We start from the raw sequence: 113,870 nt of genomic DNA, 5'->3' as shown, positions 1-113,870 counted from the left end.
AAATCATCTGCTGCTGATCAGCGCCCTGGCGCTGGCCACATTCGTCGGCTGGCGGGTGGCCAAGCGTGGTGGCGATAACCCCGAGTCAGCCCTGTTCAGTCTGTTTCTGCTGGGCATGCTCGCGGCGCGCATCGCCTTCGTCGCCCTGTACTGGGGACACTATCACAACGATCCGTGGCAGATCATCGATCTGCGCGACGGCGGCTTTCTCGCCTGGCCGGGGGTGATCGTGCTGTTGCTGGCCGCGCTGTATCGCGGCTGGCGTCGACCGGGTCTGCGCCGTCCGCTTGGGTTCGGCGTGGTCAGCGGCGTGGCCTTCTGGTTGCTGGCTACCTTGTCGCTGAGCATTTATGAGCAAGGTACGCGCCTGCCGGACATCACGTTGCGCAACGCCGCCGGGGAAACCGTGAAACTCGCCGACTATCAGGGCGGGCCGCTGGTGATCAATCTGTGGGCCACTTGGTGCCCGCCATGCCGCCGGGAAATGCCGGTGCTGGAAAACGCCCAGCAACAACGCCCGGACCTGACGTTCCTGTTCGTCAATCAGGCCGAGAGCATGCAAAGCGTCGCCACTTTTCTCGAAACCCAGGGCCTGAGCCTGAACAACGTGCTGTTCGACCGCAGTGGTCATCTGGGTCAGGCCGTGGGTTCCATGGCATTGCCGACTACGCTGTTCTATAGCCCGGACGGCCAGTTGCTGGCCAGTCACCTGGGCGAGTTGTCGAATGCCAGCCTGGCTCGCGCCCTGGAAAACTTCGACGTCCCCGATCCGAACACGAACGCCGTACCGGCCACCTCTGCAAGGAAACTGCCATGCCCCGCCTCCGCCACCTGCTGACGCTGTCTCTGGGCGCCGCCCTGTTGCATTTGCCGTCGGTACAGGCTGCTGAAGAACTGCCTGACGCGATCAAGAAGATCGAAGCCAAGGGCGCAAAAATCGTCGGCCAGTTCGACGCGCCCGACGGCCTGCGTGGTTACGCTGCGCAATACCAGAACCGCGGCATGGCCCTGTACCTGACGCCGGACGGCAAGCATGTGCTGTTGGGCAACCTGTACGACGCCGACGGCAATGACCTGAGCAGCGCGCCGCTGCAAAAACTGGTGTACGCGCCGATGGCCAAGGAAGTCTGGGCCAGGTTCGAAGCGAGCAACTGGATTCAGGACGGCCAAAAGGACGCACCACGCACGGTGTACCTGTTCAGCGATCCGAACTGCCAGTACTGCAACATGTTCTGGGAGCAGGCCCGCCCCTGGGTCAAGGCCGGCAAGGTGCAGTTGCGGCACATCATGGTCGGCATTATCCGCGAAGACAGCCCGGGCAAATCCGCCGCGCTGCTGGCGGCCAAGGACCCGGCCAAGGCCCTGGACGATCACGAGAAGGCCGGCAAGACCAGCACGCTCAAGGCCATGAAGGATATTCCGGCCGCCGTGCAGACCAAACTTGCAGCGAACATGCAGTTGATGGAAGACCTGGAATTGCAGGCCACCCCGGCGATCTTCTACATGGACGACAAGGGTGAACTGCAACAACAGCAAGGCGCACCGACGCCGGACAAACTGGTGAAGATACTCGGACCGAAATAAAAAACGCCCACGCAATGCGTGGGCGTTTTCGTTACTTCAAGCCAGCCAGAAATTTCAGCAGCGTGTCGGTCACGAACGGCGGATTCTCCAGATTGGAGATATGCCCCGCCTCCGGCACCAGCACGCACGGGCAGCCGATCAGTTCGGCCATTTCCTGTGCTTCCGACGGTGGACGGGGTTTGTCCTGATCACCGCAAACCACCAGAGTCCTCGACGCATTCAGCTCCCCCAGTCGCGGCAACAGATCGTCGCGGCCAAAGGTGATACGCCCCATCGGCACGATGCTTTCGCGCAAGCGTTCAGCAGAGTAACCCGCGAGTTTCGCTCGGAAATCCTGATACAGCGCCGAATCCCGGTCGATACCCGGGCGGAAGAAGATCGGCACAACGATGTCCAGCAACTGCTCGGAGATCCCGCCGCTTTCCTCGATCTGTTTGAACAGCGAGAAATAATACTGACGGGTCGGCTCCGGCTCGACGCCAACGTAGGTGTCCATCAGCACCAGAGCGTTGAGCCGCTGCGGCGCCGACAGTGCCAGGCGCACGCCCCACATACCGCCGACCGACAGGCCGACCAGCGTTACCCGGTCGATGTCCAGATGATCGAGCAAGGCCAGCGCCTGACGGGCGATGTCGTCCAGTGATGTGGTGTGTTCAGGCAAGCGCCCGGATTCACCGTGGCCCCACAGGTCCAGCGCAATCACCCGATAGTGCGGTGACAACGCGGCGATCTGCGGCATCCACATGGCCTGGTCCCACAGGTAGCTGCCGGCCAGCAACACCGCCGGCCCCGTGCCTTGATCAATGTAGTGAAGCGCCTGTCCGTCAACCGTGAAAAAAGGCATCGATAACCTCCGAGGCAAAGAAACTGGAGCCCGCAGACTGAGCGGGTCGGTCCTGGCAGTCAATGATATGAAAGGATTACAGAGCCCGACCCGCGACAACGGCTACAGAAACAGACAGGTTCTCCGTAGCCGTCTTCGCAAGGCGGGATCTGCGAGGTTTTACAGCCCCTCCAGCTCCGCCATCAGATCATTCAGGCGATCCACCTTCTCCTCGGTAATGTCGCTGGCCGTCAGCCCTTCGATGTACCCGGCCAGCTCCTCCACCGTGCTGCACTCGAACATCGCTCGCAGCGGCACATCCCGTTGCAGGGCTTTCTGCACCCGCGAAGCGATCTGCGTGGCGAGCAGCGAATGGCCGCCGAGCTCGAAGAAGTTGTCACGCACGCCGACCTTTTCCACCTTCAACACCTCGGCCCAGATATCGGCCAGGGTCTGCTCCAGCTCGCTGCGCGGCGCCAGATAATCCTGACTCTGCAACTGGCCGATCTCCAGCGCCGGCAAGGCCTTGCGGTCGAGTTTGCCGTTGGCGTTGAGCGGCAGCCGGTCGAGCCACAACCAGTGCAGCGGCACCATGTATTCCGGCAGCTCGGCGCGCAGGCGCTGCTTGATTCGTTCCAGGCGTTCGCTCTGACTCAGTGCGCCATCAGCGGCGACCAGGTAGCCGACCAGATGCTTGCCGTTGGCGCCTTCCTGCACGCCGACAGCGCCATCACGGACTTCCGGTTGCTCATGCAGACGCGCCTCGATTTCACCCAGTTCGATCCGGTAACCGCGAATTTTCACCTGATGGTCGACCCGACCGACGTACTCCAGCACGCCGTCACTGCGCCGGCGCGCCAGGTCGCCGGTGCGATACAGACGCTCGCCCGGCGCACCGAACGGATTCGGCACGAATACCGGTGCGGTGCGCAGCGGATCACTGACATAACCCCGACCGACACCGGTGCCCGCCACACATAACTCACCCACTGCACCCAACGGCACCAGGTCCAGCGCACCGTCGAGCAGGTACAGCAAGTTGTTGTCGGTCGGCGTACCGATCGGCAGGTAGCTGCCGCGAGTCGAGGCCAGGTCGACGCGGAAGAACGCCACGTCGTCCGAGCATTCCGCCGGGCCGTAGGCGTTGACCAGCCCGATGTCCGGATACCGCAGCAGCCACTGATGCGCCAGCTCCGGCGGCATGGCCTCACCGGTCGGCAACATCCAGCGCAGGCCATCGAGGCTCAGACGATCCGAAGCCAGCATGCCCTGAATCAGCGACGGCACACTTTCCAGCACGGTGATGCCCTGCTGCTGCACATGCACCAGCAAACCTTGCGGATCATGGGCGATGGTATTCGGCACGATATCCACCCGTGCTCCGAACAACGGCGCAGCGAGGAACTGCCAGACCGAAATGTCGAAGCTTTGCGAAGCGGTCTGGGCGATCACGTCGGCGTCGCTCAGGCCCAGGTAAGGCACCTTGCTCAACTGGTTGTTGAGCATGCCGCGCTGCTCGACCATCACGCCTTTGGGCAACCCGGTGGAGCCCGAGGTGTAGATCACGTAGGCCAGGTTGCCCGGGCCGCTGAAGATGCCCGGATTCGCCGACGACACCGCGCCCGCCTGAACGTCTTCCCACACCAGCAGGCGTGGGCGGTTCGCGCAGCTGAACTCATCCAGCAAGGTCATCGCCTGTTCACGGCAAGCTTCGCTGCACACCAACACCGGCGTGCGACTGAGCTCGATGATGCGTTGCAGGCGCTGACTCGGCAGGCCAGGATCCAGCGGCAGGTAACCGGCGCCGGCCTTGAAGCTGCCGATGATCATGCCCAGCAGATCCAGATTGCGCTCGCTCAGCAGCGCCACCGGTTGATCCATGTGCACACCTGCAGCAACCAATGCATGGCCGAGCCGGTTGGCGTTCTGGTTCAACTGCTCGTAGCTCAATTGCTGATCGAGGCAACTGGCGGCGACGCGTTGCGGATGTTGCGCCACCTGCGCTTCGAACAGTTCGACGTAGCTCTGCTCCAGCGGATAGTCGTGCTCGCTCTGGTTGCAGCCGTGGAGCAGGAAGTCCTGTTCCGCCTGGCCCAGCAGCGGCAGATCGGCCATGTCGCCATGGAAACCGTCCACCAGCGCCAGCAACAGACGCTTGAACTCACCGAGCATGCGCTCGATGGTCGACTCGTCGAAATAACGCTGGTCGTAGGACAGGTGCAAACCGAGGTCATCACCCGGATAGCAAACCGCTGTCAGCGGGAAGTTGGTGTGGGTACGGCCCGAGTCCGATGTCGCGTTGAGGCTCTGCGCCCGGTCCAGCACCGAGACTTCCACCGGGGCGTTCTCGAACACGAACAGGCTGTCGAACAGCGGCTGGCCTTTCGGCAGTTCGCTCTGTTCCTGGATGTTCACCAGCGGCAGGTATTCGTACTCGCGCAGCTGCATGTTGCTGTCGAGCAGAGCGCTCAGCCACTGACGTACACTGGTGCGCTGATCGTCCGCCGGGATCTGCACCCGCAGCGCGATGCTGTTGATGAACAGGCCGACGGTGCGTTGCATTTGCGGCATTTCCACCGGACGCCCGGCCACGGTCACGCCGAACAACACGTCGCGATCACCGCTCAGGCGTCGCAGCACCAGTGCCCACGCCGCCTGGGCGAAGGTGTTGATGGTCAGCTGATGGGCCTGGGCCAGTTCGCGCAGACGGGCACCGTCCTCGACATTCAATCGGGTGTAGCGATCGCCGACGATCATCCCGCCGCTTTCGCCGGCGTGTTCACGCAGGAACGGACGGTCGCTCGGGATCGGTGTGGTGCGCTCGAAGCCTTGCAGGTTCTGCCGCCACCACTCGCGCGCCTCAACCAGGCTCTGGCGTTGCAGCCAGCCGATGTAATCACGATAACGCGGCGGCACGGCCAATTGCGCTTCGCGACCTTCACCCAGAGCGGTGTAGATCTCGAAAAAGTCGTTCATCAGCAGCGAGCGGCACCAGGCATCGATCAGGATGTGGTGGTTGCTCATCATGAACCAGTAACGGGCCGCGCCGACCTTGATCAGGCGCAGGTGGAACGGTGCCTGATTGAGCAGATCGAACCCGGCTTCGCGCTCGGCCTTGAGCAGTGCCTGCAGCTTCGGCTCCTGCTCGGCTTCGGCGATGGCGCTCCAGTCCAGGTAATCGACCGGCGTGCGACCCGGCGTATGAATCACTTGCAGCATGTCTTCGCCGACGTTCCAGCAGAACGATGCACGCAGCGCTTCATGACGGGCGACCACAGCCTGCCAGGCCTGGGCGAAACGCTCGGGGTCGAGTTCGCTGTTGATGCGATAGCGATCCTGCATGTAGTACAGACCGGTGCCCGGTTCGAGCAAGGTGTGCAGCAGCATGCCTTCCTGCATCGGCGTCAGCGGGTACACGTCTTCGATGTGCGCCGCCGGCACCGGCAGTGCGTCGAGCTGCGCCTGGGTCAGCTTCGCCAGCGGGAAATCCGACGGCGTCAGGCCACCGGCCTCGTCCTGCAGGCAATGTTCGATCAGGCTCTGCAACTCGCCGACATAGGCATCGGCCAGTTCGTGGATGGTCTGCGCGTCATAGCGTTCGGCGCTGAAGGTCCAGCGCAGGATCAACTCACCGCCGTACACCTGACTGTCGACGCTCAGCTCGTTCGGCAACGGTGCCTGCGGATCGTGGGCCGCACCGACCGGCTTGTCCAGCGGACGGAACAATGCGTCGTTGCCGAAACTCTGGTCGAACTGGCCGAGGTAGTTGAAGGTGATCGGCGCATTCGGCAATGCCGCCATGCTCTGACGACTGACGTCATCGGCCAGATAACGCAGCACGCCATAACCGAGGCCTTTGTGCGGAACCGCTCGCAGTTGCTCCTTGATCGCCTTGATCGAAGCGCCCTGCCCGGCGGCTTCTTCGATGTTGTGCGGGGTCAGGCGCAGCGGATAAGCGCTGGTGAACCAGCCGACGGTGCGAGTCAGGTCGATTTCGTCGAACAGGGTTTCGCGGCCGTGGCCTTCCAGTTGAATCAACGCCGATGGCTGGCCGCTCCAGCGGCACAGCACGCGGGCCAGTGCAGTCAGCAACAGGTCGTTGACCTGCGTGCGATAAGCGCTCGGTGCCTGTTGCAGCAGTTGCTTCGTCCGTTCGGCATCCAGACGCACGCTGACCGTTTGCGCGTGACGATTCTCGCGACCACCCTCAGGACGTTCGCATGGCAAATCGGCAGTCGGGCCAGCCAGTTGCGCCTGCCACCAGCTCAGTTCTTCACGCAGGGATTCGCTGCCGGCGTAAGCCTGCAAGCGCGCCGCCCAGTCCTTGAAGGCACTGGTTTTCGCCGGCAGTTGCACCGACTGATCAGTATCGAGCTGGCGATACACGTTTTGCAGATCGTCGAGCAACACGCGCCACGACACACCGTCAACCACCAGGTGATGAATCGCGATGAACAACCGTTGCTGACCTTCCGGCCCCTCGATCAGCAAGGCACGCAACAACGGCCCCTGCTCCAGATCGAGGCTGCGCTGGGCATCGGCGTACAGCGCGGTACACGCATCCATCGACGGCACCCGAACCTGCCACAGCACCGCAACATCGGAGACCGGTTGATGTGCCGCTTGCCATGCGCCGTTGACCTCGGTGAAGCGCAGACGCAGGGCGTCATGCTGCTCGATCACCGCCAGCAATGCTTGCTCCAGACGATGCGGTTCCAGCGGCGCAGCAGGTTCAAGCAGTAACGCCTGGTTCCAGTGCTGACGCTGGGGAATCTCGGTGTCGAAGAACCAGTGCTGGATGGGCGTCAGACGCGATTCACCGGTCACCAGACCTTGTTCGGCGGTCACGGTTTCTGTACGACTGGCGACAGCGGCCAACGTCTGCACCGTCTGATGCTGGAACAGATCACGGGGGCTGAAATGAATGCCCTGCTGCCGGGCGCGGCTGACCACTTGAATCGACAGGATCGAGTCGCCGCCCAGTTCGAAGAAGTTGTCGTTGAGACCGACCTGCCCGACGTTGAGCACTTCGCACCAGATCTGCGCCAGGGTCTGCTCCAGCTCGTTGCTCGGGGCCACGTAGTCCTGACGGTTCAGCTCCGGGTCCGGTGCCGGCAACGCGCGGCGGTCGAGCTTGCCGTTGGCGGTCAGCGGCATGCTCGCCAGCAGGATCAGATGCGTCGGCACCATGTAGTCCGGCAATTGCGTCTTGAGGTACGCCTTGAGGGCTTCGCGCAGTCCGGCTTGCTCGGCTTCGCTTCGCTCGGCGATGTCGGTCACCAGGTAGCCGACCAATTGCTTGCCGCTCGGCGCATCCAGCGCCAATACCACCGCTTCGCGGATCGAGTCGTGATCGAGCAGACGGGATTCGATTTCGCCCAGTTCGATCCGGAAACCACGGATCTTCACCTGGTGGTCGATCCGCCCCAGGTATTCCACCAGACCGTCGGCACGCTGGCGTACCAGATCGCCGGTGCGGTACATGCGCCCGCCATCGGCGGCAAACGGGTCGGCAACGAAACGTTCGGCGGTGATGCCCGCACGCTCGTGATACCCCTGGGCCAGACCCGCGCCGCCGACGAACAGTTCGCCGGTCGCGCCTTGTGGCACCAGCGCCAGGTCGGCATCAAGAATATAGGCCACACGATCACCGATCACGCTGCCGATCGGCACACTGCCGGCGTCCTCCTCTAATACTTCCGGCGCCAGACTGGCCAGCGGCATGACCACGGTTTCGGTCGGACCGTAGGCATTGAAGAACAGGCTCGGTTTGAACGCCGCACGAATCCGTTGCAGGTGTTCGCCGGTCAGCGCTTCGCCACCGGTGATGATCATGCGCACCGGCAGAACGTCGTCTTGCGTCGCGAGGAACTGCGCCAACTGGCTGCCGTAACTCGGGGTGAAACCGAGAACATTGATGCGATGTTCGCGGATCAGGCCGCAGATCTCTTGCGCGTCCCACTGTCCCTGCGCACGCAGCACCACTTGCGCGCCGCTGAGCAACGGCACCAGCAGACGTTCGGTGGCGGCGTCGAAGTTGATCGAGTAGAAGTGCAGCTCGCAGTCGTCCGGGCGCATGCCGAAACGCTCGATCACGGCCTGACAGTGCATGGCGATTTCACCGTGTGACACCACCACGCCTTTCGGCTTGCCGGTGGAACCCGAGGTGTAGATCAGGTACGCCTGATGTTGCGGCAGGCTGATGAACGGAAGTTCGCTGGCCGGGTAATCGGCCAGAGCGGCGCTGTCATCCTCCAGGCACCAGCGCGCCACGTTCGACGGGAGTTCGCCGAGGGCCTTGAACATCGCCCGGTCGCTGAGCAGCAGCCCAACGCGGCTGTCTTCGATCATGTAATGCAGACGGTCGAGCGGGTATTCCGGGTCCAGCGGCACATAGGCACCGCCGGCCTTGAGGATCGCCAACAGGCCGACGACCATTTCCAGCGAACGCTCCAGCGCCAGGCCGACCCGCACTTGTGGGCCGACACCGCGCTCACGCAGAGCCCAGGCCAGACGATTGGCACGTGCGTCGAGTTCGGCGTAGCTCAGGGTCTGCCCGGCGAAGGTCAGGGCCGGTGCGTCTTTGCGCGCCAGTGCCTGCTCGGCGAACAGATGATGGATGCATTGATCGAGACGACGCTCGCCCGGCTCGACGCCGAGGCTGTCGAGCAATTGTTGCTGCTCTGGTGCGTCGAGCAGCGGCAGTTCGCTGAGGCGTTGCTGTGGATCGGCGATCAGCGCTTCCAGCAGGTTGCGCCAATGTCGGGCCATGCGCGCAATCGTCGGTTCATCGAACAGGTCGGTGCTGTACGTCAGGCAGCACCCGAGGCGATGGTCGAGGTCGGTGACTTCCAGGTTGAGGTCGAACTTGGTCGCCCGCGCATCGTTGACCAGATACTCGACAGTCATCCCGGCGAGCATGCGGCTCTGCTGGAATTCCCAGCGCTGCACGTTGCACATCACCTGGAACAGCGGGTTGTACGCCGCGCTGCGCGGCGGCTGCAGCGCCTCCACCAGATGGTCGAACGGCAGGTCCTGATGGGACTGGCCTTCGATCACGGTGTGGCGCACCTGCTCGAACAACTCGCCCACCGACATCTGGCCGTCGAGCTGACAACGCAGCACCTGGGTGTTGAGGAACGCCCCGATCAGGCCTTCACTTTCCGGACGGATGCGGTTGGCCACCGGCGCGCCAATGCGCAGATCGGTCTGGCCGCTGTAACGATAGAGCAAGGTCGCGAGTGCAGCGGTCATGGTCATGAACAGGGTCAGACCGTTCTGCGCGTTGAACGCCCGGACCCGTGCGGCGAGATCATCACTCAAGTCGAAACGGAACAGCTCACCCTGATGGCTTTGCACCGGCGGACGCGGACGGTCGCCCGGCAGTTCCAGCAATGGATGTTCGCGACCCAGCTGCGTGGTCCAGTAGTCGAGCTGACGTTGACGCTCGCCGGATTCCAGCCAATGGCGCTGCCACACGCTGTAATCGAGGTACTGCACCGGCAGCGGCTCCAGCGGCGAATCGCGGTCATCGATAAACGCTTCGTACAACGCGCTGAGTTCCCGGGCGAAAATGTCCATCGCCCAGCCTTCTGTGACGATGTGGTGCAGGGTCAGGACGAAGTAATGCTCCTTTTCCGCCGTCTTGACCAAGCAAGCGCGCAGAAGCGGGCCGGTTTCCAGATCGAACGGCAGGTGCGCTTCGTCGTCGGCCAGTTGCTGGACTTTCTGCTCGCGCACCTCGGCGGCGAATTTCGAAAAATCCTTCCAGTCCATACGCACCCCGGTCTCGGTATGCACCTGCTGACGGGCCACGCCATCGACACTCGGGAACGTGGTGCGCAGGGTTTCGTGACGCAGGATCAAGGCTTGCAGCGCCGACTCGAAACGCTCCACATCCAGCACGCCCCGCAGGCGCGCCATGCCGCCGACGTTGTACGCCGGGCTGTCCGGCTCCATTTGCCAGAGGAACCACATGCGCTGCTGGGAATAGGACAGCGGCACCGGTTTGCTGCGATCGACCTTGTCGATCGGCGGCTGTTTGTTGGTGCGACCGCTGGCCTGGATCTGACAGATCTGTTCGGCGAAATCACCCAGTTCGCTGTGTTCGAACAAGGCGCGCAGCGGTAGCTCGACGTCGCAGGCCTGACGGGTGCGAGAGATGATTTGCGTGGCCAGCAGCGAGTGACCGCCGAGGGCGAAGAAGTCGTCGCGCAGGCCGACCTGTTTCAGGCCCAGCACTTCACGCCAGATCGCGGCGATCTGCTGCTCCAGCTCGGTGACCGGTTCGACGTGTTCGCGCACCTGCCATTGCGGCTCGGGCAAGGCGCGGCGGTCGAGTTTGCCGCTCGGGCTCAGGGGCATAGCGTCCAGGCGCATCAGTTGTGCCGGGACCATGTATTCCGGCAGCTCGGCAGCCAGTGCGGTTTTCAGGCGAGCAATTTGTATGTCCTGATCTTCGCTGGTATCGGTGGCAGTGAAGTAGCCGATCAGTTGCGGGCCGGCGACGGTTTCACGCACCAGCACGGCGGCCTGAGCGACACCGTCCTGAGCCAGCAGTCGCGCTTCGATCTCTTGCGGCTCGACGCGGAAGCCGCGCAGTTTCACTTGCTGATCGAGACGGCCGAGGTATTCGATCACGCCATCGTTCGTCCAGCGTGCATGGTCACCAGTGCGATACAAACGCGCGCCCTGCTCGCCCAGCGGATCGACCACAAAACGTTCGGCGGTCAGCGCCGGGCGACCGAGGTAACCACGAGCCAGGCCGATGCCGCTGATGCACAGTTCACCCGGCACACCGGCCGGCACCGGATTCAGCTCACTGTCGAGCACGCGGCAGACCACGTTGCCCAGCGGACGGCCAATCGGCGAACACTCGCCATCGGCCACGCTGCAATGCCAGTGGGTGACGTTGATCGCGGTTTCGGTCGGGCCGTAGCGGTTATGCAGTTGCACCGCCGGCAGTTGCGCCAGCACGCGGTTGCGCAGTTCCGACGGCAGCGCTTCACCACCGGAGAACACGCGACGCAGACTGGTGCACTCCGCACTCAATGGTTCGTCGATGAACAGCGAAAGCAGCGGCGGCACAAAGTGCAGCGTGGTCACGCCGTATTGCTGAACCAACTGCGCGATGCGATGCGGATCGCGGTGTTCACCGGGGCCGGCGATCAACAGGCGCGCGCCGGTGATCAGCGGCCAGAAGCACTCCCACACCGACACGTCGAAACTGATCGGCGCCTTCTGCATCAACACGTCGGTGTCGTTCAGGCGATAGGTGTTCTGCATCCATTGCAGACGTTCGGCCAGCGCCGCATGAGTGTTGCCGACCCCTTTCGGCTGACCGGTGGAACCAGAGGTGTAAATCACGTAGGCGAGGTTGTCGCCGTGCAGGTGCAGGCCCGGTGCCTGGCTCGGCCAGTTTTCCAGGTGCAGGGTGTCCATGGCGATCACACTGACGCCTTCGCTGACCGGCAAGCGGTCAAGTAATGCCGTCTGGGTCAGCAGCAGTTCGACGCCGCTGTCGCCGAGCATGTAGGCCAGACGCTCGGCCGGGTAATCCGGGTCGAGCGGCACGTAGGCGCCACCAGCCTTGATGATCGCCAACAGGCCGATCAGCAATTGCGGCGAACGCTCGGCAGCGATGGCCACGCACACGTCCGGGCCGACACCTTTGTCGCGCAGGTAATGGGCCAGACGGTTGGCCTGAGCATGCAGTTCAGCGAAGTCGAGACTGCCGCCGTCCCATACCACTGCGGTGCGATCAGGCGTCTGCCGCGCTTGTTCATTCAGCAGCTCCGGCAACCATTGTTGCGCCGGGGTGCACGGGGCGATGCTCCACGCACTTTGCTGAGTGTGCTCGGTGGCGGTCAGCAGCGGCAGATCACCGATGGCCTGCTCCGGACGTTCGCAGACAGCGCGCAACAGATTACTGAAATGCTCGGCCAGCCGCTCGATGGTCGCGGCGTCGAACAATTCGTCGGCGTAGTCGAAGGACAGCGTCAGGCGACCGTTGCGGTCTTCTTCACTGTGCAGTTGCAGATCGAACTTGGCCTCGCGGCTGTGCCACGGCAATTCTTCGGCGAGCAGGCCCGGCAGGCGCTTGAGCGCACTCAAGTCGCGTTGCTGGTGGTTGAACATGACCTGAAACAGACCCTGTTCGCGGGCCTGCGGGAAGGCTTCAAGCAGTTGTTCGAACGGCAAATCTTGATTGGCCTGAGCATCGAGCGCCGCCTGACGGGTTTGCGCCAGCAGCCCGGTGAACGAAAGACGTGAGTCAACCTCGGCGCGCAGCACCTGAGTGTTGATGAAGAAACCGATCAGGCCCAGGGTTTCCAGGCGCGGACGGTTGGCGTTCGGCACGCCGATACGGATATCGCGCTGACCGCTGTAACGGTGTAGCAAGCTCTGGAAGGCCGAGAGCAACAGCATGAACGGCGTGGACTGGCAAGCCTGGGCGGTCTGGCGTATTGAATCGCTGAGGCTGATGCCCAGCCGGAGGCTGTGACGTGCGGCACTGTGTTTTTGCCTGGCGGAACGCGGATGGTCAGTCGCCAGTTCCAGTGTCGGATGCTCATCACCCAACTGCGCTTTCCAGTACGCCAGTTGCCGCTCGCCCTCGCCCTGCGCCAGCCACTGGCGCTGCCAGCTGCCGTAGTCGGCGTACTGGGTCGGCAGCGGCGCCAGTTCGGCGCGCTGGCCTTGGGAAGCGGCGGCGTACAGGCGCGAGAACTCGTCAATCAGCACGTTCAGCGACCAGCCGTCGGCAATGATGTGGTGCATGGTCACCAGCAACTGGTGATCTTCGTCATCGAGGCGAACCAACGTCACCCACAGCAACGGGCCTTTCTCCAGATCGAACCGGGTGAGGGCTTCGTCTTCGCGGATCTGTTGTGCGCGGGCTTCACGTTCGCAGGCCGGCAGGTCGCTGATGTCGATCAATCGCAAATTGAACTCGCCTGCGGCTTCGACCTGTTGCAAGGCCACGCCATCGCGTTCGAAGAAGCGCGTGCGCAGAGACTCGTGGCGCTCGATCAGTTGCTGGAAACTGGCGCGCAGTGCGTCTTCGTCCAGTTCGCCACGCAGGCGCAAGGCACCGGGAATGTTGTAGGCACTGCTGTGCGGATCGAGTTGCCAGGTGATCCACAGGCGGTTTTGCGCCAGCGATTGCGGCAGTGCTTCGGTGCGCGACAACGCGGTGATTTCACCCTGGGCGCTGCCGCCGTCCTGTTGCTGCTGCGCCACGGCTGCGGCGAACGCGGACAGGGTCGGGGCTTCGAACAGCAGGCGCAGATTCAGCTCCAGGCTCAGTGCTTCGCGCACCCTGGCGATCACTTGAGCGGCAGCAATCGAGTTGCCGCCAAGCAGGAAGAAGTGGTCGTCGGCGTTGACCTGTTTGACGTTCAACTGCTCGGCCCAGATTCTGCCGATCAATGCTTCCAGTTCGGAGGCGGACGCGGTCGACTCGCAGGTTTCAGCGGTGGCCGACGGGAACACCGCGTAGCTGTCGAGGCTGCCGTCGGCCAGGCGATTGCGGCAGGCCGAACGTTGCAGCTTGCCGCTGGAAGTTTTCGGCAGTGCGCCTGGATTCAGCAGCACGACCACGCTCGGCGCTTCCTGGTAAGCCTCGGCCACGGCCTGGCGAATCGCCTTGATCAGCGCTTCGGGCGGAAGGATTTTCTGCACGCTGCGGCTGATTTCCGCCGCGATGCCGATGCCTTCTTCGCCGTTCTGATTGACCGCGAATGCTGCGACGCGGCCCTTGCGCACCACCTCGACTTCGTTCTCGACCGTTTTCTCGATGTCCTGCGGATAGAGGTTGTGACCGCGCACGATCAGCATGTCTTTCAAGCGACCGGTGATGAACAGTTCGCCGTCGCGAATGAAGCCCAGGTCACCGGTGCGCAGCCAAGTCTGGCCGGCGTGCTGGACGAAGGTTTTGGCCGTCGCCTCAGGGTTGCGCCAGTAGCCGTGGGCGATGCTCGGGCCGGTGGCCCAGACTTCACCGACGGCGTTGTCGGCCAGTTGTTCAAGCGTGCCCGGCTCGACGATCAGCACCGCATGCTCCGGCTGGCTGATGCCGCAGCTCATGATCGGACTGCCCTCGCCCGGCTCGGCGCGGTTCTGCGCCAGGGCCTGATCGTCCACACGTAGCGCCGGAATGCCGGTGCCACGCGGTGTGCCGGCGACGAACAGGGTCGCTTCGGCCAGACCGTAGGACGCCATGAAACTGCTTTCGCTGAAACCGCACGCGGTGAATTTTTCGGCGAAGCGTTCGAGGGTGTCGAGACGGATCGGCTCCGAGCCGGAATAGGCCACGCGCCAGCGGCTCAGGTCGAGACGCTCCAGCGCTGACTCACTGACCCGCTCGCTGCACAGTCGATAGGCAAAGTCCGGGCCGCCGCTGATGGTGCCGCCGTATTGGCTGATCGCTTCGAGCCAGCGCAACGGCCGGCCGAGAAAGTACGCCGGCGACATCAGGATGCACGGCACACCGCTGAAGATCGGTTGCAGCAGGCCACCGATCAGGCCCATGTCGTGGTACAGCGGCAGCCAGCTGACGATCACGTCGTCCGGGTTCACGTCGATACCGAAGCCGTGACGGATCAACAGTTCGTTGGCCACCAGATTGCCGTGGCTGACTTGCACGCCCTTGGGCAGCGCAGTGGAACCGGAGGTGTATTGCAGGAAAGCGATGTGGTCTGGCGGCAAGGTCGGTTCGACCCAGCGCTCGGCCAACGCAGCGTCGAGGGTGTCGACGCACAACAGCGGCGGCGCGCTTTCGATTTGCTGCAGGGCGTCGCGCAGATCGGCGCTGGTCAGCAACAGCCGCGGTTCGGCGTCGGCAATGATCGACAGCAGACGCTCCTGATGGTGACGCTTGGCCGACTCCGGCGGATAGGCCGGCACCGCGATCACGCCCGCGTACAGGCAACCGAAGAACGCCGCGACGTAATCCGGACCACTGGGAAACAGCAGCACGGCGCGATCACCGAAAACGGCCTCGGCCTGCAAGGCAGCGGCGATGGTGCGGGCACGCTGATCGAGTTCGCGATAACTGAGCACCACAGCCTGCTCCTCGTTTTCCGCGAGAAAACGCAGGGCCAGCCGGTCCGGTGTCAGGGCCGCACGGCGCTGTAGGGCTTGGACCAGGGTGCTGGGGAGTTCGAACGCGTCGGTCATGAGGTTTCCTGCCTGAATTCGGCTTGCTGGTGGAATCGGTTGGCTGCGGCATGCCCGTGCAAGGCATGCGGGACACGGTCTTCGCCGACCGTGCAAGGCATTGGAATGCGGCTGGTCCGGGGCTGCGCACCCGGAACCATTCACCAATGAGAACGGATGACGTCTTGAAATAATTAGTCGGCAGGCTGGATAGCCAACGGGGCTTGGCGAATGGGCGCATGCGGCGGCGTGTCGCAGTTCACGGAACGCACCGTCATGGATCATTACTTCTCTTTCTCAATTGACAATCATTATCATTCAACATAATTTGTCGCTCGATGTGTAGGACACCCCCTCCCCCAGGCGTCCCACTAACCTATTGGCAGCAAGGTGATTTCCATGACGGAACAAGTATCCACAAGCAGGTGCGATTCACCGCTACTTCAGGCATTCGTCGACAATCGACTGATACTGGTCAAGATTGCAGCCCGCATTACCGGCTGTCGGTCACGCGCCGAAGATGTGGTGCAGGATGCGTTCTTCCGGCTGCAATCGGCGCCACCGATCACGTCGTCGATCAAGGCCCAGTTGAGTTATCTGTTCCAGATCGTGCGCAATCTGGCCATCGATCACTACCGCAAACAGGCGCTGGAGCAGAAGTACGCCGGCCCCGAGGAGGAAGGGTTGAACGTGGTCATTCAAGGCGCCTCGCCGGAAACCTCGCACATCAACTTCTCGACCCTGGAACACATTGCCGATGCGCTGACCGAGCTGCCGGTCCGCACGCGTTACGCCTTCGAGATGTATCGTCTGCACGGCGTGCCGCAAAAGGACATCGCCAAGGAACTCGGCGTTTCGCCGACCCTGGTCAACTTCATGATTCGCGATGCACTGGTGCATTGCCGCAAGGTTTCGGGCAGCCGTGCAGAAGCCATGGCTGCCAACCGTCGCTGACGCCACGCCATTCCAAAAAAAAGATCGCAGCCTTCGTTGAAGGGCTGCGATCTTTTTTGTTTCAGCCAGGCATCACGCCAGTTTGCAGCGATCGAAAAACCGCTCGCGCCCCAGGATCATCAGCGCCGCGCGCTTGTGCGGAAAGTCGAATTCCTTTTCACAGTGGAAACACTGGTTGTGCATGTGGCCGATCATCTTCGCGTTGTCGGCACGCGGCTCGGCGACGACGCGCTGGGTGCGCGGATCATCCAGAAACAGGTAATGCACCAGCGCCGACAGCCAGCTCGCCACTTTGTGCGGGCCGCGATGGTCTTCCTCTCCGACCAGCATGTGAATGCCCCGGTCGTAGTTATCGGCGTCGTAGAACGGCGCGATACGATCTTCCTTGGCCCAGTAGGCTTCGAAATAGGCAAACGGCTGATCATCGAAACAACCGATCAGGGTCAGGGTGTGCGGATCGGCCTCGAGTTTGCTCAGGTACTCGCGGTGCTGTTCAAGACTGCCCTCTTCCTGCCAGAAACTGGCGACTCGCGGGCTGTTCTGCCAGCGGTTGAAACGCGCAAGATCCTGCTCGATCTCAACCGTACGCAAAGAAATCCACGCGCCAAGGCGCGCATCGAAACGCCGATAGACTTCGCCGCGCGGCTTCACCGGGCGCAGCGGATGTCGTTTGCCGTTGCTGATGACCATTTGCTGCGGATAGCTGCCGGTCAACGAGGTGCCCAGCCACGGTTGCGGCAATTGCCAGAACAGCGTGCGCTCGCAGCGATACTCACCCGCCACGTCAGTGCCCACCAGTAAACCGCTCAGCAGGGCTTCGGTCGGTGCCTGATCCAGTCGCCATATCAATTGCTGACACGCCGGATCCCGGGCAAACAGCCAATAGCACGCTGCCCACAGCGCCTGGCCCGGTGGCAAGGCGTAGCGCTCATCGATCTGGATCGGCCCATGGCCTTCACGATCGAGGCGCAGGCGAATCAGCGGTTGCCCGTCCAGGCTCAGGCTCAGGCGGCATTCAGTGGCATCGGCTATCAATTGACGGCCCGAGGGCAAGGCCAGGGCAGTCAGGTCATTCAGATTGGACATGGGGCGGGCTCACGATATTCGTCGACAGTTCAACGATGGGACGTGAGCCAGGCCGCCAAATTTAGTCCGCCTGCCAAAAACCGGGTGTCAGTGATGAGGAACCGGCACCACGGCAATCCTGTACGGCTCGAAGATCTTCAGCATCTGGCCGTTATCGCGCAAACCCTGCAGCAATTTGCCGAACGCCTCGCCGGTGATCGGCGCTTTCGGGCTGAGAATGGCGTAGTGATGGTAGATCTGGTCGATGCGCTGCGACACCAGCAACTCATCACGCACCTTTTCGTTGCGCAGCAGGTAATCGAACAGATAAGAACGGGTCACCAACGCAATGTCTGCACGACCGCGCAACACCATCAACAGATTGCTGTCGTGGGAGTAGGTCAGCGTGGCGTTCCAGGTATCGGCAAGGTATTTGGGATCGGCATTGAAGCTGGCGAACTCGTAGTGATAACCGCTGTAAAGCGCCAGGCGTTTGCCCTTGAGATCGGCGAAGTAGTTCTGCTGACGACCGGGTTTGTTCTGCGCAACGAAAATTTCCGCGTCTTCCAGGCCCATGTCGACAGTAACGTGGGGAATGTCTTTCCAGCCCCAGTCCGGGTTTTCAAAGATCGCCATGTCGGTGCGGCCATCCTTGAAATCACCGAATCTTCGCGGAATCGAAGTGGGTACCAGCTCGAAACGGTAGTCGCTCTGCGAGTTGTTCAACGCCGCCACCAGCTCCGGCAACAGACCGGTATCCGCGCCGTTTTCCGGGCGAATGGTGTACGGCGGAAAATGCGCAGCGCCTACCCGAACCACTTGTTCTGCCTCTGCGGGCAATACCCATAACGTAGCCAGCGCTACGAGCATCAGCCCGGCGGCCGTCCGAATTGGCGAAGACTTCAAAACACCCCACTCCCCGAAAAAGTACCGATCAATGCATTCAAACTAGGCGGTTTCGCCCAGTTAGCCAGTTTCCCGGGGCGATAGAAAGCGATTAGCGTTCTTCAAGCACCAGAATCAACGCCTCTTCGGCCAGTTGATCGAGGCTCAGACTGCCACCGGCCCGGAACCAGGTGGTGGTCCAGGACAGCGCGCCTGTGAGAAAACGTCGGGTTATGAACACGTCGCCACGGATGAACCCCGCGTCCTTGGCCTCGCCCAGCACTTGCAGCCAGATATCCTCGTAGATGTCCCGCAGCGCCAGCACCTGGGTCTGGCCTTCTTCGGACAGCGAGCGCCACTCATACACCAGCACCGCCATCGCTTCGCCGCTGCCGCCCATGATCGACTGCAATTCGCAACGGATCAGCGCCAGCACCCGCTCACGTACATTTTTCGCTTCGGCCAGGGCCGCCCGCATCAGCGCCGTGTTGTAGCGAATGGTTTCTTCCATCACGGCCCGCAGGATTTCATCCTTGCTCTTGAAATGATGAAAAATGCTGCCCGACTGAATGCCCACGGCACCGGCCAGGTCGCGCACGGTGGTGCGCTCGTAGCCCTTGTTGCGGAACAGGTGGGCCGCCACTTGCAGCAGTTTGCCGCGAGCGCTGTCCGGGTCGGTCAACCGGCCTTCGTCGACCAGTTCGCGCATGACCTTCAGGGCTTTTTGCTCGTCCACCCGTTCTCTCCTACAGTGGTTCAATCATCTGCTGCCCTGAAATTGCAGGGTTGCGCGGGCAATTTAAGCCGCCGACCACGACCAAGCAAGCGCTTGGGCAGAAGATAATTTCGCCTGTTTACAAACCAAGCGCTTGCTTGGTAGCCTCGATTCACTTCTGCACAGATTGCCGAGTCGGAGATGAAAATGCCCACCACCGTCCGCATCGGATGCGCCAGCGCATTCTGGGGAGACACCTCGACCGCCGCCGCGCAGCTTGTGGCCGGTGGAAAACTGGACTATCTGGTCTTCGACTACCTGGCCGAGATCACCCTGTCGATCATGGCCGGCGCACGCATGAAGGATCCGCAGACCGGATTTGCCGGCGATTTCATCGAAGTCCTCGCGCCCCTGCTGCCGCAACTGGCCGAACAGAAGATTCGCGTCATCAGCAATGCCGGCGGGATCAATCCCCGGGCCTGTGCCGCCGCCCTGCAAGCGGCCTGCGACCAGGCCGGCGTGGCGCTGAAAATCGCGGTGCTGTCGGGCGACGATTTGCAACCGCAATTCAAACACCTCGCCTCTCAAGGCATCACAGAAATGTTCAGCGGTGCACCGCTGCCGCCGATGTGCGTTTCGACCAACGCCTACCTCGGCGCACCGGGCATCGTCGAAGCCCTGCGCCTGGGCGCCGACATCGTCATCACCGGCCGGGTGGTGGACAGCGCAGTGGTCAGTGCTGCGCTGGTGCACGAATTCGGCTGGTCATGGCACGACTACGACAGACTCGCTCAAGCCGCATTGGCCGGGCACATCATCGAATGCGGCGCTCAGTGCACCGGTGGCAACTTCACCGATTGGCGCGACGTGCCGGATTACGAGCACATCGGATTCCCGATCGTCGAGGTAAGCGCCGACGGCCAGTTCATTGTCAGCAAACCCGAAGGCTCCGGCGGACTGGTCACACCGCTGACCGTCGGCGAACAGATGCTCTACGAAATCGGCGATCCGCAGGCTTATCTGTTGCCCGATGTGGTCTGTGATTTCAGTCAGGTCAAGCTTCTGCAACAAGGCGAAAACGCAGTCCGCGTTACCGGCGCCAGAGGCTTGCCACCCAGCAACCAATACAAGGTCAGCGCGACATACCCGGACGGTTTCCGCTGCACCGCCAGTTGCCTGATCGCCGGTATCGATGCGGTGGACAAGGCCCGACGCGTCAGTCAGGCGATCATTGACAAGACCCTGGAAATGCTCGAGCAACGCGGCTGGGGCCCTTACAGCGAAACCCATATCGAACTGCTCGGCAGCGAAGCCACCTACGGCCCCCACGGCCAGCGTCGGGACAGCCGCGAAGTGGTGATCAAACTCGCCGTACGTCACCCGAACAAGCAGGCTTTGATCCTGTTCTCCCGGGAAATTGCCCAGGCCGCCACCGGTATGGCGCCGGGCCTGACCGGAATCGTCGGCGGGCGGCCCACGGTGTATCCGCTGATCCGGCTGTTTTCATTTCTGATCGACAAAAGCGCCTGCACACTGAAGATCGACATCGCCGGCGAATCTCATCCGTTTTCCCTGCCCGCCCCGGCCACCCTCGACAGCCAGAGCTTGCCGCTGCCCCACGAAACACCCAAACCCCAGGGTCGCGCCGACGCCAGCGTGGCGCTGGTGAAACTGGCCGTGGCGCGCTCCGGCGACAAGGGTAACCACAGCAACATCGGCGTGCTGCCACGTCGCCCTGAATACTTGCCGTGGATCGCCGAAGCGCTGACCCCTGCCGTAGTCGTCGACTGGATGAGCCATGTCCTCGACCCGATTCACGGCCGGGTCGAGCGCTGGTATCTGCCGGGTACCCACAGCCTGAATTTCCTGTTGGAAAACGCCCTCGGCGGTGGTGGTGTGGCGAGCCTGCGCATCGACCCGCAAGGCAAGGCCTTCGCCCAGCAGTTGCTGGAAATCCAGATCCCGGTGCCGCAGAGCATCGCCGAACAGTTCGACTAGGGGATTGGCACCATGGCATTCGAATCGATTTTCAAGGCCGGGCTGTTCAGCGGCCAGACGGTGATCGTCACCGGAGGCGGCAGCGGCATCGGACGTTGCACCGCCCACGAACTGGCGGCGCTCGGGGCCAATGTTGTATTGGTCGGACGCAAGCCGGAAAAGCTGCAAGCCGTCGCCGCAGAAATTGCCGAGGACCGTGGCCGGGCGCACTGGAAGTCTTGCGACATTCGTGACGAAGAAGCCGTGAAGACCTTGGTCAGCGAACTGATCCGCGAACACGGACCGATCCATGGGCTGGTCAACAATGCCGGCGGCCAGTACCCCTCCCCCCTGGCCTCGATCAATCAGAAAGGCTTCGAAACCGTGCTGCGCACCAACCTGGTCGGTGGTTTTCTGATGGCCCGGGAAGTGTTCAATCAGTCGATGGGCAAACACGGCGGCAGCATCGTCAATATGCTCGCCGACATGTGGGGCGGCATGCCCGGCATGGGCCATTCCGGGGCAGCCCGTTCGGGCATGGACAATTTCACCAAAACGGCGGCGTTCGAATGGGGTTACGCCGGCGTTCGGGTGAATGCAGTAGCGCCGGGCTGGATAGCTTCCAGCGGCATGGACACTTATGAAGGCGCGTTCAAGGCCGTGATCCCGACCCTGCGCGAATACGTGCCGCTCAAGCGCATCGGTACCGAATCGGAGGTCAGCGCAGCAATTGTGTTTCTGCTCAGCCCTGCCGCCGCGTTCATCAGCGGCAGCACCTTGCGCATCGACGGCGCGGCCAGCCTGGGCAGTCGTGCGTGGCCGCTGCACAAGGCGACCCACAGCGAATCCTTCAACGGCTTTCATCGGGCGTACAGACCAGACGTCTTGAAGGACAAGGAGTAAGCCATGCCGGTCATCCAATCCCAGCTCGATCCACATAGCGAAGCCTTCGCCCGCAACCGCTCAGCCATGCTCGCGGCCATCGAGCAAGTCCGGCAACTCGAACAGAACCTGCTTGACAAGGCTGCCGAGGCCAAGCCGAAATTCGACAAGCGCGGGCAATTGCTGCCCCGTGAACGCCTGAATCTGCTCCTTGACCCGGGCGCACCGTTCCTCGAACTGGCGAGCCTGGCCGGTTACAAACTGCACGACGACAAGGATGGCAGCTCAGCCGGTGGCGGCTTGATCGCCGGCATCGGTTACGTGTCCGGCGTGCGTGCATTGATCGTGGCAAACAACAGCGCGATCAAGGGCGGGACGATCTCCCCGACCGGTCTGAAAAAATCTCTGCGCCTGCAACAGATCGCCCAGGAAAACAAACTGCCGGTCATCACGCTCGCCGAAAGCGGTGGCGCCAACCTCAACTACGCGGCGGAGATATTCGTCGAAGGTGCGCGCAGCTTTGCCAATCAGGCGCGGATGTCGGCGATGGGGTTGCCGCAGATCACCGTGGTGCACGGCTCGGCCACGGCCGGCGGAGCATATCAACCGGGGCTGTCGGATTACGTGGTGGTGGTACGCGGCAAGGCCAAGCTGTTTCTCGCTGGTCCCCCGCTGCTTAAAGCCGCGACCGGCGAAGTGGCCACCGACGAAGAACTGGGCGGCGCCGAGATGCACGCGCAGGTCGCCGGCACCGCCGAGTACCTGGCCGAGAACGATGCCGATGGCGTGCGTCAGGTCAGGGAGATCGTCAGCCTGCTGAACTGGAACGCGCCTCTGCCGCGGCTGCCCGAACCGCAATACAAGGAACCGCTGTACCCCATCGACGAACTGTTGGGGTTGATTCCGGACGACCCGAAAAGGCCCTACGACGTACGCGAAATCATTGCCCGAATCGCCGACGAATCGCGCTTTCTGGAGTTCAAGGGTGAGTTCGATCAGCAGACCATTTGCGGCCACCTGAAAATTCAGGGGCGCGCCTGCGGCTTCATCGGCAACAACGGCCCGATCACGCCCAATGGTGCGAGCAAGGCGGCGCAGTTCATTCAATTGTGTGACCAGAGTCAGACACCGTTGCTGTTTTTCCACAACACCACCGGATTCATGGTCGGCACCGAATCGGAACAGCACGGCGTGATCAAACACGGCTCGAAACTGATCCAGGCCGTCGCCAATGCACGGGTGCCGAAACTCACGATTGTGGTCGGCGGCTCCTACGGTGCGGGGAACTATGCGATGTGCGGGCGTGGGCTCGATCCGCGCTTCATCTTCGCCTGGCCCAACAGCCGCACTGCGGTGATGGGCGGTGCCCAGGCCGGCAAGGTGCTGCGGATCGTCACCGAAGCCAAGCAATTGAAGGACGGTCTGGAACCCGACCCGAAAATGCTCGACATGCTGGAACAGGTCACCGCACAGAAACTCGACAGCCAGTCCACCGCTCTCTACGGCAGCGCCAACCTGTGGGACGACGGGCTGATCGATCCCCGCGACACCCGCACCCTGCTCGGTTACCTGCTGGATATCTGTCACGAAGCCGACATTCGCACGCTGCAAGCCAACAGCTTCGGCGTCAGTCGGTTCTGATTGCCACGGACTCAAGGAGAACAATGACAATGATCTTCACCCCGGAACACGAAGCCCTGCGTCGCACCGTCCGCCAGTTCGTCGAGCACGAGATCAATCCCCATGTCGATGAATGGGAAAAGGCCGGTCGCTTTCCGATTCACGAAATTTTCCGTAAGGCCGGCGACCTCGGTTTGCTGGGGATTTCCAAACCGGAAAAATTCGGCGGCATGGGTCTCGATTACAGCTATTCGATCGTCGCCGCCGAAGAGTTCGGCACCATCCATTGCGGCGGCATTCCAATGTCGATCGGCGTGCAGACCGACATGTGCACGCCCGCCCTCGCCCGCTTCGGCTCCGATGAACTGCGCGACGAATTTCTGCGCCCGGCCATCACCGGCGAGCAGGTCGGCTGCATTGGCGTGTCGGAAGTCGGTGCCGGCTCCGACGTCGCCGGGCTCAAGACCACCGCGCGCAAGGACGGCGACGACTATGTGATCAACGGCAGCAAGATGTGGATCACCAACTCACCGAGCGCCGACTTCATCTGCCTGCTGGCCAACACCTCGGATGACAAGCCGCACGTCAACAAGTCGCTGATCATGGTGCCGATGAACACGCCGGGCATCAGTCTCAGTTCGCACCTGGACAAGCTCGGCATGCGCAGCTCGGAAACCGCCCAGGTGTTTTTCGACAACGTGCGCGTCCCCCAGCGCAATCGCATCGGCCACGAAGGCGCCGGGTTCATGATGCAGATGCTGCAGTTCCAGGAAGAACGCCTGTTTGGCGCGGCCAACATGATCAAGGGTCTGGAATACTGCGTCGACAGCACCATCGAGTACTGCAAGGAGCGCAAGACCTTCGGCAACGCGCTGATCGACAATCAGGTGATCCACTTCCGCCTGGCCGAATTGCAGACCGAAATCGAATGCCTGCGGGCGCTGGTCTATCAAGCCACCGAGCAATACGTCAAAGGCCAGGACGTCACCCGGCTGGCCTCGATGGCCAAGCTCAAGGCCGGGCGCCTGGGCCGCGAAGTCAGCGACAGTTGCCTGCAATACTGGGGCGGCATGGGTTTCATGTGGGACAACCCGGTGGCCCGCGCCTATCGCGACGTACGCCTCGTATCGATTGGCGGCGGTGCCGACGAAATCATGCTGGGGATCATCTGCAAACTGATGGGCATCCTGCCGGGGAAAAAGAAATGACGGCCCTGCCCGATTGCCGGACGCTATTGCTCGAATCCCATAACGGCGTACTGCACATCACCCTCAATCGCCCGGAAAGCCGCAACGCCATGAGCCTGCAAATGGTCGCCGAGTTGCGTGCGGTGCTGACCGCCGTGCGCGATGACCGCAGTGTGCGCGCCCTGGTGCTCAGTGGCGCCGGCGGGCATTTCTGTGCCGGCGGCGACATCAAGGACATGGCCAATGCCCGTGCCCAAGGCAGCGATGCCTATCGGGAGCTGAACCGCGCCTTCGGTTCATTACTGGAAGAAGCGCAGCACGCGCCTCAGGTGCTGATTACCGTTCTGCAGGGCGCGGTGCTCGGGGGCGGTTTCGGGCTGGCGTGCGTCAGCGATATCGCGATGGCCGATCATCAGGCGCAATTCGGTCTGCCGGAAACCAGCCTCGGCCTGTTGCCGGCGCAGATCGCACCTTTTGTGGTGCAGCGCATCGGCCTCACCGAAGCCCGCCGCCTGGCGCTGACCGCCGCCCGTTTCGATGGCCATCAGGCACGGCGCCTGGGGCTTGTGCATTTTGTCGAAGAAGATCCACAGGTGCTGGCCGAACGGCTGGAAGACGTGCTGCAACATGTTCTGTGCTGTGCCCCCGAAGCGAACGCCGCCACCAAAAAACTGCTGCTGGCCAGTGCTGGCCAGCCGTCGAGCGGACTGCTGGATGAAGCGGCGCAACGGTTCAGCGAAGCGGTAACCGGCGCCGAGGGGATCGAAGGCACGATCGCGTTCATGCAGAAGCGCAAACCCGGATGGAGCACCTGACCTTGTGGGAGCGAGCCCGCTCGCGATGAGGACCTTCAATCCACCGCCAGACACGCAGGAAAACTACCATGCCCGCCATCCATAAAATCCTGATCGCCAACCGCGGTGAAATCGCCTGCCGCATCCAGCGCACCGCCCAGGCCCTCGGCTATCGCACGGTTGCGGTATTCAGCGACGCCGACGCCGATGCGCTGCATGTGCGAATGGCGGATCAAGCGGTGCACATCGGCCCGGCGCCGGTGCAGCAGTCCTACCTGAACATCCCGGTCATCCTCGCCGCCGCCCGCCTCAGCGGTGCAGACGCGATCCATCCCGGGTATGGATTCCTCTCGGAAAACGCCGAATTCGCCCGGGCCTGTGAACACGCCGGCCTGACGTTCATCGGCCCCGGCGTCGACGCCATCGAGCTGATGGGCAGCAAGCGTCAATCGAAAATCGCCATGCTTGCCGCCGGCGTGCCGTGCATCGACGGCTATCAAGGCGCCGAGCAGGATGACGCCACCCTGATCCGCGAAGCCGAACGCATCGGTTATCCATTGATGATCAAGGCCAGCGCCGGCGGTGGTGGACGCGGCATGCGTCTGGTGCATCACGCCGAAGAGCTGGCGGCGCAACTGCGCACCGCCCGGTCCGAAGCGATGAACGGATTCGGCAGCGACGAACTGATCCTTGAACAGGCGTTGATCGAACCGCGTCACGTCGAAGTGCAGTTGTTCGGCGACCGACACGGCAACCTGATCTACCTCGGCGAACGGGATTGCTCGATCCAGCGTCGCCATCAGAAGGTCATTGAAGAAGCGCCGTGCCCGGTGATGACCGAAACGCTGCGACAGGCGATGGGCGAAGCGGCGCTCAAGGCCGGGCGCGCGGTGAACTATGTGGGCGCCGGCACAGTGGAGTTTCTGCTCGATGCCCGCGGCCGGTTCTTCTTTCTGGAGATGAATACCCGGCTGCAAGTGGAGCACCCGGTGACCGAATTGATTACCGGGCTGGATCTGGTGGCGTGGCAGCTTCTGGTTGCCGAAGGTCAGCCACTGCCGCTGACCCAGGCGCAGGTGAAACTCGACGGCCACGCCATGGAAGTGCGCCTCTATGCCGAAGATCCGGCACAGGAGTTTCTGCCACAGACCGGTCGGATCGAAAGCTGGGAGCCAGCGCTGAATCGCGGTGCGCGGATTGATCACGGCTTGTTCGAAGGTCAGTCGATCACGCCGTTCTACGACCCGATGCTCGGCAAACTGATCGCCCATGGCGCCACCCGCGAGGAAGCCCGACGCAAACTGTTGTGTGCCGTGCAGGACAGCGTGCTGCTGGGTGTGCAGAGCAATCAGCGGTTGCTCTGCAGTCTGTTGCAGCATCCACAGTTCATCAGCGGCGAATTCGGCACCGGGTTCATACCGCAATATTTCTCCGACCATCCATGTCTGCATCCCCACACACCGGGTGCCGAAGAACTGGCGATCGCGGCGTTGCTGTTCTATCAGTCCGCCGCCGGTCCGCATCGCGCACCTCTGACCGGTTGGCGCAACAATGCCGGCGCGCCGCTGCACTATCTTTTGGGCCTCGACGATCAGACGTGGAACGTGCAACTGCAGCCAGCCGCCCATGGCATCGTTAGGGTTCAGGTCGCTGAACGTGCCTTCGAACTGAGGCTCGTCGAACACGACAAACACTCGATATCGCTGGAAATCGAAGGCCTGCGTCAGCGCCACACCTATCGTCTGCGCAACGACCGGCTCTGGTTGTTCACCCGCCCCGGCAGCCTGCATTTTGTGGATCGAACTCATGCCGTGATCGACAGTCAGACCAGCGTCGGCTCCGGCACCTTGAAAGCCCCGATGGATGGCGCAATCATCGACGTGCTTGTCAGCGAAGGCAGCCCGGTCAGCAAAGGCCAGTTGCTGGTAGTGCTGGAGGCGATGAAAATGGAGCACCCGCTCAAGGCCGGTATCGACGGTGTACTCAAGCGGGTGCAGGTCAAGGTCGGCGATCAGGTAAAAAATCGTCAGGTTCTGTTGCAGGTCGAGTGAGTCGCCGAACGTATCCGTAAGGTTTGACTACGCTCTGACTATCAGGACGCGGAAATCAGGAACCCTGCGATGCCTCATTGGCTGGTCATTGATCTGGAAGCCACCACCGACGAAGGTGGCTGGCCGGTAACGGAAATGGAGATCATCGAGATCGGCGCCACTCTGGTGGATCGTACCGGTCGCGAGCAGGATCACTTTCAGCGCTTCGTCAAACCGACGCGTCGGCCATTGCTGACGCCGTTCTGTCGCGAACTCACCCACATCACCCAGGCCAATATCGACGCCGCCCAGACGTTGAGCGAAGTGTGGTCGACGTTCGAGCGCTGGCTCGGCCAGCACCAGACACGCCTTGAAGGCTGGGCCAGCTGGGGTGACTACGACCGCAAGCAATTGCTTCAGGAATGGCAGCGCCTGCAACTTGACAGCGCGCTGAGCCATATTCCACACATGAACCTCAAACAGCGCTTTGCCAAGGCCAGGCGCCTCGAACGGCCTTTGGGGCTCAATGGCGCCCTGCAACTGGCGGGCATGCAGTTCAGCGGACAGCAACATCGTGCGCTGGAAGATGCACGCAATACCGCCCGATTATTGCCGCTGGTGCTACCGCTCTAGCGCAGGTGACGACGCGGTGAGCCTTGTGCATACTGGCCGGCCCTTTTTAACCCTTTTACGCCCTTTTCGAGAGGAATCGCCCATGTTTAAAGTCAACGAGTACTTCGACGGCACCGTCAAGTCGATCGCCTTTGGCACTGCTGAAGGCCCTGCGACCATCGGCGTCATGGCCCCGGGCGAATACGAATTCGGCACCAGCCAGCGTGAAATCATGCATGTGGTATCCGGCGCGCTGACCGTCAAACTGCCGGATAGCAGCGACTGGGAAACCTTCGCTGCCGGCAGCCAGTTCAACGTGCCGGCCAACAGCAAGTTCCAGCTGAAAGTGGCCGTCGACACCGCTTACCTGTGCGAGTACCGCGGCTGACATCCCGGTTTCCTGCTGCAATGAAAAATGCCCGTGTCCAGTGACACGGGCATTTTTCGTTTCGGGGCAGGTTATTCGAGGATTTCCACCGGCATGCCGACTTCGAGGCGGCCATTGCTGTCATTGACCAGGTTCTGCCCGAACATCGCGCCATCGGCCTGGGCGCGGGTCTTCTGCAGGGTCGCCAGAGGCTCGCGGTCGGCGCTGCGCTCGCCGGTCTGCGGATCGATGGTGGTGAGAATGCAACGAGAACACGACTTGACCACGCGGAACTCGACATCACCAATGCGGATGCGCTTCCAGCCATCCTCGGCGTACGCCTCGCTGCCTTCGATCACCAGATTCGGACGGAACCGCAGCATTTCCAACGGACGTCCGACTTCCTGCGACAGGTGTTGCAACGACGCCTCGCCAATCAGCAGCAGCGGGAAGCCATCGGCAAACGCCACCTGGTCGTCATCCTTGCCGTATCCGGCCTGAGTCGTCCGGGCGCGATCCAGCGGAACCTGTACCAGACGAGTCGGTTTGCCGATGAATCGAGTGACCCACGCCGCAGCTTCATCACCGGCATCGGGCACCCGCAGGGTATCGCGCCAGATGGTCACGCCGCGCAGTTCAGCGTCGCTGCCAGGCAAGGCGATATCGATCGCCGAATGCCCCGGCGCATCGAGGGTCAGGCCACCAGCGGCATTCCACAGCGCCGACAACTGGCTCATCTTCGCTTCGGCGCGCTGGGTCAGGAATCGCCCGCTGGCCTCGTCCACCAGCATCCAGCGGCGGTCGCCTTCAAGCCCCAGTTTGTCCAGGCCGATCCCTTGCAGAACCTCGGCCCTGGCGGATTTCAACGGGTAACGATAAAGCGCGCTCAGACGCAGCATGGCCAGCTCCCTGGTGGCGGAAAAATGCCACCCTATACGAGCTTTCTCATCGAATCAAAGGCTGCCGCAGGGTCAGCCTGCAACCGGAGCGTCAGGCAGGCACTCCGTCGAGCATCAGACGCTGGCGCACTACGTCGACCAATTTGTCCGGCTGGAACTTGGAGAGGAAATTATCGCAGCCGACCTTCTTGACCATCGAATCGTTGAAGCTGCCGGACAACGAAGTATGCAGCACGACGTACAGACCCCGCAGGCGCGGATCATTACGGATTTCGGTGGTCAGGCGATAACCGTCCATTTCCGGCATTTCCGCATCGGTGAAGACCATCAACAGCTTGTCGGTCATGCTCACCCCGGTATCGGCCCATGCCTTGAGCATGTTCAAGGCTTTCAGACCGTCACTGGCAATGTGCATTTTCACACCCAACTGGCCGAGGGTATCGCGCAACTGCGACAGCGCCACATTGGAGTCGTCCACCAGCAACACTTCACGACCGCGGGCCCGCTCCAGAACCGGGTCCTCGAGCTTGTCGCGGGACACTTTGGCGTTGTAGGGAACGATTTCGGCGAGCACTTTCTCGACGTCGATGATTTCCACCAGTTGATCATCGACCTTGCTGATGGCGGTCAGGTAATGTTGGCGGCCTGCGCTGCTCGGAGGCGGCAGGATGGCCTCCCAGTTCATGTTGACGATACGATCCACGCCACCGACAAGGAACGCCTGCACCGAGCGGTTGTACTCGGTGACGATGATCGTGCTGTCAGGACCCGGCACCAGCGGGCGCATGCCGATCGCCTGAGACAGGTCGATCACCGGCAGGGTCTGGCCGCGCAGGTTGACCACACCGCAGACAAACGGATGACGCTGGGGCATAAGGGTCAGCTTGGGCAGTTGCAGAACTTCCTGGACCTTGAACACGTTGATCGCGAACAACTGGCGCCCGGCGAGTCGAAACATGAGAATTTCCAGGCGATTCTCACCCACCAGTTGCGTGCGTTGGTCTACCGTATCGAGAATGCCGGCCATCAAATGACTCCTGGGGCTTGTACTGGTGAATTCATTAAAGGGGATTATCGGCTGATGACGGCCAATCTTGATCCCGCCTGCAAATCACCTACAAAATGCCATGAGAAAGCATTGATGTCACATTAACATCATGCTTTACTGGCCCCGTGATTTCATCTGCTATCTTCTCTGCGGCGCGACCTCGGTTTGCACCGTAGGTTCCCGTGCCTAAGGGATTCCCCTAGTAACAATCAGGCCTAACCTGATGTTCGCAATATCCAATAGCCATTAATGTGACGCCATTCTCATTGCATGAACGGAGTCAGGCTTTTGTGTGTGATCGCAGGTCAGTGGAAACCCACCCTCTCGAAACCCCCGGCACACGCCTCGGCACAGCAGGGCGCGATCTCACGACGGTTCATGATCGTCGACACACACGACATTCGCTCATCAGACATGACGTTGTGGAGATAAGCATGCCAAACGACCGCAAAGAGTGGGCACAGCGATTCCCCGAATTCCTCGTCGAGGCTGAAACGCTCCTGGCCAAGTCCGAAGAGTGCCTGAGTCACTTGCAGTTGATCAGCAATGACCGGGACGCCATCGATTGCATGCTCAGCACACTGCTCAAACTGGCGAACAGAGCCGACGCCCTGGCACTGGGTGCGGTCTCGGAGTTCTCCCGTCACCTGCACGGGTTGCTCAGCCGGACCCAGGACGGCGTCGACCTGCATGCTCAGGCGCTGGAGGCTCTGAAGGACTGTTTCACCTTGATGGCCTGGCAGCTTGAACTGGTTGACCAGAGCACCGGCCAGTTGAGTCTGGACGAAAGCGAACAGACGTCCCTCATCGAAGCATTCGCCTTTCAGGTCGGACAGAGCCAGTTTCAGCCACCGCTCCAAAGTAAAACCCTATCCCTCGTATCCTACTCGGAGCGACAGGCCTGAGCGGGCGCATTCCGAACCCGATGCAACACCGTTAGTTTGAACCATCGAATGTCGCAATTGATTAACTCATGCCTGCCAGCGACACCTGCGAACAATTAATAACGTTCCAAGAATGCAACCTGACTGCCACGGATGTCAGGGTTTACCTGTGTGTTTGTGAAAAATGAATGTTCGGGCCGCAGCGGTAATTATCAAATCCGGTAAATCAACTTTTCCATTATGGAACTCGCGTCCAACGTGGCGTATATCCTGACTCTTCGGACATATAGGGCGAACGCGACCAACGGTATGTTAAGTGGTATTATGCCGCCCGTTAGTTGCTTTCAGTTAATGGCACAGTGACTTCAATGAGCGACCTGCAGCAAAAGTTGGCAGTCATTTATCGATCACTGAACCTTGTTGAAAACAGCAGCCTGAACCACATTATTTTCAGACAGAGACCGACAATCACACTGACCGGTCTGCCCGCAGCGAACATCCATTGGCTCCATCCGCTATGTACGCCAGCCTCAAGTCAATCACCACATGGCCTCCCTCCAGAGAAAACGCGCGCCGTTTCACTCTCTTGCTGTGCATTGGAGCGGCGACGGGCAGCCTTTTGACTTATGGTCTGTCGGCCCCGGTTTCGCTGGGTCTGCTGTTGATCAATATTGCAGCTGCCGGCTGTGTCTGGATACAACATCGCCTGTCGCGCAAATCGATCAAGCTCAAGCCTCAGGAGCTGGCCGATCGATTGCTTGAAGTCCAGGAGAACGAACGTCATCGTCTGAGCCGCGAACTGCATGACGATATCGGGCAACTACTGACCGCCGCCAAGTTGCAAAGCGAATGGCTCAAACGACGCCTGCCGGAAGATCTGCAGGAACAGTGCTCGGCGCTCTGCGACACCCTTGAGGAAACACTCAATAAAGTCCGTGACGTTTCGGCCATTCTCAATCCGCGGCAGTTGACCAGCCTCGGCCTCGAAGCCAGCCTGCGCGCGCACTTGCTCAAGACGCTGGCCAATACGCCGGTTCACTGGAGTCTCGACTGCCAGCAACGTCTGAACGGCATCCCCGAAGAAATGGCGGTCGCGGCCTTTCGGATTACTCAGGAAGCCGTGACCAATATCCTGCGTCATGCGCAGGCCAAAAATCTGCTGATCCGCCTGCAGCGTCTTCCACAAGGGTTGACCTTGCTGATCAGCGATGACGGCCTGGGCTTCGCCCCGGCTGCCAATCCCGGCCGCGAAGGACAACGCGGCATGGCCGGAATGGCCGAAAGGATCGAGCAGTTGGGGGGCACCCTGAGCGTGAGGAGCGAGCCGGGCAACGGCACTCAAATCGAAGCACTATTCCCGTGGGCGCCCCGGGCACTCGAGCGGGCCAGTACGAATAAGGTTATGCGTTGACTTGTAACTTACTTCTGGTGGATGACCACTCGCTGATCAGGGCCGGCGTGCGCGCTCTGGTGCTGGATATTCCGGGCTATGCGGTAATCGGCGAGGCCAATGACGGCTCGCAACTGCTTGAAATGGTCGAGCAGCTGAACCCCGATATCGTCTTGCTGGATATCTCCATGAAGGAAACCGGCGGCCTGGAAGCCTTGCAACGGCTCAAACGGATTCGTCCGCACAGCAAGGTTCTGATTCTGTCGATGCACACAGACCCGGCGCTGATCATGCAGGCGCTGGAGTCCGGGGCCCATGGTTACCTGCTCAAAGACACCACCGCCACCGAGCTGGAACACGCCCTGGAAGCCCTGCGCAATAACGAACGTTACTTGAGCCCTGCCATCGCTCACACGGTGATCAACCAGGCATTGACCCGCAACCAGAAACAGCAACCGGAAGTCGCCGACTCTCACAATCTGACGGCGCGCCAACTGGAAATCCTGCGCCTGATCGTGCGTGGCAAGTCCACACGCGAGATCGCCAACGGCCTGGGTCTGAGTATCAAGACCGTGGAAACCCACCGCTCGCAGATCATGAAACGCCTGCAGATCTACGACGTGGCGGGTCTGGTGCTGTTTGCCGTGCGGGAACAGATCATCAGTCTTGACGACTGACAGGTCGGGGGTTGCCCAGCAGAGGCGAATCCTGTGGCAGATGCACGCGCAATGCCGCCGGGCGCGCCGAGAACCGCAGGCTCTCCCCTTCCAGTGGCTCTCCGTCAAGATTGATGCACAGTCCTTCGGCCACCTTGATTTCAACCCACGGCAATCGCGTGCGCACGAACATGTTGTCGAGGCCGAAACCATCGCTTAGCAAGGTTTTCAAGGTGCCAACCAACTCCTGAGGAGCCGGCAGGATACTGATATCCAGCAGGCCATCATCAACCTGTGCCTCCGGACACAGCACGTGTCCTCCGCCCGCCTGGCGACCATTGCCGATGCCCAGTGCCAGCAGCTCACCACTCCAATGGAAACCCGGGCCCTGCAATTCGCCATACGCGGCATGCAACTCACTGAACCGGGACAGACCGGTGAACAGATAGGCAGCCCCTCCGAGGACCTTTTTCAAGTCCTCCGAGGTATTGGCGGTGACTTGACTGCCGAATCCACCGGTGGCCATGTTCAGGAATATCTGTCCGCCCACCTCCCCCAGATCAATGTCATGCGCAGGCGTATCGAGCAGCTCGAGCGCCTCGACAGGCTCCAGAGGAATGCCGGCAGCGCGGGAAAAATCGTTGGCAGTACCCAACGGCAGCAACACCAGACTGGCCTTGCCGGGATCAGACGCCAAGGCTTCGGCGATGTCCCGCAACGTACCGTCGCCGCCGCCGGCAATGATGTGACTGAACCCTGCAGACAGGGCTTCCTTCACCAGGCGCCGGGCGTCACCGTCCTCCCAGGTAAGACGCACCGCGATATCCCAACCCTGGCTGCGCTTGTATTCAACAGCCGCACGAACTGAATCGTTGAGTGCTTGCTTGCCATGCAGAATCAGCCACGCCTTGTGCTTTTCCATTTTTGGTCACTCCCGGAAATGAATCTGTTCGGGACATCTTGACCCTCAAGGTACAGAAAAGAGCCGTCGCAGTTTCAAGCAATTGCCGGGATCCGACCTGTTCTTCCTGCAGGCCGGTATTTTTTCGTACGAGATGAAAGGAATCGGCTCAATTGACCTGTCCTTGTCATTGGTACACCGTATCTCGGCAACATTAATCTTTCACCCGAATACACAGGGATGTGCAGGTAATGCGTGAATACTTCACCGGGAATTTCGATCATTCGAACGGCATTTTTTGCCGGAGAAAAACAGGGACGGCAGGCGGGCGGTTCAATGCGCAAAAATGAAGCAATAATGTCAGTGAGTCCGGTCGCCTCTTTCTCCGATGCTCGAACCAGCCCTGAAACTGAAATCAAAGGCAACGCCAACAGCAACGGAGAAACCATCATGGAACCCCGTTTCACCGAGCTCGAAACTCACCTCAAATACATCCGTCGTGACATGGATGAAGTCAGAGGGGACGTCAAAGCCATCAAATACCGGCTCGCCTACGCCGCTGGCGCTACAGCAGTGGTCATTACGCTGCTTGGCTGGATAGCCAACAGCCGTTTCGACCAGATGGTTGCACTGATCAGCCGTTGACCGTCTGAGTTGCAGGCCCTCGCCCGGGCCTGCAGTTCAGGGTTCAGCCGAGCAGATCGCTCAGCGGAATAAAGGGCACGCTCTCTCCCTGCCCCAGCGTGCGCCCTTCCTGGACCTCAACCAATCCATCGGCCCACGCAGCGCTACGCAGGACACCGGAACTCTGATTACGGTAAATCATCGCTTGTCCCTGCTCCAGGCGCCCCCGCAGAAACTCGCGCCGATTGCCGGCATGGGGCCAGACAAATCCTGCCGGAACCGGAAACTTCAACGGCTCGACATTCTGAACCCCCTGGCGGCGTAGCAGATACGGTTTGGTCAGCAAGGCGAAAGTCACAAGAGTGGATGCCGGATTACCAGGCAGGCCGATGACCGGAACGTTGCGAAAATGACCAACAGTCAAAGGTTTGCCGGGCTTTATTGCCAGTTTCCAAAGCGTCAGCTCACCCTCTTCCCTCAGCGCGACGCCAAGAAAATCCGCCTCTCCGACCGACACACCACCGGTGGACAGAATCAGGTCGGCCTCTTTGAACGCCCCAAGGCGCGCGCGAGTTGTGGCCAGATCGTCCGGCAGGATGCCGCCGTCGAGCACCTCACACCCCATACGCCGCAGCCAACTGCACAGCACCACCCGGTTGCTGTTGTATATCTGTCCAGGTCCCAGCGCCGTACCCGGTTCGACCAGTTCATCGCCGCTGGACAGTACCGCCACGCGCACCTTTCGCACTACATCAAGTCCGGCACACCCCAGGGAAGCGGCCAGACCTAGTTCGATCGGACCCAGTCGGGTTCCGGCGGGCAGGATCAATTCGCCCGCAGTCGTTTCCTGGCCTTGCGGGCGTATGTTCTGCCCGGCACTCATTGTTTCGATGAACCGTACCCGCTCATCGGCCTCGATCACGGCGTTTTCCTGCATCTCGACACAATCCGCACCCGGCGGCACCGGTGCGCCTGTGAAGATCCGCGCGCAGGTGCCTGACAGCAACGGCTCAGGCGACTGACCGGCAAAGACTTTCTGACTGACCGGCATTGGCTCGCCGGTCCAGTCGGCCAGTTTCAAGGCATAACCATCCATCGCGCTGTTGGGCCATGGCGGCAGATCAAGTGTCGAGATCAGATCCTGTCCCAGCACCCGTCCCTCGACCTGCGACAGCGGCAAATATTCACACTCGGCAATCCTTGAGGCATCAGCCATTTCGAGCAGCCGCGCCAGTGCAACCTCTACAGGCATCAGGTTGCCGGTCTTGCCCGGCTTACCCACGGGATTCACAGGGTGCCGCCTGTTTCAGATGAGGGACGAAATTGCACGGACGGTGCCGTGAATCCAGTTGCTCGGCCAAAATCCCGTCCCACCCGGTGCGCACTGCGTTGGTCGAACCTGGCAGGCAACAAACCAGCGTACCGTTGGCCAGACCGGCCAGAGCACGGGATTGCACAGTGGAGGTGCCGATATCGGCCACCGAGATCTGCCGGAACAACTCGCCAAAACCATCGACCTGTTTGTCGAGCAGACAAGCAACGGCTTCCGGCGTACTGTCGCGACCGGTGAAGCCGGTTCCCCCGGTGATCAGCACCACCTGCACGACATTCTCGGCAATCCAGTGGGCGACTTGCGCACGGATCTTGTACAGATCGTCTTTGAGCAATACCCGCTCTGCCAGGTAATGACCGGCGGCGGTCAAACGATCGACGAAGACCTGGCCGGAAGTATCGGTTTCCAGAGTACGGGTATCACTGACTGTGAGTACCGCAATATTGAGCGGTACGAAAGGTACATCAGCCTTGGCTTTCATCGGCTCGTCCAGTTGTAGGGGAAACAGCCCGGTGTTATATCACAGCACTCCATTTTTTCGCCGAACCTGCGGAGAGTCTCCATGATTTCGAATACGCCATTGCCACCCTGTTCCGTGCTCCTGCTGGCCGGCGGACGCGGTCAGCGCATGGGCGGACAGGACAAGGGACTCGTGGAATGGCAGGGCGAACCACTGATCGCTCATCTGCAGCGAAAAGTTCGCCCCTTGACGGACGATCTGATCATTTCCTGCAACCGCAATCATGAGCGTTATGGATGCTTTGCGGATCAATTGGTCAGTGATGATGTGGAGGACTTTCCGGGACCGCTGGCCGGTATTCGCGCAGGTTTGCGCGCCGCCCGCCATACCCACTTGCTGGTCCTGCCTTGTGACGTACCGCGAATCGACTTTCCCTTGCTGCAGGCAATGCGCGAGACCGCCAGCCTGAATCCTGAAAACCCTTTGATGCTGCGTCATGATGAGCACTGGGAACCTCTGCTGTGTGTAATTCCCGTGGCACTCCTGCCAGCGTTCGAAGACGCCTGGCACCAAGGAGAACGGAGCCCCGGGCGACTCATGCGCAGCCTCGGCGCGAAGGCACTGATCTGCCCGGATAACGACCCGAGGCTGGCCAATCTCAACACCCCGGAACTGTTAAGCTCCCATGACACTGTGTCAGACTGATCGCATTCAAGGAACTCTCGCGCCTTGTATACGTCTACAGCTTCAGTAACCAAATTTCCCTTCGGAGACAGACACATGACTCAACGGACTATCGCCACTTTCATGCTTGCACTGGGCCTGGCCACCCTCGCTGGTTGCGCTTCGCCAACGGTGATCACCTTGAATGACGGTCGCGAAATCCAGGCCGTCGACTCGCCTAAATTCGACAAGGATTCCGGCTTCTACGAATTCGAACAATTGGACGGCAAGCACACTCGCATCAACAAGGATCAGGTTCGCACCGTCAAAGAGCTGTAAGCGATCCCCGATATACGAAAAAGCCCGCAAATGCGGGCTTTTTCATGGGCGGTGGACAGTGGCAGACGCCTGTGATCACCAGTCCAGTGTAATCCGGCTTTCAAACTCCCGTGTCTGCCCCGTGACCGGATCGATGAACCGCAACCCCTGCGCCAGAAGCTTGAGCGGTTTGGCGTAATCATCCTCCACGTCCCTGAGTACCTCGGGATAGAACGGATCATTGCAAATGCTCGCGCCCAGCGCCGTCATGTGCACTCGCAACTGATGCTTCTTGCCGGTCACGGGATACAGAGCATAACGCCAGAATTCGCCGTTCCGCTCCCTGACCTCCACTGCCGTTTCGGTATTGCTGACGCCCGAAACTTCCTGCATGCGAAAAAAAGGCTCGCCATCGACCATCCGGCTTTTGTGCACCATCGGAAAGTCCATCCCGGGGAGCGCGGGAGCGATGGCTTCGTAGCGTTTTTCGATTTGCCTCGTCGGAAACAGCGACTGATACGCCGAACGAGTCTGCGGGTTGGCCGAGAAAATCACCAGGCCGGCCGTGTGCCGGTCAATTCGGTGCAGCGGCACCAGATGCGGATTGTCCAGGCGGCGAATCAACCGGCGCAGCAACGTCTGCTCGACATACTCACCGGCCGGGGTCACCGGGAGGAAGTGCGGTTTGTCCGCCACCACCAGATGCTCGTCCGCGTAGAGAATCGACTCGACCACCGGAATCGGCTTTTCGTCCGGCACTTCGCGAAAGTAGTGTATACGCAAGCCTTCCTTGTACGGCATCTCCGGCGTGATCGGTCGACCCTGGCCGTCCAGCACTCGTCCCCGGGCAATCCTGTCGCGCCATTGCTCGCGCCCGATGGCACTGAAATGATCGCAGAGGCAGTCGAACACTGTCCGCCAGTCACCGGGGGGCAGATAAAGCGTGCTGGCCTGACTCTGTGCGGCGGAAAACATTGATGGGTTGGACATACGGAAAACTCGGACCTCGAAACAGAGCGGCATTATCCGGCACAGGACACTATGGGCCTAGCGGATTCAGGCCGGTATCGACTTGATGGCGGCTGCTTCGGTGAACTCCTTCAGCCAGCGCAAGACCTCGACTGCCTCCCAGCGCCCCGGGTCATACAAGGCATACAACAATCCCTGATAGCCCACCACATCCAGTTGCTTGTGATAGCCGGCACGCTGGAACAAGGCTTCGATCTCGGCAAAACAGGTATTGAAATGCAGCTTGTTGAACGGCGTCTTGCCTTCCGTGACCAGACCATCCAGACGCAACTCGCGGACGGCCTCGCCAATCACATCCACCGACATCCGGTTCACACTGCTTTTCAATTGTTCGACATTGACCACGATTCATCCCTCCGACGTCCTGGCTGCCCTGCGCATTATCCAAATAGCGCCAGGCATGTCAGGATCACCCAATTACTGTATGCACATACAGTAACCGAATAATCCGGCGAGCGCCAAGGAATGGAATGATCGCCGCGATGAATGGGCGCAGGAAAAATCAGCGAAGAAATGACACCACCTGATCGGCGCTGAATGGCCATCCGAGCTCCGCACCGGTATCGGTTCGCCGCAAGACCGGAATCCGCAGACTGTAAGCCTCGTACCAGGATTCATCGTCAGCGATGTCCACCAGCTCCACCAGCAGGCCATGCTCGACAAAGGGCATCAACTCGGCTTCGGCCACTTCACACAGGTGACACCCCAGGGTGCCGAACAGCTGGCATTCAGGAAGCATGTGCGCTCGATCCAGACATTTGATGGGTCATTCTAGGCCCGACCCGCAAACCCGTCGAGCCGCCAGCGTACTCGAGCCGAGAACCCGGTTTCCCTGATAGAAAACCTGACATGAATCAGCTCCCGCCAGGGTGAATTACGCCATGCTCCTGTGTTTTTTGCCTCTACGCTTGAAGAGCCCGCCCCATCGCCGGAGTGTTCTGTGTTTGCCAATCTGCTGATTATCCTCGCCTCTTCCCTGGTAGTGATTGCCCTGTTCCGACGCCTGCGCCTGCCGCCAGTGCTGGGCTATTTGTGCGTAGGACTGATGGTTGGCCCGAAGGCCTTCGACTGGATCAACGAGAGTGAGCATCTGCCGGACCTGGCCGAATTGGGCGTGGTGTTTCTGCTGTTTTCCCTGGGACTGGAATTCTCCCTGTCGAAAATGATTGCGCTTCGCCAGGTAGTGTTTCGCCTGGGCAGCCAGCAAGTACTGATCAGCGCTGGCCTGCTGGGAAGTGCGCTGACGCTGCTGGGCATGCCTCTCACCCCGGCGCTGCTGCTTGGCGCGGGCCTTTCACTTTCATCCACGGCGATCGTCACCAAGGAACTGGGCAGCCTTGGCGAAATCTTCAGCAGCCATGGCCAGAATGCGGTCGGGGTCCTGTTGTTTCAGGATGTGGTAGCCGTGTTGTTACTGACACTGGTGCCCGTCTTCGCCGGCAGCAGCGATCAGGCCTGGTATTGGGCGTTGCCGCTGACACTGCTCAAGACAGTCGTGCTTTTCATCGGCTTGCTGCTGGCCAGTCGCTGGCTGTTGCCGCGCCTTTTCCAGGAAGTGGCAGCGTCGCGTTCGGCCGAGCTGTTCGTGCTGTTGGCGCTGGTGATCGTATTGCTCACGGCATGGCTGACGCACCTGCTGGGACTGTCCCCTGCCCTCGGTGCGTTCCTCGCCGGCATGTTGCTGGGAGAAAGTCATTATCGACATCAGATCGAAGCCGATATCCGGCCGTTCCGCGACATCCTGCTCGGCCTGTTCTTTGTCAGCATCGGCATGCTCATTGACCTGCAACTGTTCGCCAGTCACAGCCTTCCGATTCTCGTCATGACCCTGGGCCTGCTGGCGATCAAAGGCTCAGTGGTGGCACTGCTGGTGAAATGGCGTGGCAGCGACGATGAAACCGCCTGGCGCAGCGGCCTGGCCCTGGCGCAGGGTGGCGAGTTCTGTTTCGCCCTGATGGCGCAGATGCAGCAGAATAACTTGATGCCCGCCGATCTCGGCGCCCTGCTCCTCGCGGCGACGTTCTGCTCAATGCTGCTGACACCGCTGATGTTGCGCGCTGCCCCTCGCATCGCCGCCGCCCTGCATCGCAAACCCAACCAGGAAGCACAGATCGAGCAGATCAGCGCCCTCAATGCCGGACTCGATCAGCATGTGGTGATCTGCGGCTACGGTCGTGTCGGTCAGTCGATCGGGCGCTTCATGCGCAATGCCGGGCAACCTTACATCGCCCTGGACAACGACCCCGTACGTATTCAGGAGGCAGCCACCGTCGAACGCGAGGTGCATTACGGCGACTCTGCACGCGCCGACCTCCTGATTGCGGTCGGTTTGCTGCGTGCAAGGCTGCTGGTGATTGCCGTGGATAAAAGCGATGTGGCGTTGCGAGTGCTCAAGGAGGCCCGGCGACTCAACCCGAAAGTGCCGATTCTGGTGCGCACCCGCGACGACAGCCAGTGGTCCGAACTGAAAGCCGCCGGCGCCAGCGAAGTGGTGCCTGAATTGCTGGAGTCAAGCTTGATGCTCGCCGCCCATGCCCTGATTCTCCTCGGCCTGCCGGCGCACCAGGTGCAGGAGAAAGTCGATCGGGTGCGCATCGACCGCTACCGCCTGCTGCACGGCCTTTACCCGGGTGCCGACGATGAGGAGGCCTAGTCTTGACTCACCGCGCCGATCTTGTGCAACGACAGATCCGCACCGTAGTACTCCTGCTCCTGGCTCAGGCGCAGGCCATGCAGTGCCTTGATCGAGCCATAGACGGCGAAGCCACCGACCAGCGCCACCACAACGCCCAACGCCGTGCCGATCAACTGACTGATCAGGCTGACGCCGCCGAGCCCGCCCAATGCGGTCGAGCCGAAGATCCCGCAGGCGATGCCGCCCCATACGCCACATAATCCGTGCAGCGGCCAGACCCCCAGCACATCGTCGATCCGCCATTTGACCTGAGCCGCCGTGAAGCACCAGACAAACAGGGCGCCGGCAATCGCACCCGTCACCAGCGCGCCCACCGGGTGCATCAGGTCGGACCCCGCACAGACCGCCACCAGACCGGCCAACGGGCCATTGTGCAGAAAGCCCGGGTCGTTGCGCCCGACGATCAGTGCCGCCACCGTTCCGCCCACCATCGCCATCAACGAATTGACCGCCACCAGGCCACTGACGCCTTGAAGGGTCTGCGCGCTCATCACGTTGAAGCCGAACCAGCCGACGATCAGGATCCACGATCCCAACGCCAGAAACGGAATGCTCGACGGCGCGAACGCCACCAGCCGGCCATCACGATAGCGACCGTTGCGCGGCCCCAGCAACAATACCGCCGCCAGCGCCAGCCAGCCGCCCATGGCGTGAACCACCACGGAGCCGGCGAAATCATGGAACGATGCGCCGAATCGCGCGGCCAGCCAGGCTTGCAGCCCATGGTTGCCGTTCCAGATCAGGCCCTCGAAAAACGGATAGATGAACGCCACGATCAGCGCCGTTGCGCACAGCTGCGGAACGAACCGGGCCCGTTCGGCGATGCCGCCGGAAATGATCGCCGGAATCGCTGCCGCAAAGGTCAGCAGGAAGAAAAACTTCACCAGTGCGTAACCATGATCGGCACTGAGCACGGTCGCCGGTTGCAGAAACGTCACCCCGTACGAGATCCAGTAGCCTATAAAGAAATAGGCCAGCGTCGACACCGCGAAGTCGCTGAGGATCTTCGACAGAGCGTTGACCTGGTTTTTCTGGCGAACCGTTCCTACTTCCAGAAAGGCGAAACCGGCGTGCATGGCCAGCACCATGACCGCACCGATCAGAATGAATAACGTGTTGGAACCATGAACGAGCGTATCCACAGCGCTTTGCAGATTTTCCATGAAGAGGCAGACCCAAGGCTGAAAAAGGCACCAAAGCGGTTCATGCGGACATTTCACGCACCAAGTTGCGACCACGCAGATCACCAACCCATGGGGCGGGTGAACCGCTTTGGCGCACGAGGTAGATGTCCTGAGCTGAACCCGTGTCATCCGGGCTATGATTTCCCGGTTTCGCGCCCGGCAATAGCGCACCATGGCCAGACGACGCACCACGACACAGCAAAAGATGTACCAATCATTTGTACTGAACCTTCACGCAAGGCTCATACTCGAAAGTTTCAGAAGCCGCTTCAGACCGCCACTTACGGAGATCCCCAATGGCCAGCATCAAGGCAAAGACTGCTCAAGAAATCCTGATGAACGACTTCCAGACCCTGGTCAGCGACACCGAACGGTTGCTGGAACATACCGCCACGCTGGCCGGCGATCAGGCTGACGAGTTGCGCGAACAGATCCATGAAAGCCTGCTGCGCGCACGGGAAACCCTGAAGTTGACCGAAGACACTCTGCGCCAGCGCGGGCAGGCTGCAGTCAATGCCACTGAAGATTACGTATCGGCCAATCCGTGGCAATCGGTGGGCATCGCCGCCGGGGTAGGCTTTCTGCTTGGCCTGCTGGCCACGCGGCGCTGATCATGTCGATCGGTGAATCCGGCCCGACTGCGGGCACTGCCTCTTCCACACGGCGCCTGGGCGCAGCCGTCCTCGGTCTTTTGCACAGTCATGTCGAGCTGTTCGGTATCGAACTGCAAGAGCAAAAGGCGCGCACTGTCAGCCTGTTACTGTTTGCCGGCCTGGCGCTGGTGTTCGCGCTGCTGTTGCTGGTCGGCCTGTCGACATTGGTCCTGATTGTGTTCTGGGACACCTATCGTCTCGCCGCGATCATCGGCCTGTGCGTGTTCTACACCCTGGCGGCGATCTTCTGCGGGCTGCGCTTGAAGGCTGCAATCTTCGATGAATCCTCGCCCTTCCACGGCACCCTGGAAGAACTGGCCAACGACCGGGAGCGCCTGTTGCCATGAGCCTGCCTGAACTTCCGCGCAACAGCTCGCGCCAGGAAATGCGCAAGGCCCTGATCCGTTTGCGCATGGAAATGCATCGTCAGGAAATCCGCCACGAAACCGGGCAACTGATGGAGCCCTTGCAACGCATGCGTGGCATGAAGCAGAACCTGCAAGACGGTTTCGGCATCAAGCACGCGCCGTTGTGGGGCGTGGCGGCGGTGACGTTGCTGGGCTTTCTCACCGGCAAGGGCGCCAAAAGTGGTGGTATCGGCGGCCTGAGTCGGTTGATCCGCCTGGGTACCAGCCTCGCACCGCTGATCAGACTGGTCATGCAGAACTCCGGCAAGCGCTGAGTCTCACACCTGGCTGCATTCTTGCACTGCACGCGGGATCGAATCTCTTCATCAGGAGATTCGGTTCCGCTCGCCTGTACGGCTGGCGGGACCCGACCAGAACAACAATGACCAAGGAGGCCCCGTGATCGACGGGCAACCGCTCGCCTGCTTTCAGCCTTTCATCGATACCGCCACCGGACGCATTGCAGGTGTCGAGGCTCTGGGTCGCCTGCGCCAGGCGCAAGGGCAACTGACATCGGTCGGCCCGTTGTTCGCCGATCCAAGAACGCCCGCTACCGCACTGCGCCGCCTCGACCGGCAGATTCGGGACAATGCGCTGAGCAGGTTTCACGACGCACCACCGGACTGGTTTCTCAGCCTGAACATGTCACCGCGCTGGATCAGCCGTTTGCGCCCCGACCAGGCGCTGCCAAGTCTCAGGCAACTCGCCCGGCATGGCGTCGACCCACAGCGGATTGTCTTCGAAATCACCGAACTGGGCGGCAACAGCCAGCGCTTGTCTGAAGTCGTGGCACGCTACCGCGATGCCGGGGCTCGAATCGCCATAGACGATTTCGGCGCCGGGTACTCACAGCTCGATCGCGTGCTGGCTCTGCAACCGGACATCCTCAAACTCGACATGCGCCTGTTTCAGGCCGCCGCCCTCGGCGGGCCCAGCAGCGATGTGGTCAAGGCGCTGGCGCAGATGGCGGAAAAAACCGGTTGCCGGATCATTGCCGAAGGGGTGGAAACCGAGGCCCAACTGAATTTCGCTCTGGAGGTAGGCTCACGTTATGTACAGGGGTTTCTGTTCGCCCGCGCGCAGCAGGCTTTCTTTGCAGCGGACGCTTTCGTCCCGCGCTTCGCTGAACTGCGCCAGGCCTATGTGAAGCAGAAGCTCGCCGAGCGTGGCAAGCTGATGTCGATGCGCCAACAACTCGCTGAGCTGATGACGATCCTGCAGAACTGGGCTCAGACCCGCGCCCCGCTCAGTGCCTTGCCGCAACTGGATGCCTTTCCGTGGCTGCTGCGTTTTTACCAGTGCGATCGTCAAGGCACCCAACTGACACCGAACCTGGAATGGCGCCAGATTGGCTGGGTTGCCGATAACCGCTACCTGGGCCACAACTGGTCGTGGCGTCCTTACTTCTACCACTTGCTGGCCGAAGGCTGGGAAGAACGACGACTGATGCTTTCCAACACGTATCGCGATGCCACCACCAACCAGTATTGCCTGACTGCCGGACAGTTCTTCGACAACGGTGAACGCCTGTTGTTGATCGACATCGACGCCGCCGGGCTGTAGTTGCACTTGCAGACGCCCTCTCGAACCGGGAAGCTAGGACACCAGTCACCCGACGGAGAGAATCAGCCTTGGATTGGCAAACCCTGCTCAACCGCGAACGTCTCGGCAAGCCGCTGCACAGCCCGCAGGAACTCGGCCGCAGCCCGTTTCACAAAGACCACGACCGCATCATTTTCTCCGGCGCCTTCCGCCGCCTGGGCCGCAAAACCCAGGTGCATCCCGTCTCGAGCAATGACCATATCCACACGCGCCTGACCCACTCGCTGGAAGTCAGTTGCGTCGGACGCTCGCTCGGCATGCGCGTCGGTGAAACCCTGCGTCGCGCCCTGCCCGAGTGGTGTGAGCCGAGCGACCTGGGCATGGTCGTGCAGTCCGCCTGTCTGGCCCATGACATTGGTAACCCACCCTTCGGCCATTCCGGCGAAGACGCCATCCGCCACTGGTTCCAGCAGGCCGCCGGGCGTGGCTGGCTGGATGCGATGAGTGACGCCGAACGCGGTGACTTCCTGAACTTCGAAGGCAATGCCCAGGGTTTCCGGGTTCTCACGCAGCTGGAATATCACCAGTTCGACGGTGGCACCCGCTTGACCTATGCGACCCTCGGCACGTACCTCAAGTACCCATGGACCGCGCGTCATGCCGACTCCCTGGGCTACAAGAAACACAAGTTCGGCTGCTACCAGAGCGAGTTGCCATTGCTGGAGCAGATCGCCCACAAGCTGGGCCTGCCGCAACTCGAGGAACAGCGCTGGGCACGTCATCCGCTGGTGTATCTGATGGAGGCCGCAGATGACATCTGCTACGCGCTGATCGATCTGGAAGACGGGCTGGAAATGGATCTGCTGGACTATGCCGAGGTCGAGTCATTGCTGCTTGGCCTGGTCGGCGACGACTTGCCGGAAACCTATCGGCAGTTGGGACCGCAGGATTCGCGCCGGCGCAAGCTGGCGATCCTGCGGGGCAAGGCCATCGAACACCTGACCAACGCCGCTGCCCGTGCCTTCGTCGAACAACAGGACGCGTTGCTGGCCGGGACACTTCATGGTGACCTCGTGGAGCACATGCATGGTCCGGCCAAACGTTGCGTGCTGAATGCCAAGGACATCGCCCGCAAGAAAATCTTTCAGGACAAACGCAAGACGCTGCATGAAATCGGCGCTTACACGACCCTGGAAATTCTGCTCAATGCGTTTTGCGGCGCAGCCCTGGAACAACACAATGGCCGCACGCCGTCCTTCAAGAGCCGCAGGATCCTCGACTTGCTGGGCAACAATGCGCCGGACCCGCATGGCCCGCTGCACACCTCGTTCCTTCGTATGATCGACTTCATCGCCGGCATGACCGACAGCTACGCCAGTGACATGGCGCTGGAAATGACCGGGCGCTCCAGCCATTGAGACCCGCTCGCCCGACCGATCAGCCATTGATCGGTCGGGTCAGGGATCGCAGTCAATATCCGAAACAACAGTCCATGAATGGACGACAAACATTAAACAAGCCGACTTTTCAGCCATATACAGATTTCCAGCAGGAATTCCGAAGAAGACACCCAGTCTCTCTACCTACGCCAAAACTAGTTATTGCGTAGTCTCATTCCTCTTTACTTGTAGGAACAATCCTAGATTGCTGCTGAGACCCTGTGGGTTCATGCGACCGCTCATCCAACTGAGCTAAGGTGCGCCCTTTAATCGCGCTCGCATGGGACTTTATATGAACTCCGTTTTTATCGTCGACGATCATCCCGTTATTCGTCTTGCCGTTCGAATGCTTCTGGAACATGAAGGTTATAAAGTCGTCGGGGAAACCGATAATGGCGTCGATGCCATGCAAATGGTCCGTGAATGCGCTCCCGACCTGATCATTCTCGACATCAGTATTCCGAAACTGGACGGGCTGGAAGTTCTGGCCCGCTTCAACGCCATGAGTTCTCCCTTCAAAACGCTGGTCCTGACCGCACAGTGCCCCACACTGTTCGGCATTCGCTGCATGCAGTCCGGTGCATCGGGCTATGTGTGCAAACAGGAGGACCTGAGTGAACTCGTAAGCGCAATCAAAGCTGTTCTTTCCGGTTACAACTACTTTCCCAGCCAGGCGCTGAATCCTGTTCGCAATGATGATATTCGCTACGTGGAACTGGAACTTTTCAAGTCAGTAAACGACAGGGAATTGATGGTATTGCAACTGTTTGCCCAAGGCCGGACAAACAAGGAAATTGCCAAGGGCATGTTTCTCAGCAACAAGACCGTCAGCACTTATAAAAAACGCCTGATGCAGAAACTCAAGGCCAAATCCCTTGTAGAACTTATCGAAATGGCCAAACGTAACGCACTCGTGTGAGAGCCAACATGTCCAGCCATTTAAAGAAGTGTCTGATTATTGCGAGTACATGCCTGGGGTTAAGTGCTTCAGTAACAGCCACGCCCGCCTCCCCACAAGACTTGACCCTGCTCGGCCGTTCGTCCGGCAGATCACTGCCGGTCCTGCTCGAACCTTCGCAACGGGACTGGCTGCACAGTCGCAACGAACTCATTCTGGGCACCTCCGCTCCCGACTATCCGCCATTCGACATGACCTCCAGCGGTCGTGATTACGAAGGTTTCACCGCGGATTACGCGGGAATCATCGGTCAGGCAACCGCCCTGCCGATCAAGGTAAAGCGGTTTTCTACCCGAGAAGCCGCCATTGCGGCCTTGATCGACGGCAGCATCGACATGCTCGGGACATCCAACGGGCTGGAAGCGGAGAACCTCAGTCTTGTCCTGTCCAGCCCCTACGCCATCGATCAACCCGTACTGGTGACCCGCGAAGGCGAAACTCGTTCACTGAGCGAAGGCCTGGCCGGCTTGCGTCTGAGCATGCTGTATCACTACCTGCCGCTGGACGAGATCAAGACCCTGTACCCCAAGGCACTCGTCACCGCCTACCCGTCCTACCAGAACGCAATCAATGCAGTGGCGTTCGATCAGGCGGACGTGTTTCTCGGCGATACCATTTCCACCCACTACATGATCAGCAAGGGCTACCTGAACAACATCCGCATGGCCAATTTCGGCAAGCACGAAGCGCACGGTTTCAGTTTCGCTGTGCGTCGTGACAACCCGCAATTGCTGGGCATCATCGATAACGTGCTCAAGGCCGTCCCGGCGAGCGAACGGGAGAATATCGCCAAACGCTGGAGTGCCGGCAGCGACACCTTGCTGACCGATCAGAAACTGCAACTGACCCACCGCGAAGAACAATGGCTGAAAAAACACCCGGTGGTCAGCGTGGTGGTCAACGAGGCCTTCGCTCCCCTGACATTCTTCGATACCGATGGCAACTTTCGCGGCATCAGCGCCGACCTGCTCGAACTCATACGCCTGCGCACCGGTCTGCGCTTCGACGTACGCCGCAGCCGCAGTGACGCCGAGATGATCAAGCAAATCGAAAACCGACAGGTCGACCTGATTGCCGCTCTGCTGCCGACACCCCGCAGAGAGGAAACACTCAGGTTCAGTCGCCCCTATCTTGAAAACTCCTACGTCCTGTTGACGCGCAAGGCTGCCGACAGCCCGACGCACCTCGGACAACTCAAGCGCAAGCGCCTGGCCATTGCCCAGGGCAACCCGATGATCGAGTATCTGCGCCGCGAGTTTCCCTACATCCAGTTGATTGAAACGCCGGACACCTTCAGCGCGGTGACCTTGCTCGACGAAGGTCAGGTCGACGGGGCCGTGAATTCGCTGGTGATCGCCAACTATTTCATCGCCTCACACATTTTCGAACAGCCGCTGCAGATCACAACCACCATCGGTACCCGCCAGGCAGCGTTTTCTCTGGCAACAGCGCGAGACAACCCGGAACTGAGTTCGATCATCGACAAGACGCTGATGAGCATCACGCCCGAGGAGCTGGGTATCATCAATGGTCGCTGGCGTGGCTATTCGAGTCATTCCCAGGGAGCCTGGTACCAATATCGGCGCCTCTTCTATCAAGTCCTAGGTGGTGCCGGCCTGCTTCTGCTGCTGTCACTGTTCTGGAATGCCTACATGCGCCGCCAGATCAGGCAGCGCAAATCAGCCGAACGTGCCCTGAGCGACCAGCTGGAATTCATGCGCTCGCTGCTCAATGGCACGCCGCATCCAATCTATGTGCGTGATCGGCAGGGACTGTTGCAAAGTTGCAACGACAGCTATCTGGAAACCTTCAATGTCCGGCGCGAAGACGTCATCGGTAAAAGCGTCATGGATGGAGCCCTCAACAACGCATTCGAAGCCAGGGTTTTCCAGGCCGATTACCAGCGAGTCGTGACCGAGGGCAAGCCGCTTGTGCTCGACCGGCCACTGCACATCGGCGACCGGCGCCTGACGATCTATCACTGGATCCTGCCGTATCGTGACTCCAGCGGTGACGTTCAGGGCATCATCGGCGGCTGGATCGACATCAGCGAGCGCCATGAACTGTTCGATGAACTTCGCACCGCCAAGGAGCGGGCCGATGATGCCAACCGGGCCAAGAGTACGTTTCTGGCGACCATGAGCCACGAAATCCGTACACCGATGAATGCGGTGATCGGCATGCTGGAGTTGTCCCTCAAACGCATGGACAAAATGCACCCGGATCGCGCCAGCATCGAAACCGCCTACAACTCGGCCAAGGATCTGCTGGGATTGATCGGTGACATCCTGGATATCGCTCGGATCGAATCCGGACGGCTGAGTCTGAGCCCCCAGCGCGTCAATCTCGTCGCGACCGTCGGCTCGGTAATGAGGATATTTGAAGGTCTGGCCCGCCAGAAACATCTGGACCTGATGCTGAATGTCTCCCCTCCCGGACTGGACGTCGACGTGCATCTGGATCCTCTGCGCTTCAAGCAGGTACTGTCGAACCTGATCAGCAATGCCATCAAGTTCACCGAGCATGGCCAGGTGCAGATCTCGCTGGAACTGCTGGCCGGCGATCGCCCCGATTGCTCCCGGGTGAAATTGACCGTACAGGACAGCGGCATCGGTATCACGGCTGAGGATCAACGGCGTCTGTTCGAACCTTTCGCCCAGGCCCGCCATGGCAAGTGCCGGGCAATCGGCGGTGCCGGGCTGGGTCTTGTCATCAGCCGAAATCTTTGCGAAATGATGGGGGGAGAACTGCAATTGAGCAGCCAGCCGGGGGTCGGCACCCAAGTCAGTGTGTCGTTGCCCCTGGCGACCCTGCCCGCACAAGTGACCGGCCCGAAACAGGAGCCGCAGATCCAGACCACCCTCACCCCTCTGAACGTGCTGGTCGTCGACGATCATCCGGCCAACCGACTGCTGATGTGTCAGCAACTGGAGTATCTCGGTCATCGATACAGCATCGCCGAAGAGGGACGCAGCGCGTTGGAACAATGGAAAGGCAGCACGTTCGACCTGGTCATCGCCGACTGCAACATGCCCGTCATGAACGGATATGAGCTGACCCGGGCGATCCGCCGCCACGAAAGGCTCACGCAGCGGCCGGCCTGCGTGGTACTCGGGTTTACGGCCAATGCCCAGCCCGAAGAGATCCTTCGCTGCAAGCAGGCCGGCATGAACGAATGCCTGTTCAAACCTTTGAGTCTGAGCGTCCTGAGCCAATGGGTCGACAACGTACGCCCCCTGTTTCGTGCCCCGCCGTTCAACTTGCAGGGAATGCAATCGCTGACGGGTGGAAATCCGGCACAGGTGCGGCGACTGCTGAGCGAGTTGCTCAACAGCAGTCGGAAGGATCGCCAGGACCTGCAGACCCTGTCCCGAAGAGGTGACCCCCAGGCGCTGGCCGAGATTGCGCACCGGATCAAAGGCGCCGCACGCATCGCTCAAGCCGCACGCCTGATCGACAGTTGTGATGCACTTGAACAGGCTTGTCTGCAGGCATTGCCGCAGTGCGAGATCGAGCGCCGGTGCGAAGCCGGCCATGACGCCATCCTCGAACTGGAGAAGGCACTGGAGAGAGCACTTGAGCAACAACAGATGCAGTCCGGACAGAGCAGAGTGAGCGGGCCTTAACTATGCTTGAGCGCTGAGCAGTGTGTTTATCAACACGGAGAGTCCGCAATGCCCAGCCCACTGCGCCCGGAACAACGCCGGTTTCCCTTGCATGTGCACATCAGCGTCATGTTCACCTTTCTGCTGTTGCTCACCGGTGTTGTATTGGGGTTGTTCAACTACCGGCAGACCACGCAGATCATCCTGTCGAGCGGCGAAAAACTGTTTGAGCGCATCGAACAGGATGTGCGTGTCGATCTGCAATCGACCTACGTACCGATCCGGCACTTGCTCAGCCTGCTCGCGGACACGGCGGGAACCCGGGCCACCACATTGGAACAGCGCCTGGCGCTGCTCAAGCCGTTCAGCCAGTCGCTGGCGGACAATCCCGACCTGGCTTCGCTGTATCTGGGGTACGACAACGGTGATTTCTTCATGGTGCGCCCATTGCGCACCGCGCTACTGAAGACTGTTCTCAAAGCCCCGGATACGGCGACCTATCAGGTCTGGAGCATCGAACACGACACCAGCGGCAAGGTCCGCTCGCAATCACTGTTCTTCGATCGTGAACTGACAGCGATCGGTCGTACCGACAATCAGGACGACGCCTACGACCCACGTAGCCGGGCCTGGTACAAACTCGCGCAGCAGCAGGACGAGCAAGTCACCACCGAGCCCTACGTATTTTTTTCCACGCACAATGTCGGTACCACCCTTGCCCGGCGCAGCGGTGTACACGCAGTCATCGCCGCCGACCTGACCCTCGACGCGCTGTCGGCGACCCTGATCAAGCATGTGGTGACACCGGCCACCGAAATCGTCCTCTACGATGCCGATGGCAACGCCGTGGCATACCCTGACAGCCGCCGGTTGATCGTCGATGACCAGAGTGCGCGACTGGCGCGGGCGGCAGACCTTAGCCCGAGCCTGCATGCCCTGTTGACCGGCGAACACCCGGGCAATCGACTGAACGCCGACGGACGACGCTGGATCTTCGCCCGCAGCCACTTGCAGGAAGGTGGACCCAAAGGCCTGCAGATGGCCTTGCTGGTGCCGGAGGACGAGTTACTGGTCGATGCCTATCGCATGCGCTGGCAAGGGGCGTTGATCACGCTCGCTGCGTTGTTGCTGTGTCTGCCGCTGGGCTGGCTGATTTCACGGATTCTGGTCAAGCCGTTGCACGCACTGGTCAGGGAGGCCGATGCGATCCGCAGTTTCGACTTCAACTTCCCTGTCGCACGGCGCTCGCCGGTGCTGGAGGTCGATCAGTTGAGCCTGTCGATGGCGCGCATGAAAGACACCCTGGCCAGTTTCTTTCGCATCACTGACAGTCTGACTGCCGAAACACGCTTTGCCCCGCTGCTGCAAAGGGTGCTGTTCGAAACAGTGCAGATCGCCCAGGCCCAGGCAGGCCTGATTTATCTGCGCGAAAGCGATGGCAAGCGCATGGAACCTTATGGTCTGGTGATCAATGGCGTTTCCCGGACGCTGTCCGAGTTCGATGTTCAAGGCTACGACCTTGATGCCACACAAAGCCCCGAATGGTTCGGGCAACTGGTACAGGCCGACAACACGGTGACCGGTCTGGGCTTCGAACAGGCAGCCGATCTGCAAAAAGTCCTGCTGGCCATGGCCACGCCCAGGGTTCATCTGATCGGCCTGCGCCTGCACAATCGACACAACGAGACGGTCGGCCTGCTGTTGCTGCTGATCAACGACAGCGGCACGGTTGCCGACCAGGAAAAACTGCGCCCGGACCGCATCGCATTCCTGCAGGCCGTGTCCGGCGCCGCGACAGTGAGTATCGAAAGTCAGCGCCTGCAGGCCCGGCAGAAACAACTGCTGGATGCGTTCATTCAACTGCTGGCCGGTGCGATCGATGCCAAGAGTCCTTACACCGGTGGACACTGCCAGCGCGTGCCGGAACTGACCCTGATGCTCGCTCGTGCCGCCGCAGCCAGCGAGGCGCCGGCCTTCAGCGATTACCAGCCCGGTGAGGACGAATGGGAAGCCTTGCACATCGCCGCGTGGCTGCACGACTGCGGCAAGGTCACGACCCCGGAATACGTCGTCGACAAAGCCACCAAACTGGAAACCCTGAACGACCGCATCCATGAAATCCGCACCCGGTTCGAAGTGCTCAAGCGCGACGTCTGGATCAGTTACTGGCAGGCGCTGGCGTCGGGTGGCGACGAACGACAACTGGCCGGATTGCGAGACACGACACTGACGGCTCTGGATGATGACTTCGGCTTTGTCGCCCGCTGCAACCTGGGCAGCGAAGCCATGGCCGATACCGACCTGCAGCGTCTCGAGGGTATCGCGCAGCGCACCTGGACGCGCACCCTGGATGATCGCCTGGGTGTGTCCTGGGAAGAAAACCGGCGTCAGGCGCGCACGCCGGCACCGACCTTGCCGGTCAGCGAAAAACTGCTGGCGGACAAGCCCGAGCACTTGCTCGAACGCAGCGACGGCGAGCTGATCCCGGAAGACAATCCGTGGGGATTCAAACTCGACGTCCCGCGTTACAAATACAATCGCGGCGAACTTTACAACCTGAGCATTTCCCGCGGCACCCTGACCCGCGAAGAACGCTACATCATCAATCATCACATGGTGCAGACGATCCTGATGCTCAGTCATCTGCCCTTCCCCGGACACCTGAACAACGTGGCGGAAATTGCCGGCGGCCACCATGAAAAAATGGACGGCACCGGATACCCGAAACGTTTGAAACGCGAGGAAATGAGCCTGCCTGCGCGAATGATGGCGATCGCCGATATCTTTGAAGCCTTGACTGCCGCCGACCGCCCGTACAAAAAGGCCAAGACGCTCAGCGAAGCACTGGCAATCATGGCCACCATGTGCCGCGAGGCGCATATCGACGCCGAGCTGTTCGGCCTGTTCATCCGCGAAGGCGTTTACCTGCAATATGCCGGCCGCTTCCTCGATCCGCAGCAGGTCGATGCGGTAGACCCCGCCGGCGTGTTGCGCAAGGCGGGGCTGGCGGCGTGATCAGCAGTCGGTCAGGCGCAGGAAGATCGCCGCCAGTCGCTCGATACCGGCCTGGTCTTCAATGCCGAAGCGGGCAAGCTTCGGACTGTCGAGGTCGAGTACGCCAATCAGACGACCGTCCTTGACCAGCGGCACCACCAGTTCGCTGTTCGATGCGCTGTCACAGGCGATGTGACCGGGGAACGCGTGAACGTCTTCGACTCGTTGGGTCTGCAGACTGGCCGCCGCCGCACCACACACGCCGCGACCGAACGGAATGCGTACGCAGGCGATCTGGCCCTGGAACGGGCCCAGCACCAGCTCTTCATTGCGATTGAGGTAGAAACCGGCCCAGTTCAGGTCGTCGAGCTGATTGAACAGGAACGCCGAAAACTGTGCGGCGTTGGCAATGAAATCGCGCTCGTCCGCCAGCAGCGACTCCAGTTGCGCGGCCAGCATCCCATAGCCTTCCAGCCCTTGGCCGCTTTGTTGCAAATCAATCATGCCTTGTGCTCCAGCAATTTCAGTCCCACCCAGTAACGGGCGAATTGGTACGCGCAACGTCCGTTGCGGTTGCCGCGGCCGGTGGCCCAGCGTACGGCTTGAATGTCCAGTTGTTCGTCGCGCTGCCAGCTCAGCCCGGCCCTGGAGGCCAACTGGCCGATCCAGTGTTCGACAACGTTGAGGAAGTGTTCCTGGGTAAACGGGTAGAACGACAGCCACAGGCCGAAGCGATCCGACAGGGCAATCTTGTCTTCCACCGCCTCGCTTGGATGCAGCTCGCCATCGACGCGCTTCCAGTTTTCGTTATCGCTTTCCTTTTCCGGCACCAAGTGACGACGGTTGGAAGTCGCATACAGCAACACGTTGTCCGGCGCCTGTTCCAGCGAGCCATCCAGCACGCTTTTCAGCACCCGGTAATCGCCTTCGCCGGACTCGAACGACAGATCATCGCAAAACAGCACGAAACGCTGTGGCAGTTTGGCAACCTGCTCCACCACCCGCGGCAGATCAGCCAGATGATCGCGCTCGATCTCGATCAGGCGCAGGCCGGCCTTGGCGTGCTCGGCCAGCAGCGCCCGCACCAGCGAGGATTTACCGGTCCCGCGCGAGCCCCAGAGCAGGGCATGGTTGGCTGGCATGCCGTCGAGGAACTGTTGGGTATTTCGGCCCAGTTGCTCCAGTTGCCGATCGACACCAATCAAATCCGACAGACGCATGTCCAGACTGACTTCAAGCGGCAGCAGATAACCGCTGCGCCCGTCACGCTGCCAGCGAGCAGCCAGGCAAGTACCCCAGTCGATGAGCGGGCGTGGCGCCGGCAGCAACGGTTCGATCCGCGCCAGAACCGACTCTGCGCGCTCAAGAAAAGCATTCAATCGGGAATCCACGTCTTCTCCTCGGGCGGGTTGACAGTGATGATGACAAAACAGCGATGGACGATAGCGTTCGACACCCGTCCCGGCCCTTGTTACAAGGCTATGCGGGAACTCCGGTATCCATGCATGATCGACTATGCTTGAGCAGCGAAGGGAAACGTAAGTGGTTCAACACCCCATGGATATCAAATTCACCCACCGGCTGTCTTACAAGCAAGCCAGGCTTACCGTGCTGGTCGGGTTCATTCTGGGCACACTGCTCAGTCTGCTGCAAATCGGCATCGATTATGCCAGCGAAGACGCCTCCATCAACCGTGAAATCCTTTCCCTGCTGGAAATCAGTCACAATCCGGCCTCGCGCATTGCCTACAACATCGACGCGGAACTGGCCCAGGAGCTTACGCTGGGTTTGCTGCGTTCGCCGGCAATCATTTCCGCGCAATTGACCGACAACAACCAGACGGTGCTGGCCAGCGTCAAGCGTCCGGAGCTGCAAAGTGGTTACCGGGTACTGAGCGACTTCCTGTTCGGGGCCAAGCGCGAGTTCGAGGACCGGCTCTATCTCGATCATTTGCCCAACGAGTCTCTCGGCACCCTGAGCCTGGAAGTGGACACCTATGCCTTCGGCAGCCGTTTTCTGCGCCGGGCCGAAGTCACCTTGCTCAATGGCTTTGCCCGCAGTTTGATCCTGACCGGCATCCTGCTGGCGTTGTTCTATGTGATGCTGACCAAGCCGCTGGTGCGGGTGATCCGTGAGCTCAGCGGGCGCGATCCGCGCAGTGCCGAACCGACCACCCTGGAGTGTCCGACCGGCCATGCCAACGACGAGATCGGCGTGCTGGTGAAGGTCGCCAATCAGCAGTTCGAAAATATCGCCACGGAAATCCGGCAACGGCGCAACGCAGAAAACCGACTCACCGAATACCTCGCACAACTGGAAGATATCGTTTCAGCACGCACCGCCGAACTCAAGGCAATCAATGCCCGCCTCAGCCAGTCCAACGAAGAACTGGAAGTGGCCCGCAGTACGGCGCTGGACATGGCCGAGGCGCGCTCGGCTTTTCTGGCCAACATGAGCCATGAGATCCGCACCCCGCTCAACGGCCTGCTGGGCATGATCGCGCTGTCCCTGGACGGTCCGCTCAATGCTGAACAGCAACAGCAACTGTCCATCGCCCACGACTCGGGCAAGGTACTGGTGGAATTGCTCAACGATATTCTTGATCTATCGAAATTCGATGCCGGACAACTGGAGCTCGAGCACATCCCGTTCGACCTCGGCTCGCTCATCGAAGACACCGCCAACCTGCTGTCGCAGAATGCCGCGCCAAGCGTCGAACTGACCTGCCTGATCGATCCGCACTTCCCGGCGCTGGTACTCGGCGACCCGACCCGGGTCCGGCAGATCGTCAGCAACCTGCTGTCCAACGCCCTGAAGTTCACCCGTTTCGGCCGGGTCGATGTCCGATTGTCGACTTGGAAGGATGGCGTGCGTATCGAGGTGTGTGACACCGGCATCGGCATCGCCCAGGAAGCCCAGGTGAGAATCTTCCAGCCCTTCACCCAGGCCGGGGCCGGCATTACCCGGCAGTACGGCGGCACCGGGCTGGGCCTGGCGTTGACCTACAATCTTTGCGAAGCCATGCAGGGGCGCCTGACGATCAGCTCTGAAGTCGGATTCGGCAGCCAGTTCTGCGCCGAACTGCCATTGCCCTGCCACACCCGCGCAGTCATTCCGGCACCGCTGCATGGCAAGGTGCTCGCCATTACCACTGCCGCCAGCGGTCTCTCGGAGCTGCTGAAAAACCTGCTGCCGGTCTGGGGCCTGACCTATGAACAGCGCACGATCGACGACTCATTGCTGGGCCTGACGCCGGACATCATCGTCACCGACTGCCCCGAATGCCTGTTCGGCCTGCGCCCGACCATGAGCGCCCCGATCCTGCTGGTGACGGCCTACGGCAGCTTCCTGCCCGGCGAAGAGGCCGCCGCTCTCGCCCCGCTGCAACAGCAGGCGCGCCCGCTGGCACGCAATGCCCTTTACCAGAATCTGCGCCGGACCCTGCAACCGGACATCGTCACGATCGATCGCGCACGGCTCGAAAACGTCCCCTCGCAACGCCGCGGACGGGTGCTGCTGGTGGAGGACAATCCGGTCAACCAACTGGTGGCCAAGGGCATGCTCGGCAAACTCGGGTGTGAGGTCATCGTGGCAGCCCATGGCGCAGAAGCGCTGGATCAACTGGAACACCACGAATTCGATCTGGTATTGATGGACTGCAACATGCCGGTGATGGATGGCTACGAAGCGAGCCGGCAGATCCGCCAGAGCGGTCGCTGGCCGCATCTGCCGATCGTGGCGCTGACTGCCAACGCCATGTCCGAGGAACGCGAACGCTGCCGGGCGGCGGGCATGAGCGACTACCTGGCCAAACCCTTTCGCCGCGAAGAACTGGCGGCGTTGCTGGATCAATGGATCCCGACTACGACAGCGCTCTGATCTGGCCCAACAGATGATCGAGCCCTGCGCGCAGTTCATTGAGCCGATCCAGTTCGACACCGCTGTCACACAACAACCGGTCCTTCAAAGGCCCGACCTGCGCGCGCAACGCCTGCCCCTGGGAAGTGAGGCTCAGATGGACCTCACGCTCGTCCCGCGCCGAACGCCGGCGTTGTACCAGTTGCAGTTGCTCCAGACGCTTGAGCAGCGGCGTGAGCGTCCCGGAATCCAGCGCCAGACGCTCGCCCAACGCCTTGACCGTCGGTTGTTCCGGCGCGGCCTCCTGCCATTCCCACAGCACCAGCATCGCCAGGTACTGCGGATACGTCAGACCGAGCTGATCGAGCATCGGCCTGTAGGCACGGATCACCGCCCGGGACGCGGCGTACAGCTTGAAACACAACTGACTGTCGAGCTTCAGGGCATCGGCGGACAGCGTGTTCATTTGAGCAGGGCTTCGATCTCGCGGCTCAGGTCCTGCGGCTTGGTGGCCGGGGCGAAGCGCTTGACCACCTGGCCATCCTTTCCGATCAGGAATTTGGTGAAGTTCCACTTGATGCCCTGGGAGCCCAGAACGCCCGGCGCACGTTTCTTCAATTGCACAAACAGCGGATGCGCACCGTTGCCGTTGACTTCAATCTTCTTGAACAACGGGAAGCTGACGCCGTAATTGAGCTCGCAGAATTCGCTGATTGCGCCCTCGTTGCCGGGCTCCTGCTTGCCGAACTGATTGCACGGAAAGCCCAGCACTACCAGACCTTGATCCTTGTAGGTCTGCCACAAGGCTTCGAGCCCCTTGTACTGCGGAGTGAAACCACACTTGCTGGCGGTGTTGACCACGAGCACCGCCTTGCCGGCGAAATCGGCGAGGGTCTTTTGCTCGCCCTTGATGGTGGTGCACGGGATGTCCAGCAGGTTATCGCTCATGGTGCGCACTCCGGAAAGTTGAGAAGCTGCAAAGGTAGCGAGCAATTTAATTGCGTGCAATTTAATTATCCGAAAGGCGATCCGTGGATCGCCTGCATTCGGTTATTCGCGCGGTACCAAGTCCAGGCACACCGAGTTGATGCAGTAACGCAGGCCGGTTGGTGGCGGCCCGTCGGGGAATACGTGACCGAGATGCGCATCGCAACGGGCGCATTTCACTTCGGTGCGGATCATGCCGTGGCTGGTGTCACGGATTTCGGTCATGGCACTTTCACCGATCGGTGCATAAAAGCTCGGCCAGCCGCAACCGGAGTCGAATTTGGTCGAGGAGTCGAACAGCGGCGCGTTGCAGCAGACGCAGTGATAGACGCCGTCCGTCTTCGTGGCGTTGTACTTGCCCGAGAACGGTCGTTCGGTAGCACTGAGACGGCACACGTTGTACTGCTCCGGATCGAGCATCGCGCGCCATTCTTCCAGGGTCTTTTCTATCTTTTCCATCATCACACCTCAGCGGCTGAAAAAGCCCGATCTGTACCTTTTCCACGGATCGGGCGGCACGTATGATTGCGCCTCGTCATACGCCAGTCTGGCAGCGGGATCCGGCGCATTCAAACGGATTGTCGGAAACCGCCGCTCAAGAGGCCTGCCTGTGTGAAGACGCAGGATTCCCAGCACGGTTGTCCACCCGCCGTCTGGATCGTTCATTTTCGGGATCACATCACCATGCAGTTCAGCAAATCGAACAAGCTCGCCAACGTCTGCTACGACATTCGCGGCCCGGTGCTCAAGCACGCCAAACGCCTGGAAGAGGAAGGCCACCGCATCCTCAAGCTGAACATTGGCAACCCGGCGCCCTTTGGTTTCGAAGCGCCTGACGAAATTCTCCAGGATGTGATCCGCAACCTGCCGACCGCACAGGGCTACAGCGACTCCAAAGGCCTGTTCAGCGCGCGCAAGGCGGTGATGCAGTACTACCAGCAGAAGCAGGTCGAAGGTGTCGGCATCGAAGACATCTACCTGGGCAACGGCGTGTCCGAACTGATCGTGATGTCGCTGCAGGCCTTGCTCAACAATGGCGACGAAGTGCTGGTGCCGGCGCCTGACTATCCGCTGTGGACCGCTGCCGTCAGCCTGGCCGGCGGCAATGCCGTGCATTACCTGTGCGACGAAGGCGCCGGCTGGTTCCCGGATCTGGCCGACATGAAAGCCAAGATCACCCCGAACACCAAGGCCATGGTGATCATCAACCCGAACAACCCGACCGGCGCCGTCTATTCGAAGGAAGTGTTGCTGGGCATGCTGGAACTGGCCCGTCAGCACAACCTGGTGGTGTTCTCCGACGAGATCTACGACAAGATCCTTTACGACGATGCCGTGCATATCTGCACGGCATCGCTGGCCCCGGACCTGCTGTGCCTGACCTTCAACGGCCTGTCGAAGTCGTATCGCGTAGCGGGTTTCCGCTCCGGCTGGATCGCCATCTCCGGGCCCAAGCACAATGCCCACAGCTACATCGAAGGTATCGACATGCTGGCCAACATGCGCCTGTGTGCCAACGTGCCGAGCCAGCACGCCATTCAGACCGCACTCGGCGGCTATCAGAGCATCAATGATCTGGTGCTGCCGCAAGGGCGCCTGCTGGAACAGCGCAACCGCACCTGGGAGTTGCTCAATGACATCCCAGGCGTGAGCTGCGTAAAGCCTATGGGCGCGCTGTACGCCTTCCCCAAAATCGACCCGAAAGTCTGCCCGATTCACAACGACGAAAAATTCGTCCTCGACCTGTTGCTGTCCGAGAAACTCCTGGTGGTTCAGGGCACGGCCTTCAACTGGCCATGGCCGGATCACTTCCGTGTCGTGACCCTGCCCCGTGTCGATGATCTGGACATGGCCATCGGGCGCATCGGCAACTTCCTCAAGACCTACCGCCAGTAGCCGGACATCAGCGCGCAACGCGCCTTGCGTTGCGCACTGTCTGATTCAGCAACACTTCTGCCCCGCCACCTTGCGTATGCCTTCTACACTGTCGACTCGTACCACCCATCACGCGAGTCTGACGTACTGGCCGTGGGTGGCGCACGGCTGTCGTCCATATCGGCGCGAGGATGGGAAATGTCCCACGCACTGCAGAATTCAGCGTAGGACACAGTTTGAAATAGTCACCCGGTTGAATCGCCCGGTGCCGCACCTTATATACCCCGCAGTACGCTACATCTTTAGCTCGAGGAGATTTCTACAACCATGATGCGCATCCTGCTGTTTTTGGCCACTAACCTGGCGGTCGTGCTGATAGCCAGCATCACCCTGAGCCTGTTCGGCTTCAACGGGTTCATGGCGGCCAACGGGGTTGACCTCAACCTCAATCAGCTGCTGGTTTTCTGTGCAGTCTTTGGTTTCGCCGGTTCGCTGTTCTCATTGTTCATCTCCAAGTGGATGGCGAAGATGAGCACCGGCACCCAGATCATCACCCAGCCGCGCACCCGCCACGAACAATGGCTGCTGCAAACCGTCGAGCAACTGTCCCGGGAAGCCGGGATCAAGATGCCCGAAGTCGGGATTTTCCCGGCCTACGAAGCGAACGCTTTCGCCACGGGCTGGAACAAGAACGATGCACTGGTCGCTGTCAGCCAGGGCCTGCTGGAGCGTTTCTCTCCGGACGAAGTGAAAGCCGTGCTGGCCCACGAAATCGGCCACGTCGCCAACGGCGACATGGTCACCCTGGCACTGATCCAGGGCGTGGTGAACACCTTCGTGATGTTCTTTGCACGGATCATCGGCAACTTCGTTGACAAGGTGATCTTCAAGAACGAGGAAGGCCAGGGTATCGCGTACTACATCGCGACCATCTTCGCCGAACTGGTTCTGGGCATCCTGGCCAGCGCGATCGTAATGTGGTTCTCGCGCAAACGGGAATTCCGTGCCGACGACGCCGGCGCCCGTCTGGCCGGTACCAGCGCGATGATCGGCGCCCTGCAACGCCTGCGTGCCGAACAGGGCCTGCCGGTGCACATGCCTGACACCCTGAATGCCTTCGGCATCAACGGTGGCATCAAACAAGGGTTCGCCCGCATGTTCATGAGCCACCCGCCGCTGGAAGAGCGTATCGACGCCCTGCGTCGTCGCGGCTGATCAGCCCGGCAAAAACAGAAGGCCCGCAGAAATGCGGGCCTTTTTCATGCCTGTTACCGACCGGCCAGCCGATACACCCGCTCCTGCAACCGCGTGACGCCCGCTTGCAGGAACTTCCCGCTTTCGCTCAACACGTCCTGTTCTTCCAGCGCCTGCACCGCCCAATCATTACCAAAAAGCCGCTGTACTTCGACATCAGTCACTGCAAATGGCGGACCGGGCATCTGTGCCTGATCGTAATCCAGCGTGATCAGCAAACCACGCAGGCCCGCCGGCAGGATTTCGAGCAAATGTGTCGCATAACGCTCGCGCATCGGCCACGGCAGGGCGATCAGTGCAGCGCGGTCATACAGCGCCGTGCAATCAGCCACGTCGCTCGCGGACAAGGCAAAGAAATCCCCGCACCACAACTCGATACTTCCGGCCCGATAGATCCTGAACCCGCCCTCCTCGCTGATTTGCGGCTGTAATGCCTGCTCGCGGAAGAAATCCTCGACGGCCTTTTCGGACAACTCGACACCGAGAACCCGATGCCCCTGACCGGCCAGCCACAACAGATCCAGGCTTTTTCCGCACAACGGCACCAGAACCCGTGCCTGCGCCGCAATGGCCAGATCGGCCCAATGCCGCTGCAAATATGGATTCACTTCAGGCTGATGAAAGCCGATCTGGTTCGTTTCCCATTTCTTGTGCCAAAACTCCGGCTGCATGATTCCTCCAAAAAACTCGATCAAAAAGCGTTAAAACTTATATTGGAATCAGATCAATGATCTGACTGAAGATGAGCCATCTTAACGCTCAGGAATCCGTTCATGTTTCCCAGCCTGTTCATCTCTCACGGCTCGCCCATGCTGGCTCTGGAGCCCGGCGCCAGTGGTCCGGCCCTGGCGCGCCTGGCCGCCGAAATACCACGCCCGAAAGCCATCGTCATTGTTTCCGCGCACTGGGAAAGCCAGGAACTGTTGGTCAGCAGTCATCCGCAACCGGAAACCTGGCATGATTTCGGCGGTTTCCCCCGCGCACTGTTTGAAGTGCAGTATCCCGCCCCGGGCAATCCGCAACTGGCCCAAGAGGTCGCTGACCTGCTGACCGCCAACACCCTGCCGGCACGCCTCGACCCGCAACGACCCTTTGACCATGGCGTGTGGGTACCGCTGTCGCTGATGTACCCGCAGGCCGATATCCCGGTGGTGCAGGTTTCCCTGCCCAGCCGTGGCGGCCCGACGTTGCAGACCCGCGTGGGCCAGGCGTTGGCCGGCCTGCGCGAACAAGGCCTTCTCCTGATCGGATCCGGCAGCATTACCCATAACCTGCGTGAACTGGACTGGCACGCCGGTCCGGAAAGCGTCGAACCATGGGCCCGGGACTTCCGCGACTGGATGGTCGACAAGCTCGCAGCCAACGACGAAACCGCCTTGCATGATTACCGTCAGCAAGCGCCGAACGCCGTCCGCAGCCATCCGAGCGATGAGCACCTGTTACCGTTGTACTTCGCTCGCGGCGCCGGCGGTGAGTTCAGCATTGCGCACCAGGGATTCACCATGGGTGCGCTGGGCATGGACATTTACCGGTTCGGCTGATGCACTCGCACCTGAAATCGCAGGCATAAAAAATCCCCGAACCAGTCGGGGATTTTTTATCGATCAATCAGCCCAAGGGCGGATCAATCTTCGCGGTAGCGACGCAGCTTCAATTGCTTGCCGGCAACGCGAGTGTCCTTCAGCTTGGCCAGGAGTTTATCCAGGCCCTCTTCCGGCAGCTCGACGAGGCTGAAGCTGTCACGCACCTGGATGCGACCGATGGCTTCACGTGCCAGACCACCTTCGTTGAGGATGGCACCCAGCAGGTTTTTCGCCGCGATACCGTCACGCGCGCCCAGCGCGGTACGGCAACGGGCACGGCCCTCACCCAGCGGCATCGGCGCACGGCGCTCGCGGTCACCGCGATCCGGACGCTCGCCACGATCAGGACGGTCGCCACGCGGTGCAGGCACCAGTGGACGCTCCTTCTCGATCGCTGCCAGGTTCAGCGCCTGACCATTGGTGGCCTTGCGCAGCAGAGCGGCAGCCAGGGCACGCGGGGTGCAACCGATATCGGCGGTCAGGCGATCGAGCAGATCACCGTGAGTCGATTCGGCGTCCGCCACCAGCGGCGACAGGCTGTTGGTCAGCTTCTTGATGCGGGCATCGAGAACGGCCTGGGCGTCCGGCAGACGCACTTCGGCCACTTTCTGACCGGTGACACGCTCGATCACCTGCAGCATGCGGCGTTCACGCGGCGTCACCAGCAACAGCGCGCGACCTTCGCGACCGGCACGGCCGGTACGGCCGATACGGTGCACGTAGGATTCCGGATCGTACGGCATGTCCACGTTGAATACGTGAGTGATGCGCGGTACGTCCAGACCACGGGCGGCAACGTCGGTCGCCACAACGATGTCCAGACGGCCATCCTTGAGCGAGTCGATCACGCGCTCACGCTGGTTCTGGGCGATGTCGCCGTTCAACGCAGCGGCCTTGTAGCCTTTGGCGTCGAGGGCGCTGGCCAGATCCAGGGTCGCTTGCTTGGTGCGCACGAACATGATCAGAGCGTCGAAATCTTCCACTTCCAGCAAGCTGAGAACGGCAGAAGTCTTCTGGTCGGCGTGAACCAACAGGTGAGCCTGTTCGATCGCGGTGACGGTCTGGGTCTTGCTCTGGATCTTGACGTGTTTCGGATCCTTGAGGTGACGCTCGGCGATCGCACGGATCGACTGCGGCAAGGTAGCCGAGAACAGTACGGTCTGACGGGTTTCCGGCATGGCCTTGAAGATGACTTCGAGGTCGTCCATGAAGCCCAGTTTGAGCATTTCGTCCGCTTCATCGAGAACCAGGTGGTTCACGGTGGCGAGGACTTTTTCGTCGCGACGCAGGTGGTCGCACAGACGGCCCGGAGTGGCGACAACGATCTGTGCGCCATTACGGATTGCTTTCAGTTGTGGGCCCATCGGCGCGCCGCCGTAGACAGCCACAACAGTCACGCCCGGCATTTGCTTGGCGTAGGTTTCGAAAGCGGTTGCAACTTGCAGCGCCAACTCACGAGTTGGGGCCAGGATCAGAGCTTGCGGCTCGCGCTTGGACGGATCGATGCGGTGCAGGATAGGCAGGGCAAAGGCAGCGGTTTTACCGGTACCGGTTTGCGCCTGGCCAATCATATCGTGACCGGCGAGGATGATCGGGATCGACTGCTGCTGAATGGCCGAAGGCTCTTCATAGCCGGTAGCGACTACTGCAGCGACAATATTGGGATGAAGTTCAAGAGCGGCGAAGCCGCCGATTTCCTGGGTCATGGGTCTGCCTCTAAGTGCATCCGCAAAGACCCATGCTCCAAAGCTGCACATGCCGTGTTGAGACTCAAGAGTCGCCCTGGCAGCTTTGTCGGCGGGGATTTGCGAAAACGAATGGATGGAAAAGAATCGTCAAGGAAGAGCCCGCAGTGCGGACGTGCAGCCGAAGCTGACTTCGGGGAATTGCGCTACCTAAACGCGGCCCGGTTAAAGGCCGGCGCGCACTATACCGGAATTTGCCCAAAAAGGGAGCTTTTTTTATCCGCGCAGAACAGTTGTCACCGCTGTGTAACGGGGTTTTGCGGATAATCGTGCGAAGGTCTATTTTTCAAAGGCCCGGACTTGCGGGTGATGACGCTTAAACGATTCACCGATGTGCGGCATGTGGTCGCTGCACCCATTCTTCCCGTCCGAGGAAACACTCATGAATCAGCCCTGTCCCGGCCGCGTCAGCCGCGAGCGCCATGGTCACGTGCATTTGATCGGCCTGGACCGAGCAGCCAAACGCAATGCCTTCGACCTCGACCTGCTCAACGATCTGGCCCTGGCCTACGGCGAATTCGAAGCCGACAGCGATGCGCGAGTGGCGGTGGTGTTCGGCCATGGCGAGCATTTCACCGCCGGGCTCGACCTGGTCAACGCCAGTTCCGCCCTCGCCCAAGGCTGGCAAGTGCCGACCGGCGGTTGCGATCCCTGGGGCGTGTTCGTCGGACCGCGGGTCAGCAAACCGGTGATCGTCGCCGCGCAGGGTTATTGCCTGACCATCGGCATCGAGCTGATGCTCGCAGCCGACATCAACCTGTGCGCCAGCAATACCCGATTCGCCCAGATGGAAGTACAGCGCGGAATCTTCCCGTTCGGCGGAGCCACGTTGCGTTTTCATCAGGTGGCCGGCTGGGGCAACGCCATGCGCTGGCTGCTGACAGGCGACGAGTTCGACGCCCATGATGCGCTGCGGCTGGGCCTGGTGCAGGAAGTCATGGCCAGCGAGGACTTGCTGCCGCGCGCCATCGAACTGGCCGAACGGATAGCCCGACAGGCGCCACTGGGCGTACAGGCGACGCTGATGTCGGCGCGTCAGGCGCGATATGAAGGCGAGACTGCGGCGGCGCGAAGCTTGCCGCCACTGGTCAGGAAGCTGCTGGCAACCGAGGATGCCAAGGAAGGTGTGCGCTCGCTGGTGGAGCGCAGACCGGGGGTTTTCAAAGGCCTGTGAAGATCAGGTCGCCGGACGAATGCAGTTGATCAACGACTGCAACGAGTAACCCAGTTTCGGTGCGAGCGCTTCAGCCCGGGTGGTGAGCGCCTGCAGGTCCAGCGACTGATCGAGGTCTGCCGGCACGATCAGAATCACATTGCCCTCTTTCACCGGCAGCTCCCAATAGTGTCGGTGATAGAGCCCTCGCAACAGTGCTGCCCCCAAAGGCTTCCCGTCATCGGTAGCCCACTGGTTGATCACCAGCCAGCCACCGGGATTCAGACGTTTCTGACAGTCACCGAGGAAATTCCACGCAAGATGCGCGGCGCCCGGACCGACATCGGTGTACAGGTCGACGAAGATCAGATCCGCCGGTTCGGCCGTCGGCAGCAGTTCGATTGCATCACCGACACGGATATACAACCGCGGATCGTCATCCAGTCCGAGGTATTCGATCGCCAGGCGCGGCACATCCGGACGCAACTCGATGGCCTCGACATCTTCCAGCGGCAGAAACCTGAGACAGGCCTGGGTCAGCGTGCCGGCGCCAAGCCCGAGAAACAGCGCGCTCTCCGGTTGCTCATGGCACAACGCGCCGATCAGCATCGCCCGGGTATAGTCGTACTCCAGCCAGCTCGGATCGGCGGTGAATACACAGCTTTGCTCGATAGCATCACCGAACTCCAGAAAGCGGTAATCGGCCACTTCCAGCACGCGAATCACGCCGAACTCATCCTGTACCTCGGCGAGCAACCGCTCGACGCGCTCCTCAGTCATTTCGTCTCCAGATCATTACCGCAACCGCACTGTGGCAAAGCCGCGATTGTCCGCGATGCGGCGGGAACAGGTCACGCACTAATTGCTGCTAACATGGCCGTCCGTGCGAAGAACCTTAGAGACCGTGATGAGCCAACCCTGGAGTCCTGACAGCTGGCGTGCCTTGCCGATCCAGCAACAACCCCAATATCCCGACGCCGCGCACCTGCACCAGGTCGAACAGACACTGGCCAGCTATCCGCCGCTGGTGTTTGCCGGCGAAGCGCGCGAGCTGCGCCGTCAGTTTGCCGAAGTCACCCAGGGTCGGGCTTTCCTGCTGCAGGGCGGCGACTGCGCGGAAAGCTTCGCCGAGTTCTCCGCCGCGAAGATTCGCGACACCTTTAAAGTGTTGCTGCAAATGGCAATCGTCATGACCTTCGCCGCCGGTTGCCCGGTGGTGAAAGTCGGGCGCATGGCCGGCCAGTTCGCCAAGCCGCGCTCGGCCAACGACGAGACCATCGACGGGGTGACCCTGCCGGCCTACCGGGGCGATATCGTCAACGGCATCGGTTTCGACTCGGCCAGCCGCGTGCCGGATCCAGAGCGCCTGCTGCAGTCCTATCATCAGTCCACCGCGACCCTCAACCTGCTGCGTGCCTTCGCCCAGGGCGGTTTTGCCGATCTGCATCAGGTGCACAAGTGGAACCTGGATTTCATCGCCAACTCGGCACTGGCGGAGAAATACAGCCACCTTGCCGACCGCATCGATGAAACACTGGCCTTCATGCGCGCCTGCGGCATGGACAGCTCGCCGCAATTGCGCGAGACCAGTTTCTTCACCGCCCACGAAGCGCTGCTGCTGAACTACGAAGAAGCCTTCGTGCGCCGCGACAGCCTGACCAACGATTATTACGATTGCTCGGCGCACATGTTGTGGATCGGCGACCGCACCCGCCAGCTGGACGGCGCCCACGTCGAATTCCTGCGAGGGGTGAACAACCCGATCGGGGTGAAAGTCGGCCCGAGCATGAACCCCGACGACCTGATCCGCCTGATCGACGTACTCAATCCGGACAACGATCCGGGCCGCCTCAACCTGATCGCGCGCATGGGCGCGAACAAGGTCGGCGATCACCTGCCGGCGCTGATCCGCGCGGTGCAGCGTGAAGGCAAGCAGGTGCTGTGGAGTTCCGACCCGATGCACGGCAACACCATCAAGGCCAGCAGCGGTTACAAGACCCGCGACTTCGCGCAGATCCTCGGCGAGGTGAAGCAGTTCTTCCAGGTTCACGAAGCGGAAGGCAGCTACGCCGGCGGCATTCACATCGAGATGACCGGGCAGAACGTCACCGAATGCATCGGTGGCGCACGGCCGATCACCGAGGATGGTCTTTCGGATCGCTATCACACCCACTGCGACCCGCGGATGAACGCCGATCAGTCACTGGAACTGGCGTTCTTGATTGCCGAGACGCTGAAGCAGGTACGACGCTGAGTCGCGATGGCGCTGGCTCAATCAACTTGAGCCAGCGCCGTCCGCAACCGCCCTGCGCTTTCGCGCTGACAATTGAGTTGCACCTGTTCAAGCCCCAGCCAATCCGCCATCCGCCGCAAATTAGCAGCCAACGCCAGCATCCCCGCGTCATCCAGCCCAGACTCTTCCTCGTGTACCGCGTGCACCGCCAACCGCCCCGCCGCCCGCTCGGCGCGCAGGTCGACCCGCGCCGCTATCCGTTCGCTGTGCAGGAACGGCAGCACGTAATAGCCGTAAACGCGTTTGTCCTGCGGCGTATAGATCTCCAGTCGGTAACGGAAATCGAACAGCCGCTCGGTGCGGTTGCGCTCCCAGATCAGTGAGTCGAACGGCGACAACAGCGCACTGGCTTCAACTTTCCGCGGTATTTTCGGTTCGGGCAGGCAGTAGGCGATCTGGCGCCAGCCAGCGACTTCACAGGTCAGCAACTGTCCGGCCTCGACCAGTTCAGCTACACGCGGACGGGCATCGGAAGGGTTCAGACGGAAGTAATCGCGCAGGTCTTTTTCCGTCGCCACGCCCAGCGCCTCGGCCGCATGCAGCAATAAACCGCGCTGCGCCTCGGCCTCATCGGGCAACGGTTGCTGCAACACGGAAGCCGGAATCACCCGCTCCGGCAAATCGTACAACCGCTCGAAACCACGGCGCCCGGCCACGGTGACTTCGCCGGCAGCAAACAGCCATTCCAGTGCATGCTTTTCTGCACTCCAATCCCACCACGGTCCGGCTTTTTCCTTGCGGGTCGACAAGCTGCCGGCGCCCAGAGCGCCCTGCTCCTCGACCGACGCCAGCACCCGGCGAATGGTGTCCTGTTGCTCGCGGCCGAATCGCGCCAGTTGCTGATAGATGTCTTCACCGCGCCTGGCCCGCTGCATCCGCCAGCCCATCAACGGATACATCGACAGTGGCAGCAGAGACGCCTCATGCCCCCAGTATTCGAACAAAGAGCGGCGCCGACCCGAGCTCCAGGCAGCATGGTCAAGCAAGTCAGAAGAATAGGAACCGAGACGGGAAAACAGCGGGAGGTAGTGCGAGCGCACCACAGCGTTGACGGAATCGATCTGCAACAGGCCGAGGCGTTCGATCAGCCGATTGAGGTGTGTCGTCTTGACGACCGGCGGCTGGCGCCCGTTGAACCCTTGGGCAGCCAGTGCCAGACGTCGAGCCTGTTTAAGGGAAAAGGACAATGTCGCGGGCATGTGTACCTCCATGTCTGCTCGCAACCTACCTCACCTGAAAGGGATTTGTGTAGCGTTCGCCCCATCATTTATGCATCGGATCGTCCCAGAACGGCCGCACCGCTTCGTGTTCGACATCGGCGCGGCTGACCCCGATGTCCTTCAACACTTCGTCGCTCAGACTGGCAAGCAGCTCACGTTCGCGATGCAGTTCGTACCAGCGGCTGAACTTGTGCAACAGATCGGAAACGATATGGCCGGAAAATTTTTCTTCACCTGCATACTCTCTTTGACCTTTCATCGTGTTGCCTCCTTTTTGGGATGGCTCAAGTCTCGCGCCGGCGCTACGATCAATCCAACGAATGTTTCTGATGGCATGCATCACGGAGATTCATCAATTGTCGGCCTACCCCAGTATCGATACCGATGTCCTGCGTACCTTCGTCGCCATTGCCGATCAGGGCGGGTTCACCCGCGCCGGTGAAATGGTCAATCGCACGCAGTCGGCAGTGAGCATGCAGATGAAGCGCCTGGAAGAGGACGTGCTGCAGCGCCAGTTGTTCGAGCGCGACGGACGTCAGATACGCCTCACTGCCGAAGGCCAGGTGTTGCTCGGTTATGCGCGGCGCATCCTGAAACTGCACAGCGAAGTGTTCAACACCCTGCGCGAGCCGCATATGGTCGGCACCGTGCGCATCGGCACGCCGGACGATTACGTGATGCGGTTTCTGCCGGGAATCCTCTCGCGCTTCGCCCAGTTCTATCCGCTGATCCAGATCGAAGTGCACTGCGAATCCACCCGCCAATTGCTGCAACGCACCGACCTGGATCTGTCGATCGTCACCCGCGAGCCGGGCAACGAAATCGGCCAGTTGCTGCGCAAGGAGCGTTTCGTGTGGGCCGAGGCGCAGAACTTCAGCGCCCACGAGCAGACGCCGTTGCCGCTGGCGATGTTCAACAGCGATTGCTTCTGTCGTCTGTGGGCCTGCAATGCGCTGGACGCCATGGGCCGCGAATACCGCATCGCCTACAACAGCACCAGCCTGTCGGCGTTGATGGCAGTGGTGAGCGCGGGCCTGGCGATCACCGCGCAACTGGAAAGCCTGATCACTCCGGACATGCGCATTCTCGGCGCGGCCGAGGATCTGCCGCTGCTGCCCGAGGCCAGCATCATGCTGATCCGCAACCTGAACAATCCGTCGCCGATCACCGAGTGCCTGGCCGAGCACATCGTCGAAGGCTTCAAACTTTAAGGGCGAGCATCACCGCGCAGAGCACCAGGAACCCGCAGAACAGCCCACGCAGGAGTTTTTCCGGCATCGCGTGGGCCACCTTCACGCCCCAACTGATGCTGGCCAGACCGCCGATGGCCAGCGGCAGGCCGATCATCCAGTCCACTTCGTGATGCACCGCATACGTGACCAGCGTCACGCCGGTACTCGGCAATGCCAGCGCCAGCGACAGTCCCTGAGCAACCACCTGAGTGGTGCCGAACAGACTGGTCAGCACTGGCGTCGCCACCACCGCCCCACCGACACCGAACAGGCCGCCCATGGTCCCCGACGCCGCGCCCAGTACACCCAGCCAAGGCCATGAGTAACGCATTTCGGAACTCGCTGAAGGTCGCGTGCCGAACATGCGCACCAGGTTGTAGGCGGACAACGCCACGAGGAATGCGACGAAACCGATGCGCATGGTTTGCGCGTCGATGCCCACGGCCCAGATCGAGCCGATCCACGCAAAGCAGAATCCCATCACCGCCAGCGGCAACGCATGTCGGAGTTCGATGCGGTTTCGCTGGTGATAACGCCACAGCGCCAGCATCACGTTAGGCACCACCATCACCAGCGCCGTGCCTTGGGCAATCTGTTGATCGAGACCGAACCACACGCCCAGTAACGGAATGGCGATCAAACCACCGCCAATGCCGAATATCCCGCCCAGGGTGCCAAGGGCAGCGCCGAACAACAGGTAAAGCAAAAATTCGATCACAGCCGGACTCCTCATACGTCAGGCGATTCATCCTACGCAGTCGGCGCTGGCACGGAAACGCACAGCAACGCACAATGGCTGTGCCAAATCCGCATAAGCACTGGATTGATTCATGAACCCCAATCAATTGACCGAGCAGCTCGGGTTGTTTCTCGACGTGCTTGAGAGCGGCAGCTTTTCTGCCGCTTCACGCCGACACCCGCTGACGCCTTCCGCTGTCGCCAGGCGCATCGATAGTCTGGAAAGCGCTGTCGGCAGCCAGTTGTTTATCCGCAGCACCCATGCAGTGCGAGCGACGCCGGCCGGTCTGGCATTTGCCGAACGGGCGCGGCGAATCGTTGCCGAGCTGCAACTGGCCCGCGCTGAAGCGGTGTCGCTGAGCAGTGCGCCGGAAGGTCTGATTCGAGTAGATGCTCCGGCAGCGTTCGGGCGACGGCATCTTGCACCGGTGATTGCCGATTTTCTGGTGCTGTATCCGGGACTCGATGTGCAGTTGCATCTGATCGACAGCTTCGTCGACATGGGCGGCTCGAACCTGGGCAAGGTCGATCTGGTACTGCGTGCCGGGCAAATGGCCGACACCCGACTGGTCGCCACCCCGTTGGCGAGCATGGTGCGCATCGCCTGTGCCAGTCCAGGCTATCTCAAGCGTCGTGGCGTACCGGGCGACCCCGCTCAATTGGGCGAACATGACGGCCTCGATTGGGACGGCCTCGCTCCGCCCTTCGCTTGGCGTTTCGAACGGGAAGGACAGATGCAGTTGCACCGACCGGCGCGTATCCGCATGAGTGCCAATAACGCCGAGGCGCTGGTCTGCGGTGCGCTCGCGGGACTTGGTATCGCACACTTGCCGACCTGGCTGGCCAGTGAATACCTGTTGCGTGGCGAGTTGCTGCCGCTGTTCTGCGAAAACGGCCTGCCGAAACCGGAGAGCAGCGGCATCTATGCGCTGCGCCTGGAACAGCAGGCCAGTTCCCGCAGCCGCCTGCTGCTGGAGTACCTCAAGACCCGCTTCAGTCCCGTGCCGCCATGGGATCTGGCGCTGCAACGGGAGCTGGGCCGACAGTGATCGAGCCGTCATCGCCACAATTATCTGGCGCATTAAAGATTCGAGCGCTAGATTCAACTGCATTACCGTTCAAGGCACCCACATGACCACCGATCGCAACACCACCGATATCTGCGAAGAACTGCTGCTCGATAATCAGGCCTGCTTTGCCCTGCATTCCACTTCGCTCATGATGACCAAGGTCTACAAGCCACTGCTGCAAGCGCTTGGACTGACATATCCGCAATATCTGGCGATGATGGTGCTGTGGGAAAAGGATGGCCTGACCGTCGGCGAAATCAGCACGCGCCTGCTGACGGATCCTGGTTCCCTGACACCCCTGCTCAAGCGTCTGGAAGGTGAAGGCTTACTGAGCCGGACCCGCAGTCGCGAGGATGAACGGGTGGTGATCGTCGAGCTGACTGCACAGGGACGCGCGCTGAAAGACAAGGCTCGAACCGTTCCGCCATGCATCCTGGGCGCCAGTGGCTTCACGCTGGAACGCCTGCAAAACCTGCAAGCCGAGTTGCAGGCCTTGCGTGGTCATCTGCAGGACAGCCTGATTTAAGCATCCCCTTCCCTGCAGGAGCAGCCTCGCAACTGCAGGGAATCGCATTTTTCTCTGCCTTACCCCTCCCCCGAAATTTTTTTCTCTCGTTCTTCTATCAAAAAAACCTTTTATATCAAAAGGTTGAGATTTAATCCCGAGCTGATCCACGTCTTGTTTCCATGCTTCTTAAAAAAATATCTTGCGCACTAAATATTAGCGAAGTACATTTATCTCGCACCTAGTTAGCGCGCAAACAATTAGCGCAACAAATCACACTTGATGAGGCTCACACCATGCAAACTCTCTACACCGCAATCGCAACTTCCACCGGCGGCCGTGACGGTCGTGCGATCTCCAGCGACAACATCCTCGACGTCAAACTGGCCACCCCTAAAGAACTCGGCGGTGCCGGCGGCGCGGCCACCAACCCTGAGCAACTGTTCGCCGCCGGTTACTCGGCCTGCTTCATCGGCGCGCTGAAATTCGTCGCCAGCCAGACCAAACGCAAAATCCCGGACGACTCGTCGATCACCGCTCACGTCGGCATCGGCCAGATTCCTGGCGGTTTCGGTCTGGACATCGACCTGCACATCAGCCTGCCGGGCCTGGAACAGGCTGACGCGCAAAGCCTGGTCGACGCTGCGCACCAGGTCTGCCCGTACTCCAACGCCACTCGCGGCAACGTCGATGTACGCCTGCACGTAACCGTGTAAGTGGCCCGAAAGCAAAAATTGCAGGCATAAAAAAACCCGACACACAGGTCGGGTTTTTTTATGCGACTCGGCAGAAGAATTACTTCTTGCTGCGGCTCTTGAAAGAACCGTCGCGGGTGTCGATATCGATCCACTCGTCGATTTCGATGAAGTCGGCAACCTGGACTTCAGTACCGTTCGCCAGCTTGGCAGGCTTCATGACTTTACCGGAGGTATCGCCGCGAGCAGCGTTTTCGGTGTAGACAACCTGACGGCTGATGGTAGTCGGCAGTTCTACCGATACCACTTTCTCTTCGTACATGGTCAGGGCGCAAACGTCCTGCATGCCTTCTTCGATGTACGGCAGAACGGCTTCGATGTCCTCGGCGTTCAGTTCGTACATGGTGTAGTCAGTGGTGTCCATGAACGTGTAGGCGTCACCGCTGATGAAGGACAGGGTCACTTCCTTGCGGTCGAGGATCACGTCGTCCAGTTTGTCGTCTGCAAAGTAAACGGTTTCAGTCTTGTAACCGGTCAGCAGGTTCTTCAGCTTGGTCTTCATGATCGCGCTGTTGCGACCCGACTTGGTGAATTCAGTTTTCTGAACCAGCCAAGGATCGTTGTCGATACGCAGCACGGTACCAGGTTTGAGTTCTTTACCAGTTTTCATTGCGAATATCCGAATTTGGATGGGATGTACAAAAATCTAGGCCGCGTATCATAGCCAATTTCGGTAAAAATGTACCAGCGCCGTCGCAAGATCGGCTTGCAAGGCTTGTTCCAGAGACCATGCTTCGGCGTGTGATTGCAACTGCGACCAGTGCTCACGAACCGCGAGCCAGTGCTGCCCGACCGGCTGGCCACTGCACCATGCACGCCAGAAACCGCTCGTCGCATCGGCCGCTGCGGGTGAAAGAGCTTGCGTATACAGGGCCAGGAAGGCATCGAGCTTGTCCATGTGGATGTCTTCATCCTGCTGGTAGATGTGCCACAGCATCGGTCGCCCCGCCCATTGCGCCCGAACGAAAGAGTCCTCGCCACGTACCGCGTTGAAATCGCAGCACCACAACAGGCGATCGTATTGATCCTGATGGATGAACGGAACGACCTGTACGGTGAGCGCCCCACGAATCTGCAGGTCCCCCGCTTTCAGCGACTCCACCTCCAGCCAGCGGGCGACATCACCGACAATCCGCCCTTCCGGCACCAACAGATGAGTGGGTGACACATCGGCAGCCAGCACATCCAGCCAACTGGCCAGGCCCGGGTTCTCGTAGGCGAACAGCGAAATCAATAGCGCGTCGGATGCAGGCGTAATTCCCAGCCCTTGCAGGAATTGCCTCTGCGACGCGTGATCACGTTGAAATGCCTGACGCTGCTCGATCAGATTGTGCTCGCGCAGCAATCCGCCGGTATCCGGTTGGAACCCGGGAAAAAAGAAATAGCGCTGCACCGATTTGTATTTCACCGAGGGTAAACGGTGACATCCGACAACCCAGTCTTCGGCGCTGAGATAGTCGAGGTTCAACCACAACGGACACTGTTCGCGTTCAGCCATGGTATCCATGTATCGAGTCGGCAACTGACAGGCAAACGCAGCGATCACCACGTCGGCGGCATCCGTTTCCGGCCACTCTGTCGGCCAGTGCCGGACCTCGACACCCTGCTGCCATTGCGCATCGAGACTGATGTCGAGTTCCGGGCAAATACGTTCGAACGCACGCAGATCATCGACCCACAGCCGCACCGCCAGCGCATGCTCGGCCACCAGTTGCCGGGCCAGGCGCCAGGTCACCCCGATGTCGCCGTAGTTGTCGACCACGGTGCAAAAGATGTCCCAGCGGGTTTTCGGTTGCGGCATTCAAGACTCCCGTTGGCAAAAGCGATGATTGTCCGCATAAATGTCCGGGTACAGAAGAGCCGACGGCGATTAATCTTCGTGCGACAATCGCATTCGCCCGCAATCATCCGCCAGGAGGCAGCCATGCCCTACCGCCCTAACCCGCGTCGCCCCTTGCCTGTTCAGCTTAGCGCGCTGCAATTGACCGGCAGCATTGCCTTGGGCCTGTGGCTGGGTTTCCTGGCCATCGCGCTGACTTGCTGGCTCGCTTCGATGTTGTTCAGCCGTCAATTGCAACCAGTGGCGGATGCAGTGCAACAACTGAGCAAGCCTGCGGTAGCCGCCCAGCCGCAGCCAGAGCCCGAGCCGCAAAACCGCCTGTTCGAGCAGTACGAGGAAAACCTGCGCAAGAACGAACAGCAGAATCGCCTGGATCAGGCTCGCAGCAGCACGCGCAACCAGTCGAACCCTAAATGCCAGTTCTGGCTCCAGCAGGATCAGACCGCACCGAGCGAAAAGAGCCGCGCCAACGTCCTGCAATTCTGCGATTGATCATGAACAAGCACACGGTCCACCAACTGATTATCGACAAGCTGCGCGGTGATCTCGAGATCGCCGAACGCGCTGCGTTGACAGCTTACGAAACCGCGACTCACGAAGAGAACATTGCGGAGAACAAGTACGACACCCTCGGACTCGAGGCGTCTTATCTGGCAGCCGGACAAGCAAAGCGGGTCGAGGAAATCCGCCAGTCACTGGCGCTGTGCCAGAACCTGACACTGCGAGCGTATGACGAACGACGCGGTATCGAGCTCGGCGCCTTGCTCGGCCTAGAAGACGAAAAGGGCCGCGAACAATGGCTGTTTCTGGCGCCTGACGCGGCGGGCCTGAAAGTCGACGTGGTGGGTCAGCCGATCACCGTCATCACTCCGCGCTCGCCGCTGGGCAAAAGCCTGCTGGGCAAGCTCGAGGGCGATGAGGTTGAAATTCTGGTGGCCGGCACCCGGCAACAATTCGCTGTCACCGAGGTGCTGTAGAGGAACTCAGTGGACGGGCAGTTCGACGCCTTCGAACAGCTCTTCCAGTTCCTGCTTGTTGTGGCACTGAATGGCCTTGGCCATCACTTCACGGGTCAGGTGCGGTGCGAATTTCTCGATGAAGTCGCACATGAAGCCGCGCAGGAAGGTACCGCGACGGAAACCGATCTTGGTCACGCTGGATTCGAACAGTTCGCTGGCATCGAGCACCACCAGGTCGTTGTCGAGTTTGGTATCGACGGCCATTTTGGCCACGATGCCCACACCCAGCCCCAGGCGCACATAGGTCTTGATCACGTCGGCGTCGGCAGCGGTGAACACCACTTTCGGTGTCAGGCCGCGATGGCTGAAGGCTTCGTCGAGTTTCGAACGGCCGGTGAAACCGAACACGTAAGTCACGATCGGGTATTCGGCCAGCGCTTCGAGGGTCAGCTTCGGCAATCGGGTGAGCGGGTGGCCCTGAGGCACCACCACGCAACGGTTCCAGCGGTAGCACGGCATCATCACCAGATCGCCGAACAGCTCCAGCGCTTCGGTGGCGATGGCGAAATCCACGGTGCCATCAGCGGCCATTTCGGCGATCTGCATCGGCGAACCCTGGTGCATATGCAGCGCCACATCCGGGTATTGCTTGATGAAATTGCTGATGACCGGCGGCAGTGCGTAACGCGCCTGGGTGTGGGTGGTGGCGATCGACAGGGTCCCCTTTTTCTCGTTGGAGAACTCCTGGGCAATCTGCTTGATGCTTTCAACCTTGCGCAGAATCTCGCCCGCGGTAGTGATAATGCGCTCGCCAGCCGGGGTGACGCGGGTCAGGTGCTTACCGCTGCGGGCGAACACTTCGACGCCCAGTTCGTCTTCCAGCAGGCGGATCTGTTTACTGATGCCCGGTTGCGAGGTGTAAAGGCTTTGGGCTGTAGCGGAAACGTTGAGGTCGTGGTGCGCCACTTCCCAGATGTAGCGCAATTGTTGAAGCTTCATATGTATCCCTCAAAGCAGGTAGACGCCACGGGCATCAGCGACGGTATATAACTATATTAATGGTTTGGAGAATAAATCTAGAACTTTTTATCAAAAGGCCATTATTCCTGCTTCAGCGATCCCCCCGACGCCGACGCTCCACCAGCGGCACCATGTAAACCGGCACCTTGGACAATTGCAGCAGGCGGGTCGCCGTGCGCCCCAATGGTGTTTCCGCCCCGACCCCGTGGCTGTGACTTCCTACGATCAGCAAATCGACGGAGAGTTTCTGGACCTGGTCGAGAATCACCTGCGACGGATCGCCCTGCAGCACCCGCACTGAACGAATCCTTTGCAGATCCTGCTCGCCCTCGTCCCCCAGTTCTTCGCGAAAGCTGTCGAGTACCCGCTGCTCGATATTGGCAATTACAGTCTGCAGCCCCTGACGTTGAAATTCGCTCAACGACTGCTCGTCGAGATAACTCTGCAATACCGATTCGGCGAACAGCCCCAAGGGCTCCACCGCGTGCACCACATGCAAGTCGGCATCAAACGTTCGAGCCATCGCCAGGGCATGCTGCATCACTAATGGTGCGTACAGACCGAGGTCAGTGGCATACAGCATCGAATGAATCATATGACCTCCTTGCAAGCCAACATGGCGGAGACTTGATTCAGCTTAGCAGTGCCTTGGCGAGTACGACGGTCAGCGCAACGTCTTGAAGCAGGAGGGCTTCAGACCGCCGGTTCGTTGCTGATGCCATGGGGGACATGGCCGGTTGCGACCACTTCGCGAGCCAGTTCGCAATGACCGGTCTGATCGTCGAAGAACACATCGGCAGCAAAAGCTTCGAGGAAGGCAGATTTGGTCAGACCGCCCAGGAACAGCGATTCGTCCAGCCGGATGTCCCACTCGCGCAAGGTGCGGATCACCCGCTCATGGGCCGGTGCCGAACGCGCCGTGACCAGGGCGGTACGGATCGGACATGCGTCGTCAGGGAACTCACGCTGCAACAGATTGAGCGCCGCCAGGAAGCCTTTGAACGGTCCGCCGCGCAACGGCTCGCGAGCGGACTCACGCTCTTTGGCCTGAAAGGCTTCCAGGCCTCCGGACTGATAAACCCGCTCCGACTCGTCGGAAAACAGCACCGCGTCGCCGTCGAACGCGATGCGTAATTCATCGCTGGCGGCACGGCTGGCGCCACCGGAAAGAATAGTCGCCGCTGCGAATCCGTTGTCCAGCGCCGATCGCACGTCTTCGGCATGGGTGGAAAGAAACAGGTCGCAGCCGAACGCCTTGAGATACGGATAGGGACTGCGCCCGCCGACAAATGCCGCTCGGGAAATCGCCAGGCCGTAATGATCGATCGAGTTGAACACCCGCAGACCGGTGTCGGCACTGTTGCGCGACACCAGAATCACCTCGACCCTGGCACGGCCGAGGTGAGCGTTGAGTTTCAGGAGTTTCTCCACCAGCGGAAAGGCATCGCCCGGCGCAAGGACTTCATCTTCGTGTTCGATCTGATATTGCCGATAGGCCTCAACGCCACTCGACAGGTACACCTTGTGGCTCTCGCTCAGGTCGAACAGGGCACGGGACGAAATCGCCAGCACCAGTTTGTCATCGATGTTCTTGGCCATGTCTTTCCCCCAATTCCCTCAACGAATCGACTCAGGTGTTACGCCGGTCGATGAATCCCAACGTGCGATACAGCGCCTCGATACGTGGCAGTTCACAGCCTGCCGCTTTTGCCGCCGTTAAAGGTCGAGCGTAGATGGCGTCCAGCTCCAGCGGTCGCTTGTGCAGAAAATCGTGATACATGCTCGGCCAATAGTCGGGCATCTTCTCGGTCATCATGAACAGGTATTCGGCGTAACCGGGCGGCATGTCATGCCCGCAGGCCTTGGCGCCCTGCACCACTTCGGCCATCAGCGCCTGGATCAATGCGCGGCTGTCGGCGTCGGCCATCAGCGGTGTCGTGCTCGCCCCGAGCAGCACCGAAAGACCGTTGTAAGGAATGTTCCAGACCAGTTTCTGCCAGCGCGCCTGATGCAGGTTCGGCATGGCCTGGGAGTCGATACCGGCGGTGCGGAACAGGCCGACGCCCTCTTCGACGATTGCCATGCGCGCCGATTCATCGGCTGCGGGACCGCTGTGATAACCGACGTTGACTGCACCGAGCGCCTGATGAGTGATCTGCCCCGGGCCGTCGCGATGAACGCAAATCAGGCACAACCCGCCCAGCAAATGCAGGGACTCGGGCAACAACGCCCGCAAACTGTCTTCGACATCCAGACCATTTTGCAGCACCAGCACCCTGGCACCGGATTTCGCCGCCTGAATGATCGATGGCGCAAGCCCCGCATTACTGGTGGTCTTGGCGCCGACCAGCAACCAGTCACAGGGTGGCATGTCCTCAGCCGACGAATACGCTTGCACCGGGTTCAGCGTCAGTGAGCCATGTACCGCGCTGTTCACCTGTAAGCCCCGCTCTGCGACCGCGGAAAATTCGCTGCGCAGCAAAAAGTGCACATCAAACCCGGCCCGCGCCAGCATCAAGCCGTAAAACCCTCCGATTGCACCGGTGCCGATAATCCCCACCACCGGTTTATTCGCTGCTCCCATCACGGCAACTCCTCTGCAATTCGACCCAACGCTTGGGCCACCGCTGCATTCAGATCAGTGGCATTCAGGCGCGTGTGTACTGCCCCAAAGAACTTGCCGTCGCGCACCACGAACAGCGCCGGCAAATGAAAGACCTGATAACGCTCCACCAGACCGCCGTTGTTGCCCGCGTCGATCCAGCACAGACGATCGATCGCCAGATCCAGTCCGGGCAAGACTTCGCGGGCATAACGACAACTGGCGCAACCGACACTGATGAAGATCACCAGCGAAACGCCGTTCATCGCCAGCAGCCGTTGGTCGGCGTCGAAATCGGTCAGCTCCGATTCGAACACTATACTGGGGGAAACAATGTCAGATGGCCGACACAGGGAGTCTGTGCTCATGGGACGGTTTATTCCTCATCCGGATGATGTGCCCGTCGAATTGACGTTGCTCAAACCTGAGTGTATTTCGCGACAACAGCTGCACACTATCAGCCTCGGCGGCATCGCTTGCAATTATCACCGTGCCTGGCGCCACGGCACTGCGCTGCAGGTGCGAATGCCGACCCTCAATGCCGATATCTGTTATCCGGGATATGTGGCCTGGTGCCTGCGGCGCAAGAAAGGCTATCTGGTGGGCATCGCCTTCACCGACGAACAGTCCCTGTTCAGTGCGAGAATGGGTGAGCAGGTATGCCAGATCGAGCGCTACTGCCGCCTCAACGACGCCCATGACGATCTCCAGGACATTCAGGCGCTGGCGCTGCAATGGGTCGAACAGCACGCCGACGAGTTCTCCCACGACACCGTTCGCAAGGCTTTTGCACAACCTGTGCTGGACTGAACAGTTACTTGCCCATTGTCGACAGGCGCCCGACGCGCTAAGGTTCGGCTCCCCGACGCGCTCAAATCTGCTGTGCTCCGCCGCGCGGGGATCGCTGGCGGCCGGCATCCGTGACCTGACGAGTAAACGATGGCTGATTTACCGATCAACGACCTAAACGTCGCCTCCAACGAGACCCTGATCACTCCTGATCAGCTCAAGCGTGATATCCCTCTGAGCGACGCTGCCCTGCGCACCGTCACCAAGGGTCGCGAAGTCATCCGCAACATTCTCGATGGCACCGACCATCGCCTGTTCGTGGTCATCGGGCCTTGCTCGATTCACGACATCAAGGCCGCCCACGAATACGCCGACCGCCTGAAAGCACTGGCGGCGGAAGTCTCGGATACGCTGTACCTGGTCATGCGCGTGTATTTCGAAAAACCGCGCACCACGGTCGGCTGGAAAGGCCTGATCAACGATCCGTACCTGGACGACTCGTTCAAGATCCAGGATGGTCTGCACATCGGTCGCCAGTTGTTGCTGGACCTGGCCGAGAAAGGCCTGCCCACCGCCACCGAAGCCCTCGATCCGATCTCCCCGCAATATCTGCAGGATCTGATCAGCTGGTCGGCCATCGGCGCCCGCACCACAGAATCCCAGACCCATCGTGAAATGGCTTCCGGCCTGTCCTCGGCGGTCGGTTTCAAGAACGGCACCGACGGCGGCCTGACCGTAGCGATCAACGCCTTGCAGTCGGTTTCCAGCCCGCACCGTTTCCTCGGTATCAACCAGGAAGGTGGCGTGTCTATCGTCACCACCAAAGGCAACGCCTACGGCCACGTGGTATTGCGCGGCGGCAACGGCAAGCCGAACTATGACTCGGTCAGCGTCGCCCTGTGCGAGCAGGCGCTGAACAAGGCGAAGATCAAACCGAACATCATGGTCGATTGCAGTCACGCCAATTCCAACAAGGATCCGGCACTGCAACCGCTGGTGATGGAGAACGTCGCCAACCAGATCCTCGAAGGCAATCAGTCGATCATCGGCCTGATGGTCGAGAGCCACCTGAACTGGGGCTGCCAGGCGATCCCGAAAGACCTCGCCGACCTGCAATACGGCGTTTCGATCACCGATGCCTGCATCGACTGGGCGGCCACCGAAAACACCTTGCGCAGCATGCACGCCAAGCTCAAGGATGTTCTGCCGAAACGTCAGCGCAGCTGATCACGGTTTCACGGGCATAAAAAAAACGCCGGGCATTGCCCGGCGTTTTTTTGTGTGTTGCGAAATCATTCAGATCTTGGCGGTGCGCCGCTGATGACGCTCCATGTAGCGCTCCACATAGGAGCACGAGGGGATGACCGTGTAGCCCATTTCATCGGCGTATTGAAGTGCCCGCTCGGTCAGGGCTGCCGCGATGCCTCGGCCACGCAACGCATTGGGCACGAAGGTACGGTAGATATCCAGAGTCTGTTTCCCCAGATCCATATAGGTCAGGTAGGCACGATGACCGTCCACATTGGTCTCGAACTGATGACCAGCCTGGTCATGGTGGATGGACAACGCCTCGCTCATCACTACTCCTCGCGGGTCTCGAATCTGACCCCTACCTTACCGATGTTTTCCCGGCGAAGGAACATCTACGCCACCCCGTGCCTGATGGACACCGAGAAGAACCGCACCGATCTCGCGCAACCCGAGCACGTATCAAATAGTAGGCCCCAATGGCGAAAATGCTCAAGGCACACTCGTCATCAGGCTGATTGACGGGGCAGTTCCGGTGGATTCACGAGCGGTTCGGGAGAAGCTGCTCCCGCGTCGAAAGGTTGAACATCGCCGGATGTTGAGACTTAAGACGTACCGCCAGTTTTAAAGTCACCTGAACATGGACAAAGATAGGTGAACTGTCACGCAAAACCGGAACAAAAGTGTAGACGAATCCATATAGACGGGCACTCGCCAAGATGGGCGAAAGAGCACCTGGCAACGGGAACTTTTTCTCAATAACTCGCTCGCGTCGGACCTTACAGTTGAATATTTTTTATACAGCTACGCCAAAAGTTGCTCGAAAAAGAATCAACGCCTACAATTTTTTTTGCTTCTTGCCTTACGTCAGTTTACTTACTACAAGTAATGGGTAGTATGTACGCCGGCTATTTCCTCAATCGGAGGAGACAGCCACTTAATTGAAAGTCCTTGAAGGGGAACACGATGAACAACGTTCTGAAATTCTCTGCTCTGGCTCTGGCCGCAGTTCTGGCTACCGGTTGCAGCAGCGCATCGAAAGAAACCGAAGCACGTCTGACCGCTACTGAAGACGCAGCTGCTCGCGCTCAAGCTCGTGCAGACGAAGCATACCGTAAAGCTGATGAAGCTCTGGCTGCTGCTCAAAAAGCACAACAGACTGCTGACGAAGCAAACGAGCGTGCTCTGCGTATGCTGGACAAAGCCAGCCGCAAGTAATAATCCCTCGGGATTGTTATCAAGCCGACCCGTTTTGCGGGTCGGCTTTTTTTTGCCTGAAATTTTCTTCATGCAATAAAAAACCCGCCGACGCACAAGCATCGGCGGGCTCTGTTCCCGAGCTTACTGTTGCAGGTCGAACGGTGCGCTCGACGCGACAGGTGCCGAGGTATTCGGGCTGCCGATCTCAGTAGGCAAGCCGTCTTCCGCCGCCACCACATCACGTACCACATCCCAGTTCATGCGCAGGTTGTTGGTGATGTCGTCCCGCTTGAGCATCGCGTTGATCACCGCGGTGTGCTTGTCGACCACCGACGGGTTGCCCTTGTCGTCGATCGGCGTGTGCGCCTCCAGATAGACCTTGCCGCCGCTGCGACCGAACTTGTACGCATCGTTGATGATCCGCACCGAAGTCCCCACCGGCACCATGCTGGCCATCTCCAGCACGTTGTTGTTGAACATGCGGAAGCAACCGTGGCTGGTGCGCATGCCGATGCCGAACTTCTTGTTCGAACCGTGGATCAGGTAGCCCGGCGTGCCCAGCGTGAACTTGAACGGCCCCAGCGGATTGTCCGGACCGGCCGGCACAACGTTGGGTAACGGATCGCCATCGGCGGCGTGCTCGGCCTTGATCGACGCGGGTGGCGTCCAGGTCGGATTCGGCGTCTTGGCGGTGATCGTGGTATGGGCGATCGGTGAACCCCAACCTTCACGACCGATACCCAGCGGGAAGGTGTACACCACGTTCTTGCCTTTCGGGAAGTAGTAGAGACGGTATTCGGCCAGGTTGATCACGATGCCTTCGCGCGGGCCCGGCGGCAGGATGAAACGGGTCGGCAGGATCACCTCGGTACCGGCGCCCGGCAGCCACGCATCGACGCCCGGGTTGGCCGCAACCATTTCCGAATAACCCAGATCGTAAGTGGTGCCCAGATCGGCAAAGGTGTCTTCGTACTTGGCCTTGATCACTTGCACCTGGCCAATGATGTCCTCACCAGGCGGTGGCAGAGGAAACTCCAATGCGGCAACGGGACCGGCCACACACAGGGCGGCAAGAGACAGGCAGCGGGTGACGGCAGGAAAGCGCGGCAACATCCGGAAAATCCTTCGCAGATCGACAAGGGTATAGGAGCGCGATTGTACACCGCGCCTCGGGAATTCGGGGAGATGCGCCGATGGGCAGACGGCACTCTTCATGTTCGAGCCGCTACTGACTGCGAACCTGTGAACCTAGAGCTCGAAACGCAGCTCAGGCCAGATCGGTGAGGTCCCGCGCTTCTGCGATTCGAGAATCGCCCGGCACAGCGAACACAGGCGCTGATCCTGGAACACCCGGCGATCCACGCTCGACCAGCGCGGTTGCGCCGGCAACAGACTGCCACACAGGGTCCGGTCAACCGAACCACCGAGCTCCAGTTGACGGGTCACCAGATGCACCCGCACTTCCTGGCAGGCGAACAGATCCAACTGCTCGTCAGGCTCGATCAGTTGGTAGGCAAACAGGGACCAGGCAGGGCGCGGCATCGGGTGCTCCATTTAGGGGGGCGCAACATTAGCCGAAAGCCCGCCGCTAGAAAAGCCTCACAGCAGCGGTTTCAGTGTCGGCCAGACATTTTCCAGCAACTTGCCCTGGGCCCCGGCGGCCGGGTGCAGACCGTCGGCCTGCATCAACTCCGGGTGTCCGCCCACGCCCTCGAGGAAAAACGGCACCAGCGGGATCTTTTTTTCCTCGGCGAGTTTGCCGTACACCTGAGCGAAGGCATCGGTGTACCGCTTGCCGTAATTGGGCGGTAACTGCATGCCGAGCAGCAACACCTTGGCACCGGTCTGGCGGGAGCTGTCGATCATCGAAGCAAGATTTTGTTGCAATTGCGCAGGAGGCATTCCGCGCAGGCCATCGTTGCCTCCCAGTTCGAGTATCACCAGCTCAGGCTTGTGCTCTGCAAGCAGCGCCGGCAGCCGCGCCTGGCCTCCGGCACTGGTGTCGCCACTGATGGAAGCGTTGATCACTTTATCGTCAAAACCTTCGGACTTGAGCCGCTGCTCGAGCAACGACACCCACCCCGAGCGGGTATCCAGTCCGAAACCGGCGCTGATACTATCGCCAACGATCAGGACTGTACCCGCAGCTGCGTTCTGGACCATGCACATCAAGGCCAGGCCAGCACTCAAAAACCACACACGCATCGGATTCTCCATGGGCGCAAGCATTCTCACCGCGAAGAACCTTAGCAAAGTGGTTCCCAGCGCGGAAGGTGAACTGACCATCCTGCACGAACTCGGTCTGGAACTGAACAAGGGCGACAGCCTGGCCATCGTCGGCGCATCCGGCTCCGGCAAATCCACCCTGCTCGGCCTGCTTGCCGGCCTCGATCTGCCAAGCAGCGGCGAAGTCATCCTCGCCGGCCAGTCCCTGGGCAATCTCGACGAAGACCAGCGTGCGCGCATTCGCGCCGAACATGTGGGGTTCGTCTTTCAGTCATTCCAGTTGCTCGACAGTCTCAACGCCCTGGAAAACGTCATGCTGCCGCTGGAACTCGAAGGCCGCAAAGACGCCCGCAGTCGCGCCACCGAACTGTTGCAGCGCGTCGGCCTTGGCCAGCGTCTGACCCACTCGCCGCGCCAGCTCTCCGGCGGCGAACAGCAGCGGGTGGCGATTGCCCGTGCGTTTGCCGCCGAGCCGGACGTACTGTTCGCCGACGAGCCCACCGGCAACCTCGACAGCCACACCGGCGAGCGCATCAGCGACTTGCTGTTCGAGATGAACAAGGAACGCGGCACGACACTGGTGCTGGTGACCCACGACGAACGCCTGGCCCATCGCTGCCGGCGCCTGATCCGACTTGAAGCCGGCCTGCTGGTCGCCCCTCTGGAGCCTTGATGGCACGCCTGCCGCTGTTGCGCCTGCTCAGTCTCGCCCTGCGCCAACTCATGCGCGACGCCCGCGCCGGAGAGTTGCGGGTGCTGTTTTTCGCCTTGCTGGTGGCCGTGGCGGCAAGTACCGCCATCGGCTACTTCGGTGCGCGCCTGAATGGCGCGATGACGTTGCGCGCCACCGAGTTTCTCGGTGCGGATCTGGTGCTCGAAGGCAGCTCTCCCGCACGACCGGAACAAATCAGGAGCGGCACCGATCTGCGCCTCGACCATGCGCAGATCGTTGAATTTTCCAGCGTCATCGCCACCGACAACGGCATTCAGCTGGCAAGCATCAAGGCTGTCGACCGTGCCTATCCGTTGCGCGGCGAGCTGAAAAGTGCACCCGCTCCCTTCGCTGCCGAAGAAGCGGGGGGCGAACCACAGCCGGGCGAAGCCTGGGTCGAATCGCGCCTGCTCACGGCGCTGGACCTGAAGATCGGCGACAGCATCGACGTCGGTATGAAAACGCTGAAGCTGACCAAGGTGCTGACGTACGAGCCGGATCGCGCCGGCAACTTTTACAGCCTGACGCCACGGGTGCTGATCAACCTCGACGACCTCGCGGCAACTGGCGTGGTCCAGCCCGGCAGCCGGGTGAGCTATCGCGATTTATGGCGTGGCGAACCCGGTGCGCTGGAAACCTATCGCCAACTGATCAAGCCGGGGCTCGCAGCCAATCAGCGGATTCAGGATGCCCGCGATGGCAACCGGCAGATTGGCGGCGCCCTGGGCAAAGCCGAACGCTATCTGAATATGGCCAGTCTGGTCGCCGTGCTGCTGGCCGGCGTGGCGGTGGCACTGTCGGCGAATCGCTTCGCCAGCCGTCGTTTCGATGCCAGCGCCCTGCTCCGCTGCCTGGGACTGTCCCGTCGGGAAACCATGGTTCTGTTCAGCCTGCAACTGGCGGTACTTGGCCTCTTCGCCAGCCTCGGCGGTGCCCTGCTTGGCTGGCTGGCTCAATTGGGTTTGTTCGCGCTGCTGCATGACTTGCTGCCGGCCGACGTACCACCGGGCGGCCTGCTCCCGGCGCTGGCGGGGATCGGCACCGGGCTGGTGGCACTGGCCGGTTTCGCCCTGCCACCACTGGCCGCATTGGGGCGCGTGCCGCCGCTACGGGTCTTGCGCCGGGACATGCTGCCGATCCCGTCCAGCACCTGGATGGTCTACGGCGCAGCGCTCGGAGCGCTCGGATTGATCATGTGGCGCCTGAGCCTGGATCTGTTGCTGACGTTTGCCTTGCTCGGTGGTGGCGTGGTCGCCGCCCTGATACTGGGCAGTCTGCTGCTGTTGCTGCTCAACAGCCTGCGTCGACTGCTGGCGCGTGCCTCGCTGCCATGGCGACTTGGCCTGGGTCAGTTGCTGCGCCATCCACTGGCAGCCGCCGGACAGTCACTGGCGTTCGGCCTGATCCTGCTGTCCATGGCGCTGATCGCATTGTTGCGCGGCGAACTGCTCGACACCTGGCAGAACCAGTTGCCGAAAAACGCCCCGAACTATTTCGCCCTGAACATCCTGCCGGCAGACAAACAGGCCTTCACCGATCACCTGATCAACGTCTCGGCCCGGGCCGCGCCGCTGTACCCGGTGGTACCGGGGCGGCTTATCAGCATCAACGGCGAAGCGGTGCAGCAGATCGTCAGCAAGGACTCGGCCGGCGACCGGGCGATACAGCGCGATTTGAGCCTGACCTGGGCGGCTGACTTGCCAGCGGGCAACAAGATCACAGCGGGTTCGTGGTGGAGCGGACAACCCTCGGACGAGGTTCCAGGGGTCTCGGTGGAAAGCAAGGTCGCCGAAAGCCTCAAGCTCAAACTTGGCGATCACCTGGTGTTTACCGTGGGCGGAGTGAACCGCGAAGCGAAAGTCACCAGCCTGCGCGAGATCAACTGGGACAACTTTCAGCCGAACTTCTTCATGATCTTCCAGCCCGGCACCCTGAAGGATTTGCCGGCGACCTACCTCACCAGCTTTTATCTGGCCCCCGGTCACGACCAGCAGATTGTCGAGTTGTCGCGAGCGTTTCCGGCCGTGACCATCCTGCAGGTCGAAGCCCTGCTCGAACAACTGCGCAGTATCCTCGCCCAGGTCACCCTGGCCGTGGAGTACGTGTTGTTGTTTGTGCTGGCGGCCGGGATGGCCGTGCTGTTTTCCGGGTTGCAGGCGACGCTTGATGAACGTATCCGCCAGGGCGCGCTATTGCGTGCACTGGGGGCGGAACGGCAGTTGCTGGTCAAGGCCCGGCGGATCGAGTTCGGCCTGTTGGGTGCGGTCAGCGGGTTGCTGGCGGCCATCGGTTCGGAGGTGGTGAGTCTGGTGTTGTATCGCTTCGCGTTCGACCTGCCCTGGCACCCGCACCCATGGTTGCTGGTGCTGCCGCTGATCGGTGCGGCCCTGATCGGCGGTGCCGGCGTGTTCGGCACCCGTCGGGCACTGAATGCAAGCCCGCTGACAGTGCTGCGCGAGGGTTGATAGACTCCAGACCTCATTACCACATGAAGTTGCCATGAGCCGTTATCGCCCTCCCCGCACCGCTGGCACCGCGCTGATCACCCCTGAAGGTGAAGCGCGGATGCGCGCCGAATTCCATGAGCTTTGGCATGTACGCCGCCCCCAGGTGACCCAGGCCGTCAGTGAAGCGGCAGCACAGGGTGACCGCTCGGAAAATGCCGAGTACACCTACGGCAAGAAAATGCTGCGCGAAATCGACAGTCGCGTGCGCTTTCTCACCAAGCGTCTTGAAGCACTGAAGGTCGTCAGTGAAAAACCGAGCGATCCGAACAAGGTCTACTTCGGCGCCTGGGTGACCATCGAAGACGAGGACGGCAAACAGTCGCGCTATCGAATTGTCGGACCGGATGAACTTGACCTGAAACTGGGCCTGATCAGTATCGACTCGCCGCTGGCCCGCGCCCTGATCGGCAAGGCGCTGGACGCTGAAGTACAGGTCCAGACGCCAACCGGCGAGCAATTCGTTTACATCGTGGCGATCGACTATCCCTGAGGCTCAGCGTCGGGCAATCAGGCCCTGACGTGCAACGCGGGTCAGCTGACGAATCATTTCCGGGGCGTCTTCAGCGCTGGGCGACTGAATCACCGCCAGGTCGAAGCTGTCATCGGCAAACCGCGCCAGCGACTCGCCGTCTTCTACAAACTGGATCAGGAACGCGGCAGGACCGCCGCTGCGACGCGGCCAGCCATCCAGATAACGCAACAGCGTCGGCTGGTGTTTGCCGCCAAGCAGGATCTTTGGGTTGCGCTGGGTGATATGTGCCGTGATCGGCGCGGGACGTGCTGGAGGGCGTAGTGCATTCATCGTGTCGTGTCTCTGCCTCAAAAGTCTGCATGGCAGGTGAGAGGCAACACCGAACCAGCGCTTTAGCGGTATTTCGAAGCCCTGTCCCGGCTTCTGACGGCAACTTAAGAATAGTCACCTGGCGCCCCGCAAGTAGCTGTTTAAATCGGCGCATGAGCGGCATCCTAGAGAACGTGACCGGCCAGTGTCAAGAATCGGCCGCAACAAAAAAGGCCCGCATGATGCGGGCCTTTTGCTTGAGCCAGAGCGGTCAGCCGGCGATGGCGCGATCCAGCGAAAGCTTGCCGGCACCTTCGATCAGCACCGCGATGCTGCCGCCGAGCAGCGCCAGAGCGAACTCGTATCCGTTGTTGGCCATGAACAGACCGTTGTGGATGTGCACCGAAAAGATCGCCACCAGCGACAGGAAGGTCAGGCCCAGTGCCGCCGGGCGAACCAGCAGACCGATGATCAATGCCAGACCGGCGAAAAACTCGGTACCGCCCGCCAGCGTCGCCATCAGGTAACCGGGAGTCAGGCCGACGCTTTCCATGTACTGGGCAGTGCCCGCCAGACCGTAGCCACCGAACAGACCGAAAAGTTTCTGCGAGCCGTGGGCCGCGAAGATCACACCGACAGCAATGCGCAGAAAGGTCAGGCCATAGCCGGCACGGGTAAACAGAACCTTGTTGATCAGAGTGCTCATGTTGCGTTTCCTTGTTGTCAGAAGTGCTTGTTGGTTGGCCGCCATATTAATCAGTTAAATTTATGTTAAAAGCGCAAATATTCCGCCATAACAATCAATTTATTTGATCATTTGCGTGAGACAACTTTCTGTCCCCGGGGCTCCAACGACTCCCGCTCCCGGTCGAACGCCAAGTAATACTTGTTCACACTATTAACATAGCTGACGGCGCCCATCCCCACCTGCTCCATGGCAATGCGCTCGACCTGGAAAAACCACTGATTAGGGTTCAAACCGCGGCGCCGGGCCTCGGCGCGCATCCCTTGCACACGCTCCGGGCCGATGTTGTAGGCAGCCAGCGTGAACGCCATGCGCTCACGCTCATTGAGCTTCGGACTGTTGAAGAACTTGCGGCGGATCATCGCCAGGTATTTGGCTCCGGCCTGCACATTCGCATCGAGATTCTGGATGTTGTTGACGCCGACCCGTTGCGCGGCGGACGGCGTGATCTGCATCAGCCCGGTCGGCCCGGCACCGCTGCGGGCAGCGGGTTGCAAAGCCGACTCCTTGAACGCCAGCGCGGCCAGATTGAGCCAGTCCATGTTCTGCGCCTCGGCATGTTTTTGCAGGGTCGGACGCAGTTTTTCCAGACGCTGTCGGTCAGCCTTGGCCAGCGGGTAGTGGACCTGATAGAGGCGACGATAGATTCGCAGAAACGCCGCATCTTCGTTTGACGGCGTCTTGTAGCCGGTGAGAAAGCGGTCGATGCTGGCCCGCAGCATCGAAGCATCGCGACGGACGAACCAGTACTCCTCGCCCGGTTCACTGATCGCCAACTGCCGGTCAAGACGCAGCCTGGGCAGGATCTTGCCCCAGCGCTCGGCAATCGGCTGCTCGACAATGGTCAGGTGGAAAATCCCGCCCTGGACCATTTCCAGCACGTCTTCGACCGCGAGCGTAGGGTCGACCCATTCGATCTTGATCGGCGCCAGTTTATGCAGCGCCAATTTCTGGTTGAGCTGGCTGACCGCCTCCCCCGCCGCACTGCCGGTTGGCAGGGCCAGAGTCTTGCCGGCCAGTTGCTCGACTTTGGTGTAGCGCTTCTCGCCCTTGATGCCCACCAGTACCAGCGGCACATTGCTGGCGATCGGTTCACTGCTGGCAACCGCGTGCCCCGGTTGCAGATCGAGCAGCTCGCCAGGCGCCACCAGATCACCTTCGCCCCGCTGCAACGCGCCGAGCAGTTGATCCTTGGCTTTGGGAATGATCTTGAGGGTGATTTCCTGGCCGTCGCGGGCGTGGCCGTTGAGGTACTGTTCGAAGGCGCGCAAGCGGTGGTACTCGACGCCGATGGTCTGCCCCTGGACTTCGCCGGAGCTGTTGCGGCTCTGGTTGACCAATACCCGCAACACACGGCTGCTGCGGATCTCGCTCAGGTCGCGAACCTTGGCGGACGGTACGGCTTGCAGTGGGCCGGGCAGGCGCGCGACCGCCGATATCGGCAGCAGCAACGAACCACACAGCAGGAGCAAAACCGAGGGACGAACCATCCACTCTCCGGAAAGATACGGGGCGTTTTTTTACCGCTGAACGGTCGAAAAACACCGACGAAACAGAGCGCCAGGAGCGCTGATAAAGTGCGAGAGACCGGCACAATGATGGCGACTGCGCCAATCCGTGCTGCCTCGCGGCCTCAACAGACAGTCATAAGCCGTTGTAGTTCTTGGCTTTTCTGATAAATCTACAGCTCTGATATGCTTTCCGGCCTTCGGCCCGAGGTAGCACCATGCAACTCATCGATATCGGCGTCAACCTGACCAACTCCAGTTTCGACGACAAACATCAAGCTGTGCTTGACCGCGCCTACGCCGCCGGAGTCTGCCAATTGGTGCTGACCGGCACCGCCGTCGATAGCAGTGAGCAGGCGCTGGAGTTATGCCGGCAGCTGGATCCGGACGGTCAGCGACTGTTCGCCACCGCCGGCATCCATCCGCATTCAGCCAGTGACTGGAACGCTGACAGCGCAGGGCGTCTGCGCAGTCTGCTGCTGGAGTCGAACGTGGTGGCCGTGGGTGAATGCGGGCTGGACTTCAACAGAGATTTCTCGCCGCGCCCACAGCAGGAAAGCGTCCTCGAAGAGCATCTGGCCCTGGCCGTCGAGCTGCAATTGCCGGTGTTCCTGCACGAACGTGACGCCAGCCAGCGTCTGCTGGACATCCTCCGAGACTTCCGCGACCGGTTGCCGGCCGCCGTGGTGCATTGCTTCACCGGCGATCAGAAAGCGTTGTTCAGCTACCTTGATCTGGACCTGCATATCGGTATCACCGGCTGGATCTGCGACGAGCGTCGCGGCACCCATCTGCATCCATTGGTGAAGGAAATCAAACGCGGTCGCCTGATGCTGGAAAGCGATGCGCCCTATCTGTTGCCACGGACACTGCGGCCAAAACCGAAAAATGGGCGAAACGAGCCGGCATACCTGACCGAAGTGTTGCGCGAAGTGGCATTGCATCGGGGTGAGACAGAAGAAGATCTGGCGACCCACACCACCGCCTGCGCTCGAGCCTTCTACGGTTTGCCTGCCCTGTCCTGAGCCCGGTCGAATCCACCACTCGTTGATGCACGTCAAGATCCGGGCACCTGAGTAGCGGCACAATGCTGGCACCTTGCCAAAACTGTTTCCGCTATCAGAGAAGACCTCCATGGGTGCCTGGCTTAGCAATATCTCGCTGAAATATAAATTCTGGGCGGTCAACGCGGTCGCCTTCGTCACCACCCTGTTGTTGGTCCTGTATGCCGTGCAGCTCGAACAACAGGCCCGCAGCCATGCCGCACAGGCGTCGGCACAGGCCCAGGCACAATTGATCAAAGCCTGGCCCGCAGGTCAGGCATTGCCCAGGGCCGATCAGGTACTGATCTTCAAACGCGGTGAAGCGCCGCGTCTCAACGATCAACCGCTGCTGGAAATCAGCGACGGCAGCGGCTGGATCGAGATCAACCATTTGCCCCTGTTTGGCGAAAATCCGCTGCTGGGTGCCGAGGTATTCGGCCGTGCCGATGACCAGCAAGTTGCGGTCATTGCTTACGCGCCAAGCCTGAGCCAGGTGTTCAGCGAGCGCTTCGCCAACTATGCGGTCGCGGTATTCATCCTCATGCTGGCGATGCTTGGCGCTTCGCAGTTGCTGATCCGCTTCCTGCTCAGCCAGCTCAATACGCTCAAGGACGTGATGCTGCATGTCGAAAAAACCGGCGACCTTTCGGCCCGGGTGCCGCTGGCCTGCAAGGATGAAGTCGGTCAGATGGCCAACGCCTTCAACGCGATGCAGGCTGGCTACCAGCGCGTGGTCACCACCGTGGCCAACACCGCGCGGCAACTGGACGTTGGCGCGGCGCGGCTGGCATCGAGCATGAACGAGGTGCGCCATGGCATGCTCGGTCAGCAGAGCGAAACCGATCAGGCAGCCACAGCGATCAATGAAATGACCGCCACCGTCTACCACATCGCCCAACACGCCGGCGCCACCCGTGACCTGTCGCAAACCGCCGACGGCCTGGCCGGCAGCGGTCAGCAAGTGGTTACCCGTGTGCAGCATTCGATCGCCGGTCTGTCCAGCGGTGTACAGCAGACTGCCGAGATGATCCAGCGCCTGGCCGAAGACAGTCAGAAAATCAATGGCGTGGTCAGCGTGATCCACAGCATCGCCGAACAAACCAATCTGCTGGCGCTCAATGCCGCCATCGAAGCGGCACGCGCCGGGGAGATGGGACGAGGATTCGCGGTGGTCGCCGACGAGGTGCGCAACCTTGCCAAGCGCGTGCAGACGTCTACCGATGAAATCACCACCATGGTGTCAGCGTTGCAGGCCGGTACCCGCGATGCAGTGGATTTCATGCAGGAGAGTTCGTACAAGGCCGACGACTGTGTTCAGCAGGCTCAAGAGGCCGGCGAAGCACTGGCTGAAATCACCGGGGCGGTGGCGCAGATGCGTGAGAGCAATACACAGATTGCCGTGGCCGCAGAGCAGCAAAGTCAGGTGGCGGAGGAAATGAACCGCGCTGTGGTGAGCATCCGCGATGTGACCGAGAACACCGTGCAGCAGACGGTGGACTCAGCGACCACCAGTAATGAACTGGCGACCCTGGCCGGTGAACTCAACAAGGCGATAGGTCAGCTGAAACTCTAGGGACAACATCAGGAATGACCATTGTCCCTATCGGCGCAATAGCCAACCTTGATTCGCCGCCCTGTCCGCCCGGGCCTATTCTTCAACCATGAATCGAACATGGATTGAGGAGCAACAACATGGGCAAACGTCACCCCAACCTTCCCGCGTGGCAATGGCGCGCGTACCCGGACAATCATCGGCACCCGACCAATCTGGTGTTGCATCTGATCGCCGTACCGCTGTTCATCGTCGCGTTTCTGCTGATCGTCTCGGGCGTGTTCAGCCTCAGCCTGGCGAGCGTGGCCATCGGTGTGATCGGGATCGTCGCGGCGCTGGGTCTGCAGCGCCACGGCCACAGCCTGGAGGCACAAGCCTCCGAGCCGTTCAGTGATCGCAAGGACGCCGTGTCGCGCCTGCTGGTCGAGCAGTTTCTGACCTTTCCACGCTTCCTGCTCAGCGGTGGCTGGTATCGCGCCTGGCGTGAGCGCCATCGTCGGCATTGAGTCAGGCGAAAATCGTCACTGTCTGCCGGCTCATCGCAATCAGTTCACCTTGAGCGCTCCATAGTTTCGCGGCGACATGACCATAACCGTCGGCGGCATATTCGATGTCCGCCAGATACTGGCACCAGTCCAGCGTGCTCAACGCCCGTAACGGCTGAACGAATTCGATGGTCCAGGTCAGCGTGCTGCCCGGCGCCGGCTTCTTCAGATACGGCAACAACGCAGGCGGCCAGGCATCGACCAGCGCCAGCAGATGCGCCTCGTTGACCGGCTCTTCCTTCACATCCCCACGCAGCCGCACCCAGCCGCCCATCAACCGCGATCGGTTGCCGGTGAACGGCATGCCGCCGACACTCCAGCGCATGGCCAGATGACGCATGAATTCCGGGGTCACGCCTTTGAGGTAAGGCAACTCCGGGCACTCGTCCCAGTGCTTCATCTCGGGTGCCGGATAGGCTTCGACCGCCACTTCCGAAGGACGCGAAGCACCGAAGCTGCCTTGCACCATGGTCACCACCTGACCGTTCTGCACGGCCCGCCCCAGCACCTGAATGACCGCTTTGCCTTCACGCAGGATTTCCACCCCAAAGCTCACCGGTACTCCGGGCTCAACGGGACCGACAAAAGTAATTGCCAGCGAGCGCACAGGCCGCTCCGCCGGCACCCGCGCGCGCATCACCTCGTATTGCAGCGCCGCCACCAGCCCGCCGAAGCTTGCACGCCCCTGCCCCCATTCGGCCGGAATCACGACCTCCGGTTGACGATGGACAGCATCGATCAGATCGCAAAAACGCATGGAAACCTCGGACACGAAAAGGGAATGACCGGATCTTAACCAGCGCGGCAGAGCGGCGCAGCGTCCATTCCGGTCAAAGAGACTGACAGATAAGACACCTCACCGGGGCGGGAGATGGATTCAGGGCTTGAAGCAGGCTGCGCTGAGTTTTTCCAGTACCCGATCAGCCTTGATCTCGGCCTTGACCATGGTCGCCTGCCAGGTGGCGACGCAGGGGCGCAGATCGGCCTCCTGCTCGGCTTTCGCCAGCCATTGCCAGCAATCATGCCAATCGCCCAGTGCGCCCTGCGCGGACTTCAAACGCGCCAGCGCCGGCTTCGGCAGACGATCGAGTTCGGGATAGGCTTCGATGCCGTAACGCACACGCTTGATCAACAGACGCAGACGGTGGCGGTCATGGGCCGGATCGTGCAGCGCCACGTCGAGGTTCTTCCACTGTTTGGCCAGACGTTTTTCGATGCGTTTGCCCAGTTTATCGAGCAAGTCCTGACGCTGGGAGGCCCGCAGGAAACGCGGAAAGGCATCGAGGATCATCAGCAGGGAAGCCACTTCGGCGCTGGCCGCCAAGCGTGGGTAAGCCTCGGCCATCTGCGCCATCCGCCGCTGTGCAGCCGCCGGCTGACCATGCTCGGTCAGCCAGGCCGCCAGCACTTCACGGTCACGCCACGGCGTGGTCAGTTGCCCCACCGCCGCCGCCGCATCTTCCAGCTGTTCGACACCGGGCAAACCACGCAACGGTCGCAGCAGGCTGCGCAAACGGCGCACGGTGGTGCGCAGGTCATGCAGCGCCTCCGGGTCGGTGCGCGCGGCCAGACGCGCCTGACAGGCCAGCAGCCTGACTTCCAGACTCAGGACATGAGCCACCAACCGGTCGACCAACGCAGACATGACTTGCTCCTGACTTCAATCCGTTACATAAGTGTGCGCCGGCATGGCTGGCCTGCCATTGCGCTACGTCAGCAGCTTAGCGCCCGGCGCGGGATTCGCGAATGTAGAAACGCGCTTTCTCGGCTTTTTTGCTGCAACCCTCAAAGCCCTCGAATTGCTGCTGGGTCTTGGCTGCGGTCAGCAACGACAGGGCCTTGGAGTAGCTCACGGTACCGGCAAATCCCTCGGCCTTGGCCAGATCCAGTTCATGCCACGCCGCATCGAGCTGACTGCCGCAGCTGTCGCGGTAGGCGGTCTTGCCGGCGCAACCGGCCAATGCCAGGGCAATCAGGGGCACACAGATCCAGGCTTTCATCATTTACACCTCAAGATAGGTCAACAGTCGTGCAGTTAAGACGTTCGGGCGGGGGAAAAGTGCCTTGTGCCCCGTGAATCCACCGCATGGCAAAAGATAACGCCAGCGGGTCACGAAGTATCGAAAAAACGACGCCAGCGCCGTCCCGGACGACTGCGGCGATTGTAGCCCGACCCTCGATGGGTGCATTGTGGAAACCTGTCGGGGGAGGAAGTCTGATGAAAAAGCGTGTCGCACTCGTACTGGGTTCCGGTGGCGCCCGGGGCTATGCCCATATCGGGGTCATCGAAGAGCTTGAACGACGGGGTTATGACATTGCCTGCATCGCCGGTTGTTCGATGGGCGCGGTGGTCGGCGGAATCTACGCCGCCGGAAAGCTCGACGAGTACCGCAGCTGGATCGAAGGCTTGGATTACCTCGACGTGTTGCGGCTGGTGGACGTGAGTTTCCGCCTCGGGGCAATCCGTGGCGAAAAGGTCTTCGGCCAGATCCGCAAGATCGTGGGCGAAATCAACATCGAAGAGCTGCGCATCCCCTACACGGCGGTGGCCGCCGACCTCACCAATCAACAGGAAATCTGGTTTCAGGAAGGCTGCCTGCATCAGGCCATGCGCGCCTCGGCGGCGATTCCCAGCCTGTTCACCCCGGTGATGCAGGGTAACCGGATGCTGGTGGACGGCGGCATTCTCAACCCGTTGCCGATCGTGCCGGTGGTGTCGAGTCACTGCGATCTGATCGTCGCGGTCAATCTCAACTCGACCAACCAGCGTCATTACAAACTGCCAGTGATCCAGCGCCCCGCTGCATTCCGTACGCGCTTCGACAGCCTTATCAATTCATTGGGATCGAAGATGCCGTTCCGCCGCAAACAGGCCGAGCAATTGTTGCTGCTGGAACAGGAAGCCTTGCGAGCCGAAGCGGCGGATATCAATCCGTGGGTAGAAGGCGCGGAACCGGAAACCCAGCAACCCGCCGCCGCCCCCGAGCGTGACGGCGCACCGAAATCCGCCACCGGATCGTTCATCGTCGACAACGTCGGGCCCGCGTCATTGCTGGATCTGATCAACCAGAGTTTCGAGGTGATGCAGACGTCCCTGGCGCAATACAAAATCGCCGGGTATCCGCCGGACATTCTGATCAACGTACCGAAGCGGGTGTGCCGGTTCTTCGAGTTCTACAAGGCTCCAGAACTCATCGCACTGGGTCGCGAAATTGCCCGGGACACCCTCGACCGTTATGAGAGCGAGCAGAGCTAAACGCTGCTCTCGCTCAACAACCGATAACCGACACCCGCCTCGGTCACGATAAACCGTGGCCGGGTCGGATCGTCCGCCAGTTTCTGTCGCAGATGGCCGACGACGATCCGCAGGTAGTGACTGTCCTCGGTGTGGGTCGGCCCCCAGATATCCTTGAGCAATTGCTGCTGGGTAATCACCCGGCCCGGATGCCGCGCCAGTTGCGCCAGCACCGCGTATTCCTTGCGGGTCAAGGCGACTTCGACGCCGTCAAGCAGCACCCGGCGATAGGCCAGGTCCACGGTCAGCGGGCCGAAACTCAACGCAGCCTGCTGCGATTCGCCGGCCGGCGCCTGACGCAACAGCGCACGCACCCGGGCGAGGAACTCCTGAATGCCGAACGGCTTGGTCACGTAGTCATTGGCACCGCCATCCAGCGCCTGGACTTTCTGCCCTTCGCCGGCACGCACCGACAGCACCAGCACAGGCGCCGTGGCCCACTCGCGAAACTCGCGCAGCACTTGCTGGCCATCCATGTCCGGCAGGCCGAGGTCAAGCACCAGCAAGTCAGGCTTGTTCAGCGCCGCCTGGGCCAGGCCCTCGGCGCCGGTTCCGGCTTCCAGCACCTTGTAGCCTTGTGAGGCGAGGCTGATGCGCAGGAATTTGCGAATCTGCGGTTCATCGTCGATGACCAAAATGGTCGCAGTCTGGCTCATGGGTTCACATCAACACAAAAGAGTGGCAAGAGAGTAGCGCAGGCAGGATCAGGCTTCACCGTCCATCCCCGGTTGCGTCTGCAAAGGCAGGTGCAGGGTGATGCAGGTGCCGCGACCGTCGATGCCCTCGCCGACACTGATCCGCCCGCCATGGGCACCGACCATGCCCTGACAGATCGCCAGGCCCAGGCCGGTGCCCTGCCCGCCACGATCGCCCCGGGCGGCGGTGTAGAACATGTCGAAAATCTTCGCCCGCTCATCGACCGGAATCCCCGGCCCTTCATCGCTGACCGAGAAAAACACTTCGCTGTCATCCGCTCCGGCGCGCAATTGCAGACGGCCATGGGACGGCGAGAAGCGTGCGGCATTTTCCAGCACATTGACCAGCGCCTGCTCGATCAGTGCGGCATGGACGAACAACAAGGGCAATTCGGCCGGTACATCGGTGCTCACCTGCAGCGACGACAACACGGCGCGCAGGCGATTGAGGGCACTGCCGACGATATCCGCCGGCGACACCCAGTCCCGCGCCAGTTTCAGGGCGCCATGGCCGAGGCGGGTCATGTCCAGCAAGTTCTGGATGTAGCGGTCCAGGCGCTCGGCTTCATCACGGGTGCCTTCCAGCAACTCGCGACGGTCCTCCAGCGGGATCGCTTCGCCGAGCGCCAGCAGGCTGTCGATGCTGCCGCGCATTGACGTCAGTGGCGTGCGCAGATCGTGGGATACCGAGGCCAGCAAGGCGCTGCGCAGTTGTTCGGTTTCGCCGTGCAGACGCGCGGCTTCGAGATCATCGGCCAGTTGCGCCCGAGCCAGGGCCTGAGCCAGTGGCTGGCTCAACGCGGTCAACAAGCGGCGGCGTTGCCCGCTCAATGTCTGGCCCTCTTTGGCGCACACACCGAGCAGCGCCAATGGCCCGTCCTCCACCGACAGCGGCCACCACCACCAACGCCCGAACGGCAACGTACCGGTGCCCATGCCCGCCGGCTGATCGTGTTGCCAGGCCCAGTCAGCGGCGGCGCGTTCGGATTCGGTGAATTGCAGCGGCCCGCCGGTCTCGACTTTCCAGCCCCCCTGCCCGTCGCGATCGAGCAGGCACACTTGCAGGTCGCTCCAGCCATTGAGGTGCTGTGCGGCAGCGCTGACCACGGCCTGACGGTCGGTGGCGGCGGTGAGCTTGCGCGACAGGTCGAGCAGCTCGGTGGTCTCTTCCTGGGTATCGCGCAACGCCTGCAATTGCCGACGCTGACGCGCCGCCAGATTACCGGTGAGTGCCGCCATCAGCAGGAAGAACAGCAAGGTCAGCACGTCTTCTTCGCGCTGGATGGCGAAGGAAAAATTCGGCGGGATGAACAGAAAGTCGTAGGTCAGGAACGACAACGCCGCACAGGCCAGCGAAGGTCCCAGGCTGCTGCGCACCGCGACCAGCAGCACGGCGGCAAGAAACACCAGCGAGATGTTCGGCAACGGCAATACGCTCGACACCGCCCACGCCAATGCACTGGCCAGGATCGTGGCCACCAGCGCCAGCGCATAGTCGAACCACACCAGTGTCGGCGCGGTCCGCAGGCGAGGCGCACGCTGCTCGTGATCGCTGTCGAGCACGTTGATTTCCAGGCCGTGGGACTGGCGCAGCAACCGTGCCGCCAGACCACCACCGAACAAGCGTCGGCGCAGGCTCGGACGCGACTGACCGACCAGTACCAGACTGGCGCGGCGCTCGGTGGCATGCTGGATCAGGGTCTTGGCCACTTCGCCGGCCCGCAGCAGCACCACTTCCCCACCCAGCCGTTCGGCCAGTTGCTGGGCGCCTTGCAGGCGCAAGCGCGATTGCTCATCGCGCACGCTGCCGTTGTCGACGTGCACCAGGCTCCACGGCAAATGCCGACGTTGGGCAACACGGCTGGCGTGACGCACCAGTCGTTCGGCATCGGCATTGCCATCGACGCCGACCAGCAGGCGTCCGCGTACTGCCGGCGCCGCCTGGCCGAGCTTGCGGTAGCCCTGGGCCAGATCGTTATCGACCTGCGCCGCCGCGGTCTGCATTGCCAGTTCACGCAACGCGGTGAGGTTGGTCTGGGTAAAAAACGCATCGATTGCAGCCCTGGCCTGCTCCGGCACATAGACCTTGCCTTCGCGCAAGCGCTCCAGCAGTTCCCGGGGCGGCAGGTCGATCAGCAGCAGCTCGTAGGCTTCCTGCAAGACCCAGTCCGGCAGGGTTTCACGTACCTGCACACCCGTGATGCCCCGCACCTGATCGTTGAGGCTTTCCAGGTGCTGGACGTTGACCGTGGTGTAGACGTCGATTCCGGCGGCGAGCAGTTCCTGGATATCCTGCCAGCGTTTGGCGTGGCGACTGCCGGGGGCGTTGCTGTGGGCGAGCTCGTCCACCAGCACCAGTTTGGGTTTGGCGGCGAGCAGCCCGTCAAGGTCCATTTCCTCCAACGTCACGCCACGGTATTGCGAACGCACCAGCGGCATTTGCGGCAGGCCGCCGAGCAGCGCTTCGGTTTCGGCGCGGCCGTGGGTTTCGACCACGCCCGCGATGACCTTCACGCCCTGGCGCAACTGGCTGTGCGCGGCCTGCAGCATCGCGTAGGTCTTGCCCACGCCCGGCGCAGCGCCGAGGAAAACCTTGAGCCGGCCGCGTCCGTCGCGGGGCAGTTCTGCTAACAGCGCGTCGGCGCGGCCGGAGTCACTCATGCCTGAAACTCTCTTCCTGAAGGATTCATTACAGTTTTTCCAGCGCCATGTTCAACGCCAGCACATTCACCACCGGTGGGCCCACCAGCGGCTGTTCGATGTGCGCGTCGAGCAACTGCTGCAAGGTCGCCACCGGTACATTACGCGCGGCGGCAACACGCGCCAGTTGATAGGCAATCGCCGCCGGTGGCAAGTGCGGATCGAGACCGCTGCCGGAGGTGGTCAGCAGCGCCAGCGGCACCGGCCCCTGACCGGGTACCAGCAGTTTGTTGGCGTCATCGATCACCCGAGTGGCCAGCGCCGGATTGCTCGGCGACAGGTTGCTCGCGCTGCTGGAAACGGTGGCAAAGGCACCGGCCGAAGGACGTGGATGAAACCACGCATCGCCGACAAAATCCTGAGCGATCAGCGACGAGCCGCGCACCTTGCCTTCGGCGTCGCGCACCAGGCTGCCGTTGGCCTGCTCGGGGAAGGCGACCTGGGCAATGCCAGTCACCACCAACGGATAGGCAACCCCGGTGACCAGGGTCATCAGCACTAGCAGGCTCAGGGCCGGACGTAACATTGTGGACATCTCAAAATCCTCGAATTCGTGTTTGAAGCGGTGTGCCCGGCACACCGCTGTTCAGGTTCAAACCAGATGCAACGCCGTCAACAGCATGTCGATCGCCTTGATCCCCACGAACGGCACCAGAATCCCGCCCAGGCCATAGATCAGCAGATTGCGTCGCAACAGCGCCGCCGCACTCGCCGCCTGCACCCGAACGCCGCGCAAGGCCAGCGGGATCAGCACGACGATGATCAGGGCGTTAAAGACGATGGCTGACAGGATCGCGCTCTGCGGGCTGCTCAAATGCATGATGTTCAGCACGCCCAGTTGCGGGTAGATCGCCGCGAACAGTGCCGGCAGGATCGCAAAGTACTTGGCCACGTCGTTGGCGATGGAAAAGGTCGTCAACGCGCCACGGGTCACCAGCAGCTCCTTGCCGATCTGCACTACGTCCAGCAGCTTGGTCGGATCGCTGTCGAGGTCGACCATGTTGGCCGCTTCGCGTGCTGCCTGAGTGCCGTCGTTCATCGCCATGCCGACGTCGGCCTGGGCCAGCGCCGGGGCATCGTTGGCACCGTCGCCGCACATCGCGACCAGGCGACCGTCGTTCTGCTCGTGACGGATGCGTGCCAGTTTTTTCTCCGGAGTCGCTTCGGCCAGTACGTCATCCACACCCGCTTCGGCGGCAATCGCGGCGGCGGTCAACGGGTTGTCGCCCGTGACCATCACGGTGCGAATCCCCAGTTTGCGCAGCTCGGCGAAACGCTCGCGGATGCCCGGCTTGACCACGTCTTTCAGATGAATCGCACCGAGCAGCTTGCCGTCGGCGCAGACCAGCAACGGGGTGCCGCCGCTCTGGGCAATCTTGTCGATTTCACGGGACAGCGCCGGCGCCAGATCCTTGCGTTGTTGACCGAGGAACGCCAGCAGCGAATCCACCGCGCCCTTGCGGAACACGCGGCCCTGATAGTCGACACCGGACAAGCGGGTTTCCGCGCTGAACGGAACGGCAGTCAACGCTTCAGGTGCGGGCTCCGGCTGCGGACTGGAACCGCGCAAGTACTCGACGATGGACTTGCCCTCGGCGGTTTCATCGGCGAGCGAAGCGAACAGCGCACCTTCGGCCAACTCTCGGGCATTCACACCAGGCGCGGCATACACCGCACTGCAACGACGGTTGCCGAAGGTGATGGTGCCGGTCTTGTCCAGCAGCAGTACATGCACATCACCCGCCGCTTCCACGGCACGACCGGACTTGGCAATCACGTTCAGACGCACCAGACGATCCATCCCGGCAATACCGATGGCCGACAGCAGACCGCCGATGGTGGTCGGAATCAGCGTGACCAGTAACGCCACCAGGAACACCAGCGGCAGACTGCCGTTTGCGAAGTGGGCGAAAGGTTGCAGGGTCACGACCACCAGCAGAAAGATCAGGGTCAGGCCGATCAGCAGGATGTCCAGCGCCACTTCGTTAGGGGTCTTCTGACGTTTGGCGCCTTCGACCAGTGCGATCATGCGGTCGAGGGTCGATTCCCCCGGGTTGGCGGTGATCTTCACCAGCAGCCAGTCAGACACCAGTCGGGTGTTGCCGGTGACAGCGGAACGGTCACCGCCGGATTCGCGGATCACCGGAGCCGATTCACCGGTGATCGCCGCTTCATTGACCGCCGCGATGCCTTCGATGACCTCACCGTCGCCGGGGATCATTTCCCCGGCTTCGACCCGCACCACATCGCCCTTGCGCAGGCTGGCGGCGGGCACCACCTGGAAGCTGCCGTTGGCCAGTTTGCGTCGGGCGCTCAGCCCTTCGCTGCCAGCCTTGAGACTGTCGGCGCGGGCCTTGCCACGGCCTTCGGCCAGCGCTTCGGCGAAGTTGGCGAAGAGCACGGTGAACCACAGCCACAGCGCGATCTGCGCTGCAACGAAGGTCGGCACGATGGTGTCCGGAATGAAGCACAGCACGGTGGTGAAAATAGCGGTCAGTTCAACCACCAGCATTACCGGCGAGCGCACCAGCTGACGCGGGTCGAGCTTGACGAATGCTTGCACCAGCGCCGGACGCCACAGGGCGCTGATCGCGGTTTTGGGGGCTTCTGCCGACTTGGCGGCTACCGCCGGTTTTGAAGCGGGAACATGCATATTCATGATGGATTCCTTAGAAGCCCATGCTCAGGTGTTCAGCGATCGGGCCCAACGCCAGGGTCGGCAGGAAAGTCAGGCCGCCGACCAGCAAAATGGTCACGGTCAGCAGGGTCACGAACAGCGGGCCGTGGGTCGGAAAGCTGTTCTGGCCGATCGGTGCGGTTTTCTTCATCGCCAGGCTGCCGGCCAGGGCCAGTACCGGAAGGATGTAACCGAAGCGACCGATCAACATGCCCAGACCAAGCATCAGGTTGTGGAACGGGGTGTTCGCACTCAGGCCACCGAATGCCGAGCCGTTGTTGGCACTGGCCGAGGTGTAGGCGTACAGCAACTGGCTGAAGCCATGAGGGCCGGGGTTGCTGATGGTTGCCGCCGGGCCAGGCAGGGCCGCGGCAATCGCGCCCAGTACCAGCACGCCGACCGGCATCACCAGCAAGGTCACGACCAGCAGTTGCACCTCACGGGCCTGGAGTTTCTTGCCGAGGTATTCCGGCGTACGGCCGATCATCAGACCCGCGAGGAACACCGCGATCAGCACGTTGAGCAACATGCCGTAGAGACCGGCACCGACGCCGCCGAAGATCACTTCGCCGACCATCATGTTGACCAGCGCCACCATGCCGCTGAGCGGGTTCAGGCTGTCATGCATGCCGTTGACCGACCCGTTCGATGCAGCGGTGGTGGTCACCGACCACAACACGGTGGCGGTAGTGCCGAAGCGCGATTCCTTGCCTTCCAGCGGTGCAGTCTGTTCGACGGCCACGTTGTTCAGCGCAGGGTTTGGCTGATACTCGGCCCACAGCGAAGTGGCGCCGCCGATCAGGAACAGCGCGAGCATGCAGCCGATGATGGCGCGGCTCTGACGCAGATCCTTGACGTAGTGACCGAAGGTGAACACCAGCGCCACCGGGATCAGGATGATCGAAGACACTTCAAACAGATTGCTCCACGCGGTCGGGTTCTCGAACGGATGCGCCGAGTTGACGCCAAAGAAGCCGCCGCCGTTGGTGCCCAGTTGCTTGATCGCAATCTGGCTGGCCGCCGGACCCAGTGGAATGACCTGATCGACGCCTTGCAGCGTCACCGCATTCACGTATTGCGCGAAGGTCTGCGGCACGCCCTGCCACACCAGATACAGCGCCAGCAGCAGGCACAGCGGCAGCAGACCGTAGAGGGTGGCACGGGTCATGTCGGCCCAGAAGTTGCCGAGGGTCTTGGCGGATTTGCGACCGATGCCACGGCACAGCGCGACCAACACGGCGAGGCCGGTGGCGGCGCTGACGAAATTCTGCACGGTGAGGCCGACCATCTGGCTCAGGTAGCTGAGAGTCGCTTCACCGCTGTAGGACTGCCAGTTGGTGTTGGTCATGAAGCTGACGGCGGTGTTGAACGCCTGGGTCCACTCCTGGCCCGGCAGGTTTTGCGGGTTCAGCGGCAAGTGATCCTGGAACAACAGGATCGCGAACAACAGCAGAAAACCCGCGAGGTTGAACGCCAGCAGCGCCAGCGTGTACTTCTGCCAGCTCTGCTCGTCCTGCGGATTGACCCCGGCAATGCGGTAACAGCCACGTTCGACCGGGCCGAGAATCGGCGTCAGCCAGGTCCGCTGACCTTCCATCACTTTGTAGTAGAAACGCCCGAGGAACGGCGCCGGCAGCAACACCAACGCGAAAAACGCGAGGATCTGCCAATAGTCATAACTGTGCATAACCGCTCCTAGTTCCGATCTGCGCGCAACAGCGCAACCAACAGATAAATGAACAGCCCCGCTGCCAGCAGCAGGGACACCCCGTCCAGAACGCTCATGGAAGATCTCCGTGTTACGGCGTATTGCCGCGTGTGGAGGCATTGTCGGAAAGGAGGCTGTAAAGGAACGAGACCGAGGGGGCGGGCGGCGCATAAAGAAAGCGTAAAGAGTGGGTTTATGCCGGCTTTACAACAGGTTTTTGCCCCGTAAGGCCGGGACCCTCTGCGACCCGGCTCGCTCCCACACTTTGAAATGCATTCCCCCTGTGGGAGCGAGCCTGCTCGCGAAGACGGCATAACCGTCAACATCGCACTCAACTGGCGCACAAAAAGCAGTTATTGCGCCACGAACATCCCCGATACGACAGCTTTCAGCCCATTGCGACCCACCAATACAAAATGGCACGCCCACTGCACACGCCCTCCCCCGAGCTTTCCAAACCGTTCAGGGAGCAAACGCATGAACACACAACTCAAACCCACGCTGGGCACGTTGCATCTGTGGGGCATTGCGGTGGGGCTGGTGATTTCCGGGGAGTATTTCGGCTGGAGTTACGGCTGGGGCGTCGCCGGAACACTGGGCTTTCTGGTGACTTCGTTCATGGTCGCGACCATGTACACCTGCTTCATCTTCAGTTTCACCGAACTGACCACGGCGATCCCGCATGCGGGCGGGCCGTTCGCCTACAGTCGCCGGGCGTTCGGTGAAAAAGGTGGATTGATCGCCGGACTGGCCACGCTGATCGAGTTTGTCTTCGCCCCGCCCGCAATTGCCCTGGCGATCGGCGCCTATCTCAATGTGCAGTTTCCGGCCCTCGATCCGAAACACGCCGCGGTCGGCGCGTACATCGTCTTCATGGGACTGAACATCCTCGGTGTGAAACTGGCCGCGACCTTCGAGTTGATCGTCTGCGTGCTGGCCGTCGCCGAGTTGCTGGTGTTCATGGGCGTGGTCGCACCGGCCTTCAGCTTCAGCAACTTCGCCCTCAACGGCTGGGCCGGCGCAGACGTATTTGGCGCACCGGCGATTGCCGGCATGTTCGCGGCGATTCCATTCGCGATCTGGTTCTTCCTCGCGATTGAAGGCGCGGCCATGGCGGCCGAAGAGGCCAGGGATCCGAAGCGCACGATTCCCAAGGCCTACATCAGCGGCATCCTGACGCTGGTGCTGCTGGCGATGGGCGTGATGTTCTTTGCCGGCGGCGTCGGCGACTGGCGCACCCTGTCGAACATCAACGACCCGCTGCCACAGGCGATGAAAGCGGTGGTCGGCGACAACTCCGGCTGGCTGCACATGCTGGTGTGGATCGGCCTGTTCGGGCTGGTGGCAAGTTTCCACGGGATCATTCTCGGCTACTCGCGGCAGTTCTTCGCCCTCGCCCGCGCCGGATACCTGCCGGCCTCGCTGGCGAAACTCTCGCGTTTCCAGACTCCGCACCGGGCAATCATCGCCGGCGGCGTGATCGGCATTGCCGCGATCTACAGCGACGGCCTGATCAACCTCGGTGGCATGACCCTGACTGCCGCGATGATCACCATGGCCGTGTTCGGCGCCATCGTGATGTACATCATGAGCATGCTCAGCCTGTTCAAGCTGCGCAAAAGCGAACCGAACCTTGAGCGGACTTTCCGTGCGCCGTGCTACCCGTTGATCCCGTTCATTGCGCTGGTGCTGGCTGTGGTGTGCCTGATAGCGATGGCCTGGTTCAATGCGTTGATCGGCTTGATTTTCCTGGGTTTCATGGCGGTCGGCTTCGGCTACTTTTTGCTCACAGGTCAGTTGCGTGCGAATGCTCCGGCTGACGCCATGCTGACCGGGCTTTAACCGCACCGGGCATAACCGGCCTAGAATGGAACCACTGCGATTTCCCATCGCTCAAACGTGGTAAGCAGCATCGTCGGCGAAATCCTCGCCGGTCGACCTGCCATTAAGGAGAGCCGCTATGCCCTGGTATGCCTGGTTGATTCTGGTCGTTGCAATCGGCTCGATCGTGGGGGGTCTGATGATGCTGCGCGACACCGCCAACAAGGTCGAACTGACCGAAGAACAACGTCAACGCGTTGCCGAGCGCAATGCCGAAGCGGACATCAAGGACGCGCAGGACCGCTGAACGAAAAACCCCGCCTGAATTGGCGGGGTTTGTTTTTTTCGCAGTTACTTTTCCCAGTCGGCCTTGGCAATGTGCAAGCCATGCAGGCCTTTGTATGCCGCGCGTTCCGGCTGGCTCCAGCCTTCGAGCAGCTCATCGTCCAGACGATAGATTTCCACCCCCAGCGGACGGCACACGCTTAACGGGTCCTGCGCATCCGGCCCCCACATCGCCAGCGACAGATCCCCGCCGGGGCACGTCGACAATGCACACAGCAAGTCGATTTCCGCGAAGAACTCCAGGTAATCGCCCTTCTGTGCCGGACAGGCCTTCATGAAATACAGGTCATCGTGATTCAGGCCCGTGCACTGGAAGATGTTCAACACGTCGTGCACGTCGAATTCGGTCAGACCGTGCGGTAGCACGGCACGGGTCAGGTTGGAATGACAATGGTGATGAAAGTCTTCACCGGTGAGCATCTTGTTCACGTAGGGATCGCAGCGTGTGCCGAGCAAGTCGTGCAGACGCCCACCGTGCTCGTCGATGCCGTAATCGGCCAGGCTGTCGTCGGTGATGGTCACCAGTGGCCGCAGAAACGGCAGATTCGACCAGAGGCGATCATGAGTGCTGACATGCGCACCTTGCAGTTGGCGGGTGCGCGCCGCCCACATCCGTTCGCGGGGATCGTGGGCATTCCACACATTGAAATCGCCCACCTGCGGCCCCACCGGTGTGGTGACACGAAACACATGCCCCGCCGGAACATGCCAGGCGCGACCGGTGCGGATCGGCACTTCGAATTGTTCGATCAGGGTCCGCGCCTCCTTTCTGTCGCGAATCCGCTCGTAGAACGCAGTGTTGACCTGCAGGGCCGAGCCTTTACTGACCTGATAGGCGGCCGGATAGTCTTTGTACATGGTTCTCCTGCTCCTTCGGTGATGGCAACTTTGTGAGCTGCAACCACTATCCGTGCCAACCGACATCCGCTGATAGGATCATCTTGAATTCAGTCGCGAGTTTTTTAGAAGTAGAAGTACAGTCACCATTCAATTTTCATTGGTTAAAATGTTGGTCCTGTTGCGGAGAGTCTAGATGCGTTACTCGCAAGATCATAAAGCCCAGACCCATCAACGCATTATCAAGGAAGCGTCAGAGCGGTTCCGCAAGGACGGCATCGGCGCGACCGGCTTGCAACCCTTGATGAAAGCGCTGGGGCTGACCCACGGCGGCTTTTATTCGCATTTCAAATCCAAGGACGACCTCGTCGAAAAAGCCCTGCAAGCGGCCGGTGAGCAGGTCGCGGGGTTGTGCGCGGAGATCTTCGCGCAGGAGAATCCGCTGGCGCTGTTCATCGATACTTATCTGTCCGAATGGCACCAGACCAGCCCTCATGAAGGCTGCCCGCTGTTGACCATTTCTTCGGAGCTGGGGTTGCGCGGTCAGCCAAGTCCGACCAGCGATCTCGTGCTCAAGGCGCGCCTCGAACAGATCCGCAGCACCCTTGAAGGCGAGAACGCCGCCGAGCGCAGCATCGTCATCATGGCGACGCTGGCGGGTGCGCTTCTACTGTCACGCAGCGTCGCCGATGGCGAATTCGCGCAACAGATCCTGGACGTCACCCGCGAACACCTCAAGCGCTCCGAAAACTAAGCCTGCCAGCGCTTGAACAGCACGCTTGCATTGACGCCACCGAAGCCGAAGCCGTTGGACAACGCGTACTCGATCGACATTGGCCGGGCCTGACCATGGACGATATCCACGCCCTCGCTGGCCGGATCGGGATTGTCCAAGTTAAGGGTCGGTGGAACGGTCTGGTCGCGGATCGCCAACAGCGTGAAGATCGCCTCCAGACCTCCCGCAGCACCCAGCAAATGCCCGGTCGCAGATTTGGTCGAGGTCACGGCGATTGAGTTTTTCGCTCCAAACACCGACTTGATTGCAGCCAGTTCACCCAGGTCGCCAACCGGCGTCGAGGTCGCATGTGCATTCAGATGCTGCACCTGATCCGGCGCAATACCGGCCTGAGCCAGCGCCAGCGTCATGGCTCGTCGAGCTCCGCTGCCGTCTTCCGGCCCGGCGGTCAGGTGATAGGCGTCGGCCGTTGTACCGTAGCCGACCAGCTCGGCCAATGGTTGCGCACCGCGTGCCAGTGCATGTTCCAGTGATTCGATCACCAACAGGCCTGCTCCCTCGCCCATCACGAAACCGTCACGCCCGCTGTCGAACGGGCGCGAAGCACGCTCGGGCGTGTCGTTGTAACCACTGGAAAGCGCCCGCGCCGCTGCAAATCCGGCAAGGCTCACGCGGTCGATGCAGGCTTCCGCGCCGCCGCACACGGCAATGTCGGCCTCACCGGCACGAATCAGCCGAGCGGCGTCACCGATCGCCTGCACGCCGGCGGCACACGCGGTGACCGGTGCGCCAAGCGGCCCCTTTAGCCCGTGCTGGATCGAGACATGGCCCGCCGCGAGGTTGACCAGAAACGAAGGGATGGTGAACGGCGACAAGCGACGCGGACCACGGCTGTCGGTGGTGCGCACGGCATCGGCGATCGCACCGAAGCCGCCGACACCGGAGCCAATGATAGTGGCCGTGCGTTCCTGAGCTTGAGATTCCGTCGGGTGCCAGCCCGCCTGCTCAAGCGCCTGCCGTGCAGCCTCCATCGCGAACAGAATGAACCGATCCATCTTCTTCTGTTCTTTGGGCGGCGTGGCGCGATCCGGATCGAAACCCGCTTCGGCGTCTTCCTCCACCGTCGACACCACCCCACCGACCCGGGTCGGCAGATCGGCGATGACCTCTTCCGGCAGATTTCGCAATCCTGACCGCCCGGCCAGCAAGCGCTGCCAGACGACTTCAACATCACTGCCCAGGGGCGACACCAGGCCCATACCCGTGACAACTACTCGACGCTGATCCATATCGGGTTGACCTCTCACGAATCAATTCACTTGTAACGACTGGCCGCCGAACTGTGGGACAGATTCGGGGCCATTACATGACGCGCGGCGACAAAGGCTTGCCATTCCCCAGCATCGGGCAGCGAAGGAATCGTGACGAGTTCGCCCTGATCCAGCCCGGACAATGCGGCATCGACCATTTCGCCCGCCTCCATGACCATCTCCGCGGGTATGCCACTGGCGTCAGTGCCGGACCGTTCCCAGATTTCAGTTCGGGTCACACCGGGCAATACCGCTTGCACCTTGACCCCGGTGCCTTCAAGTTCCGTATTGAGCGACTGAGTGAGGCTCAACACGTAGGCCTTGCTGGCACTGTAGGTGGCATTGAAACGTTCGGGGAACAAGGCGACCACTGACGCGATATTAATAATCGTGCCGCGCCCGGCGGTGGTAAATGCCGACGCCGCGGCGGCGGCCAGGCGGGTCAGGGTTGTGACATTCAACTGAATCAGTTGCTCCAGTACCTCGGGATCAGCGTTGGCCAGCAAGCCATTGACTGCCACCCCCGCATTGTTGACCAGCAGGCTGATACTGGAATCGCTGCGCAGACGCTGCTCAAGCTTGAGCACTTCATCCTTTTGCGTCAGATCGGCCTTCAACACTTCGACCCTGACACCGTGAGCGTCCCGCAGTTTGCCTGCAGCAGACTCCAGGCGTTTCTGATCGCGAGCCACCAGCAAAAGATCAAATCCACGTGCCGCCAATCGCTCGGCGTACACCGCACCGATGCCGGAAGAAGCGCCCGTGACAAGCGCCGTACCTTGGGATTTTTGGGAATTCATGACGATACTCCTGGAATGCGTAAGGGATGAGCGACCGCTGAAAAGCAGAGGGCTTCAGTGGCGACTGAAATTATTATAGGCATAATATCAAGGCAATATGATAGCCGTAATTTTCTATTTTCCGACGGAAAGGCTGTCGTCATTCTGCGATGTACCCAGGAATCGGGAACCAAAAAGGGCCGGTCAATGACCGGCCCCTTGGTGTTGAACAATAAGCTTAGTTCACTTCCAGCTTGTCGCGATTGCGATCCAGGATCGCCTTGCCGATACCCTTCACTTCCAGCAATTCATCCACCGAAGCGAACGGCCCGTTTGTTTCACGATAAGCAACAATCGCTTTCGCCTTGGCCTCACCTACGCCTGCAAGTTCCTTCTGCAGAGTGGCCGCATCGGCACCGTTCAGATTGACCTTCTGATTTTCAGAAGCGGCTGAGGCGTCCATCACCACAGGCGCCTTGTTCGTTTCGGAAGAAGCCAGAGGTGCAGCAATGGCGGCAATCGAGGCACTGGTCAGCAAAGCAAAAATCAGGGAGTAGAAATAACCGGTACGCATAAGTGACGCTCCATCATCAATTGAGAAAGCAGCTTTTCCGAAGCTGCTCTCCAAACTTAGGCGATGATGGGAGCCTGTCAAAAACGTGTCCGTTACAGGATGTGAAACAATCAGGGTTCGAGACGGCGCTGCTGGTAGATCCAGTCGACGATTTCGCCGTCAGGGGTGTAGCCGCTGACGGTTTCGCGCAGAAGCTGGCGGACGCGGGAGTAGTCATCCGCATTGACAGCAGCGAGCAGCTCTCCCAACCGGGATTTAAGAACATCCCATGGCAAATGATCTTCACTGGCAGTCATGATCATCGGATGCGGCGTGGCGGCAACGTTGTCGCCGATCAATAGCTCTTCATAGAGCTTTTCTCCAGGCCGCAAACCGGTGAACTCAATGGAGATGTCACCCTGCGGATTACGCTCGGAGCGAATGCTCAGACCGGACAGATGGATCATTTTCTCGGCCAGTTCCACGATTCTCACCGGCTCGCCCATGTCCAGCACGAACACATCGCCGCCCTGC

At 60.9% G+C, this 113,870-nt stretch carries 103 protein-coding genes and 1 pseudogene (2 of these 104 running past the window's edge); 51 read left to right on the top strand and 53 right to left on the bottom strand.

Annotated elements, in window-relative coordinates:
- A protein-coding gene (locus tag ACK6BI_RS08160; RefSeq protein WP_409316648.1) for a prolipoprotein diacylglyceryl transferase family protein crosses the window boundary here: on the top strand, positions 1-838 show its 3' portion. Its footprint begins 38 nt before the window's first position; only the last 838 of its 876 coding nucleotides appear in the window; its start codon lies beyond the left edge, outside the window; its stop codon occupies positions 836-838.
- Positions 814-1,584, top strand: coding sequence for a thiol:disulfide interchange protein DsbG (gene dsbG / locus ACK6BI_RS08155; RefSeq protein WP_409316647.1), 771 nt, complete (start codon positions 814-816; stop codon positions 1,582-1,584). Before ACK6BI_RS08160 ends, dsbG begins: the two co-directional genes overlap by 25 nt.
- Positions 1,585-1,615: 31 nt before the next feature.
- Here the strand turns inward: dsbG and ACK6BI_RS08150 are convergent, their stop codons facing one another.
- Positions 1,616-2,428: an alpha/beta fold hydrolase gene (locus tag ACK6BI_RS08150; protein ID WP_409316646.1), complete on the bottom strand. Its 813-nt coding sequence runs from the start codon at positions 2,426-2,428 to the stop codon at positions 1,616-1,618.
- A 159-nt stretch (positions 2,429-2,587) separates the two neighbouring features.
- Positions 2,588-15,586, bottom strand: coding sequence for a non-ribosomal peptide synthetase (locus ACK6BI_RS08145; RefSeq protein WP_409316645.1), 12,999 nt, complete (start codon positions 15,584-15,586; stop codon positions 2,588-2,590).
- 378 nt (positions 15,587-15,964) lie between these two features.
- Here ACK6BI_RS08145 and ACK6BI_RS08140 point away from each other — a divergent pair, with 378 nt between their 5' ends.
- Positions 15,965-16,519: an RNA polymerase factor sigma-70 gene (locus tag ACK6BI_RS08140; RefSeq protein ID WP_409316644.1), complete on the top strand. Its 555-nt coding sequence runs from the start codon at positions 15,965-15,967 to the stop codon at positions 16,517-16,519.
- A gap of 72 nt (positions 16,520-16,591) precedes the next feature.
- Here the strand turns inward: ACK6BI_RS08140 and ACK6BI_RS08135 are convergent, their stop codons facing one another.
- The 3 genes from ACK6BI_RS08135 to ACK6BI_RS08125 form a co-directional block, all read right to left on the bottom strand.
- Positions 16,592-17,605, bottom strand: a complete 1,014-nt coding sequence (locus ACK6BI_RS08135) for a GNAT family N-acetyltransferase (RefSeq protein ID WP_409316643.1) — start codon at positions 17,603-17,605, stop codon at positions 16,592-16,594.
- A gap of 87 nt (positions 17,606-17,692) precedes the next feature.
- Positions 17,693-18,490, bottom strand: coding sequence for a substrate-binding periplasmic protein (locus tag ACK6BI_RS08130; RefSeq protein WP_409316642.1), 798 nt, complete (start codon positions 18,488-18,490; stop codon positions 17,693-17,695).
- A 91-nt stretch (positions 18,491-18,581) separates the two neighbouring features.
- Positions 18,582-19,205 carry a TetR/AcrR family transcriptional regulator gene (locus ACK6BI_RS08125; RefSeq protein ID WP_409316641.1) on the bottom strand — a complete coding sequence of 208 codons (624 nt, stop codon included), beginning with the start codon at positions 19,203-19,205 and terminating at the stop codon, positions 18,582-18,584.
- Between the two features lie 186 nt (positions 19,206-19,391).
- Here ACK6BI_RS08125 and ACK6BI_RS08120 point away from each other — a divergent pair, with 186 nt between their 5' ends.
- The 8 genes from ACK6BI_RS08120 to ACK6BI_RS08085 all read left to right on the top strand — a co-directional run bounded on the left by ACK6BI_RS08120 (position 19,392) and on the right by ACK6BI_RS08085 (position 28,674).
- A complete protein-coding gene (locus tag ACK6BI_RS08120) occupies positions 19,392-21,182 on the top strand; it encodes an acyclic terpene utilization AtuA family protein (RefSeq protein WP_409316640.1) in 1,791 nt (596 codons plus the stop codon).
- A 12-nt stretch (positions 21,183-21,194) separates the two neighbouring features.
- Entirely contained in the window at positions 21,195-22,064 is an 870-nt protein-coding gene (locus ACK6BI_RS08115; RefSeq protein WP_409316639.1) for an SDR family oxidoreductase, read from the top strand.
- 3 nt (positions 22,065-22,067) lie between these two features.
- Complete coding sequence (gene atuC / locus ACK6BI_RS08110; protein WP_409316638.1) at positions 22,068-23,684, top strand: geranyl-CoA carboxylase subunit beta; 1,617 nt, start codon at positions 22,068-22,070, stop codon at positions 23,682-23,684.
- Between the two features lie 29 nt (positions 23,685-23,713).
- Positions 23,714-24,871 (top strand): citronellyl-CoA dehydrogenase, encoded by a 1,158-nt coding sequence (gene atuD, locus ACK6BI_RS08105; protein WP_085710720.1) that lies wholly within the window; start codon positions 23,714-23,716, stop codon positions 24,869-24,871.
- Positions 24,868-25,665, top strand: a complete 798-nt coding sequence (locus ACK6BI_RS08100) for an enoyl-CoA hydratase/isomerase family protein (RefSeq protein ID WP_409316637.1) — start codon at positions 24,868-24,870, stop codon at positions 25,663-25,665. The genes atuD and ACK6BI_RS08100 overlap by 4 nt, the downstream gene beginning before the upstream one ends.
- Before the next feature lie 68 nt (positions 25,666-25,733).
- Positions 25,734-27,695, top strand: coding sequence for an acetyl/propionyl/methylcrotonyl-CoA carboxylase subunit alpha (locus tag ACK6BI_RS08095; RefSeq protein WP_409316636.1), 1,962 nt, complete (start codon positions 25,734-25,736; stop codon positions 27,693-27,695).
- A gap of 69 nt (positions 27,696-27,764) precedes the next feature.
- Positions 27,765-28,307, top strand: a complete 543-nt coding sequence (locus ACK6BI_RS08090) for an exonuclease domain-containing protein (protein ID WP_409316635.1) — start codon at positions 27,765-27,767, stop codon at positions 28,305-28,307.
- An 82-nt stretch (positions 28,308-28,389) separates the two neighbouring features.
- Positions 28,390-28,674: a pyrimidine/purine nucleoside phosphorylase gene (locus tag ACK6BI_RS08085; RefSeq protein WP_007940055.1), complete on the top strand. Its 285-nt coding sequence runs from the start codon at positions 28,390-28,392 to the stop codon at positions 28,672-28,674.
- A 71-nt stretch (positions 28,675-28,745) separates the two neighbouring features.
- Here ACK6BI_RS08085 and ACK6BI_RS08080 read toward each other — a convergent pair whose 3' ends face one another.
- Both ACK6BI_RS08080 and ACK6BI_RS08075 read right to left on the bottom strand, forming a co-directional pair.
- Positions 28,746-29,552: an MOSC domain-containing protein gene (locus ACK6BI_RS08080; RefSeq protein ID WP_409316634.1), complete on the bottom strand. Its 807-nt coding sequence runs from the start codon at positions 29,550-29,552 to the stop codon at positions 28,746-28,748.
- Positions 29,553-29,643: 91 nt separating this feature from the next.
- A complete protein-coding gene (locus ACK6BI_RS08075; RefSeq protein WP_065257060.1) occupies positions 29,644-30,579 on the bottom strand; it encodes a chemotaxis protein CheV in 936 nt (311 codons plus the stop codon).
- Between the two features lie 455 nt (positions 30,580-31,034).
- On the opposite strand from ACK6BI_RS08075, the gene ACK6BI_RS08070 reads away from it, so the two are divergent.
- From ACK6BI_RS08070 to ACK6BI_RS08060, 3 genes are all read left to right on the top strand, one after another.
- Positions 31,035-31,505 (top strand): hypothetical protein, encoded by a 471-nt coding sequence (locus ACK6BI_RS08070; protein WP_409316633.1) that lies wholly within the window; start codon positions 31,035-31,037, stop codon positions 31,503-31,505.
- A 496-nt stretch (positions 31,506-32,001) separates the two neighbouring features.
- Positions 32,002-32,895 carry a sensor histidine kinase gene (locus tag ACK6BI_RS08065; RefSeq protein WP_409316687.1) on the top strand — a complete coding sequence of 298 codons (894 nt, stop codon included), beginning with the start codon at positions 32,002-32,004 and terminating at the stop codon, positions 32,893-32,895.
- Positions 32,892-33,551, top strand: coding sequence for a response regulator (locus ACK6BI_RS08060; RefSeq protein ID WP_409316632.1), 660 nt, complete (start codon positions 32,892-32,894; stop codon positions 33,549-33,551). The genes ACK6BI_RS08065 and ACK6BI_RS08060 overlap by 4 nt, the downstream gene beginning before the upstream one ends.
- Here the strand turns inward: ACK6BI_RS08060 and yegS are convergent.
- Positions 33,535-34,452 (bottom strand): lipid kinase YegS, encoded by a 918-nt coding sequence (yegS, locus tag ACK6BI_RS08055; protein ID WP_409316631.1) that lies wholly within the window; start codon positions 34,450-34,452, stop codon positions 33,535-33,537. The genes ACK6BI_RS08060 and yegS overlap by 17 nt on opposite strands.
- A 315-nt stretch (positions 34,453-34,767) precedes the next feature.
- Here yegS and ACK6BI_RS08050 point away from each other — a divergent pair, with 315 nt between their 5' ends.
- Positions 34,768-35,076 (top strand): hypothetical protein, encoded by a 309-nt coding sequence (locus ACK6BI_RS08050; RefSeq protein ID WP_409316686.1) that lies wholly within the window; start codon positions 34,768-34,770, stop codon positions 35,074-35,076.
- Between the two features lie 43 nt (positions 35,077-35,119).
- On the opposite strand, the gene glp is transcribed toward ACK6BI_RS08050, so the two are convergent.
- Positions 35,120-36,346, bottom strand: coding sequence for a gephyrin-like molybdotransferase Glp (gene glp / locus ACK6BI_RS08045; protein WP_409316630.1), 1,227 nt, complete (start codon positions 36,344-36,346; stop codon positions 35,120-35,122).
- Positions 36,330-36,869, bottom strand: coding sequence for a molybdenum cofactor biosynthesis protein B (moaB, locus tag ACK6BI_RS08040; protein ID WP_409316629.1), 540 nt, complete (start codon positions 36,867-36,869; stop codon positions 36,330-36,332). Before moaB ends, glp begins: the two co-directional genes overlap by 17 nt.
- Before the next feature lie 81 nt (positions 36,870-36,950).
- Between moaB and mobA the strand changes: the two genes are divergently transcribed.
- Both mobA and ACK6BI_RS08030 read left to right on the top strand, forming a co-directional pair.
- Positions 36,951-37,553, top strand: coding sequence for a molybdenum cofactor guanylyltransferase MobA (gene mobA, locus ACK6BI_RS08035; RefSeq protein WP_409316628.1), 603 nt, complete (start codon positions 36,951-36,953; stop codon positions 37,551-37,553).
- A 75-nt stretch (positions 37,554-37,628) separates the two neighbouring features.
- A complete protein-coding gene (locus ACK6BI_RS08030; protein WP_409316627.1) occupies positions 37,629-37,850 on the top strand; it encodes a YgdI/YgdR family lipoprotein in 222 nt (73 codons plus the stop codon).
- Positions 37,851-37,925: 75 nt separating this feature from the next.
- Here ACK6BI_RS08030 and ACK6BI_RS08025 read toward each other — a convergent pair whose 3' ends face one another.
- The 3 genes from ACK6BI_RS08025 to ACK6BI_RS08015 all read right to left on the bottom strand — a co-directional run bounded on the left by ACK6BI_RS08025 (position 37,926) and on the right by ACK6BI_RS08015 (position 39,597).
- Positions 37,926-38,819 carry a pseudouridine synthase gene (locus ACK6BI_RS08025; protein WP_409316626.1) on the bottom strand — a complete coding sequence of 298 codons (894 nt, stop codon included), beginning with the start codon at positions 38,817-38,819 and terminating at the stop codon, positions 37,926-37,928.
- 66 nt (positions 38,820-38,885) lie between these two features.
- Complete coding sequence (locus ACK6BI_RS08020) at positions 38,886-39,203, bottom strand: transcriptional regulator (protein ID WP_409316625.1); 318 nt, start codon at positions 39,201-39,203, stop codon at positions 38,886-38,888.
- A gap of 157 nt (positions 39,204-39,360) precedes the next feature.
- Complete coding sequence (locus tag ACK6BI_RS08015; protein ID WP_409316624.1) at positions 39,361-39,597, bottom strand: glutaredoxin family protein; 237 nt, start codon at positions 39,595-39,597, stop codon at positions 39,361-39,363.
- A 201-nt stretch (positions 39,598-39,798) separates the two neighbouring features.
- Here ACK6BI_RS08015 and ACK6BI_RS08010 point away from each other — a divergent pair, with 201 nt between their 5' ends.
- On the top strand, positions 39,799-41,511 hold the full coding sequence (locus tag ACK6BI_RS08010; protein WP_409316623.1) for a cation:proton antiporter: 1,713 nt from the start codon (positions 39,799-39,801) through the stop codon (positions 41,509-41,511).
- On the opposite strand, the gene ACK6BI_RS08005 is transcribed toward ACK6BI_RS08010, so the two are convergent.
- Entirely contained in the window at positions 41,508-42,716 is a 1,209-nt protein-coding gene (locus tag ACK6BI_RS08005) for an ammonium transporter (protein WP_409316622.1), read from the bottom strand. The two genes, ACK6BI_RS08010 and ACK6BI_RS08005, sit on opposite strands and share 4 nt — an antisense overlap.
- Before the next feature lie 317 nt (positions 42,717-43,033).
- Between ACK6BI_RS08005 and ACK6BI_RS08000 the strand changes: the two genes are divergently transcribed.
- From ACK6BI_RS08000 to ACK6BI_RS07965, 8 genes are all read left to right on the top strand, one after another.
- Positions 43,034-43,348 (top strand): YqjD family protein, encoded by a 315-nt coding sequence (locus ACK6BI_RS08000; protein ID WP_260520418.1) that lies wholly within the window; start codon positions 43,034-43,036, stop codon positions 43,346-43,348.
- A gap of 2 nt (positions 43,349-43,350) precedes the next feature.
- Entirely contained in the window at positions 43,351-43,737 is a 387-nt protein-coding gene (locus ACK6BI_RS07995) for a phage holin family protein (protein WP_065257074.1), read from the top strand.
- Positions 43,734-44,072, top strand: a complete 339-nt coding sequence (locus ACK6BI_RS07990) for a hypothetical protein (protein ID WP_409316621.1) — start codon at positions 43,734-43,736, stop codon at positions 44,070-44,072. The genes ACK6BI_RS07995 and ACK6BI_RS07990 overlap by 4 nt, the downstream gene beginning before the upstream one ends.
- A 124-nt stretch (positions 44,073-44,196) precedes the next feature.
- The gene (locus tag ACK6BI_RS07985) at positions 44,197-45,360 is read left to right on the top strand and encodes an EAL domain-containing protein (RefSeq protein ID WP_409316620.1); all 1,164 of its coding nucleotides are present in this window, start codon (positions 44,197-44,199) and stop codon (positions 45,358-45,360) included.
- A 68-nt stretch (positions 45,361-45,428) separates the two neighbouring features.
- Positions 45,429-46,757, top strand: coding sequence for a deoxyguanosinetriphosphate triphosphohydrolase (locus ACK6BI_RS07980; protein ID WP_065257077.1), 1,329 nt, complete (start codon positions 45,429-45,431; stop codon positions 46,755-46,757).
- 313 nt (positions 46,758-47,070) lie between these two features.
- Entirely contained in the window at positions 47,071-47,697 is a 627-nt protein-coding gene (locus ACK6BI_RS07975; RefSeq protein ID WP_065257078.1) for a response regulator transcription factor, read from the top strand.
- Between the two features lie 8 nt (positions 47,698-47,705).
- The gene (locus ACK6BI_RS07970; protein ID WP_409316619.1) at positions 47,706-51,362 is read left to right on the top strand and encodes a transporter substrate-binding domain-containing protein; all 3,657 of its coding nucleotides are present in this window, start codon (positions 47,706-47,708) and stop codon (positions 51,360-51,362) included.
- Positions 51,363-51,410: 48 nt separating this feature from the next.
- Entirely contained in the window at positions 51,411-54,356 is a 2,946-nt protein-coding gene (locus tag ACK6BI_RS07965) for an HD domain-containing phosphohydrolase (protein ID WP_409316618.1), read from the top strand.
- Here the strand turns inward: ACK6BI_RS07965 and ACK6BI_RS07960 are convergent, their stop codons facing one another.
- Together ACK6BI_RS07960 and ACK6BI_RS07955 are read right to left on the bottom strand one after the other, a co-directional pair.
- Positions 54,357-54,839 (bottom strand): GAF domain-containing protein, encoded by a 483-nt coding sequence (locus ACK6BI_RS07960; protein ID WP_409316617.1) that lies wholly within the window; start codon positions 54,837-54,839, stop codon positions 54,357-54,359.
- On the bottom strand, positions 54,836-55,726 hold the full coding sequence (locus tag ACK6BI_RS07955) for an ATP-binding protein (protein WP_065257082.1): 891 nt from the start codon (positions 55,724-55,726) through the stop codon (positions 54,836-54,838). The genes ACK6BI_RS07960 and ACK6BI_RS07955 overlap by 4 nt, the downstream gene beginning before the upstream one ends.
- A gap of 166 nt (positions 55,727-55,892) precedes the next feature.
- Here ACK6BI_RS07955 and ACK6BI_RS07950 point away from each other — a divergent pair, with 166 nt between their 5' ends.
- A complete protein-coding gene (locus ACK6BI_RS07950; RefSeq protein ID WP_409316616.1) occupies positions 55,893-58,214 on the top strand; it encodes a response regulator in 2,322 nt (773 codons plus the stop codon).
- On the opposite strand, the gene ACK6BI_RS07945 is transcribed toward ACK6BI_RS07950, so the two are convergent.
- From ACK6BI_RS07945 to msrB, 3 genes are all read right to left on the bottom strand, one after another.
- Positions 58,198-58,659, bottom strand: coding sequence for a MarR family winged helix-turn-helix transcriptional regulator (locus tag ACK6BI_RS07945; protein ID WP_409316615.1), 462 nt, complete (start codon positions 58,657-58,659; stop codon positions 58,198-58,200). The genes ACK6BI_RS07950 and ACK6BI_RS07945 overlap by 17 nt on opposite strands.
- Positions 58,656-59,141, bottom strand: a complete 486-nt coding sequence (locus ACK6BI_RS07940) for a glutathione peroxidase (protein ID WP_065257085.1) — start codon at positions 59,139-59,141, stop codon at positions 58,656-58,658. The genes ACK6BI_RS07945 and ACK6BI_RS07940 overlap by 4 nt, the downstream gene beginning before the upstream one ends.
- A 102-nt stretch (positions 59,142-59,243) precedes the next feature.
- Entirely contained in the window at positions 59,244-59,639 is a 396-nt protein-coding gene (gene msrB / locus ACK6BI_RS07935) for a peptide-methionine (R)-S-oxide reductase MsrB (RefSeq protein WP_409316614.1), read from the bottom strand.
- Positions 59,640-59,864: 225 nt separating this feature from the next.
- Between msrB and ACK6BI_RS07930 the strand changes: the two genes are divergently transcribed.
- A complete protein-coding gene (locus ACK6BI_RS07930) occupies positions 59,865-61,076 on the top strand; it encodes a pyridoxal phosphate-dependent aminotransferase (RefSeq protein WP_409316613.1) in 1,212 nt (403 codons plus the stop codon).
- Positions 61,077-61,382: 306 nt separating this feature from the next.
- Positions 61,383-62,270 carry a protease HtpX gene (gene htpX / locus ACK6BI_RS07925; protein ID WP_065257087.1) on the top strand — a complete coding sequence of 296 codons (888 nt, stop codon included), beginning with the start codon at positions 61,383-61,385 and terminating at the stop codon, positions 62,268-62,270.
- Positions 62,271-62,323: 53 nt separating this feature from the next.
- Here the strand turns inward: htpX and ACK6BI_RS07920 are convergent, their stop codons facing one another.
- Complete coding sequence (locus ACK6BI_RS07920; RefSeq protein ID WP_409316612.1) at positions 62,324-62,980, bottom strand: thiopurine S-methyltransferase; 657 nt, start codon at positions 62,978-62,980, stop codon at positions 62,324-62,326.
- A gap of 102 nt (positions 62,981-63,082) precedes the next feature.
- Here ACK6BI_RS07920 and ACK6BI_RS07915 point away from each other — a divergent pair, with 102 nt between their 5' ends.
- Complete coding sequence (locus tag ACK6BI_RS07915; RefSeq protein WP_409316611.1) at positions 63,083-63,850, top strand: DODA-type extradiol aromatic ring-opening family dioxygenase; 768 nt, start codon at positions 63,083-63,085, stop codon at positions 63,848-63,850.
- Between the two features lie 83 nt (positions 63,851-63,933).
- Here ACK6BI_RS07915 and ACK6BI_RS07910 read toward each other — a convergent pair.
- Positions 63,934-65,632 (bottom strand): annotated as a pseudogene (locus ACK6BI_RS07910) (DEAD/DEAH box helicase).
- A 387-nt stretch (positions 65,633-66,019) separates the two neighbouring features.
- Between ACK6BI_RS07910 and ACK6BI_RS07905 the strand changes: the two are divergent.
- A complete protein-coding gene (locus tag ACK6BI_RS07905) occupies positions 66,020-66,811 on the top strand; it encodes a crotonase/enoyl-CoA hydratase family protein (RefSeq protein WP_409316610.1) in 792 nt (263 codons plus the stop codon).
- 3 nt (positions 66,812-66,814) lie between these two features.
- On the opposite strand, the gene ACK6BI_RS07900 is transcribed toward ACK6BI_RS07905, so the two are convergent.
- The gene (locus ACK6BI_RS07900) at positions 66,815-67,570 is read right to left on the bottom strand and encodes a spermidine synthase (protein ID WP_409316609.1); all 756 of its coding nucleotides are present in this window, start codon (positions 67,568-67,570) and stop codon (positions 66,815-66,817) included.
- Between the two features lie 127 nt (positions 67,571-67,697).
- Here ACK6BI_RS07900 and ACK6BI_RS07895 point away from each other — a divergent pair, with 127 nt between their 5' ends.
- Positions 67,698-69,044, top strand: a complete 1,347-nt coding sequence (locus ACK6BI_RS07895) for a class II 3-deoxy-7-phosphoheptulonate synthase (RefSeq protein WP_409316608.1) — start codon at positions 67,698-67,700, stop codon at positions 69,042-69,044.
- A 17-nt stretch (positions 69,045-69,061) separates the two neighbouring features.
- On the opposite strand, the gene ACK6BI_RS07890 is transcribed toward ACK6BI_RS07895, so the two are convergent.
- Positions 69,062-70,282: a winged helix-turn-helix domain-containing protein gene (locus ACK6BI_RS07890; RefSeq protein ID WP_409316607.1), complete on the bottom strand. Its 1,221-nt coding sequence runs from the start codon at positions 70,280-70,282 to the stop codon at positions 69,062-69,064.
- 64 nt (positions 70,283-70,346) lie between these two features.
- Positions 70,347-70,562 carry a DUF1127 domain-containing protein gene (locus ACK6BI_RS07885; protein ID WP_409316606.1) on the bottom strand — a complete coding sequence of 72 codons (216 nt, stop codon included), beginning with the start codon at positions 70,560-70,562 and terminating at the stop codon, positions 70,347-70,349.
- 97 nt (positions 70,563-70,659) lie between these two features.
- Here ACK6BI_RS07885 and ACK6BI_RS07880 point away from each other — a divergent pair, with 97 nt between their 5' ends.
- Entirely contained in the window at positions 70,660-71,514 is an 855-nt protein-coding gene (locus tag ACK6BI_RS07880) for a LysR substrate-binding domain-containing protein (protein WP_176704397.1), read from the top strand.
- On the opposite strand, the gene ACK6BI_RS07875 is transcribed toward ACK6BI_RS07880, so the two are convergent.
- Positions 71,504-72,253 carry a sulfite exporter TauE/SafE family protein gene (locus ACK6BI_RS07875; RefSeq protein WP_409316605.1) on the bottom strand — a complete coding sequence of 250 codons (750 nt, stop codon included), beginning with the start codon at positions 72,251-72,253 and terminating at the stop codon, positions 71,504-71,506. The genes ACK6BI_RS07880 and ACK6BI_RS07875 overlap by 11 nt on opposite strands.
- A 112-nt stretch (positions 72,254-72,365) precedes the next feature.
- Between ACK6BI_RS07875 and ACK6BI_RS07870 the strand changes: the two genes are divergently transcribed.
- The 3 genes from ACK6BI_RS07870 to ACK6BI_RS07860 all read left to right on the top strand — a co-directional run bounded on the left by ACK6BI_RS07870 (position 72,366) and on the right by ACK6BI_RS07860 (position 74,564).
- Positions 72,366-73,322, top strand: coding sequence for a LysR family transcriptional regulator (locus ACK6BI_RS07870; protein ID WP_409316604.1), 957 nt, complete (start codon positions 72,366-72,368; stop codon positions 73,320-73,322).
- 82 nt (positions 73,323-73,404) lie between these two features.
- Entirely contained in the window at positions 73,405-73,869 is a 465-nt protein-coding gene (locus ACK6BI_RS07865) for a MarR family winged helix-turn-helix transcriptional regulator (RefSeq protein ID WP_409316603.1), read from the top strand.
- 275 nt (positions 73,870-74,144) lie between these two features.
- A complete protein-coding gene (locus tag ACK6BI_RS07860) occupies positions 74,145-74,564 on the top strand; it encodes an organic hydroperoxide resistance protein (RefSeq protein ID WP_085700029.1) in 420 nt (139 codons plus the stop codon).
- Positions 74,565-74,643: 79 nt separating this feature from the next.
- On the opposite strand, the gene efp is transcribed toward ACK6BI_RS07860, so the two are convergent.
- Together efp and earP are read right to left on the bottom strand one after the other, a co-directional pair.
- Positions 74,644-75,213 carry an elongation factor P gene (efp, locus tag ACK6BI_RS07855; RefSeq protein WP_065257100.1) on the bottom strand — a complete coding sequence of 190 codons (570 nt, stop codon included), beginning with the start codon at positions 75,211-75,213 and terminating at the stop codon, positions 74,644-74,646.
- Between the two features lie 48 nt (positions 75,214-75,261).
- Positions 75,262-76,404, bottom strand: a complete 1,143-nt coding sequence (gene earP, locus ACK6BI_RS07850) for an elongation factor P maturation arginine rhamnosyltransferase EarP (RefSeq protein ID WP_409316602.1) — start codon at positions 76,402-76,404, stop codon at positions 75,262-75,264.
- 123 nt (positions 76,405-76,527) lie between these two features.
- Here earP and ACK6BI_RS07845 point away from each other — a divergent pair, with 123 nt between their 5' ends.
- Both ACK6BI_RS07845 and ACK6BI_RS07840 read left to right on the top strand, forming a co-directional pair.
- A complete protein-coding gene (locus ACK6BI_RS07845) occupies positions 76,528-76,935 on the top strand; it encodes a hypothetical protein (RefSeq protein WP_409316601.1) in 408 nt (135 codons plus the stop codon).
- Positions 76,936-76,937: 2 nt separating this feature from the next.
- Complete coding sequence (locus ACK6BI_RS07840; RefSeq protein ID WP_409316600.1) at positions 76,938-77,420, top strand: transcription elongation factor GreAB; 483 nt, start codon at positions 76,938-76,940, stop codon at positions 77,418-77,420.
- A gap of 6 nt (positions 77,421-77,426) precedes the next feature.
- Here ACK6BI_RS07840 and cysB read toward each other — a convergent pair whose 3' ends face one another.
- From cysB to ACK6BI_RS07815, 5 genes are all read right to left on the bottom strand, one after another.
- The gene (gene cysB, locus ACK6BI_RS07835) at positions 77,427-78,401 is read right to left on the bottom strand and encodes an HTH-type transcriptional regulator CysB (RefSeq protein WP_065257104.1); all 975 of its coding nucleotides are present in this window, start codon (positions 78,399-78,401) and stop codon (positions 77,427-77,429) included.
- 112 nt (positions 78,402-78,513) lie between these two features.
- A complete protein-coding gene (locus ACK6BI_RS07830) occupies positions 78,514-79,017 on the bottom strand; it encodes a universal stress protein (protein ID WP_409316599.1) in 504 nt (167 codons plus the stop codon).
- A 98-nt stretch (positions 79,018-79,115) separates the two neighbouring features.
- Positions 79,116-80,021 (bottom strand): 5'-nucleotidase, encoded by a 906-nt coding sequence (locus tag ACK6BI_RS07825; protein ID WP_409316598.1) that lies wholly within the window; start codon positions 80,019-80,021, stop codon positions 79,116-79,118.
- A 31-nt stretch (positions 80,022-80,052) separates the two neighbouring features.
- Complete coding sequence (locus ACK6BI_RS07820) at positions 80,053-81,006, bottom strand: putative 2-dehydropantoate 2-reductase (RefSeq protein WP_409316597.1); 954 nt, start codon at positions 81,004-81,006, stop codon at positions 80,053-80,055.
- Positions 81,006-81,392 (bottom strand): thioredoxin family protein, encoded by a 387-nt coding sequence (locus tag ACK6BI_RS07815; protein WP_409316596.1) that lies wholly within the window; start codon positions 81,390-81,392, stop codon positions 81,006-81,008. Before ACK6BI_RS07815 ends, ACK6BI_RS07820 begins: the two co-directional genes overlap by 1 nt.
- On the opposite strand from ACK6BI_RS07815, the gene ACK6BI_RS07810 reads away from it, so the two are divergent.
- Positions 81,391-81,834: a PilZ domain-containing protein gene (locus tag ACK6BI_RS07810; RefSeq protein ID WP_065257109.1), complete on the top strand. Its 444-nt coding sequence runs from the start codon at positions 81,391-81,393 to the stop codon at positions 81,832-81,834. The two genes, ACK6BI_RS07815 and ACK6BI_RS07810, sit on opposite strands and share 2 nt — an antisense overlap.
- Positions 81,835-81,963: 129 nt before the next feature.
- On the top strand, positions 81,964-83,040 hold the full coding sequence (locus tag ACK6BI_RS07805) for a 3-deoxy-7-phosphoheptulonate synthase (RefSeq protein ID WP_108592466.1): 1,077 nt from the start codon (positions 81,964-81,966) through the stop codon (positions 83,038-83,040).
- A 69-nt stretch (positions 83,041-83,109) separates the two neighbouring features.
- Here the strand turns inward: ACK6BI_RS07805 and ACK6BI_RS07800 are convergent, their stop codons facing one another.
- Entirely contained in the window at positions 83,110-83,391 is a 282-nt protein-coding gene (locus tag ACK6BI_RS07800) for a GNAT family N-acetyltransferase (protein WP_007955658.1), read from the bottom strand.
- 636 nt (positions 83,392-84,027) lie between these two features.
- On the opposite strand from ACK6BI_RS07800, the gene oprI reads away from it, so the two are divergent.
- The gene (gene oprI / locus ACK6BI_RS07795) at positions 84,028-84,279 is read left to right on the top strand and encodes an outer membrane lipoprotei OprI (RefSeq protein WP_025113130.1); all 252 of its coding nucleotides are present in this window, start codon (positions 84,028-84,030) and stop codon (positions 84,277-84,279) included.
- Positions 84,280-84,402: 123 nt separating this feature from the next.
- On the opposite strand, the gene ACK6BI_RS07790 is transcribed toward oprI, so the two are convergent.
- The 3 genes from ACK6BI_RS07790 to ACK6BI_RS07780 all read right to left on the bottom strand — a co-directional run bounded on the left by ACK6BI_RS07790 (position 84,403) and on the right by ACK6BI_RS07780 (position 86,466).
- Positions 84,403-85,374: a L,D-transpeptidase family protein gene (locus tag ACK6BI_RS07790; RefSeq protein ID WP_260520447.1), complete on the bottom strand. Its 972-nt coding sequence runs from the start codon at positions 85,372-85,374 to the stop codon at positions 84,403-84,405.
- A 135-nt stretch (positions 85,375-85,509) separates the two neighbouring features.
- The gene (locus tag ACK6BI_RS07785) at positions 85,510-85,803 is read right to left on the bottom strand and encodes a hypothetical protein (RefSeq protein WP_065257112.1); all 294 of its coding nucleotides are present in this window, start codon (positions 85,801-85,803) and stop codon (positions 85,510-85,512) included.
- Positions 85,804-85,860: 57 nt separating this feature from the next.
- Positions 85,861-86,466 (bottom strand): arylesterase, encoded by a 606-nt coding sequence (locus ACK6BI_RS07780; protein WP_409316595.1) that lies wholly within the window; start codon positions 86,464-86,466, stop codon positions 85,861-85,863.
- 10 nt (positions 86,467-86,476) lie between these two features.
- On the opposite strand from ACK6BI_RS07780, the gene ACK6BI_RS07775 reads away from it, so the two are divergent.
- From ACK6BI_RS07775 to greB, 3 genes are read left to right on the top strand one after another with little or no spacing between them, the layout of a single operon-like run.
- The gene (locus tag ACK6BI_RS07775) at positions 86,477-87,160 is read left to right on the top strand and encodes an ABC transporter ATP-binding protein (protein ID WP_065257114.1); all 684 of its coding nucleotides are present in this window, start codon (positions 86,477-86,479) and stop codon (positions 87,158-87,160) included.
- A complete protein-coding gene (locus ACK6BI_RS07770; RefSeq protein ID WP_409316594.1) occupies positions 87,160-89,664 on the top strand; it encodes an ABC transporter permease in 2,505 nt (834 codons plus the stop codon). The genes ACK6BI_RS07775 and ACK6BI_RS07770 overlap by 1 nt, the downstream gene beginning before the upstream one ends.
- Before the next feature lie 34 nt (positions 89,665-89,698).
- Positions 89,699-90,196, top strand: a complete 498-nt coding sequence (greB, locus tag ACK6BI_RS07765) for a transcription elongation factor GreB (protein ID WP_409316593.1) — start codon at positions 89,699-89,701, stop codon at positions 90,194-90,196.
- Positions 90,197-90,199: 3 nt separating this feature from the next.
- Here greB and ACK6BI_RS07760 read toward each other — a convergent pair whose 3' ends face one another.
- The 3 genes from ACK6BI_RS07760 to ACK6BI_RS07750 form a co-directional block, all read right to left on the bottom strand.
- On the bottom strand, positions 90,200-90,508 hold the full coding sequence (locus ACK6BI_RS07760; RefSeq protein WP_114884582.1) for a class I SAM-dependent methyltransferase: 309 nt from the start codon (positions 90,506-90,508) through the stop codon (positions 90,200-90,202).
- A gap of 250 nt (positions 90,509-90,758) precedes the next feature.
- A complete protein-coding gene (locus tag ACK6BI_RS07755; protein ID WP_409316592.1) occupies positions 90,759-91,193 on the bottom strand; it encodes a DoxX family protein in 435 nt (144 codons plus the stop codon).
- Between the two features lie 107 nt (positions 91,194-91,300).
- On the bottom strand, positions 91,301-92,722 hold the full coding sequence (locus tag ACK6BI_RS07750; RefSeq protein ID WP_409316591.1) for a transglycosylase SLT domain-containing protein: 1,422 nt from the start codon (positions 92,720-92,722) through the stop codon (positions 91,301-91,303).
- A 236-nt stretch (positions 92,723-92,958) separates the two neighbouring features.
- Between ACK6BI_RS07750 and ACK6BI_RS07745 the strand changes: the two genes are divergently transcribed.
- From ACK6BI_RS07745 to ACK6BI_RS07735, 3 genes are all read left to right on the top strand, one after another.
- Positions 92,959-93,765: a TatD family hydrolase gene (locus ACK6BI_RS07745; protein ID WP_409316590.1), complete on the top strand. Its 807-nt coding sequence runs from the start codon at positions 92,959-92,961 to the stop codon at positions 93,763-93,765.
- A 109-nt stretch (positions 93,766-93,874) separates the two neighbouring features.
- Positions 93,875-95,356 (top strand): methyl-accepting chemotaxis protein, encoded by a 1,482-nt coding sequence (locus ACK6BI_RS07740; RefSeq protein WP_409316589.1) that lies wholly within the window; start codon positions 93,875-93,877, stop codon positions 95,354-95,356.
- 119 nt (positions 95,357-95,475) lie between these two features.
- A complete protein-coding gene (locus ACK6BI_RS07735; protein WP_065257121.1) occupies positions 95,476-95,841 on the top strand; it encodes an Mpo1-like protein in 366 nt (121 codons plus the stop codon).
- A gap of 1 nt (position 95,842) precedes the next feature.
- Here ACK6BI_RS07735 and ACK6BI_RS07730 read toward each other — a convergent pair whose 3' ends face one another.
- From ACK6BI_RS07730 to ACK6BI_RS07720, 3 genes are all read right to left on the bottom strand, one after another.
- Entirely contained in the window at positions 95,843-96,637 is a 795-nt protein-coding gene (locus ACK6BI_RS07730; protein ID WP_409316588.1) for an acyl-CoA thioesterase, read from the bottom strand.
- A 120-nt stretch (positions 96,638-96,757) separates the two neighbouring features.
- Positions 96,758-97,525, bottom strand: coding sequence for a CHAD domain-containing protein (locus ACK6BI_RS07725; protein WP_409316587.1), 768 nt, complete (start codon positions 97,523-97,525; stop codon positions 96,758-96,760).
- A 76-nt stretch (positions 97,526-97,601) separates the two neighbouring features.
- On the bottom strand, positions 97,602-97,880 hold the full coding sequence (locus ACK6BI_RS07720) for a hypothetical protein (protein WP_041069470.1): 279 nt from the start codon (positions 97,878-97,880) through the stop codon (positions 97,602-97,604).
- 218 nt (positions 97,881-98,098) lie between these two features.
- Here ACK6BI_RS07720 and ACK6BI_RS07715 point away from each other — a divergent pair, with 218 nt between their 5' ends.
- Positions 98,099-99,136, top strand: a complete 1,038-nt coding sequence (locus ACK6BI_RS07715) for a patatin-like phospholipase family protein (RefSeq protein WP_409316586.1) — start codon at positions 98,099-98,101, stop codon at positions 99,134-99,136.
- Here ACK6BI_RS07715 and ACK6BI_RS07710 read toward each other — a convergent pair.
- Genes ACK6BI_RS07710 through kdpF form a run of 6 tightly spaced genes read right to left on the bottom strand, consistent with a single transcriptional unit; the run spans position 99,133 to position 107,032 of the window.
- Positions 99,133-99,831, bottom strand: a complete 699-nt coding sequence (locus ACK6BI_RS07710) for a response regulator (RefSeq protein WP_409316585.1) — start codon at positions 99,829-99,831, stop codon at positions 99,133-99,135. The two genes, ACK6BI_RS07715 and ACK6BI_RS07710, sit on opposite strands and share 4 nt — an antisense overlap.
- A 48-nt stretch (positions 99,832-99,879) precedes the next feature.
- Positions 99,880-102,531, bottom strand: coding sequence for a DUF4118 domain-containing protein (locus ACK6BI_RS07705; RefSeq protein ID WP_409316584.1), 2,652 nt, complete (start codon positions 102,529-102,531; stop codon positions 99,880-99,882).
- Between the two features lie 28 nt (positions 102,532-102,559).
- A complete protein-coding gene (kdpC, locus tag ACK6BI_RS07700; RefSeq protein WP_409316583.1) occupies positions 102,560-103,105 on the bottom strand; it encodes a potassium-transporting ATPase subunit KdpC in 546 nt (181 codons plus the stop codon).
- A gap of 57 nt (positions 103,106-103,162) precedes the next feature.
- Positions 103,163-105,229, bottom strand: coding sequence for a potassium-transporting ATPase subunit KdpB (gene kdpB, locus ACK6BI_RS07695; RefSeq protein ID WP_409316582.1), 2,067 nt, complete (start codon positions 105,227-105,229; stop codon positions 103,163-103,165).
- A 10-nt stretch (positions 105,230-105,239) separates the two neighbouring features.
- Positions 105,240-106,934: a potassium-transporting ATPase subunit KdpA gene (gene kdpA / locus ACK6BI_RS07690; protein ID WP_409316581.1), complete on the bottom strand. Its 1,695-nt coding sequence runs from the start codon at positions 106,932-106,934 to the stop codon at positions 105,240-105,242.
- A gap of 8 nt (positions 106,935-106,942) precedes the next feature.
- Positions 106,943-107,032 (bottom strand): K(+)-transporting ATPase subunit F, encoded by a 90-nt coding sequence (gene kdpF, locus ACK6BI_RS07685; protein WP_007963673.1) that lies wholly within the window; start codon positions 107,030-107,032, stop codon positions 106,943-106,945.
- 400 nt (positions 107,033-107,432) lie between these two features.
- Between kdpF and eat the strand changes: the two genes are divergently transcribed.
- Positions 107,433-108,797, top strand: a complete 1,365-nt coding sequence (eat, locus tag ACK6BI_RS07680; protein WP_409316580.1) for an ethanolamine permease — start codon at positions 107,433-107,435, stop codon at positions 108,795-108,797.
- 118 nt (positions 108,798-108,915) lie between these two features.
- Entirely contained in the window at positions 108,916-109,083 is a 168-nt protein-coding gene (locus tag ACK6BI_RS07675; protein WP_065257130.1) for a DUF2897 family protein, read from the top strand.
- 44 nt (positions 109,084-109,127) lie between these two features.
- Here ACK6BI_RS07675 and ACK6BI_RS07670 read toward each other — a convergent pair whose 3' ends face one another.
- Positions 109,128-109,979, bottom strand: a complete 852-nt coding sequence (locus tag ACK6BI_RS07670; protein ID WP_409316579.1) for an urea carboxylase-associated family protein — start codon at positions 109,977-109,979, stop codon at positions 109,128-109,130.
- Between the two features lie 175 nt (positions 109,980-110,154).
- Here ACK6BI_RS07670 and ACK6BI_RS07665 point away from each other — a divergent pair, with 175 nt between their 5' ends.
- On the top strand, positions 110,155-110,712 hold the full coding sequence (locus tag ACK6BI_RS07665) for a TetR/AcrR family transcriptional regulator (protein WP_409316578.1): 558 nt from the start codon (positions 110,155-110,157) through the stop codon (positions 110,710-110,712).
- Here ACK6BI_RS07665 and fabF read toward each other — a convergent pair.
- The 4 genes from fabF to ACK6BI_RS07645 all read right to left on the bottom strand — a co-directional run.
- Positions 110,709-111,983, bottom strand: a complete 1,275-nt coding sequence (fabF, locus tag ACK6BI_RS07660) for a beta-ketoacyl-ACP synthase II (protein WP_409316577.1) — start codon at positions 111,981-111,983, stop codon at positions 110,709-110,711. The genes ACK6BI_RS07665 and fabF overlap by 4 nt on opposite strands.
- A gap of 26 nt (positions 111,984-112,009) precedes the next feature.
- Positions 112,010-112,804 carry an SDR family NAD(P)-dependent oxidoreductase gene (locus ACK6BI_RS07655; protein WP_409316576.1) on the bottom strand — a complete coding sequence of 265 codons (795 nt, stop codon included), beginning with the start codon at positions 112,802-112,804 and terminating at the stop codon, positions 112,010-112,012.
- A gap of 217 nt (positions 112,805-113,021) precedes the next feature.
- Complete coding sequence (locus ACK6BI_RS07650; protein WP_409316575.1) at positions 113,022-113,357, bottom strand: ComEA family DNA-binding protein; 336 nt, start codon at positions 113,355-113,357, stop codon at positions 113,022-113,024.
- Between the two features lie 110 nt (positions 113,358-113,467).
- Positions 113,468-113,870, bottom strand: the 3' portion of a protein-coding gene (locus ACK6BI_RS07645; protein ID WP_409316574.1) for a polysaccharide biosynthesis protein. The gene runs 1,592 nt beyond the window's last position; 403 of the gene's 1,995 nt are visible here — the last part of the coding sequence; the start codon falls outside the window, past its right edge — the gene reads right to left on this strand; it ends in the stop codon at positions 113,468-113,470.

It is taken from the genome of Pseudomonas sp. KCJK9016 (assembly GCF_046231795.1).
Classification (GTDB): domain Bacteria; phylum Pseudomonadota; class Gammaproteobacteria; order Pseudomonadales; family Pseudomonadaceae; genus Aquipseudomonas; species Aquipseudomonas bananamidigenes.
The sequence above is the reverse complement of the archived record's forward strand: the minus strand, read 5'-3'. Positions and strand labels throughout refer to the sequence as shown.

What these genes read in the sequence shown, in the direction of transcription:
- dsbG (WP_409316647.1), top strand. Translation starts at nt 814, where the DNA reads ATGCCCCGCCTCCGCCACCTGCTGACGCTGTCTCTGGGCGCCGCCCTG.
- ACK6BI_RS08150 (WP_409316646.1), bottom strand. Translation starts at nt 2,428, where the DNA reads ATGCCTTTTTTCACGGTTGACGGACAGGCGCTTCACTACATTGATCAA.
- ACK6BI_RS08145 (WP_409316645.1), bottom strand. Translation starts at nt 15,586, where the DNA reads ATGACCGACGCGTTCGAACTCCCCAGCACCCTGGTCCAAGCCCTACAG.
- ACK6BI_RS08140 (WP_409316644.1), top strand. Translation starts at nt 15,965, where the DNA reads ATGACGGAACAAGTATCCACAAGCAGGTGCGATTCACCGCTACTTCAG.
- ACK6BI_RS08135 (WP_409316643.1), bottom strand. Translation starts at nt 17,605, where the DNA reads ATGTCCAATCTGAATGACCTGACTGCCCTGGCCTTGCCCTCGGGCCGT.
- ACK6BI_RS08120 (WP_409316640.1), top strand. Translation starts at nt 19,392, where the DNA reads ATGCCCACCACCGTCCGCATCGGATGCGCCAGCGCATTCTGGGGAGAC.
- ACK6BI_RS08115 (WP_409316639.1), top strand. Translation starts at nt 21,195, where the DNA reads ATGGCATTCGAATCGATTTTCAAGGCCGGGCTGTTCAGCGGCCAGACG.
- atuC (WP_409316638.1), top strand. Translation starts at nt 22,068, where the DNA reads ATGCCGGTCATCCAATCCCAGCTCGATCCACATAGCGAAGCCTTCGCC.
- atuD (WP_085710720.1), top strand. Translation starts at nt 23,714, where the DNA reads ATGATCTTCACCCCGGAACACGAAGCCCTGCGTCGCACCGTCCGCCAG.
- ACK6BI_RS08100 (WP_409316637.1), top strand. Translation starts at nt 24,868, where the DNA reads ATGACGGCCCTGCCCGATTGCCGGACGCTATTGCTCGAATCCCATAAC.
- ACK6BI_RS08095 (WP_409316636.1), top strand. Translation starts at nt 25,734, where the DNA reads ATGCCCGCCATCCATAAAATCCTGATCGCCAACCGCGGTGAAATCGCC.
- ACK6BI_RS08090 (WP_409316635.1), top strand. Translation starts at nt 27,765, where the DNA reads ATGCCTCATTGGCTGGTCATTGATCTGGAAGCCACCACCGACGAAGGT.
- ACK6BI_RS08085 (WP_007940055.1), top strand. Translation starts at nt 28,390, where the DNA reads ATGTTTAAAGTCAACGAGTACTTCGACGGCACCGTCAAGTCGATCGCC.
- ACK6BI_RS08080 (WP_409316634.1), bottom strand. Translation starts at nt 29,552, where the DNA reads ATGCTGCGTCTGAGCGCGCTTTATCGTTACCCGTTGAAATCCGCCAGG.
- ACK6BI_RS08075 (WP_065257060.1), bottom strand. Translation starts at nt 30,579, where the DNA reads ATGGCCGGCATTCTCGATACGGTAGACCAACGCACGCAACTGGTGGGT.
- ACK6BI_RS08070 (WP_409316633.1), top strand. Translation starts at nt 31,035, where the DNA reads ATGCCAAACGACCGCAAAGAGTGGGCACAGCGATTCCCCGAATTCCTC.
- ACK6BI_RS08065 (WP_409316687.1), top strand. Translation starts at nt 32,002, where the DNA reads ATGTACGCCAGCCTCAAGTCAATCACCACATGGCCTCCCTCCAGAGAA.
- yegS (WP_409316631.1), bottom strand. Translation starts at nt 34,452, where the DNA reads ATGGAAAAGCACAAGGCGTGGCTGATTCTGCATGGCAAGCAAGCACTC.
- ACK6BI_RS08050 (WP_409316686.1), top strand. Translation starts at nt 34,768, where the DNA reads ATGCGCAAAAATGAAGCAATAATGTCAGTGAGTCCGGTCGCCTCTTTC.
- moaB (WP_409316629.1), bottom strand. Translation starts at nt 36,869, where the DNA reads ATGAAAGCCAAGGCTGATGTACCTTTCGTACCGCTCAATATTGCGGTA.
- mobA (WP_409316628.1), top strand. Translation starts at nt 36,951, where the DNA reads ATGATTTCGAATACGCCATTGCCACCCTGTTCCGTGCTCCTGCTGGCC.
- ACK6BI_RS08030 (WP_409316627.1), top strand. Translation starts at nt 37,629, where the DNA reads ATGACTCAACGGACTATCGCCACTTTCATGCTTGCACTGGGCCTGGCC.
- ACK6BI_RS08025 (WP_409316626.1), bottom strand. Translation starts at nt 38,819, where the DNA reads ATGTCCAACCCATCAATGTTTTCCGCCGCACAGAGTCAGGCCAGCACG.
- ACK6BI_RS08015 (WP_409316624.1), bottom strand. Translation starts at nt 39,597, where the DNA reads ATGCTTCCTGAATGCCAGCTGTTCGGCACCCTGGGGTGTCACCTGTGT.
- ACK6BI_RS08005 (WP_409316622.1), bottom strand. Translation starts at nt 42,716, where the DNA reads ATGGAAAATCTGCAAAGCGCTGTGGATACGCTCGTTCATGGTTCCAAC.
- ACK6BI_RS08000 (WP_260520418.1), top strand. Translation starts at nt 43,034, where the DNA reads ATGGCCAGCATCAAGGCAAAGACTGCTCAAGAAATCCTGATGAACGAC.
- ACK6BI_RS07995 (WP_065257074.1), top strand. Translation starts at nt 43,351, where the DNA reads ATGTCGATCGGTGAATCCGGCCCGACTGCGGGCACTGCCTCTTCCACA.
- ACK6BI_RS07990 (WP_409316621.1), top strand. Translation starts at nt 43,734, where the DNA reads ATGAGCCTGCCTGAACTTCCGCGCAACAGCTCGCGCCAGGAAATGCGC.
- ACK6BI_RS07975 (WP_065257078.1), top strand. Translation starts at nt 47,071, where the DNA reads ATGAACTCCGTTTTTATCGTCGACGATCATCCCGTTATTCGTCTTGCC.
- ACK6BI_RS07970 (WP_409316619.1), top strand. Translation starts at nt 47,706, where the DNA reads ATGTCCAGCCATTTAAAGAAGTGTCTGATTATTGCGAGTACATGCCTG.
- ACK6BI_RS07965 (WP_409316618.1), top strand. Translation starts at nt 51,411, where the DNA reads ATGCCCAGCCCACTGCGCCCGGAACAACGCCGGTTTCCCTTGCATGTG.
- ACK6BI_RS07960 (WP_409316617.1), bottom strand. Translation starts at nt 54,839, where the DNA reads ATGATTGATTTGCAACAAAGCGGCCAAGGGCTGGAAGGCTATGGGATG.
- ACK6BI_RS07950 (WP_409316616.1), top strand. Translation starts at nt 55,893, where the DNA reads ATGGATATCAAATTCACCCACCGGCTGTCTTACAAGCAAGCCAGGCTT.
- ACK6BI_RS07945 (WP_409316615.1), bottom strand. Translation starts at nt 58,659, where the DNA reads ATGAACACGCTGTCCGCCGATGCCCTGAAGCTCGACAGTCAGTTGTGT.
- ACK6BI_RS07940 (WP_065257085.1), bottom strand. Translation starts at nt 59,141, where the DNA reads ATGAGCGATAACCTGCTGGACATCCCGTGCACCACCATCAAGGGCGAG.
- msrB (WP_409316614.1), bottom strand. Translation starts at nt 59,639, where the DNA reads ATGGAAAAGATAGAAAAGACCCTGGAAGAATGGCGCGCGATGCTCGAT.
- ACK6BI_RS07930 (WP_409316613.1), top strand. Translation starts at nt 59,865, where the DNA reads ATGCAGTTCAGCAAATCGAACAAGCTCGCCAACGTCTGCTACGACATT.
- htpX (WP_065257087.1), top strand. Translation starts at nt 61,383, where the DNA reads ATGATGCGCATCCTGCTGTTTTTGGCCACTAACCTGGCGGTCGTGCTG.
- ACK6BI_RS07920 (WP_409316612.1), bottom strand. Translation starts at nt 62,980, where the DNA reads ATGCAGCCGGAGTTTTGGCACAAGAAATGGGAAACGAACCAGATCGGC.
- ACK6BI_RS07915 (WP_409316611.1), top strand. Translation starts at nt 63,083, where the DNA reads ATGTTTCCCAGCCTGTTCATCTCTCACGGCTCGCCCATGCTGGCTCTG.
- ACK6BI_RS07905 (WP_409316610.1), top strand. Translation starts at nt 66,020, where the DNA reads ATGAATCAGCCCTGTCCCGGCCGCGTCAGCCGCGAGCGCCATGGTCAC.
- ACK6BI_RS07900 (WP_409316609.1), bottom strand. Translation starts at nt 67,570, where the DNA reads ATGACTGAGGAGCGCGTCGAGCGGTTGCTCGCCGAGGTACAGGATGAG.
- ACK6BI_RS07895 (WP_409316608.1), top strand. Translation starts at nt 67,698, where the DNA reads ATGAGCCAACCCTGGAGTCCTGACAGCTGGCGTGCCTTGCCGATCCAG.
- ACK6BI_RS07890 (WP_409316607.1), bottom strand. Translation starts at nt 70,282, where the DNA reads ATGCCCGCGACATTGTCCTTTTCCCTTAAACAGGCTCGACGTCTGGCA.
- ACK6BI_RS07885 (WP_409316606.1), bottom strand. Translation starts at nt 70,562, where the DNA reads ATGAAAGGTCAAAGAGAGTATGCAGGTGAAGAAAAATTTTCCGGCCAT.
- ACK6BI_RS07870 (WP_409316604.1), top strand. Translation starts at nt 72,366, where the DNA reads ATGAACCCCAATCAATTGACCGAGCAGCTCGGGTTGTTTCTCGACGTG.
- ACK6BI_RS07865 (WP_409316603.1), top strand. Translation starts at nt 73,405, where the DNA reads ATGACCACCGATCGCAACACCACCGATATCTGCGAAGAACTGCTGCTC.
- ACK6BI_RS07860 (WP_085700029.1), top strand. Translation starts at nt 74,145, where the DNA reads ATGCAAACTCTCTACACCGCAATCGCAACTTCCACCGGCGGCCGTGAC.
- efp (WP_065257100.1), bottom strand. Translation starts at nt 75,213, where the DNA reads ATGAAAACTGGTAAAGAACTCAAACCTGGTACCGTGCTGCGTATCGAC.
- earP (WP_409316602.1), bottom strand. Translation starts at nt 76,404, where the DNA reads ATGCCGCAACCGAAAACCCGCTGGGACATCTTTTGCACCGTGGTCGAC.
- ACK6BI_RS07845 (WP_409316601.1), top strand. Translation starts at nt 76,528, where the DNA reads ATGCCCTACCGCCCTAACCCGCGTCGCCCCTTGCCTGTTCAGCTTAGC.
- ACK6BI_RS07840 (WP_409316600.1), top strand. Translation starts at nt 76,938, where the DNA reads ATGAACAAGCACACGGTCCACCAACTGATTATCGACAAGCTGCGCGGT.
- cysB (WP_065257104.1), bottom strand. Translation starts at nt 78,401, where the DNA reads ATGAAGCTTCAACAATTGCGCTACATCTGGGAAGTGGCGCACCACGAC.
- ACK6BI_RS07830 (WP_409316599.1), bottom strand. Translation starts at nt 79,017, where the DNA reads ATGATTCATTCGATGCTGTATGCCACTGACCTCGGTCTGTACGCACCA.
- ACK6BI_RS07825 (WP_409316598.1), bottom strand. Translation starts at nt 80,021, where the DNA reads ATGGCCAAGAACATCGATGACAAACTGGTGCTGGCGATTTCGTCCCGT.
- ACK6BI_RS07820 (WP_409316597.1), bottom strand. Translation starts at nt 81,006, where the DNA reads ATGGGAGCAGCGAATAAACCGGTGGTGGGGATTATCGGCACCGGTGCA.
- ACK6BI_RS07810 (WP_065257109.1), top strand. Translation starts at nt 81,391, where the DNA reads ATGGGACGGTTTATTCCTCATCCGGATGATGTGCCCGTCGAATTGACG.
- ACK6BI_RS07815 (WP_409316596.1), bottom strand. Translation starts at nt 81,392, where the DNA reads ATGAGCACAGACTCCCTGTGTCGGCCATCTGACATTGTTTCCCCCAGT.
- ACK6BI_RS07805 (WP_108592466.1), top strand. Translation starts at nt 81,964, where the DNA reads ATGGCTGATTTACCGATCAACGACCTAAACGTCGCCTCCAACGAGACC.
- ACK6BI_RS07800 (WP_007955658.1), bottom strand. Translation starts at nt 83,391, where the DNA reads ATGAGCGAGGCGTTGTCCATCCACCATGACCAGGCTGGTCATCAGTTC.
- oprI (WP_025113130.1), top strand. Translation starts at nt 84,028, where the DNA reads ATGAACAACGTTCTGAAATTCTCTGCTCTGGCTCTGGCCGCAGTTCTG.
- ACK6BI_RS07790 (WP_260520447.1), bottom strand. Translation starts at nt 85,374, where the DNA reads ATGTTGCCGCGCTTTCCTGCCGTCACCCGCTGCCTGTCTCTTGCCGCC.
- ACK6BI_RS07785 (WP_065257112.1), bottom strand. Translation starts at nt 85,803, where the DNA reads ATGCCGCGCCCTGCCTGGTCCCTGTTTGCCTACCAACTGATCGAGCCT.
- ACK6BI_RS07780 (WP_409316595.1), bottom strand. Translation starts at nt 86,466, where the DNA reads ATGCGTGTGTGGTTTTTGAGTGCTGGCCTGGCCTTGATGTGCATGGTC.
- ACK6BI_RS07775 (WP_065257114.1), top strand. Translation starts at nt 86,477, where the DNA reads ATGGGCGCAAGCATTCTCACCGCGAAGAACCTTAGCAAAGTGGTTCCC.
- ACK6BI_RS07770 (WP_409316594.1), top strand. Translation starts at nt 87,160, where the DNA reads ATGGCACGCCTGCCGCTGTTGCGCCTGCTCAGTCTCGCCCTGCGCCAA.
- greB (WP_409316593.1), top strand. Translation starts at nt 89,699, where the DNA reads ATGAGCCGTTATCGCCCTCCCCGCACCGCTGGCACCGCGCTGATCACC.
- ACK6BI_RS07760 (WP_114884582.1), bottom strand. Translation starts at nt 90,508, where the DNA reads ATGAATGCACTACGCCCTCCAGCACGTCCCGCGCCGATCACGGCACAT.
- ACK6BI_RS07755 (WP_409316592.1), bottom strand. Translation starts at nt 91,193, where the DNA reads ATGAGCACTCTGATCAACAAGGTTCTGTTTACCCGTGCCGGCTATGGC.
- ACK6BI_RS07750 (WP_409316591.1), bottom strand. Translation starts at nt 92,722, where the DNA reads ATGGTTCGTCCCTCGGTTTTGCTCCTGCTGTGTGGTTCGTTGCTGCTG.
- ACK6BI_RS07745 (WP_409316590.1), top strand. Translation starts at nt 92,959, where the DNA reads ATGCAACTCATCGATATCGGCGTCAACCTGACCAACTCCAGTTTCGAC.
- ACK6BI_RS07740 (WP_409316589.1), top strand. Translation starts at nt 93,875, where the DNA reads ATGGGTGCCTGGCTTAGCAATATCTCGCTGAAATATAAATTCTGGGCG.
- ACK6BI_RS07735 (WP_065257121.1), top strand. Translation starts at nt 95,476, where the DNA reads ATGGGCAAACGTCACCCCAACCTTCCCGCGTGGCAATGGCGCGCGTAC.
- ACK6BI_RS07730 (WP_409316588.1), bottom strand. Translation starts at nt 96,637, where the DNA reads ATGCGTTTTTGCGATCTGATCGATGCTGTCCATCGTCAACCGGAGGTC.
- ACK6BI_RS07725 (WP_409316587.1), bottom strand. Translation starts at nt 97,525, where the DNA reads ATGTCTGCGTTGGTCGACCGGTTGGTGGCTCATGTCCTGAGTCTGGAA.
- ACK6BI_RS07720 (WP_041069470.1), bottom strand. Translation starts at nt 97,880, where the DNA reads ATGAAAGCCTGGATCTGTGTGCCCCTGATTGCCCTGGCATTGGCCGGT.
- ACK6BI_RS07715 (WP_409316586.1), top strand. Translation starts at nt 98,099, where the DNA reads ATGAAAAAGCGTGTCGCACTCGTACTGGGTTCCGGTGGCGCCCGGGGC.
- ACK6BI_RS07710 (WP_409316585.1), bottom strand. Translation starts at nt 99,831, where the DNA reads ATGAGCCAGACTGCGACCATTTTGGTCATCGACGATGAACCGCAGATT.
- ACK6BI_RS07705 (WP_409316584.1), bottom strand. Translation starts at nt 102,531, where the DNA reads ATGAGTGACTCCGGCCGCGCCGACGCGCTGTTAGCAGAACTGCCCCGC.
- kdpC (WP_409316583.1), bottom strand. Translation starts at nt 103,105, where the DNA reads ATGTCCACAATGTTACGTCCGGCCCTGAGCCTGCTAGTGCTGATGACC.
- kdpB (WP_409316582.1), bottom strand. Translation starts at nt 105,229, where the DNA reads ATGAATATGCATGTTCCCGCTTCAAAACCGGCGGTAGCCGCCAAGTCG.
- kdpA (WP_409316581.1), bottom strand. Translation starts at nt 106,934, where the DNA reads ATGCACAGTTATGACTATTGGCAGATCCTCGCGTTTTTCGCGTTGGTG.
- kdpF (WP_007963673.1), bottom strand. Translation starts at nt 107,032, where the DNA reads ATGAGCGTTCTGGACGGGGTGTCCCTGCTGCTGGCAGCGGGGCTGTTC.
- eat (WP_409316580.1), top strand. Translation starts at nt 107,433, where the DNA reads ATGAACACACAACTCAAACCCACGCTGGGCACGTTGCATCTGTGGGGC.
- ACK6BI_RS07675 (WP_065257130.1), top strand. Translation starts at nt 108,916, where the DNA reads ATGCCCTGGTATGCCTGGTTGATTCTGGTCGTTGCAATCGGCTCGATC.
- ACK6BI_RS07670 (WP_409316579.1), bottom strand. Translation starts at nt 109,979, where the DNA reads ATGTACAAAGACTATCCGGCCGCCTATCAGGTCAGTAAAGGCTCGGCC.
- ACK6BI_RS07665 (WP_409316578.1), top strand. Translation starts at nt 110,155, where the DNA reads ATGCGTTACTCGCAAGATCATAAAGCCCAGACCCATCAACGCATTATC.
- fabF (WP_409316577.1), bottom strand. Translation starts at nt 111,983, where the DNA reads ATGGATCAGCGTCGAGTAGTTGTCACGGGTATGGGCCTGGTGTCGCCC.
- ACK6BI_RS07655 (WP_409316576.1), bottom strand. Translation starts at nt 112,804, where the DNA reads ATGAATTCCCAAAAATCCCAAGGTACGGCGCTTGTCACGGGCGCTTCT.
- ACK6BI_RS07650 (WP_409316575.1), bottom strand. Translation starts at nt 113,357, where the DNA reads ATGCGTACCGGTTATTTCTACTCCCTGATTTTTGCTTTGCTGACCAGT.